The following is a 113,756-nucleotide window of genomic DNA, read 5'->3' as shown; positions in this document are numbered from 1 at the left end:
GCAGCTGCTCCAGCAGGATGCCCACATGCCAGCCGAACAGCACGGTCCCCGCGTACGCCCCGGCCTGCGCCAGGATCAGCGTCCGGGCGGCCAGGATCGGGTCGAGCTGCTTCTTGACCTTGGCGGTCTTCCAGCGGTGCACCCTCCAGCCCAGGAGGAACGTCAGCAGCGCGATCGCGAGCATGCTGAACACCGCGGCGAGCGGGAGCAGCGGCACCGGCAGACCGTACCGCTGCACGATCATCGAGACCAGGAGCCCCACCACCAGGAAGGCGAGGGCCAGCCCGGCGAGCTGAGCGGGTCGCATCAGGCGCATGATCAGTACTCGTCGTACTCGTCGACGTCGGGGTAGTCGGCCGCGGCGACGGCCAGCTCACGGACCGGGGCGCCGTTCAGGATGGCCTCGGGGTCCATCGCGGCCCACGGGACCAGGACGAACGCGCGCTCGGCGGCGCGCGGGTGCGGCAGGGTCAGGACGGGATCGTCGCTCTGGACGTCGCCGAAGACGATCACGTCGACATCCAGTGTGCGCGGCCCCCAGCGGACCTCGCGCACGCGGTGATGCATCTGCTCCACGGCCTGGCAGTGGGCCAGGAGGTCCAGCGGTTCGAGCTCGGTGTCGACCGCCAGGACCATGTTCAGGTAGTCGGGCTGGTCCTCGGGACCGCCCACGGCCTTGGTCTGGATGACCGGCGAGATGTCCACCAGGTGCACCGCCGGGTGATTCACCAGATCGGCGACGGCGGCGGACAGGGTGCCCTGCCGCTCGCCGAGGTTGCTTCCGAGGGCCAGGATGGCTCGGGTGCGGCTCATGCGGAACCTCCTTCGAGTCCGGGGAAATCGGCACGGGAACGGGACACCACGACGGCGACGTCCCCGAACGGCACCTCGATGGGCGCCTTGGGCTTGTGCACCGTGACCTCGACGGACTCCACATCGAAGCCCGCCAGGACGGCGCGGGCGATCAGGACGGCCAGCTTCTCGATGAGGTTCACGGCCGGTCCCTCGATCACGGCCGTCACGGCTTCCGCCACGAGTCCGTAGTGGGCCGTGTCCTCGACGTCGTCGGTCTCGGCCGCACGGCGGAAGTCCCGGTGCATGACCAGGTCCACCACGAACGGCTGGCCCTCGCGGCGCTCGAAGTCGAAGACCCCGTGGTAGCCGGTGGCGGTGACGCCGCGGAGTTCGATCCGGTCCAGCGTGCGGACGCCGCCGTCCCCCGCCACGCTCACGCCGCTCACGCCGCCCAGCGCGCGGCGACCTTCACCGCGTCCACGTTGGGGCCGACGTCGTGCACGCGGACGGCCCAGGCGCCCTGCCCGGCGGAGAGGGCGGTGATGGCCAGCGTGGCGGCGTCGCGCTCCACGGGAGCGGCGGCCTTACCGGCCGAGGTGAGCAGCTCACCGAGGAAGCGCTTGCGGGACGCGCCCACGAGGACGCGGTGACCCAGGTCCTGGAGACGGCCCAGGCCGCGGAGGAGCTCCCAGTTCTGCTCGCCCTGCTTGGCGAAGCCGAGGCCGGGATCGAGGATGAGGCGCTCGTCGGCGTGACCGGCGCTCCGGAAGCGGGCGCGCAGCTCCTCGAGCTCGGCGACCACCTCGGACACGACGTCCGTGTAGTCGGCGAGGGAATCCATGGTCTGCGAGTCGCCCCGGGAGTGGGTGAGGATGTACGGCACGCGGCGCGAGGCCACGAGCTGGATCATCTCGTCACTGACCCGCTGGCCGGAGACGTCGTTGACGATCGCGGCGCCGGCGTCCAGCGCGGCCGCGGCCGTGGAGGCGTTGACCGTGTCGATGCTGACCAGGGCCCCGGCCTTCACCAGTGCCGCGACCACGGGCAGCACGCGGCGCTGCTCCTCCTCCGGGCTCACCGGCTCGGCCCCCGGACGGGTGGATTCGCCCCCGACGTCGAGGATGTCGGCTCCGCCGTAGAACATGCGGAGGCCGTGCGCGATCGCGGAATCCGCGCTCGTGTGCTGCCCCCCGTCGCTGAAGGAATCCGGCGTCACGTTCAGCACACCCATGACCAGCGTGCGGTCCTGGGGGAGGTCTTCGAATCGGGCTGCTGCTTTGGCTTTCCGGATCACGGGCAAAGGATTGGTGGCCGGGCCGGTTCCCGGTGCTGCGGCAAGCGAGTCCATAGGGTATTTACCTTCCGAGTATCAGGCTCATGGCTTCAGCTCGTGTGGCTGGGTCGTGCAGCTGCCCGCGGACCGCGCTGGTGACGGTCTTGGCGCCGGGCTTGCGGATGCCCCGCATCGACATGCACATGTGTTCGCATTCCACGACGGCGATGGCACCGCGCGGCTTGAGGTGGGTGACGAGGGCTTCCACGATCTGCGTGGTGAGCCGTTCCTGCACCTGCGGCCTGCGGGCGATGATGTCCACGAGGCGCGCCAGCTTGCTCAGTCCCGTCACCATGCCGTCGTGCGAGGGGATGTATCCCACATGCGCGACGCCGTGGAACGGGACCAGGTGATGTTCACAGGTCGAGTAGAACGGGATGTCCTTGACCAGCACGAGTTCCTCGTGGTCCATGTCGAACATGGTCTGGAGGACCGAACCCGGGTCCTGGTGGATGCCCGAGAACATCTCGGCGTAGGCACGCGCCACCCGGGCGGGGGTGTCGGCCAGGCCGGAACGGTCCGGGTCCTCCCCCACGGCGATCAGGATCTCCCGGACCGCCGCCTCGATGCGCGGCAGGTCCATGGGGCCGTCCGCTGAGGCGGCGTCCGAGGCAGTGCTGGGGACGTCGTCGTCGATGTGAGTCACCTAAGCATCCTAGCCGTCCGGCTCAGAGACCCTGCGGGCCTTCGGGCTGTCCGTCATCTTCGATCACATGCGGCGCGGAGTCTGACTCGGCCGTGGCCGGGACCTGCTGGGCGGCCAGCTGGGCCTTTTCACGGCTGGACTGCACCGGCGCGATGTGCTGCACCGGGCGGGATTCCTTGGAGAGCCAGATCGGGCGCTGGACAGGCTTGCGCACGCCCGCCGTCAGGCGCTCCACATCGGCCTGGTTGATGGTCTCCTTCTCGAGGAGCTCCAGTGCCATGGCGTCCAGGATGTCCCGGTTCTCGGTCAGCACGGAGTACGCCTCGTCGTGGGCGTCGTCCAGGAGCCTGCGCACCTCTTCGTCGACCAGGGCCGCGAGTTCGTTGGAGATGGTGACTCCGCTGTCATCGCCGCCGCGGCCGGCGCCCATGACGTTGGAGACGCCGCCGGCCACCTTGATGGCGCCGACCTTCTCGCTCATGCCGAGCTCGGTGACCATGCGGCGGGCCGTGGTGGTGGCCTGCTCGATGTCGTTGGAGGCGCCCGTGGTGGGGTCGTGGAACACGATCTCCTCGGCCACACGGCCGCCCATGGCCCAGGCCATGCGGTCCAGGAGCTCGTTGCGGGTGTAGCCCTGCGGATCGTCGTCCGGGACCACCAGGGTGTAGCCGCCGGCTCGGCCGCGCGGCAGGATGGTCACCTTGGTGACGGGCGGGGCGTTGTGCAGGGCCGCGGCCACCAGAGCGTGACCGCCCTCGTGGTACGCGGTGATCTTGCGGTCGTGTTCCTTCTGCGTGCGGCTGCGGCGCTGCGGGCCGCCCATCACGCGGTCCACGCCCTCGTCCAGGGCACGGTCGTCGATCAGGTCCGCGTTGGAGCGGGCCGTGAGCAGCGCGGCCTCGTTCAGCACGTTGGCCAGGTCGGCGCCGGTGTAGCCCGGGGTCTTCTTGGCGACGGCGTTGAGGTCGACGCCGGGCGCCAACGGCTTGCCCTTCGCGTGCACCTTGAGGATGTCCTCGCGGCCCTTGCGGTCCGGGGCGTCCACCGGGATCTGGCGGTCGAAACGGCCGGGACGCAGCAGGGCGGGGTCCAGGATGTCGGGGCGGTTGGTCGCCGCGATCATGATGACGTTGGTCTTGGCGTCGAAGCCGTCCATCTCCACGAGCATCTGGTTCAGGGTCTGCTCGCGCTCGTCATTGCCGCCGCCGATGCCGACGCCACGGTGACGGCCGACGGCGTCGATCTCGTCCACGAAGATGATGGCCGGGCTGTTGGCCTTGGCCTGCTCGAACAGGTCACGGACACGCGAGGCGCCCACACCGACGAACATCTCGACGAAGTCCGAGCCGGAGATGGAGAAGAAGGGGACCCCGGCCTCGCCGGCGACGGCGCGGGCCAGCAGGGTCTTACCGGTGCCGGGAGGGCCGTAGAGCAGCACGCCCTTCGGGATCTTGGCGCCGAGGGCCTGGAACTTGCCGGGCTCGCGCAGGAACTCCTTGATCTCATGGAGCTCCTCCACCGCCTCGTCGGCGCCGGCGACGTCCGCGAAGGTCACCTGCGGCATGTCCTTGCTGAGCATCTTGGCCCGGGACTTGCCGAACTGCATGACCTTGGAGCCGCCGCCCTGCATGCGGGACATGAGGAACCAGAACAGGAGGACGAGCAGCAGCACGGGCAGCAGCAGGGACAGCAGACCGGAGAACCAGTTGCTCTCCACCGGCTGATCCTGGAAGCCCTTGGACGGCTTGGCGTCGTTCACCGCGGTGACGACGTCCTTGGCGCGGGCATCCACGTACTTGAAGTAGACGTCCTTGCCCTTGTCCTGGCCGTCGACGCTGAGGGGATCCTTGAGGGTGAGGCTCACCCGGTTCTCGCCGTCGATGATCTTGGCCTGGTCCACCTTGCCCGACTGGGAGAGCAGCTCGAGACCCTTGTTGGTGTCGATCTGCGCGGGTCCACCCGGCGCGAACGTGGCGAAGGCGAGGAGCATGATGGCCACCGCGACGGCGATCCAGATCCAGGGACCCTTGGCGATATTTTTGAGTTTCATCTACCGGGGCGTGTGCCCCATCCCTCCTGCGAATGCTTGGCCCGAGCACGGCGCTGGACCCAGTTCTCTGGAATCTAGCTTTACACCGTCTCCACCATCAGACGCACATCGGATGCGAAAAGTTCCCTCAGGGCGAAAGTGGGGCGCCCGCGGTCAGTTCAGGCGATCGATCTCCAGCGACTCCAGGACCGCGCCCGCACCGCCCACGAGCGAGGCGCCGACCTGGCCGGACTCGCGGAACACCAGATCCGTCAGGGCCACGAGACCGTCTTGAGTGAAGATCTCCACCGAGCAGCGGTCCAGGATGAGGTCGAGCCGCAGAACCCCGTCGCGCAGCGCGGCCCCGACCCGCTCCACGGACGCGAACTTCCCGTGGAAGGCGACGTCGCCGCTGTTCCGGCGGTCCAGGCTCAGTACCCCCTCCTCCGGCGAGTAGCGGACGACGGCGGCCCGCTCGCCGTCGTCGAACAGGCGGAGGGTGAGCGGGGCGGCGCCCGGCCGGACCGCCAGGAGGATGCGCTGGGCGCCGTCGTCGGGGAAGTCAGCCAACGCGAAGGGTTCGCCAGGTTCGAGCGCGACGCCGCGGGCCTCCTGAACACGCTGACCCGCGCCGGGTTCGGGAAGGATCGGCCGCTGGGCGAGCCGCAGGCCGTCCGGTGTGGACACCAGAGTGGCCCGCCGGGCGAGCGTCATCCCGGAGCGCCACGGGTCCGTGGGCGTCTGGACGGCGTAGTCCCAATTGCTCATCCAGCCGATCAGCACCCGGCCCTCGCCGGGGGCGCTGTCGAAGGAGACGGTCGCGTAGCAGTCGCGGCCGTGGTCGAGCCAGAGGCACTTGGCGAGTTGTGCCGCGGACGCGTCCGAGGCGGGGCCGTCCGCATCCACGGGGCCCTCGGCCAGGAGCGAGCCGGGGTCGGGGGTGAAGCGCACGCCGTCGAAGTCGCCCACGAAGTACTGGCCGCCGGAGCCCCCCGCCACGCCGCCGGGGTTCAGGTTCACCAGGAGGACCCACTTCTCCCGGCCCGGACGCTCGGGGTCCGGGAGCGGAAAGAGGTCGGGGCATTCCCAGACGCCGCCGATGGCGTTGGCGGGCCCGAACTCGCTCAGGAACTCCCAGTCCCGCAGGTTCTCCGAGCGATAGAGGACCACTTTCCTCTCCAGCGCCTCGACGGCCACGAGGAGCCAGAAATCGCCGGCGGGGTCCTGGCAGCGGATGACCTTGGGGTCCCGGAAGTCGCTGGAAGACCGGTCCAGCACGGGGTTGCCGGCGAACTTGGTCCAGGTGAAGCCGCCGTCGAGGCTGTAGGCCAGCGATTGCGCCTGTCGCCCGGCCAGCGGGTGCGGCGCCTCGTAGGCGCTCGTGTAGATCGCGACCAGGGGAGGCCGCTCGGCGGTGCCGAGGCCGCTCGTGTTCCGCGCGTCGAACACGGCGCTGCCGGAGAAGATGCCCTCCCCGTCCTCGCACGGAATCGCGACGGCGTGCTCCTCCCAGCGCACCAGATCGACGGACGTGGCGTGACCCCAGGACATGTTGCCCCAGACGTTCCCGAACGGGTTGTTCTGGTAGTAGAGGTGGTAGAGCCCGTGGTGGAAGATCAGGCCGTTGGGATCGTTGAGCCAGGTGTTCTCCGCCGTGTGGTGCAGGACGGGACGGCGGTCGGGAGTCCCGGACCTCACACGTGTTAGGTCAAGGGTGTCGAGAGATGCGCAGGGGTTGTGGGGCATGGAGACATTAAACGGCATCCGGGGCTGGAAGGGTAGCCGGGGTGATGGCTCGGGAGCCCGAGCGGCCATGACCGGGACCCGCGAGTTCCCTCTCCCCAGCCCCCGCTCTCTGGAATCCACTGTTTCCGCGCCCAGATTCGTCGTTTGCGCCTCAATTGGGGCGCAAGAGGGGAACTAGGGCGCAGGGCCAGGCGAAGAACATGGACCCGGACAGCACGGAACCCCGCCCGGAACACCCCCGGCTGTGTCAGCGCGGGCGGTGTCCGGACGGGGTTCCGGAAGAAGGTGTCTACTCGTAGACGTGCGGGGCCAGGCTGCCCACGAAGTCCAGGTTGCGGTACTTCTCGGCGTAGTCGAGGCCGTAGCCCACCACGAACTCGTTGGGGATGTCCTTGCCGACGTACTTGACGTCGATCTCGACCTTGGCGGCATCCGGCTTGCGCAGCATGGTGCAGATCTCCACGCTCGCGGGGCCACGGGATTCCAGGTTCGCCTTGAGCCAGGAGAGGGTCAGGCCGGAATCGATGATGTCCTCGACGATCAGGACGTGCTTGCCGAGCAGGTCCGTCTCGAGGTCCTTGATGATACGGACGACGCCGGAGGACTGCGTCCCGGAGCCGTAGGACGACACGGCCATCCAGTCCATGGTCACGTGGCTGTGCAGTGCCCTCGCGAGGTCCGCCATGACCATGACCGCGCCCTTCAGCACGCCCACGATCAGCAGATCGCGGCCTTCGTAATCCTTGTCGATCTGAGCGGCGAGTTCCGTGATGCGCTGCTGGATCTCCTCCTTGGTCAGAAGAATTTCCTTGAGATCTGCCTGGACGTCCTGCGAATCCACCCTGACTCCTGTTGTGTCTAGCCTTGGCCTGTCAGTCCCGCGTCTGCCGCGCGACCCCCGGTACTCCTGAGCACCAGTTTCCCATACTCCCCGCTGCCCCTGCGCGCCCCTTTGGGCCTCGGCAGGCGATGCACACTCACCTTGCCCGGCAACTGCACAGGACCCGCACTTCCCTGCCGTTTCAGGAGAGCGACGGCGGCCTGGAGCCTCTCGTAACTCGGCGAGCCGCCCAGCGCGGTCACGGCGAGTGCGACGACTCTCACACGCAGAGCCTCCGGGAGCTCCCGGAGCCCCTGCTCGGGAAGCTCGAGGACGCCGTCCCCATGGGTCACCGCGAGGGCGGCGAAGTGCCGTTCGGACTCGGCGTCCAGGAAGGCGGCGTCGGCCGCGAGGATGTGGGCCGAGCGGTGCAGCGACTCCGCGACTCCCGGGCCGAGCTGCTGCTCCAGGAGCGGCAGCACCACGGTCCGCACGCGGGACCGAGCGAAGGCGGGATCGGCGTTGCTCGGGTCCTGCCAGGTGTCCAGCTCCTCCGCCTCACACACGGCTTCCGTGTCCTCGCGGCGCAGGTCCAGGAACGGCCTCAGGTAGGCGCCCTCGGGGAAGTCCCGCCGGCGGGGAATGCCGGACAGCGCGCGAGTCCCGGAACCGCGGGCGAGCGCCAGGAGGACCTGTTCGGCCTGGTCGTCCAGGGTGTGACCGAGCAGGACCACCTGGGCGCCGGCGTCGCGGGCGGCTGACTCCAAGGCAGCGTGCCGAACGATCCGGGCGGACGCCTCCGGCCCATCGCCCGTGTCGGGGACCGTCACGGTGACCACCTGGACCGGGTCCAGTCCGAGGCCCAGGGCCTGCCCCGCCGCTCGTCGGGCGACCTCCGCGGAGCCGTCCTGCATCTGGTGATCCACCACGACGGCGCCGGCCTCGAACATGCCGCTTCGGGCATAGAACGCTGCGGCGGCGGCCAACGCAAGCGAATCCGGGCCTCCGCTCAGCGCGACGAGCACTCTCAAGGGGCCGTCACCCGACGGATTCAGCGCCCGCTGACCACGGGCCATATTCCGGGGCAGGTATCCTTCATCCTCCAGCGCCTGGCGCAGATGCAGCCGGGCTGTCCCCAGGACCGGGGCGAGCCGCCCCTTGCTCCGGCGTCCACGGGGCCGCGCGTCGGGGTCGGCGTCCACCGAGCCGGGCACAGCGGTCGTGACGCCTTGCGCGGGAGCCGCCGGGAGCTCCGTCTCAGACACCGCCGGCGAGCCCCATGCGCACGAGCCAGGTGTCGGCGTCGTGGATCTCGGCCTCGGTGGGGAGGTTCTCGGGGCGCTCCCAGACCTTGTTGAAGCCTTCCATCCCGACGCGGTCCACCACGGCACGGACGAAGCGCGCGCCGTCCGTGTACTGCCGCATCTTGGCGTCCAGCCCCAGCAGACGCCGGAAGAACTTCTCCACCACGCCGCGGTCCTTGCCGCGCGCGCTGAATCGCTGCCGGATGGTGCGGACACTCGGCACGACGTCGGCGTCCACAGCGTCCATGACCACGTTCGCGTGGCCTTCCAGCAGGCTCATGATGCCGGTGAGGCGCGACATGATCGCCTTCTCCTCCGGGCCCTGCAGCAGATCCGTGATCGAGCCCTTGGGGGCCTCGGGATCCTGTCGCTCCTCCTTCAGGGACACGACGGCACGCGTGGCCCGCTCGAGGAAGGACCCGGCGTTGTCCACGAGGGAGCCGCTCAGCTGCCCGATCTGCTCCATCATGAAACCGGCCAGCCACGGCGCCGCGGCGAACTGCACGCGGTGGGTCTGTTCGTGCAGGCAGACCCAGAGCCGGAAGTCGTCCGGGTCCACGCCCAGCTGACGTTCGATCTCCACGATGTTCGGGGCTACCAGGAGCAGTCGCCCCGCGTGGCCCTCCCCCTGGTTCAGGTGGGCGGAGAACGGCTCGTACTGGCCGAGCACCTTGCTGGAGAGGAAGGCCAGCACCGAGCCCATCTGCGCCCCGGTGATCGCCCCGCCGACCTTGGCGCTGCCCGGGGTCATGTCCTTGGCCAGCCGCTCCCGGAACGCGTGGAGGGCGGGCGTCATCATGGCCGCGAAACCCTGCGTGTTCGCCTTCGCCCAACCGGCCCGGTCCACCACGAGGACCTGGGAGTCCCGCAGATTACGGGCGGCTTCCAGGCCGGTGATCCGGTGCACATGCTCCACCGAGGCGTCGGCTTTGGCCCGGATGTCCTGCACCGCGGCCGCGATCTCGGCCGGGCGCAATCGGGGCCCCGCCGGGGCGAGCCGTGCCGCGGTGGCCGCGGCCAGATTCCAGTCGATGAGTGCTGGTGTGGACTGAGAGCTCATGTCACCATCCTGCCCTACCGGGCTGACAGTTCACCGGGCTTCCGGTCCGGATGCGGGCGGAGCGGCTCAGCGGCAGCCGCAGCCGGCGAGCACCGTCGCCGAATCGTCGAGGGCGGCTTTGTTGCCCGCCGCGCCCGGCGTGAGGCCGTTCCCGATGAAGGAGAAGACGAGGAGCCGGCCGTCGGCGTCCACCACGTAGCCCGACAGGCTGAGCACGGTGTTGAGCGTCCCGGTCTTCGCCCGGACCAGGCCCGCGCCGCCCTTGCTGGAGGCGTCCCCGTACCGGGCGTTGAGCGTTCCGCTGAGCCCCGCCACCGGGAAGCCGTCCAGCGCGGCCCGCAGCGCGGCGTTGGACCCGGTGGTCATGAGCCGGATCAGCGCGGTGAACTGGGCCGGGCTGACCCGGTTGGCCGCCGAGAGGCCGCTCAGATCCGCGATCACCATGCCGCGCGTGTCCAGTCCGAGCTGGTCGAGTTCGCTCCGGACGGCCGCGATGGCGCCGGCATAGCTTCCGGGGCGGCCGGACTTCACGGCGACCATCCGGCCCAGGACGTCGGTCAGGAAGTTGTCCGAGTGCTGCAGCATCCAGGACACCTGTTCGGCGACCGTGGCGGAGTCCACCCCGGCCAGGACGTCGCCCGGGCCGGCCTTGCCGCCGGCCACGAAGGTGAGAGGGGTCCCGCCGGTCGCGCCCGCCGTGGTGAGCGCGGCCAGGAACGCCTTGACCACGGTGGCGGTCTGATCCTGCGGGCGCGGGCCGGTGAGCACGTCGGGGTCCGTTCGCGCCGAATTCAGCGCCATCGGCGCGACGGGCGCGGTCTCCCCCGCGGCGACATCCCCCGGGTCGACGGCCGGATTCAGCGCAGGCCCGCTGAACAGCCCGGCGTCCCCCGCGACCGTCACCTTGCCCTTCACCCCGGCGGCCCGCAGCTGCGCGACCGTGCGGGAGGCGAGCGTCGCCAGTCCGGCGTGGCCCATCACCTCGTCCGGCTGGGAGGCGCCCGCGGTGAGCAGCACGTCTCCCCCGCCCCGGATCGTCAGGGAGGACGGACCCGTGCGGATGACCTCGGTCGTGAAGCGGGTGTCCGGGCCGAGCGACTGGAGCGCCGCGGCGGCGGTCAGCAGCTTCATGTTGGAGGCCGGAGTGCGTGCGTCGTCAGCGGCGCGCGAGTACAGGACCGCTCCCGACGCCGCGTCCACGACCTGAGCGGCGAAGCTCCCGTCGCCGTCGGGCGCCAGGGTCTTGCCGAGCAGCGCGGACAGCGCCGCCGGGGACGGCTGCGGGGCCCTGGAACGCAGACCGCCGCTCTGCGGGGCCGGGGCCGTCGGCGGCAGCTGCCAGGGCGGGGTGCTCACGGCGGGCTGAGACGAGGCGGAGAACGAGGCCCCGGACCAGTGGATTCCGAGGGGGACGATCAGGGCCAGCAGCACGAGGACCAGGAGTGCCGAACCCGCGGCACGCGCCACCCTGCTCATGTGTGTGAATCCCCTGTCACCGTCCCGGCCCGGCGGCGTCATGGGCCTGCTGCGGGCTGCCCGGCCGGAGAAAATCCCAGGCCGTGGCTATATCCTCAATAGTAGTCGGCGGCAGGGTCACCAGCCTGCCGCTCAGTACCTCACGCCGCGAGGCGGCACGACAAGCTACGGAGTTCCCATGAAGCACGACGTCACGATCGAGATCCCGCGCGGCTCCCGCGTCAAGTACGAAGTGGACCACGAGACCGGCCGCGTCCGCCTGGACCGCGTCCTCTTCACCTCGATGCAGTACCCCACCCACTACGGTTTCTTCGACGACACCCTGGGTGAGGACGGCGACCCGCTGGACGCCCTCGTGTTCTACCCGGATGTGGACCTGTTCCCCGGCATCGTCATGGAAGCCCGCCCGATCGCCATCTTCAACATGGAGGACGAGGCCGGCGGCGACGCCAAGGTCGTCTGCGTGCCGGCCGACAAGCGCTTCGACCACCTGCAGGAGATCGGCGATCTGGACGAGTTCCTGGTCAAGGAGATCGAGCACTTCTTCACCCGCTACAAGGACCTCGAACCGGGCAAGTGGGTCAAGGCCGCCGGCTGGTCGGACCGCGCCGCCGCCGAGGCAGAGCTCCAGGCCTCCATCGAGCGTTTCCAGGCCCAGGGCCACTGATCCCCGCCGGGGCACTCCCCGGACGCACGACGACGGCGACCCGCCGCGCGACTGTCACTGACGGTCCGCGGCGGGTCGCCGTCGTCGTGGTGGAGAGGGAAGCACCCGCCCGCAGGCCAGCCATTACAGTTGCAGGGAGGCCGGGAATCCGGCCGGACCTGGGATCCTCGGAGGGACGAACGGATGAGTGGGAACACCGCGGAGCGCACCGGCTTCGTCGATGCCGTCACGGGCCGGCCCGTGCTGCGGCACCCCCGGACCGGACAGCTCTACGTCACCAAGAAGGGGTGGCCGCACTTCTGGGGCCGGACCCTGGACGCGGTGGCGGTGCTGGTGGTCGCCGGGTCACTGATCGCGGTCTTCAACGCCCTGGTCCAGAGCTATGCGCTGGGATCCCTGTCCATCACGTTCCAGACGAGTTTCTGGGCCTACGCCGGGGCCGCCGCGGCGATCTGGTTCCTGGTGGTCTTCCTGTACGGGATGGTCTGCGGCCGCGTCGGCGGGCTGGGCGACCTCGCGGCCGGCATGCGAGGGGTCCGGATCAGCGACGGCAGGCGCGCGGGCGCCTGGCTGGGCGGCTGGCGGACACTGTGCTGGTCGTTCGCCCCGCTGTGGGTCGTGCTCCTGATCCTGTCCCTCACGGAGGGCGGCACCAGCGGCGGCGACGGCTACACGGCGAAGTTCACCGCGATCGACCTCCGCTCCGGGCTGGCGCTCGGGATGCCGCCCGTCCCCGACCCGGCAGCGGATCCCACGACCGTCCCCGGAGGCTCCCGCTCATGAACAGTTACGCCGTCTGCTTCCGCGCCTCCCGGATGACCCCAGAGGCGACCGACGCGCTGCGGGCCCTCGGCGCGCGGAAGGCCGAAGCGTCGCCGACCTGGTGGCTGACCACGCAGGACGCCGACGACGCCGTGCGCGCGGCACTGCTGGCGCCCCGCCATCCCGGCCTGCTCGCCGCGGTCGGGGCGGCCCAGGGCGTGGACGACACCTCGGCGCGCTTCGCCCGGGATCTGGCCACGGGCGCCATGGTGGCGCTGGGGAAGGGGCAGGTCCGTTATGCGGTGGCGGTCGCCGGCGAATCACCGGAGGCCGCGCTGGACGCGGAGGGCGCCCTGCGGCTCGTCGCCCGGATCGTGGCGGCCCGTTCCGAGGCCGAGTGGCGCGTGGTGGACCTGCTGACGCCCGGCGTCCGCGGCCAGTACAAGACCGTGGCGTCGGCGCTCGGGATCACGACCCAGGCGGTCAGCAAGGCCCTGGGCCGGACTGGCTGGCACGAGGAGCTCCTCGGGCGCGGCCTGGCGACCCGGCTGCTCCGGGGAGCTGCCGGCGCCGGCGACTGAGGCGGACCCGGCCCCTACGCGAGGAGGGAACGCAGGACGCGTGCCGCGCCGTCGTCGTCCACGGAGGCCGTGATCTCGTCCGCCACGGCCCGGACCTCTTCGGGGGCCTGGCCCATGGCGACGCCGCGGGCGGCCCAGGCGAGCATCTCGACGTCGTTGCGGCCGTCGCCCATGGCGAGCGTGCGCGTGGCATCCCAGCCGAGGGAGGCACGGAGCCGTTCGAGGGCGCTGGCCTTGGTGACGCCGGCCGCGGCGATGTCCAGCCACGCCGTCCAGCCGACCGAGTAGGTGACGCCGCTCAGGCCGATGCCGGCGATCGCCTCGGTGAAGTCCTCGGACGTGTTCTCGGAGCTGAAGACCACCACGCGGACGGCTTCCGCCTCGAGCATCTCGTGGAAGTCGACGGCCGTGGCCTCGACGCCGAAACTGGCGTCCTGGAAGCGCTCGGTGGAGAGGAAGCGGCCCTCCGAGTCCTCGAGGGCGTACTTCGCGACGGGCAGGCGCTTGCGGAGCGCGGTGAGGGCCGGAGCGGGGTCGAAGGTCTCGCGGTGGATGACTTCGTAACCGTCGGCCAGGGTGGGGTCGAGGCGGAGCGTGACGCCGCCGTTGCAGCACACCACATGACCTTCGGTGAGGCCGATGAGCTCGACGATCGGAAGGGTGGCGTTCAGGGAACGGCCGGTCGCGATGATCACCTGGTGACCTGCGGCGACGACCGCCTGAGCGGCTTCGCGGACGCCGGGGGACATGTGGCCGTCGTGGTCCACGAGGGTGCCGTCGACGTCCAGGGCGATGAGGTGGGCGGTGGGATTCTGCTGCTGATCTTCGATGTCAGCGACTGCATGTTCAGTCAAAATGGTCATGATTCAGTGAAGCACTCCACGGCGCGCCGGGCCAGGAGCCAGGTCACAGCGCGGCGTGAATTCAGCGTGAACAGCCGGGCGCGGAGGTTAATACTCACAGCCTTGCGCACAGTGTGGATGTTCGCCTGGGTGGGCCGCGGTCCGGGCTCCACGTACAGTACAGACCGGTGGGCACACGGCCCGCGGACAGGGGGCGAGAAGGCACGATGCCGAGGAACCGGCCGGCCGCAGCGACGGCGGAGAAGGGCCTGTGGCCGCGGGTCAAGGGCTGGTTCTCCACCGCTCTCATGCTCGCGATCCTGCTGGTCGGCCCGGCGTTCGCGGTGGCCGGCGTCGTGATGACTGCCCACGACGACGACCTCCTCGCCCACGGGACCCGGACGCCCGGCGTCGTGGTCAGGGTGGAGGACGGCCAGAAGGCGAGCAATCGCCAGATCGTCGCGTCGTACTCCGATGACGCCGGCGAACCGCTGACCGTCCGGGCCCTCATCCCCACTGATCTCCATCCGGCCGCAGGCGACCCGGTGACCGTGGTGCGCGAGCCCGGCAACCCGTCCCGCGCCGTCGTGGAGGGGTACGAGACCTGGGGGATCTTCTTCCGGGGCGTCGGGTTCTTCGTCACGTTTCTGCTGCTGATCCCGGTGGTGCTGGTGTTCCTGATGAAGGGGATGCGGCGGCTCCGGGGGCGTGGGCGCCGGGGGCGGACCACCTGAGGCACCCCGCCCACGCTCGGCCTACGCACCGCCAACCTCCGGCCCACCCCCGGTTCATGGGATCACCCCCGGAAATTTCCGTGGGTCGACAACGTTCGCGTGGGTGGTTGGCGTTGGAGTTTGTCCACATCCGGCAACGGCCCCACGCAGGACAGTCGCGGATGACGAATCGTGGAGGGATGAAGTTCCCACCCGCCCATTTCGTGACCTCCCCCTCCGGTCTGCGGTCCGGCCCGACGCCCTGGCGACTCCACCACGATTTCCGCCAGGGACGGCTGGTCCGGCTGCGCAGAGGCGTCTACCTGCCCACGGCGGAGTGGCTTGCCGGCACCGCGTGGGACCGTTACGCCCTGACGATCGCGTCGCTGGCTGTGACCGGTCGTTCACCGGTCTTCTGCCGCGAGACGGGACTGGCACTCTGGGGTGTCGGGCTGCGCCGCGTCCCTCTGACGGTCGACTTCCTGACCCCGCTCCCCCAGAAGCTGGGGCGCCGGCCGCTCCCGGGACTGTACGGTGACAGCGGCCTGGCCGCTGAGGCGTGGGCCGGCGTCGCTCGGGAGGGCGCTCCGCCGGGCCCGCTCCCGCCCGGATTCCGGGACGCGCTCAGGCTCGGCGCCGACGACGGAAGCCTCCGGCTGCGGGTTCCGATCCTCGGTCTCGACCTCCGCGTCCAGGCGTTCGATGATCTGCTCTTCGACACCATTCACCGCCTGACCTTCGACGACGCCGTGGTGGTGCTGGACCAGGTGCTGTCGGGAGGCGGGTCGGCGGGCGCCACCAGGACACGGGAGGACCTGCTGGGGATCTGCGGGAGACTGCCGTCGAACGCCGCGCGACGCAGGATGTCGGAGGCGCTCGCCCTGGCTGACCCGCGATCCGAATCGGTCGGAGAATCGTGGAGCAGGGCCCTCATCCACCGGCTCGGCTTCGAGGCGCCCGAACTCCAGCACCGGATCCCGGGACCGCAGGGCGAGATCGCGCGGACGGACTTCTTCTGGCCGGAGGCGCGGCTCGTGGGCGAATTCGACGGCCTGGTGAAATACCTACGGGCGCAGGACCTCAGGGGGACGGATCCGGCAAGGGTGGTCGTGGAGGAGAAACGCCGCGAGGATCGGATCCGGGCCGAGGGCTACGGCGTGGTCCGCTGGGTCTGGGACGATCTGCGGCGTCCCGAGCGGTTCGCGGCTCTGCTGCTCAGGGCAGGTGTTCCGCGGCGTGGCCGATGATGCCGACGGCACCCCCGGAAACGTTGATGACCCACGGAAATTTCCGTGGGTCATCAACAAAACCGTGGGGTGAAACGCCGCCCCTAGAGGACCGGGAACACCTCGAGGCCGCCCAGGTACGGACGGAGTGCGGCCGGGACCGTGACGGAGCCGTCCGCGTTCTGGTGGTGCTCCAGGATGGCGACGATCCAGCGGGTCGTGGCCAGGGTGCCGTTCAGGGTCGCGACGGCGCGCGTGCCCTTGGGCGTCCCGTCCTCCGCGAACACCCGCTCGCGGATGTTCAGGCGGCGGGCCTGGTAGCCGGTGCAGTTGGAGGTGGAGGTCAGCTCGCGGTAGGCGCCCTGCGTGGGGACCCAGGCCTCGCAGTCGAACTTCCGTGCGGCGGAGGAGCCCAGGTCACCGGCGGCCGTGTCGATCACGCGGTACGGCAGCTCGCACTTGGCCAGCATCTCCTCTTCCCAGGCCAGCAGGCGCTCGTGTTCGGCGGCCGCTTCCTCCTGAGTCGTGTAGATGAACATCTCCACCTTGTTGAACTGGTGGACGCGGATGATGCCGCGGGTGTCCTTGCCGTGCGAACCGGCCTCACGGCGATAGCACGAGCTCTGGCCCGCGTAGCGGATGGGACCGTCGGACAGGTCCAGGATCTCGTCGCCGTGATAGCCGGCCAGGGCCACCTCGGAGGTGCCCACCAGGTAGAGGTCGTCCTCGGCCAGGCGGTAGATCTCGGCGTCGTGCTTCACATCGAAGCCGGTGCCCTGCATGGTCTCCGGACGCACGAGCGTGGGGGTGATCATCGGGACGAAGCCGTTGGCGATCGCCTGGTCCATGGCCATCTGCAGCAGTGCCATCTCCAGGCGGGCGCCCACACCCCTGAGGAAGTAGAAGCGCGAACCGGACACCTTGGCGCCGCGTTCCATGTCGATGGCGCCGATCAGCTCGCCGATCTCCAGGTGGTCACGGGGTTCGAAATCGGTGAACTCGCGCGGTTCGCCCACGGTCTTCACAACCACGTAGTCGTCCTCGCCGCCCTCCGGAACGCCGTCCAGCACGAGGTTGGGGATCACCCGCAGCAGCTCGTCCTGCGTGGTCTGAGCCGTGTCGGCCTCGGCTGCAGCGGCCTTGACGTTGGCCGCCAGTTCCTTGACCTCGGCCAGGAGCGCCTGCTTCTCCTCGCCCTTCGCCTGGGCGACCCGCTTGCCGAACGCGTTCTGTTCGGCGCGGAGGTTTTCGTACCGGGTCAGGGCGGACCGACGTGTGGCATCCGCGGCGACCAGCTGGTCCACCAGAGACTCGTCCGCACCACGCGCACGCTGGCTGGCCCGGAACTTCTCAGGATTCTCAATGAGTTCTTTAACGTCGATCACGGTCCAAGGGTATCGAATAGGGCTCAGTCCCTGCTAAGTGGCGGGATCGAGGGGGCCGGGCTCGGACGGGGTCCCTCGCAGGTACGCTTAGGAGCATTATGGGGAAGACTGGTCAGTACGTTCTCTTCGCGGGTGGCGCGGCCGCTTTCACCGCGTCCGCCGTGGCCGGCTGGTGGGGCGCCCGGCGCCTCAAAGCGATCCATCGCCGCAGCGCGGTGGCCGGGCCGGTCAGTGCGCCGATCAGCGGTCCGCAGCGGATCGCCGTCGTGATCAATCCGGTGAAGAACAACGCCGCCGGCGCCCGCGAACAGATCCGCCACGCCATCCAGACCGCGGGCTGGCCCGAGCCGGTCTTCCTGGAGACGACCGTCGAGGATCCCGGCTACGGTCAGGCGCGTACCGCCCTCGAGGAGGGGTACGACGCCGTGCTCGCGGCCGGCGGCGACGGCACCGTCCGCGCGGTCGCCGAAGTCCTGGCCGGCAGCGGCGTGCCGCTCGGGCTCATCCCCCTCGGCACGGGGAATCTCCTGGCCCGGAACCTCCAGATGAACGTCACCGATCTGCGCGGCTGCGTCGGCGCGGCGCTGTTCGGCTGGGAACGGCGGATCGACACCGCGACGGCGGAACTCCAGAACGCCGTCGACGGCACCGTCACGCGGCACGGGTTCCTGGTGATGGCGGGGATCGGCATGGACGCCGAGGTGCTCGTCGACACCCGGGACGACCTCAAGAAGACCATCGGATGGATGGCCTACACCGCCGCGGGCCTGCGGCATCTGAGCGGGCGGCGCAAGGCGGTCACGATCAGCCTCGACGGCGCGCACCCTCAGAAGCGCAAGATCCGCAGCATCCTCTTCGCCAACTGCGGGCTGGTGCCGGGCGGTCTCGACTTCCTGCCCGACGCCATGGTCGACGACGGCCTGCTCGACGCCGTCGTGATCAGCCCGCGCAGCGTGGCCGGCTGGATCCTCATGTACCTGAAGGTGCTGTTCAAGCACAACGGCGTCCTGCCGATCATGCGCTCGTACGCCGTGAACCGGATGACCGTGTGGAGCCCGGAGCCGATGGAGACGCAGCTCGACGGAGATCCGTCCGGGCCCGCCACCCGCATCAGCGTCGAGATCTGGCCGCAGTCCCTGTCGGTGCGGGTGCGCCCGGAACAGTGACGTCTTCGGGGTGAGGCCGCGAGGCTACTTGCCCTCGCCGGACTCCTCGTCGGCCTGCTGCTGAGCACGGCGCAGGGAGTCATCCTGGTGGTGCTCCGACTGCTCCTTGATCATCGCCTGCTCCTCGGCGAAGCGCAGGCGGTCGGCACGATCCGCCTCGTCGCCGTCCCAGTCCTGGTTGTCGTTGTCGGACACGGGGTTGACGATCATCCCCTGGCCATCGTTCTCACTCATCGTGCCTCCCTGACTCTGTTCGGGCGCAATCCGGCGTGCCTGGTGAGACCCGCCTTTCCGCCGGAACGCTGAGACCCGGCGCGCACTGGAAATGTTCAGGCAAGCATACGCGCCCGGGCATCCGTCAGATAGAGGCACGCCGCGGCGCTGGCGCCGAGGCCGCGAACGCACTGATCACCCGCGGTCCAGCAGTCCCTTCACCCGTCGCACCAGCTCCTCACGGGGCAGCGTTCCGTCCAGTTCCAGATCCGCGCCGGCCCGCAGCAGTGGTTCCACTTCGGCAAGGTGCCGAGCGATCCTCTCCCGGTCCGCCGTCGTGCGCCCGTAGGGGTTGTCACGGTCCGCGACCCGCTCCAGCATGACCGCCAGAGGAGCGGACAGGAGGACGACCTGATCGAAGAACCGGCGGAAGGACCCCTGGTTCTCAACGGTTCCGGACACCACCAGATCGCCCGGTGTTTCCAGAAGACCCGTCATCAGCGCCTGATCCCAGCAGCCCTCGTCATCCGTCCAGGGACCGTAGTCGGTGTCCACGGTGGCCACCCCACACGCGGCAAGACCCGCGAGCAGCGTGCTCTTGCCGGTTCCGGACATCCCGGTGATGAGGATCTTCATCCGGCCCTACCCCGCCGCGCCGTCCTCCAGGATCCCGGCCACCCACTGATCCGCGGCGGCGAAGGCGGCGTCCGAATTGTGCGGCGCGACCACGGGCGACTGCGCATCGGCCCGGGCATACGACCCGAGGAAGCGCGTGGCGGGGCTGATGCGGTGCAGGCCCGCGAGCGCCTGCTGGACGCGGGCTTCATGGGCGTGGCCATCGGCGTCGATGCTGAAGAAGTAGTGGCCCAGGTACTGGCCGGTGGGGCGCGACTCGATGCGGCTCAGGTTCACGCCCCGGCTGGCGAACTGCTCCAGGATCTCCATGAGCGCGCCCGGGTGGTCTTCGGGCAGCGGCACCACGAGCGTGGTCTTGTCCGCCCCGGTCGGCCGCGGCATCGAGCCCGGCCGCGACACGAGGATGAAGCGGGTGACGGCGTCCGGGTTGTCGCCGATGTTCTCCGCGAGCACCTCGAGCTCGGGATGGCTGCGCGCCACGATCGGCGCGCACACGGCGGCCTGGTGCTGCGGATCCTTCTCCAGCAGCGCGACGGCGGCAGCCGCCGTCGACGGCGCGGTCAGGTACTCGACGCCGGGGCGGTGCTCGTCGAACCATTCGCGGGTCTGGGCCCAGGCGTGGCCGTGGGTCGAGACGACCCGGATGTCCTCGAGCGCCGTCCCCCTCAGCGCGACCAGCTGGAAGTTCACCGGCACGAGCACCTCGCGGATGATCCGGAGCTCGCTGCCTGTGGCGATGGCGTCCAGCGTGGCGGGCACGCCGCCCTCCACCGAGTTCTCGATGGGGATCATCGCGGCGTCGGCCTCGCCCAGGCGCACCTTCTCGAGGGCCACCTTGGCGTTGCTGACGGGGATGCGGATGGCTTCGGAGGCGCCGGGCACCTGGAGGAGCGCGGCCTCGGTGAAGGTGCCTTCCGGGCCCAGGTAGGTGTAGCGGGGCGTTGCAGCGCTCATGGGGTGCTCGGTTCTTCCGGTGGTCTGCGGGCGGGCGTTACAGGACGCGCGGGGTCTCGGACCCCTCGGTCACCATGGGGCGGCCGGCCTCGAACCACTCGTCCATGCCGCCCGCCACGTTGATGGCGGAGTAGCCCTGGCCCACGAGCCACTGGCTGGCCTGCCAGGAGCGCCCACCGGTGCGGCAGATGATGTAGAGGTCCTCGTCCGGGTCGAGTTCCTCGAACCGCAGGGGCAAGGTGTTCAGGGGAACGTGCACCGCACCCTCCACATGGCCGGCTTCCCACTCGTAGTCCTCGCGGACGTCGACGATGGTGGCGCCTTCCGGAATGTCCTGGACCCGTACGGTCTCAACCTCGCTCACGCTGCGTCTTCTCCTCTGCCTCCGGCCCGGCGCACGACGCCGGGACAACTGCTCCCAGACTATCCTGCGAGCGCCCTCGTGGGAGTTCCACAACGCGTCATCCTGGAGTTGTCCACAGTCCCACTCCGGGATGATGCCAGGCCTTCGGACCGCGGGCGAGAATGAGAGCGTTGACGCACTTTCCTGGGTGGGGGGACTCGTAGAAGTCCTCCTGACACTGTTCTTCTTCCTCGTCCAGACCTGGTTCCTGGCCTCGGTCTCGCGCAGGCTCCTGGGTGTGCCCGTGGGCTGGCCGCGTTCGATCCTCGTGGCTTTCGTGCTCACCCTCTTCTTCTCCGCCGCAGTGCGGCTGTTCCTGGGCGCAGCGGGTCTCAACAGTCCGGAGAGCGTGAGCCGGGACCCGGCCGCGGCCGTCCTGGTCGCGGGGCTTTCGGCCCTCTGGACCTTTGCTCTGGGCGTCGCGGTCCTGATGGCCTGCGAGATCATGGTGCCCACGGGCACCCTGCCCAACCCCTTCTCCTGGCTGCGGTCCGCCCGGACCCATTCCCGGCAGGCCGGCCGGTACACGGAGGTGGTCCGGATCGCCAGCCGTCATGGACTGGCCCTTGGATTCCGAGGACTTTCCCGGCACGCGCGGGACCGGGAGGAACGGACGGCGCGGGCCTTGCGGCAGACGCTGGAGGAAGCCGGCGTGACGTTCGTGAAACTGGGCCAGATGCTGTCCACCCGGAGCGACCTGCTGCCGGCCGCCTACATCCGGGAGCTCTCCCGTCTGCAGAGCGAGGTCCAGCCCGAACCCTGGGACCGCATCCGGCAGGCTCTCGACCGCGAACTGGGCAAGCCCGCCCTGGAGGTGTTCAGCCACGTCGACCACCTGCCCCTCGCCGCGGCGTCCGTGGCGCAGGTCCACACCGCGACGCTCGGCCCCGTCGGCCCGGACCACACGCGCCGGAACGTGGTGCTCAAGATTCAGCGGCCCTCGGCGCTGGAACAAGTGGGCCTGGACATCTCCATCATCGAGCAGCTGGCGCGCTGGCTGGAACGGACGGCGCCGTGGGCCCGGCGGCTGGGCGCCGTGGCGCTCGCCCGCGGCTTCGCCGACTCCTTGACGGAGGAGCTGGATTACCGGGTGGAGGCGGAGAACACGCGGGCCCTCGCCCACGCGGTCCGCGGGGAGGAACTCCTGGTCCCGCAGGTCCACGAGGAGCTCAGCACCGGGCGGCTTCTGGTCATGGAGCGCGTTCATGGGGTCCCCCTGGGGCGGGCCGGGGATCAGCTGGCGGCCTTGAACCCGGCGGCACGGCGATCCCTGGCCCGAACCTTGCTGCGTGCCACCATCGGCCAGCTCACCGTGGACGGCGTCTTTCATGCCGATCTTCATCCTGGGAATGTCCTGCTCTGTGAGGATGGCCGGCTCGCCCTTCTGGATTTCGGGTCCGTCGGCCGTCTGGAGAGCGGCAGCCGGCGCGCCCTCGCCTCCCTTCTCTTCGCGATCGACGCCGACGACGAGCGCCTGGCCTGCGACGCCCTGCTGGAACTCCTCGACCCACCGACCCGGCTGGACGAACGACGCCTGACGCGCGAGCTCGGCCAGCTCATGGTCCGCTTCCGCGGAGGCTTCGGCCCCCAGGGCGGCGCGGCCCTGTTCGGCAAGCTCTTCACCCTGGTCCTTGACCACGGGTTCGCCGTCCCGCCTCAGATCGCCGCGGCCTTCCGCGCGCTGGCCGCGCTCGAAGGCACTCTGCGGCTGCTGGATCCAGGCTTCGACGTGATCGCGGAAGCCCGCGAGCTCGGTTCGGAACACCTGGAGCAGGAGTTCACCCCGGAGCGCCTCAGAACCGAACTGAGCCGGCAGGCTCTGACGCTCCTGCCCACGCTCGCCCGGCTGCCCCGGCGAGTGGACCGCCTGGCCGACGCTCTGGAACAGGGCACTCTCACGGCGCGGGTCCGGGTGCTGGCCGACGACGGCGACCGCGGCTTCCTCACGCGGCTGTTCCAGCAGCTGATCGTGGCGGTGCTCGCTGCCGCGGCGACCATCGGCGCCGTCCTGCTGATCCTGGACGATTCGGGACCCTCTCTCACGGCTTCCCTGTCCTGGCATTCGTTCTTCGGCTTCACCTTGCTCTTCGCCGGGTTCGTGCTGGCTCTCCGTGCTGTGACGCTCGCCTTCCGCGGCTCCACCGGCCCCGGCCCGGACCGCGCGAACGAACGTGACCGGCGCCACTAAAGATGACTTAACTCACATGCCGCTGGGAGCATGGATGAAATGAACCCCGTACAGACCGAGCCGGGCACCACCGTGTCCACGGACAAAGGCTTCTTCGGTCACCCCCGACTGCTGGCCAACCTCTTCACCGTCGAGATGTGGGAACGCTTCTCCTTCTACGGCATGCAGGGCATCCTGGCCTACTACATGTACTACACGGCCACGGACGGCGGCCTGGGCCTCGACAAGGCCCTCTCCCTGAGTCTGGTCGGCGCTTACGGCGGTGGCGTGTACCTCTCCACCATCCTGGGCGCGTGGCTCGCGGACCGCCTGCTCGGCTCCGAGCGGGTGCTGTTCTTCTCGGCCTGCGTGATCATGGCGGGCCACGTCGCCCTGGCGCTGCTGCCGGGTGTGCTGGGCCTCGTGATCGGCCTGGTGCTGGTCGCGTTCGGCTCCGGCGGCCTCAAGGCGAACGCCACGGCCCTGGTCGGCACCCTGTACTCGGAGAAGGACGACCGGCGCGACGCCGGGTTCTCCCTCTTCTACATGGGCGTCAACCTGGGCGGCCTGCTGGGCCCGCTCGTCACCGGTTTCCTGCAGAGCCGTGCCGGATTCCACTGGGGCTTCGGCGCCGCCGCCGTGGGCATGGCCCTCGGCCTCATCGTCTACAGCCTCAAGCGCAAGGACATGCCGGAGAGCGCCCACCATGTGGCGAACCCCCTGGCCCCCGGCGAGCGGAAGAAGTATGCGCTGATCTTCGGCGCCGTCGTCGTCCTGATCGTGTCGCTGCTCCTGACCCACCTGGTGACCGCGCAGAACCTGGCCACCTGGATGGCGTACGTGGCGATCGGCGCCTCCGTGGCGTACTTCCTCATCCTGCTGGGCAGCAGCAAGACCCAGCCGGTGGAGCGCAAGCGCGTGTTCGCGTTCATCCCGCTCTACATCGCGTCGGCCGCGTTCTGGGCCCTGTTCCAGCAGCAGTTCACGTTCATCGCCGTGTACTCGGACGAGAAGCTGGACCGCCACCTGTTCGGCTGGGAGATGCCGGCCGCCTGGGTGCAGTCGATCAACCCGGTGTTCATCGTGATCTTCGCGGGCGTGCTCGCAGCCCTGTGGACCCGCCTCGGCGAGAAGCAGCCCAGCTCCCCCGTGAAGTTCTCCCTGGGCCTGGTCCTCATGGGCCTGGCGTTCCTGGCCTTCCTGCCGCTGGCCGGTTCTGAGAAGACCCCGCTCCTGGCGCTGGTCGGCATCCTGCTGCTGTTCACGCTGGCCGAGCTGTGCCTGTCCCCCATCGGTCTGTCCGTCTCCACGAAGCTGGCCCCGGCCGCCTTCCAGGCGCAGATGGTCGCGCTGTTCTTCCTGTCCGTGTCGCTCGGCACCACGCTGGCCGGCATCCTGGCGGGCTACTACGACCCGTCCAACGAGACGCCGTACTTCCTCGGCGTCGGCAGCGTTGCCGTGGTGCTGGGCCTCGCCCTGCTCGGCAGCGCTCCGGCCATCCGCAAGCTCATGAGCGGCGTGCGCTGAGGCCCGTTCGGTCTCATGACGACGTCTCCTGTCCGGAGGCCCGGACACCGTCAGGTGTCCGGGCCTCCGGCGTTTTCCGGTGGTTCCGCGGCCTGCAGGCCTCTCCTTCGCGAGCTGTATATTACGTGTATACCGTAATGTTCCCGGAAGCCTTCTGAGCGGCCAGGAGCGCGGGTAAGGTCATGCGCAAGGCCGTCAGGGCCTGCCGGACTGCAATGGGGCAGTCCCGGATTTCTCGATGTGAGGCCGAGGGACAGCAATGACGTTCGCACCAACAGCCGGGGGACGGTGGGGTGCCGAGATCGGCACCCCCGAAAGCGCGTGGCGCACCCGGAAGGACACCTGGGAGTACCTCGGGTACGCCCTCTCCGGAATCCTGCAGCAGCGCCGGATGGGGCAGCTCGAAACGGGCAGCTCCGCGTCCTTCACCGGCATCCTCCAGCTCCTCGAATCGCTGGAGCCCTACTGGGCGCTCCCGGGTCTGCAGGCCGTCAAGGACATCTCAGAACTGATCAGTCTGGGGCGCTACTCCGAAGCCATGAGCCGCGTGGAGAGCGTCAATGACATGCTGCGGACCGGCTTCCATGTCAGCGAGGACGGCGCCCCGGGCGAAGGCCTCTCCCCCGACCCCGACGGACCCACCCCCTCCCGCCCCACCCCGCACATCGAGGTGCTCGTGGTGGACTCCGGCCCGTCCGAGGAACTGGAGCGCTTCACCAAGGAACTGCGGGACCAGCGCCGCGGCCTGGACAAGTTCACCTATCACGTCAACGTGGTGCCGAGCTTCGTGGACGCCCTGGTCGCCCTCGTGATCAACCCCGGCATCCAGGCCGTCATCCTGACGCCGCGCATCTCCGCGCACTCCCAGCAACGGCTCAGCAGCTCGCTCCGCCGCTTCGTCGAACGGCGCGCCGGGAGCCGCCTCCAGGAGACGCGGTCCATCCGCCGGATCATCCACCTCGCGGACGCCGTGGCGGAGATCCGCCCGGAGCTCGATGTCTTCCTCATGGCCGGCGTCGCCCTGGAATCCCTCGCCGGCTCCGTCAACGGCCGCTTCCGCCGCGTCTTCTCCCGGACGGACGCCATGGACCTGCACCTGTCCATCCTGGGCGGCATCACCGAACGTTTCGAGACGCCGTTCTTCGACGCCATCCAGGAGTACAGCCGCCGCCCCGGCGGGGTGTTCCACGCCCTGCCCGTCTCGCGCGGCGGCTCCGTGCTGGCTTCGCCGTGGATCGAGGACATGGCCGACTTCTACGGCATGAACCTCCTCCTGGCCGAGACGTCCGCGACGTCGGGCGGCCTCGACTCGCTGCTCGATCCCCACGGCGCCATCAAGGAGGCCCAGGAACTCGCGGCCCGCGCCTTCGGCAGCCACCGCAGCTACTTCGCCACCAACGGCACCTCCACGGCCAACAAGATCGTGCACCAGTCGATCGTCGGCCCCGGCGACATCGTCCTGGTGGACCGGAACTGCCACAAGTCCCACCACTACGCCCTGGTCCTGGCGGGAGCCTCGGTCAGCTACCTCGACGCCTATCCCCTGGACGAGCACTCCCTCTATGGCGCGGTGCCCCTCGAGAGCATCAAGAGGCGGCTGCTCGCCATCCGCGACGCCGGGCAACTGGACCGGGTCAAGATGATCACCCTGACCAACTGCACCTTCGACGGCATCGTCTACGATCCCCGCCGCGTCATGGAGGAGTGCCTCGCGATCAAACCGGACCTGGTGTTCCTCTGGGACGAGGCCTGGTTCGCGTTCGCCGGCTTCCACCCCGTGTACCGGCAGCGGACGGCCATGCATGCCGCCGCGGTCCTCGAACAGGACTTCACGACGGCGGACTACGGCCGCCGCTTCGAAGAGCAGCGGGCGCTGCTGGCCGGAGCCGACACGGAGACGCTGGTGCGCACCCGCCTGCTCGCCGATCCGACGTCGACCCGCCTCCGCGTGTACGCCACGCAATCCACGCACAAGACCCTGACCTCGCTCCGCCAGGGGTCGATGATCCACGTCTTCGACCAGGATTTCGCCGAGCTGAACGAGGAGTCCTTCCTGGAGGCGTTCATGACGCACACCTCCACTTCCCCCAACTACCAGATCCTCGCGTCCCTCGACATCGGCCGCCGCCAGGTGGAGCTGGAGGGCTACGCCCTGGTCCAGCGCCAGGCGGACCTCGCCATGAGCATCCGGCGGACCGTGGGCCGGCACGCCCTCCTGCGGAAGTACTTCCGGGTCCTCTACACCTCGGACCTGGTCCCGGACGCCTACCGCGTCTCGACCAGCCCGAACCCGGCCAAGGACGGCCTCGCCTCCTGGGACCAGGCGTGGGCCGAGGACGAGTTCGTGGTGGACCCGTGCCGCATCACCCTGGACATCACGGCCACGGGTGTGGACGGCGACACCTTCAAGCACGATTACCTCATGGACGGTCACCGCATCCAGGTCAACAAGACCAGCCGCTCCAACGTCCTGATCATGACCACCATCGGCACCACCCGCAGCTCCGTGGCGTACCTGATCGAGGTGCTGGTCAAGATCGCCGAGGACCTGGACCGCAAGCGGGCGCTCTCGCGCGTGAAGACCCGCGCCCTGCCGCCCGGACCGGACAGCATCCCGTCGATCCCGCTCCCCGACTTCAGCCGCTTCGCCCCCGCCTTCCTCACCGCCGACGGCGCCTCGGGCGACATGCGCTCCGCCTACTACCTCAGCTACCGCAAGGGCACCACGGAGCACCTCTCCTCCGCGCAGATCCGCGACCGGCTGGCGATGGGCGATGTGGTCTCGGCGAGTTTCGTCACGCCGTACCCGCCCGGCTTCCCGGTGCTCGTGCCGGGCCAGTGCTTCTCCGCGGACATCCTGGACTACATGGACGTGCTCGACACCCGCGAGATCCACGGCTACGACAAGGAGCTCGGGTACCTCGTCTTCCGCCCGGAGGCCCTGTACCCGGTGTACTGAGGATCCGGTGTACTGAGGATCCGGGCGCACTGAGGATCCGGGGTGCTGGCGGCCGGCGCCGGTATCCCGTGCGCCGGCTGGCGTCCGCTCGGCCAGCACGCCGCACCGCGACGACGACGGCGGCACGCACCCACGGCCGCGGTGAGCAGGCGGCGGGGCGAGGGAGGCTGTGGCTCAGGAGCCGCCGTCGTCGTCCGGGGTGCGCACGGCGTGCAGCGCGGACGCCTCCGGCGCGGCCGTGACGCTGAGCCCTGCCGCGAGGGTCCGCGCGAGGAAGCCGAAGCGGTCGCTGCGGTCCTGAGCGGCGGCCTCCTGCGCCCGCACGAGGCTCGGGAAGTCCGCGCGGCGGTGCTCGGGGACCTGCCAGGCGTCCTCCATGGCCTGCGTGTCCAGGGCGGCGCCGATCGCGGCGCTGTCGATGGCCTCGATGGTCGGCAGGACGAGCCGGTCCGGAACCCCCGCTTCACGGAGGGCCGTGGCGATCCGTTCGTAGATCCCCAGCACCTCGGGATTGGTCACGGGCTGCACCAGGATGAGCGGCAGGAGCGCCGGGACGCCCTGATACGTCTTCAGGAGCGACTCGAAGATCTCCACCACCAGGACGTCGAGCCGCCGGGAGAGCTTCCCGAACGCCGTCCGCTCGGCCAGGACCCCACGCGCCAGTTCGATGATGTCGGCGCGGCTGGAGACGTGCTTGTAAAACGCCGATTGGCGGACGCCGAGGCGCTCCGCCAATCGGGGCAGGGAGAGGATGCCCTCCTCCTCGAGGAGCGCGAGGGCTTCCTGCCCGATCTTGTCCACGGTCAGCCGTGGCACGCTGGGGCGGCCGAGCCGGTGGACCCGGCCGCCCTCTGGTTCCGCTGCCTGCGGTGGGTTCATTCGGAATGTCCGATCCGTCCGAAGACTTCTGGCCTGTTCTTCTTCAGCCACCACGCTACGCCAAGGCCCAGCACGAACGTCACCGGGGCGATCACGAGCAGGGTGGTGTTGACGGGATCGCCCGCCGGGATGCCCGTCAGGTACTGGATGTTGGTCACGCTGAGCCAGATCACCACGGCCATGACCGCGGTGGCCAGGACCGTGGAGGGGATGACGTACCAGCGGGTGTTCAGGCCGCGGTTCCGGACGAAGAACATCACGACGCCGACACCCATGAGCGCCTGCAGCGCCAGGATCCCGATGATGCCCGGGGAGTTCAGCCACACCACGAACTGGGTGAAGGGATCCAGTGCCAGCACCGCGCCGACGATCACGCAGACCGCGCTCAGGACCGTCTGCAGGACGCCCGCGTTGCCGGGGGTCAGGTGGCGGCTGACGCGGGCCATGCGGGCGGGGAAGATCCCTTCCCGGCCGAGGGAGAGCGTGTAGCGGTTGATGGTGTTGTGGAAGGCCAGCTGCGAGGCGAAGATGCTCGTCACGATCAGCACGCTCATGAGGTTCACGAGCCAGTCGCCCGCGAAGGTGCCCGCCAGGACATAGGCGGTGTCGCCCGTGTCGAGGTGCTGGCCCGCGAAGGCCTGGATGGCGCCGAAGCCGCCGGCCTGGACCAGGATCCACACCGCGAAGGCGTAGAAGGCGCCGATGAACGCGATGGAGATGTACGTGGCCCGCGGGACGGTGCGGTCCGGGTTCCGCGCCTCCTCCCGGTACAGGGCGCCGGATTCGAAGCCCATGAAGGCGGAGAAGCCCATGCTCAGCACGGCGGCCATGCCCGGGGTGAAGATCGCATCCGGGGTGAAGGAGTCCAGGGAGATGCCGCTCGCCCCGCCGTGGGCCAGGACGGCGACGGCGAGGATCACCACGATCACGGTCTCCAGGGTGAGCAACACGCCCACGACCTTGGCGCCGACGTCGATGCCGCGCCAGCCCAGGTAGTGCACCGCGGCGATGGAGACGAGGGCGTAGACCCACCAGGGCAGGTCGACTCCGGTGAACTGCTTGACGGCCAGGTTGGCCTGGATGCCGAGGAGTCCGTAGAGGCCGATCTGGATGCCGTTGTAGCTGAGCCAGGCGGTGAACCCGGCGCCGAGGCCGGTCACGCGGCCCAGGGTCTTGGCGATGTAGCCGTAGAACCCGCTGTAGGACAGGATGTGCCGGGTCAGGGCCATGAAGCCGACGGCGAAGAGGGAGAGCCCCAGCGCCGCGGCGATGTAGATGACGGGGGCGCCCGGGCCACCGACGGCGAGGGCGAGCGGGGAGACGCCCACCACGATGGTGAGCGGCGCGGCGGCGGAGACGAGCATGAAGACGATGTCGCGCGTGCCGAGGGAGTTCTTCTTGAGGCCGGCCGGGGAGGGGCCGGACGCGTGCGGCTGGGGATCCGCAGCGGATTTAGTGAAAGCCATACACTTAAATGTGAGGCCGGCCACACCGCCCGTCAAGAGCTTCCGCGGATGAATATCGAACGTTTTTCACCGGGGTTCCGAAGGCCGTTTCAGGGCACGACGGAAGGGCCCGGGACCAGGGGTCACGGGCCCTTCCGGGCGCTTGCGAGGAGCGGTCCGGCTGCGCAGCCGACCAACCGACCAACCGACCAACCGGCCGGCCCGCCGGCCGGCTTCAGCCGCTCAGTAGAACCACGGCACGGCGTCGTGGTTGAAGTCGCGGAAGTCGCCGAACTTGCCCGAGTAGAACGCCAGGGGCTCGCCGTCGCGGTACCGGGCGGACGTCACCTCGCCGAAGAAGACCTGGTGATCCCCCACGACGTGGCTCTGCACCACTTCGCACTCGGCCTGGGACAGCGCGCCCGCCACCACGGGCAGGCCCGCGGGGGTGAGGTCGAAGACGCCGTCCTCGAAGCGCTTCCCGCCCCGGACCGCGAACTGCCGGGCCACGCCTTCCTGCTTGGCTCCCAGGATCGAGACGCCGAACCGGCCGCTCGCCAGGAGAGCGTTGCCCGTCCGCGTGTCGAAGTTGAGCGAGATCATCAGGATGGGCGGCTCCAGGCTGATCGACGTGAGCGAGCTGATGGTCATGCCCACCTTCTCGCCGTCGTGCTCCGCGGTCACCACGGCCACCCCGGTGAGGAAGCGGCCCAGGGTGCGCCGCATTCCGGAGGCGTCGGGGGTGGCGAAAGCCGGGGCCGCCATCTCAGGCCTCGTCCCGCGGGTAGTAGCGCACCTCGAACATCCGGGCGCCCTCCTCGGAGATCCACGGCCCGTGCTCCATGCCCGGCGGGCGCGTGGCCCAGTCCCCGGCCTTGAACACCTGGTTCAGGCGCAGATCCCGCATGGAGCCCTCGAAGATGAAGACCTCTTCCCAGAAGTCGTGCCGCAGGGCGCCATTGGGTGAGGTGTCGGTGCCCGGTTCGAACTTCAGGATGCGGGTCACGGCGTCACTGCGGTCGTCCCGGGCCAGGATCGCCTCGGACAGACCCTCGATGTGGGGGTTGCAGTCGGTGAACTCCACCCGGTCCACCGGGCCGAACTCGAATTCCGGCTTGGCCATGGCTCAGGCCTCCTCTCCGGCGCTCACGAGCGCCTCACCGGACGGCACGCGGCCGTCCACGGTGTAACCGGCCAGGAACTCGTCCAGCTCGGCCACGTGCTTCTCGTATCCGAAGTTGCGGTAGGTGTAGACGCCCTTCACCACGAACGGCGCCCCCGCGTAGAACAGCTCGTACTGCTGGTGGCGGCCGGCGAACTCGGTGCCGATGATGTCCCAGGCGAGGCGGAAGAGCTTGATGCGCTCCTCGCTGCTGACGTTCGGGGAGGCCACGTACTTCTCGACGTCGGCGGCCGTGACATCGCTCTTCATGTCCGCGACGCCGGAAGGCAGCTGGAGCACACCGCCGCCGGCCAGATCACGCAGGATCTGGATGACGCGCGGGTAGGTCTCGGACTGCAGGCCCATGATGCCGTAGAGGGCCCGGCGGCCCGGGACCATCATGCCGTTCGCATCCGGCTCGGCGCTGTACTCGGCGGCCAGCAGCGCGGACTCCACGGAGGACACGACGGCGGCCAGCTCGCCCAGGCGCTCCTGCACCCCGGGAATGCGGTCGGTGCCGTTCACGGCGGCGATCTTGCGGGCCACCGCGGCGATGAACTGGAGCTTGACCGTCAAACGGGTCTGAGCCTGCCAGTTGCCCAGGGCGTGGGCGCCGGTGTCGAAGAACTGGCGGCGCAGGGTCTCCACGTTCCGGTTGATGAACACGCGGTCCCACGGCACGAGGACGTCGTCGAAGATGACCAGTGCGTCCGGCTCGTCGTAGCGGCTCGTGAGCGGGTAGTCGAACTCGCTCGTGGCCGCGGTGGCGTACGGGCGGCGGCAGAGGAACTTCAGGCCCTCCGTGGCGGCCGGCAAGGCGAAGGAGACGGCGAAGTCCACATCGTCCGGACCCAGGGGCTTGATGCAGGTGACGAACACTTCGTCGCTGATCGCTCCGCCGGTGGCGAGCATCTGCGAGCCGCGGACGATCAGGCCCTCCTCGGTCTCCCCCACGACGCCCACCTGGATGAAGTCGCCCTCCCAGCCCGACGCCGTCGTCGCCCGCGAATACTGCGGCGGGATGATCGCGTAGGAGACGTAGAGGTTCTCGCGCAGGATGCGCTCGTAGTAGCGGGTGAGATTTCCGGCGTAGTCGCGTTCCTCGGAGGCGAACACCTCGGGGTGCGCGGCGAAGGCGGCGAAGAAGGTGCCGACGTGGTCGGGGCTGCGGCCCACCCAGCCGTGGGTGTGCTTGGCCCACCGCTCCACGGCGGCCCGGCGGCGCTTCAGGTCCTCCGGTGAGCGCGGGATGCCGAACACGAGGTTGGCGGGCCCGTCGATCTCGGGGCTCTGATACTGCATGCCGTTGGCGGGGTCGGCGGCGATGTCGAACAGTTCGGCGACCGTCTCCACCACCTTGCTGAACGCGGGGTGCTCGGCGACGTTCCCCGCCACCTGACCGTCGATCAGGACGGTCCGGCCGTCGTTGAGGGAATTGATGTACTCGGCTCCGGTCCTCATGACTGTGCTCCTTGGGAGATGGTGTAGCGGTGGCTGATGGTGGCGCCGTCGGGGAAGCTCAGCTCGAGTTCCCAGTCGGCGCCGTAGACGAAGGTCCCGCCCAGCAGCGGCAGGGTCCCGCCCAGGCAGATGAAGTCGCCGTCGCCGGGGTCCCGGCGCTCCAGGAAGAGCCCGACGACGTCGGCCGGCGTGCGGAGGTTGCTCAGAGTCCCCTCCTGGTAGAGCTCGCCGTCCACGCGGCTGCGGGCGGTGCACTCGACCAGGGAGAGGGCCGCGAGGTCCTCGACGGGGATGACCGTCCCGGCCACCGGCTTGGGGCAGGCCCGCTTGGATTCCCCGATGTCCTCGGTCTCCAGGAGCCGGTCCGTGTGGTCCGACGCGATGCCCAGGTAGTAGCGGCCCGCATGCCGGATGTAGAGGGGTTCGATCTCGCCGGACGTCTGCGCCCCGGCCACCCGGAACGCGGGGGCGGTGCTGACGGTCTCCGCCTCCACGGGGTAGAACATGGGCACTTCCGGCGGCGGGGCGACGCCGATCGCGGCGAGCTCGTCGATGTGGTGCTGAACGGCCGCGGCGTCGCGGCCCGTGTACCCGGCGACGACGGCGGTGAACTCGGTGAGCTCGATCCGCTCGCCGGTTCCGGACACGGCAAAGCTGAGGGCAGGGGTCATGAGGGTTCCGTTCGATCAGGGATCGGGTGTGGGAGCGGACGACGGGGCGTGGTCCGTGAAAGCCTGCCGCGGGGGCTGGCGGGTGTGGGGCGGCGCCCGCGGGACGGCGGGCGGCTCGGCTCAGTGAGCGGGCCGGCTCAGGTGATGCGCCGGCTCAGTGGCTCAGGGACTGGAGGGGCTCAGTGGCTCAGCCCGGCGTAGTCGTCCAGGCGGTCGGTGATGACCGGGAACTCGCGGCGGACGGCCTCGATCTGAGCGGGGTCGATCGTGGCGCGGAGGACGTCCTCCTCGGCGCCGGCCTCGGCGAGCAGCCGGCCCGTGGGGTCCACCACGCGACTCGTGCCCCCGAGTTCCACGCCTTCCTGGACGCCGGTGGCGTTGCAGGCGAGGACGAACATCTGGTGTTCGACCGCGCGGGCCGAGGTGAGGAGCCTCCAGTGCTCCCGGCGCGCGGCGGGCCAGGCCGCGGGGACCACCACGATCCCCGCACCGCGCGTGCTCAGTTCGGACCAGATGCCGGGGAAGCGGAGGTCGTAACAGGTGATGCCGGCCATGGTCCCGAAGGGTGTCCGGGCCACCGGCAGGCTGGTCCCGGGGGTGAGGAGTTCGGCCTCCAGCGACTGGTACCCGAAGACGTGGATCTTGGAGTACTGGTGGACGATGCTCCCGTCCGGGCCCAGCAGCACCGAGGTGTTGCGGAGCCGGTCCGCGGAGATCCGTTCGACGATGCTGCCCAGGTGCACGTGGGTCTTCAGATCCCGCGCCACCGCCGCGCACATGGTGGCCGTGGGGCCGTCCAGGGTCTCGGCGAGGTCCGGGTACTGGCTGAAGTGGAAGTACCCGGCGCTCCAGAGTTCGGGGAGGACCACCAGGTCCGCCCCCTCCTGGGCGCGGATGAGGCTTTCCGCACGGTCGATGCGGTCCGCCTGGCTTTCAGCGTCCGGACTGGACAGCTGGATCAGTGAGATCTCCATAGACGCTCCTGGGTTTCTGCACCGGTCTGCTCAGGAGGGCAGGCCGGGGACGTGAGGCACGTTGAGTGCCGAAAGAGTGGACTCCAGGTGGGCCCGGGAGGCGGCGGCCGCCTGCTCCGGGTCACCGCTCAGCAGGGCCTGAACGATCGCGCGATGCTCCTCCACCACCCGGCGGCTGCGTCCTTCGCTGTCCAGGACCGCCTTGAGGCCCATCCGGAGCTGCTTGAAACGCTGGGCCTCGTAGACCCCCGCGAGGATCGGGTTGCCCGCGGCGGAGACGATCCTCTGGTGGAACTGGATGTCGCATTCGATGAAGGCGACGGGGTCGTGGACTGCGGCTTCCTGCCGGTCCAGGATCTCGTTGAGTTCCGCTGCGGGGACGGCGCCCTGGGCGACCTTGCGGACCGCCCAGTCCCCGATCACGCGGCGGACCTCCACCATGTCATCGATGTCCCGCCCGGTCAGGGCGGGGACGAACGCCCCCTTGTGGGCGACGCGCTTGATCAGGCCCGACGCCTCGAGCCGGAGGAGCGCTTCCCGCACCGGGGTGCGGGAGACTCCGGAGGCCTCGGCGATGGATCCTTCGCTCAGGAAGATCTCCTGGTCCCAGGGCAGGGTGGAGATCTCCTGACGCAGCCATTGGTAGGCGACTTCAGGCGCCGTCGGAGCGGGCTTGTGATAGATCGACATGTTGGCAGCCTAGAGGATCGGGGCGATATCACCGGTTGTGGTGATACTCACACTGTAGACCACCTGTATACAACTTGTCTACAGCCTGTTTTCGTGAAGGGTCCTGGGACGTCGACGGAGTGGCGAAACGGTCCTTCCGGCAGGTTTCTCAGGAGGTCGCGGGCGGCCTGCTGGGCAGGCTCCCGAGTGCTCGGAGCGGGCCACCGCGCTGAGGCGACCCGGAGGCGACTGGTCCCCCGGAAGGATGAACTAGTCCCAGCTGGATGAGGAGGAGAAAGCGAAGAGCAGCACCAGCCCGTAGGCGAGCGAGATCGCGACCATCAGATAGCCCAGGACCAGGCCGGTGATGGCCATGCCCTTGACCGAGGGTTCCTTCTTCAGCCCGATGTGGCCGAAGACCACGGCGAGGATCTGCGGAATGATGAACCACCCTCCGGAGATCACCCCGACGATGCCGAGCACGAGCGCCGCGATGCTCATCCCCTTCGGCTCGGCCGGGGCCAGGCCGGAGTAAGACGGCTGTCCATAGGGCTGCCCGTAGGGCTGCTGGCCGTACGGCTGGATGGGCCGGTTGCCGGGGGCGGCCGGGTACGGCTGCTGCGGGAACCGCCCCGGCCCCTGAACGGGGGCGGCCGGGTACTGCGGAGGGGCGGCCTGCGGCGCTCCGGGATAGCTCGCGGCGGCGAAACCTCCCTGCGGCGCCGGAGGCACGGGCGGGACCATACGGCCCGACGACGGCCGGGGCGCCTGGCCGGGAACAGCGCCGGGCGGCGGAGCCTGCGGCGGCTGGGAGGACTGCGGGAACGACTGTGCCGGATAAGGCTGCGGAGCGCGCGGGGGCTGCGAGGCGACGGGCCCCGCCCACTGGCCGGGCTGCGCCGGCTGACCAGGCTGAGCGCCGGGTGCGGCGAACGGCTGACCAGGCTGCGCCGGCTGACCGGGCTGAGCGCCGGGTGCGGCGAACGGCTGAGCGGGCTGCGGCGTCGTCGTCGGCTGACCGGGCGCACCGTGCTGCGCCGCGCCCTGACCTGACGCGCCCTGTCCCGATGGGCCCCGACCCGCTGCGCGGCGGGACTCCTGTTCGCCCTGCTCGGGCGTGTGATCGCTCATGATCCCCCTCACGATTGCTGACCTCCTTCTCCAGGTTACCTGCCGGTACCGCGGCCGTCCTGGGGCTGCTCCGCGTCACAGCGGCGTAACCCTGGCCAAGGCATAGAAGAGCGGGGGCTTCTCTGGCATGCTGGCCCCATGGCTAACCGCGCGGGCACCGTGGCCCTTCCCGAAGACCTTGTCGATCTCACCGCACTCCTGGACGCGTATTTCGACGTGCAGCCGGACCCCACGGACCCGGGCCAGCGCGTGGCGTTCGGCACCTCGGGGCACCGCGGCTCGAGCCTCAAGGCCAGCTTCAACGAGCGGCACATCGCGGCGATCACCCAGGCGATCGTCGAGTACCGAGCGGCGCAGGGCATCACCGGCCCCCTGTTCCTCGCCAAGGACACCCATGCGCTGAGCGAGCCCGCACAGAACACCGCCCTCGAGGTCCTGGCGGCCAACGGAGTCACGGTCCTGCTGGACGCCCGCCACGCGTACACCCCCACCCCTGCCCTCAGCCACGCGATCCTCAGCTACAACAACGCCGGGCACGCGGACCAGGCGGATGGGATCGTCGTCACCCCCAGCCACAACCCGCCCGCGGACGGTGGCTTCAAGTACAACCCTCCGCATGGCGGCCCGGCGGACACGGACGCCACGGGCTGGATCGCGAACCGCGCCAACGAGTACCTCGAGAACGGCCTCAACGGCGTGCGCCGCCTCCCGCTCACGGAGGCGCTGAAGGCCGAGAACGTCGGCACCTTCGACTACCTGAGCAGCTACGTCGACTCCCTGCCCTCCGTGCTGGACCTCGACGCCATCCGCGAGGCGGGCGTCCGGATCGGCGCGGACCCCATGGGCGGCGCGAGCGTCGACTACTGGGGCGAGATCGGCGAGCGCCACCACCTCGACCTCACCGTAGTCAACCCCACGGTGGATCCGCAGTGGGCGTTCATGACCCTCGACTGGGACGAGAAGATCCGCATGGACTGCTCCTCCCCCTCGGCGATGGCCTCGCTGATCGGCCGCATGAAGAGCGACGACGGCGCGGCGCCCTTCGACATCGCCACCGGCAACGACGCGGATGCGGACCGCCACGGCATCGTCACGCCCGACGGCGGGCTCATGAACCCCAACCACTACCTCGCCGTCGCGATCGACTACCTCTACCGCAACCGCAGTGGCTGGAACCCGGCCTCGGTGGTCGGCAAGACCCTGGTGTCCTCCTCGATCATCGACCGCGTGGCCGCCGGCCTCGGGCGCAAGCTCGTGGAGGTCCCGGTGGGCTTCAAGTGGTTCGTGCCCGGCCTGCTCTCCGGCGAAGGCGCGTTCGGCGGCGAGGAGTCCGCGGGCGCCGCTTTCAACCGCAAGGACGGGTCCGTCTGGACCACGGACAAGGACGGCATCCTGCTGGCACTGCTGGCCAGCGAGATCACGGCCGTCACGGGGTCGAGCCCGTCCGAGCTGTACCGCGGCCTGACCGACCAGTTCGGCGCACCGGTCTACGCCCGCATCGACGCCGCCGCGAACCGCGAGCAGAAGGCCAAGCTCGGCAAGCTCTCCTCGGACGACGTCACCGCCACGGAACTGGCCGGCGAGACCATCACCGCGAAGCTGACCGAGGCCCCCGGCAACGGCGCCCCGATCGGCGGTCTCAAGGTGGTCACCGAGAACGCCTGGTTCGCGGCCCGGCCGTCCGGCACCGAGGACGTCTACAAGATCTACGCCGAGTCCTTCAAGGGCGCGGATCACCTCCAGCAGGTCCAGGCCGAAGCCAAGTCCCTCGTGGACTCGGTCATCGGCTGACCCACAGACTCCCCAGGCTCGCACCCGCCAGGCGCACTCGCACCGAAGAGGAGCACCCGCACCCCTGCCGCCGCCCCGGATCCGTCCGGGGCGGCGGTGTTTAACGCGGCACCCGGCCCACCGCCGTCGTCGTTCCTTCATCGATTGCTCCGTGGATGTCGTTTTGAGGTGCCAAAACGACATCCACGGAGCAGTCGATGGGGAGGGCGTGACCGTGAAGTCGGCCACTTCCCATGTACTTAACATCGCTAATTAGCTATGCTAAATAACGATGAACACCCCACCCGACCTTCAGGATCTGGCCTCCGAACTGCGCGTCGCGCTCATGCGCACGTCGCGCGTCCTGCGCTCCCAGGCCAGCAGCGACGCCGTCACCCCGGGTCAGAACACCGTCCTGGCGCTCCTGCACAAGCACGGACCGCAGACCATGGGCCAGCTGGCGGAAGCCGAACACGTCCAGGCGCCCAGCATGACCCGCACGGTCAACGCCCTCGCGGACAAAGGCCTCATCCGCCGCGAGACCCGGCCCGAGGACGGACGGCAGGTGCTCATCTCCCTGACCAGCGAGGGGAACGCGGTCCTCGAAGAGTCCCGCAGGCTCCGCTCCGCCTGGCTCGCCGAACGGCTTGAATGCCTCGGCGAGCACGAGCGGCAGACCCTGCACGACGCCGCGCTCCTCCTCCTGGACATGACCCGCACCGACCCCAGGAGGAATCCAGCCACCGCATGAGCAGCCGCATGTTCCAGTCACTGAAGAACCCCAACTACCGCCTCTGGGCGGCAGGAGCGCTGGTGTCCAACATCGGCACCTGGATGCAGAGGGTGGCGCAGGACTGGCTGGTCCTGACGCAGCTCACGGACCACGACGGCGCCGCGGTCGGCCTCACCACCGGCCTCCAGTTCCTCCCGATCCTCCTCCTCGGCCCCTACGCGGGGCTGCTCGGCGACCGCCTGGACAAGCGCAAGATCCTCCTGACCACCCAGACCGCCATGGGACTGCTGGCCCTCCTGCAGGCCGCCCTCGTCCTCACCGGCACCGCCCAGCTCTGGCACATCTACGTGATCGCCCTCGCCCTGGGTGTCGCGAGCGCCTTCGACGCCCCGCCCCGGCAGGCCTTCGTCTCCGAGATCGTCGGACGGGACAGCGTGGCCAACGCCGTCGCGCTCAACAGCGCATCCTTCAACCTGGCGCGCCTGGCGGGCCCCGGCATCGCGGGACTGCTGATCGGCCTGATCGGCACCGGCTGGGTGTTCCTGCTCAACGCGGCGAGTTTCGCGGCGGTGCTGATCGGGATCCTGCGGATGAACACCGCGACCCTCTACCGCACCGACCCCGTACCCCGCAGCCGGGGTCAGCTCAAGGACGGCGTGAGGTACGTCCTCGCCCGGCCACGGGCTCTCCTGGTCATGATCCTCGCGGGCCTGGTGGGGACCTTCACCATGAACTTCCAGCTCACGAACGCGGTCATGGCCGCTTCAGTGTTCGACGCCGGCCCGGACGCCTACGGCCTGCTGGGCTCCGTCATGGCGGTCGGCACCCTCGCCGGGGCGCTCCTCGCGGCCCGGCGTGCGGCCCCGCGGCTGCGGTACCTCGTGATGGGGGCGATCGGACTGGGCGTCACGACGTGCGTGGCCGCCTTCATGCCCGGGTACACGCTCTACGCGATCATGCTGGTGCTCGTGGGACTCTGCGCCCTGACGTTCCTGAACAGCGCGAACACCTTGCTGCAGATACGGACCGAGCCCGCCTACCGGGGCCGAGTCCTGGCGCTCTACATGACCGTCATCCAGGGTGGGACGCCCATCGGCGGGCCGCTCGTCGGGTGGATCGCGAACGAGTTCGGTCCCCGCTGGGCGGTTTTCGGCGGCGGGGCGGTCGCGCTCCTCGCAGGACTCGCGGGGCTCCTCCTGGTCAGCCGCTGGGGCGAGGGGACGGTGCGGAAGCAGCTCCGGCACGTCTGGGCGGAACACCGAGAGCTGAGGGAGCAGAACGCCCGCGAGCGCGGCAGCGGGGAACCGTCCCCCACGCAGAAGGCCGTCGGCGCGGAGGGCTGAGCCCGGCGTCGTCGGGCGGCGAGTGAGCCGGGCGCTCCGCAGCCCGGCGCCACCCACGGATTCGTGGTTCACCCACCGAAATTTCAGGGGGTGGACCAAAAAACCGTGGGTCTGACGGCGCGGTCACCCTCGAAACTCTCAGAACATCGTCACGGAGACGGGTCCTCACGCCAGGCCACCACCACCCGGCTGGCCCCGCCGCTCTCCACGGGTTCACCGTAGAGGCGCAGGAGACACGGATACACCTGGGACTCCCCGTTCGCTGGAACACCAGGCTCCACTGTCCTGACGAACACCTCGAAGGCCCCCGACCGCGAGGCGCCCCGGGCCCAGGCGAGGACTTCCTCCACATCCCGGGCCCCGGTGATCACCCACAGGTCGAGCGCGTGCAGCGGGCCACCGGCGCGGGAGTCCTCCCACAGCCGGACCTCAAACGTCACGCCGCCCGGACGTTCCATCAGGTACTCGTCGCTCCTGACGATCTTCATGCGTCCCCCTCCGCAGTGTCGTCCGAAGCCTACGCTGGGCTGCCCGGCGCGGCCACCCCCGGATTCGTCGTTCACCCACCGAAATTTCAGGGGGTGGACTGAGAATCCGTGGGCCTGACGGCACGGCCACCAACCCCAAGGACGACGAAGGCCCCGGCTCCCACAGGGGAGCCGGGGCCTTCGGGCATCCGGACGGATCAGAGGACGGTGACGGCCTCGTCGAAACCGAACTTCGGCTTCGGGGCGCCCCAGGCGCCCTCGCCGGCCTGGCCGATGTTGACCACGAGGAAGCTCTTCTGGTCGCCCTCCGGGAAGAAGGCGGCGTCGATGGCGGAGAAGTCGGCGCCGGTCATCGGGCCTGCGGAGAGGCCGAGGGCGCGGACGGCCAGGATGAAGTAGCCGGCCTGGAGGTGCGCGTTGTTGTTGGCGAACGTGCCGCTCAGCTCAGCGTTGTCCGAGAACATGGCCTTGGGGGCGTCCCAGCCCGGGGAGAACTCGTCCCACTTGGCGTGCCACTCGGTGTCGTAGGACAGGACGGCGACGGCGGGGGCGGCGGCGGTCTTCGGCTGGTTGCCGGCCATCATGGCGTCGACGAGCTCGGCGCGCTTCTCCGGCGACTGCACGAAGGTCACGCGCAGCGGCTGGGCGTTGAAGGCGGAGGGGCCGAACTTCGTCAGCTCCCAGATCGCCTGAAGCTGTTGCTCGGTGACCTCGCCCTGGAAGGCGTTGGCCGTGCGGGCTTCGTGGAAGAGGGCGTTGACGGAGGCCGCGTCGAGGACGGCTTCTTCGTGGGCGATGCTCATGTCATGTTCCTTCGGGGAGTTCCGTGGGGGTTCCGAATGGTTTCAACTTCAAGCATTCGGCCGTTCTTCCCCAACGGAGTGTGAGATGGGACACATATCTGCCTGCTCGCTCCACCCGTCCACCCAGTAAAGTTGCTCTGGATACACCCCCACACCTCTGGAAAGGCCTCGCGTGAGCCTGCTCGGAACCTCCTGGACCCTCCACGGCGACGGCAAGACCGTCCGGCCCGGCGAAGTGGTCTCCCCCAACGAACGGCTCAGCTGGCCCCGCACCATCGGCATCGGCACCCAGCACGTGGTGGCCATGTTCGGCTCCACGTTCCTCGTGCCCATCCTGACGGGCATGCCGCCGGCCACCACCCTGTTCTTCTCGGGCATCGGAACCCTGCTGTTCCTCGTGGTCACGCGGGGCCGGGTGCCCAGCTACCTGGGATCGAGCTTCGCGTTCATCGCCCCCATCATGGCCTCGCAGCACCAGTACGGCGTGGCCGGGGCTCTCGGCGGCGTCATCATGGCCGGCGCGGCGCTGTTCCTGGTGGGCCTCGTGGTCCAGGCGTTCGGCTCCGAGTGGATCAACCGGCTCATGCCGCCGATGGTCACCGGCGCGATCGTGGCCCTCATCGGCCTGAACCTCGCCCCCGCGGCCAAGGCGAACTTCGTCAAGGCGCCCATCACGGCCCTGGTCACGCTGCTCGCCATCGTCCTGGTGGGCGTGCTCTTCAAGGGCATCCTGGGCCGCCTGAACATCCTGATCGGCGTGGTCCTCGGCTACCTGGTGGCCATGTGGCGCGGCGAGGTGGATTACAGCCAGATGGACTCCGCCGCCTGGATCGGGCTGCCGCACTTCCAGGCGCCGAGCTTCAATGTCGGCGTCATCGGGCTGTTCGTGCCCGTGGTCCTGGTGCTCGTGGCCGAGAACGTCGGACACGTGAAGAGCGTGGCCACCATGACCGGCGAGAACCTCGACGCCTACGCCGGGCGCGCCCTCATGGCCGACGGCGCCGCGACCATCCTGGCCGGCGCGGGCGGCGGCTCCGGCACCACCACCTACGCGGAGAACATCGGCGTCATGGCCGCCACCAAGGTGTACTCCACGGCCGCGTACTGGGTGGCCGGCGTCTTCGCGATCGTCCTCAGCTTCTCCCCCAAGTTCGGCGCCCTGATCGCGACCGTCCCGGCCGGTGTGCTGGGCGGCGCGGCCACCATGCTGTACGGCATGATCGGCATCCTGGGCGTGAAGATCTGGGTGCAGAACAAGGTCAACTTCTCCAACCCGATCAACCTGAGCACGGCCGCGGTCGCACTGATCGTGGGCATCGCGGACTACACGTGGAACCTCGGGGAACTCAGCTTCACGGGCATCGCGCTCGGGTCCGCGGCGGCCCTCGTGATGTATCACGGCATGAAGGCCATCGCGAAGGCCCGCGGCACGGTGGCGGAGCCGGAGACCGAATGACCAGGCCGGGACTCACCTTCGACGACGGCGGGCAGGGGCCCGACGTCGTCATCGGTGATGTCCACGGCGCGCTGGAGCCGCTGTCCAACGCCCTGCGGCGACAGGGTCTCCTGGACCGCATGGGCGGCTGGTGCGGCGGGCAGCGCACCCTCTGGCTCCTCGGCGACTTCATGGACCGCGGGCCGGACGGCTCCGGCGTGGTGCACCTGGTGCGCCGTCTCCAGCATCAGGCGGCCGACGACGGCGGCGCCGTCCACGCGTTGCTGGGGAACCACGAGGTCCTGGCTCTGGGCAAGCGCCGGTTCGGCGCCCTGCGCCTCGACACTCCCGCCGGGCCCCGGTCCTTCCACGACTCATGGCAGCGCAACGGCGGACGCGAACAGGACCAGCGCGAACTCAGCGACGAGGACTTCGCGTGGCTCGCTTCGCTCCCGGGCATGGCGCTGACGGGGTCGCACCTCCTGGTCCACGCGGACACGACGGAGTACCTGCACTGGGGAACGGACATCACCGGGGTCAATGACACCCTGCGGAGCCGCCTCGAGAGCGACGACCCCCTCGACGTCTGGGAGGTCTGGGCGCGACTGACCACCCGGCACGCGTTCCGCGACCGGCCGTCCGTGGCACGCGACTTCCTCCGGGAGTTCGGCGGGTCCCGCCTGGTGCACGGCCACAGCATCATCGCGGACTTCCACGGGCATCCCGCACCCCTCACCCAGGGCCCGGACGTGTACGCCGACGGCCTTGTGGTAGACATTGACGGAGGGCTCTACGACGGCGGTCCCTGCATCGTCCTGCACCTGCCCTGACCCTCCGACCCGCCCCTCTGACCTGGCCCGCGGCATCGCCCCGGATCACGCCCACGACCGTGCCGCCCGGCGGCATGAACCGCCCCGAAGGAGCCTGAACGACATGCCCCGCACCACACCCCCGGCCCTGGCGAAGGCCCGGTCCTACTGGATGGGCCTGTCCATCGCGTTCGGCGTGGGGCTGGGTCTGTACGCCGCCGCGCCCGCGCCGTGGCATCTGGTGAGCGCCGGGGCGTACGTGGTGTTCGTGGTGATCCAGGCGGCGGTCTACGGGCAGATCAAGCCGGCCCTCGAGGGCAAGCTCGCCTTCAACTCCGCCAGTTTCGGGCTCCTCGCCCTGCTCCTGGTGGTGGCGGCCGTGGTGTCCCGCGATTCGCCGTACTCGCTGCTGCTGGGGATCGGCCTGGGCGTGCTGAGCGGGGTGTCGATGTTCTGGGTCCTCACCCGGCGCGGGCGCTTCTACCCCAAGGAGAACCGGGGCTGACGAGGCCGGGGCACGGGCGCACTGCTCACCGTGATCTCCGCGGTCCACTTCGCCGAGTCCGCTGACCGCGGCGTGAATCCGCTACCAGATGCAGCGGATTCACGTCCCTCCTAGCGGACCGGCGCGGGCTGGAGCGGGCGGGCCGGGACGCGGGTCGCGGAACCCGCCTAGGCCCGCCCTTCGACCGCGTCCACGAGCTGCTGTTCGGCCCGGTCGAGATAATCCCGGAGGTACTCGGCTGCCTCGGCACGCTGTCCCGCCGCCAGAAGCTCGACGATCCTCTCGTTGCCCTCCACGTACGGCGCGTGGAAGCGGGGGTCCCGCCCCATCGCCGCGAACACCAGCCGCATCTCCGCGAGCACCTGTTCCATGAGCGCGTCGAGCCGGATGCTCCCGGCGGCCGCGAGGACGGTCCGGTGGAAATCCTGGTTTGCACCGGCCATCCCGGCGATGTCGCCCTCCGTGACCGCGGCCCGGCCCCGGCGGACGATCCCCGCGAGCTCCTCGACATCGATCCGCGGCGCCCACAGCAGCGCGGCCGGTTCCACGAGCTTCCGGACCCGGTAGATCTCGCGGACATCCTCGGCCGTCGGGTGGGCCACGAAGACGCCGCGGTTCGGGATCCGCTGCACCACGCGTTCGGCGTGCAGCGTGGCGAAGGCCTCGCGGAGCGTGTTCCGTGAGACGCCCAGGGCCTCCCGGAGCGCCTCTTCGGGAAGCTTGGTGCCGGGGGTCAGCTCGCCGTCGGCGATGCGCTGCCGCAGTGTGGCCGCCACCCACTGGGCGGTGTGCGCGTGGGCGGCACGCGCTTCGCGGCGCAACCCCGCCAGGACAGCATCAGAACTCACAGGCCCACTGTATGCCGAGGGACGGAACAGGCCGGAATCGCCGTCACCGCGCCGAAACAGTGAGTTCGCGACGAAACCGCGTGTTCTACTCACTGTTTCGTCGCGAACTCACTGTTTCGGCCCATGGACGGTCCCCAGCTACAGCGACGCCGGGGCCACCGCTTCGAAACCCACCTTCGCGCCGGGCGGAAGCTGGGCCAGCCGGTCCTGGTCCGCGTCGAGGACCACGCCGATCACGGGGTACCCGCCCGTCACGGGATGATCCGCCATGAAGACCAGGGGCAGACCGGACGCCGGCACCTGGATGGCGCCCCGCACCGTGCCCTCGCTCTGGAGCTCACCCTCGGTCCTGCGCACCAGGGGCTCGCCGGAGAACCGGATGCCCACGCGGTTCGACTCGGCTGTCGCAGTCCATACCCCCGTGTGGAACGCCTCGAGGGACTCGTCGGTGAACCAGTCGTCGCGGGGACCGGGGACCACCCGGAGCACCGTCACCTCCTCCGCCGACGGCCGTGGGGGCGCCGTCTCCGGCTCCCCCACGGCGCCGGGCAGCCGCGGATCGAGCAGGCCCAGACGGCTCCCCGCCGTGAGCGGGGCGGGACCCAGCCCGGACAGGACGTCCGTGGCGGCGCTGCCCAGCACGGCGCCGCCCCGCACTCCGCCTCGTACCGCCACATAACTGCGCAGCCCGGCGACAGGCGTTCCCAGCCGCAGCGTCTCACCGGCCAGGAGCGTGAGCGGGGCGTCGAGCGGGGCGTCCCACCGGGCGCCGTCGTCGTCGCTGATCAGGAGCGGGACGTCCGCGCCGGTGACGGCGAGGATCGTGTCCCGGAGCGCGCGCAGCGTCAGGCCGCCTGGCAGGGCTTCGAGTCCGGGCGCGCCGGCAGGGTTGCCGACCATGCGGTTCGCGCGTTTGAGGGCGCCGCGGTCCATGGCGCCGGAATCGCTGACCCCCGACGCCGCGTGGCCGGGCCTCCCGAGGTCCTGCACCGTGGTCTGGAGGCCGGGGCTGCGGACCTCGAGGACGGGTTCGACGGTCTCGGCGGCGGGCCGGGCGGGCAGGGCCTGCACGATGTCACGGACCGGGACGAAGCGGACGGTGTCGCCGGCCTTGATGAGCGCGGGTTCGTCGCGGGCGGCGTCCCACAGGAGCGCGCCGGTGCGGCCGATGAGCTGCCAGCCGCCGGGCGAGTCGTTGGGGTAGACGGCCGAGTACCCGCCGGCGAGCGCCACGGAACCGGCCGGCACGCGGGTGCGCGGGGAGGTGCGGCGCGGGACCTCGGGCGCGCCGGGCGCGCTGAGGTAGGCGAACCCCGGGGCGAACCCGCCGAACGCGGCGGTCCAGACGGCGTCCGCGTGCCCGGCCACGACAGCCTCGACGCTGCGGCCGGTGAGGCGGGCGACCTCGGCGAGGTCCTCGCCGTCGTACACGGTCTCGATACTCACCTCACGCCCGGCGGAGCGCACCCCGGCGGCCAGGTCAGCCGTCCGCAGCCGGTCCACGACACCGGCCAGGGACTGCGGGAGACCCACGGTCACGAGCACGGTGCGGGCCGCGGCCACGACGTCCACGACGCCGGCCGGCGGTTCGGCGAGCAGGCCCGCCTGGAGCGCCAGCACGGCGTCCAGGCCGTCGAGTTCGGCGAGCACCGCGCGGTCCCCCACGCGGCGCACGCCCAGCAGTCGGCCCATCTCAGGCGAAGCTCTGGATCACGACGCCGCGCGCCGTGAGTTCCCGGTGGATGCGCTCGGCCATGGCGACCGCCCCGGGGGTGTCGCCGTGGACGCAGATGCTCCCGGCGTTCACGGGCAGCACGGTGCCGTCGACGGCCCGGACCGTGCCGTCCACCAGGCGGAACACGTGGTCCAGGATCCGGTCGATGTCGTGCAGCACGGCGTCAGGGTCGCTGCGGGGGACGAGGGTGCCGTCGGGCCGGTAGGCGCGGTCGGCGAACGCCTCGGCCACGGTGCGGAGCCCGGCCTCGGCGGCGATCCGCTCGACCGCGGAGCCGGGCAGCACCAGAAGGGGCAGTGCCGGGTCGACGGCGAGGACCGCGTCGACGACGGCCCGCGCCTGGGCCTCGTGGTGCACGATCGTGTTGTAGAGGGCGCCATGCGGTTTCACGTACCGGACGGCGGTGCCCTCGGCGCGCGCGAGGGCCTGGAGCGCGCCGATCTGGTAGATCACGTCGTCGCGGAGCTCCCCCGCGTCCATGTCGATGAAGCGGCGCCCGAAGCCCGCCAGGTCGCGATAGCCGGGGTGGGCCCCGACGGTCGTCCCGGTGCGCACGGCCGCGCGCACGGTGGCGCGGATGCCCACCGGGTCTCCGGCGTGGAAACCGCACGCGACATTGGCGCTGGAGACGTTGGCCAGGATGGCGGCGTCGTCCCCGAAGGTCCAGTTCCCGAAGGACTCCCCGACGTCGCTGTTGAGGTCGATCACGCTCACGCGGTCACGCTCCGCAGGCGACCGATCGACTCCCGGGCGTCCCACGCGAAGCTCGCGAGCCAGTGCGTGGACATGAAGTCGCCGCTCTGCAGGCCGTGCATCCCGGCCTTGAACAACGGCTCGACGGCGGCGTCCAGCACCGCGCGCAGGTCCTGCGGCGTGCCGGGCCGGGCGCCGGGCCGGGCTTCAGACACGGCGTCCAGCGCCGCGACCACCCGAGCGAGCTGCCCCGCCCGCGTGAGGTTCAGGCCGTGCAGGTGGACCATGTAACCGTCGCTCTCATCGGCCACCCCCACGGTGGCGAGCATGCGCGACTCCGCGGTCAGCCCAGGTAGGAACCCCTCCAGCCAGGCGGCGAACTCGTCGGCGGGGAGCACGCGCTGGAGGAGATCGGCCTCGCTGAGCCCGGCGGAGAGGAAGTCCTGCCCGCTCAGCTCCCATTCGGTGGCCCAGGCCCGGTCCTCGCCGAACCAGCGGACGGCGGCCCGTTCGCAAGCCTCCGCGGCGTCCTCGCGACCGAGGTCCCGGAACGCGGTCAGGAGGTAGGACAGCCCGAAGGCCGCGTTGGTGTGCAGGCCGTGCCGCACCGGGTGCTCGACGGTCGCGGTCCACGCCTGGACCAGCTCGGACACCACGTCCACGCAGCCGTCCAGGTTGCGGCCCCAGGCGGCGATCTCCGGGTCCTGGGAGGCGTGGCAGGCCGCGGCCAGGCGCACGAGCCAGGCCCAGCCGTACGGGCGTTCCCAGCTGGGGTTGGCTCGGAGGTAGTCCGCCTCGACGGCGAGCTTCGCGGCGGTGAGGTTCGCGCCCAGGGCGGCGCGGAGGGCGTCGGCCGTGCCGGCGTCGAGGTCCGCCTCGCCCCGCAGCGCGGCGTCGAGCACGCTGACGCCCAGCCAGTGCATGTGCACGCAGGAGTGCCAGTCGAAGGAGGTGTGGAACGCCGGGTGGAGCTCGGCGGGCGTGTGCAGATCGGTCTCGGAGCGCTCCACGTGGTGCGAGGCGTAGGGGTACGGACGGCCCAGATTGTCCAGGACGACGTCGGCGCAGTGCTGGGCGGCGCCCGGGAAGAAGGTGTCGGTCATGAGGGTTCCTTTCTAGAACGCCAGGAAGTACATGAGGCCGATGTTGACCACCAGCAACGGCAGAGCGGTTCCGATCTGCGCCGTGATCACACCGTAGCGGTTCTTCATCTCGAGCAGCGCGGCCGGGACCAGGTTGAAGTTCGCGGCCATGGGGGTGCACAGCGTGCCGCAGAAGCCCGCGAGCATGCCGATGGCGAAGACGATCGCCGGATTGCCGTGGAACTGCTGGATCAGCACGGGCCAGCCGATCGCCGCGGTCATGATCGGGAAGGCCGCGAAGCCGTTGCCCATCAGCACCGTGAACAGGAACATGCCCACGCAATACACCGTCACAGCGGCCAGCAGCGACCCCTTCGGGAGGATGGACGCCGTCAGGGTTCCGACCGCCGTCCCGACGCCCGCTTTGGTGAACAGGATGCCGAGGGTCGAGAGCATCTGCGGCAGGAGCGCCGCCCAGCCGATGGATTCCAGGATCCGGCGGCTCTCCAGCAGCGGCGCGAGCTTGTTGCGGGGCTTCAGGATCACGACGGCGGCGGCCGCGGCCACGATCGCGCCGATGGTCAGTGCCACGAGGGTGGTGTTCTTGGGGTCCAGGATCGGAGTGCCGCCGATGACGAGGACCGGCGCCGCGAGCACGAGGGCCACGGTGACCACCGGAAGCAGGAGTGCCGGGATGAAGAGCTTGTTCCCGAAACGGGCGGCGTAGGCGACGCGCTCAGCCGGGGTGGACGACTTCGCCTTGCCGTCCGAGAGCTGACCGCTGGAGGCGAGTCCGACGAGCACCAGGACCGCCACGCCCAGGATCCACGCGGGAGCCTTCCCGGCCTGGACCCAGGTGCCGTAGAAGAAGCAGAGCCCGAGGATGCCCCAGAACAGCGAGCTGCCGATGCGGTGCCGGTGGCCGGTGTCCCGCGCGATGAGGGAGGCCCAGGCGATGAAGAGGGCTCCGATGAACCAGTAGACGGCTTCGACGTTGATCATGCGGCGCTCCCGGCCTCGACGGTGACGGTCTTCCCGGTGAGACGGGCGTATTCGCGGTCCAGCTGACGGTCCAGGCGGAGGAGCCGGAAGCCGTGGATGAGGAAGGCGGCGATCGCGGTCGGGATGGCCCAGAGCGCGAGTTCGAGCGGTTCGAGCTGCAGATGGTACGTGGTGTCCACGAAGGTGGTGATCAGCAGGATCGACCCGACGGCCACGAAGACGTCCTCGCCGAAGAAGACGCCGACGTTGTCCGCCGCGGCGGAGTGGCCCTTGATGCGTTCCTTGAGCTTCTCCGGAACCGTGCCGTAACGGCGCATCGCGGCGCCCTCGGCCATCGGGTAGACGAGCGGCCGGACGGCCTGCGCGTGCCCGCCGATGCTCGTCAGCCCGACGGCGGCGGTCACCTGGCGGATGGCCAGGTACGCCAGGAGGACGCGGCCGGCCGTGAGACGGGCGAGCTTGGAGATCAGGTTCTTGGCCTGCTCCTGGAGCCCGAAGTATTCGATGATGCCGATGACCGGGAGCACGGCCGCGAAGACCGTGACGGAACGGCTGCTGGCGAAGCCGGAACCGAAGGCCTCCAAGATCTGCAAGGGGTTCATACCGCCCAGGAGCGCGGTGACGATCCCGGCGACGGTGACGACGATGAGGGGGTTGAGGCGAACGGCGAATCCGATGATCACCAGCAGCACCCCGATGAGTACGAGCATGCGAGTCCATTCCACGGGGACCGACCGGTCCAGGAGCTGTCCGTGGCGCCCATCACGAGGCCACGTGACTCACATCATAGAACTTTGTTCAACAATCCAGCAAGGCTTTGTTCAACAATCCGGGGATGGTGACGGACGTGGCGGGGCGAGCGTCGGTGGGTCTGGCGGGTGGGTCTCGCGGGTGTGGCGGCCCCGGAAACGCCGAAACCGTGAGTTTCCGTCGAAACCGCGCGTTAAACACACTGTTTCGACGGAAACCCACGGTTTCACGAATGACGAACGGCCAGACGAGCCATAGCGATGGAGCCACGAGCGATGCGGCCGGGTCCACCCCTGCCGAGTTCGGGGGTTCGTTCCGAGAACACCGCCTGCAACCCGCGAAGCCGGAACGAACCCCCGAACTCGACGGACGAGCACCGCCAAAGCCACTCCGAGTCGCGAAGCCACTCCGGACCGCGCTCCCGCCACCCCCGACGGCCCAGAAACGCCGAAACCGCGAGTTTCCGTCGAAACCGCGCGTTAAACACACTGTTTCGACGGAAACTCGCGGTTTCACAAATGACGGCCGGCAAGACGAGCCACAGCGACTGAGCCAGGCAACCTGCACCGGCCCCACCTTGCCGAGTTCGTGGTTTCGAGGCGAGTTCGTGGAGATGGTCCACGAACTCAACCGAAACCTACGAACTCGGGCTGGGGAATCCTCAGGGACCCGCCTAACCCGCCTACCCCGCCTGCACCGGGCTGAAGCGGAACGTGCGCACCGAGAACGGCGACAGGGACAGCGCGACGCCGGCCTCCGCCGTCGTCGCGCCCGCCTCGCCACCGGAGCCGGAGCCGGCAGCCTCCAGTGCCGGGGCGTCCGGGAGCTCGTCCTCGATCAGGCTGACCTCGCGGCCGGCGCCGAATGCCGGGTCGACATGCAGCACGGCGTTCGCGCGGCGGCCCTGCGGCTCGTAGACGCGGACCACCAGGTCGCCGGAACGGTCGTGGGCGAGCTTCACCGAGGAGACGAGCACGCCGTCGCCGTCGACCCGCACGAGAGACTCGACCGGGGCGGCGCCGGACCGCGAACGGACCGGGCTGTTCAGGTGGATGCCCTCACGGGTCGCCACCAGGGCGTCCGCCCCGATCACGAGGCCGTACGAGTGCTGGTGCACGCCCTGATCGGTCTCCGGGTCCGGGAACCGCGGGGCCCGCAGGAGGGAGAGGCGCAGGGTGGTGGTCACCCCGGCGTCGTCGTCGGCGTCGCGGGTCATGTCGAAGCCGTAGCTGGACTCCGTCACCAGGGCCGCGCCGAAGCCGGGCTCCTCCGCCAGCACGAAGCGGTGCATGGAGGTCTCGAACTTCGCCGCCTCCCAGCTCGTGTTGGTGTGCGTGACGCGCTTGTTGAAGCCGAACTGCGTCTCCGCGGCCGTGTGCTCCGCGCGGACGTCCAGCGGGAAGGACACCTTGAGGAACTTCTCGGCCTCGTGCCAGTCGGTCTCCTGATCGATGCGCAGCGTCCGCGCATCGGCGGCCAGGCGCAGCACCTGACGGACCCGGGATCCGGAGAATTCGCGCTCGATCACGACCCGCGCCTCGTCCTCGTCGCCCTCCACGGAGAACGACGACAGCGAGCGCAGCTCGGTCACGCGGTTGCGGTAGTACCGGTCCACGTCCCAGGCGTCCCACATGTTCGGGAAGTCCTGGTGCAGCTGGAGCACGTTCGCCTCGGCGCCCGCGGGGATCGCGTCCCGGCCGCTGGCCAGGTCCACCGCGGAGACGATATGGCCCTCGCGGCTGATGACGACCTCCACCAGTCCGTTGCGGAGCACGACGCCGCGCGCCTCCTCGCTCACGGTGACCGGCTCCGCGCCCCGCGGGGCTGCCTCGGCGGCGCCCAGCGCGGGCACGCCGGAGCGGCCGAACGGCGCCGCGTTGAACGTGAGCTGCACGTCGCCGTCGCCGGCCAGGGCGTCCAGCGCGCGGCCGATCAGGGCCTCGGCCTCCTCCGTGAGGCGGCGGTAGGTCTCGACGGCCTCGCGGTGCACCCAGGCGATGGAGGTGCCGGGCAGGATGTCATGGAACTGGTGCAGCAGGAGGTCCTCCCACAGCGCGTTCAGCTCGTCGTAGGGGTACGCGTAGCCGGTGCGGGTCGCGGCCGTGGCGCTCCACAATTCGGCCTCCACCAGCAGGTGCTCAACGCGGCGGTTGCCCTGCTTGGTCTTGTGCTGGCTCGTGAGGGTGGCCCGGTGGAGTTCGAGGTACAGCTCACCGACCCAGACCGGCGGCTTGGGGAGCTCCTGGCGGGCGCGCTCGAAGTAGTCGTCCGGGTTCTCCCAGCGGACCGTGGCGCTGCCTTCCAGATCCGCGAGACGCCGGGCCTTGCCGGTCATCTCGCGGGTGGTGCCGCCACCACCGTCGCCCCAGCCGACCGGCGCGATCGACCCGGACGCGACGCGGGCCTCCCGGAACTGGCGGCTGGCGCGGGCCATCTCCTCGCCGGAGAGCTGCGCGTTGTAGGTGTCCATGGGCGGGAAGTGGCTGAAGACCCGGGAGCCGTCGATGCCTTCCCAGTTGAACGTGTGGTGCGGGAACTTGTTGACCTGGTTCCAGGAGATCTTCTGGGTGAAGAACCATTCGAAACCGGCACGGCGCATGAGCTGCGGCAGGGCCGGCGAGTACCCGAAGCTGTCCGGCAGCCACACCCCGCGGCAGGCCGCGCCGAACTCGTCCCGGAAGAACGACTGGCCGTACAGGAACTGGCGGGACAGGGCCTCGCCGCTGGGCATGACCGTGTCCGACTCGACCCACATGCCGCCCAGCGGCACGAAACGTCCCTCGGCGACGGCGGCCTTGACCTTGGCGTACACCTCGGGGCGGTGGACCTTGAGCCACTTGTACTGCTGGGCGCTCGACATGCCGTACCGGAAGTCCGGGTCCTGACCGATCAGCTCGGTCATGGAGGAGCTGGTGCGGGCCACCTTGCGGATGGTCTCGCGCAGCGGCCAGAGCCAGGCGGAGTCGATGTGGGCGTGTCCGATGGCGGAGACGTGGTGGGCACTGGCCTCGGCGGGACGCTCGAGCAGTGGCGCGAGGACCTCACGGGCCTCCCCCGCGGTCTCGGCGATGCGCTGGAGGTCGACCCGGTCCAGGGCGTCGTCCAGGCCCTGGAGGATGCGCATCCGGCGCGGCGAGGACTCCGGCAGCTCGGCCTGGAGTTCGAACAGGACTTCCAGGTCCAGGCACAGTTCGTGGACCTCGCGGTTGAACACGGCCAGGTCCATGCGGCGCGTCGTGTAGAGCTTCTTCGGCGAGGAGGTGCGGATGTCGCCCTCCTGCGTGGGAAGGAAGGGGTGGTAGTCGAGGAGGACCGGGTTGGACGCGGCCTCGATGAAGAGCTCCACGGATTCCCCGCCCTCCGCCTCGTCGGCCACCAGGACCCACTGGTTGCGCGGGTTGAGCGACTTCAGCGGCTCGCCCTCGGGCGTGTAGACCAGGCCTTCACACTGGAAGCCCGTCATGTTCACATCGAAGCCGAGGTCCACCACCATCTCGACACGGCGCCCGGACCAGGCCTCGGGGATCCGGCCCTGCAGACGGAACCAGGTGGTGCCCCAGGCGGCGCCCCACGGGGTCCCCACCTGGTACGGCGAGTACTCGAGGGCGAGACCCTCGGCGGGGGCGATCGGCTCGCCCGGCAGTTCGTGCCAGGCGACGTCCAGCGCCACGCTCTCCTCGTAGACGGCGGGATACAGCCGTTCGGCCAGAACCCGCTTGACCCGTCCGGTGGTCAGGTTGATGTCGTCATGCATGGATGTGCTCGTGTCCTCACGTCTGGTGTCAGGTGGCTTGGTAGGTCAACGGCTCGCAAAGGGCGAGACTAGCAGCGCTTTCCGGGGTTTCGCTAGCGATTTGCGGTAATTGCCCCGGGAGCGGATGCGCCGGTCTCCAGGACCGTGGTGATGCGCCGGGCGGCGAGCGCGGCCGGGTCCTGACCACGGGAGGCCAGGAGGACCTGCGGGCCCTGTCCGGTGGCCGCGGCGGCGTCGAGCCACGCACGGTGGAACGCCCCTCCGGGTGCGCAGCTCGCGCGGTAGCCCTCGGCGGTGTCGTCGAGGACCAGCGCGACGCCGGAGGGCTCGACGGCGGGCACGGCACCGCCCGCGGCGACGCTCGCGTCCGCCCCGGCCGCCCGGAACTCGGCCACGAGCGCGGCGAAACGCTCCCCCGTGGGCTTCAGCACGCCGTCGTGGGTGAAGAGGCCCAGGTCGTACTCGACCTCCGGGAAGTCGGCGAGTGCCCGCGAGACGTCATGCGAGCACCACCAAGTCACCCCCATCAGGCCGGGCACGGTGGCCGCGTGGCGGATCGTGGCCTCCAGGAAATCCGGGGCCGACTCGCGCGGGATCACCGTGGTCGGGGCGCCGACCTCCTGGAGCCACACCGGACGGTTCGCGTCCTGGTGCCACGCGGCGGCGAGCCGCAGGAGGTATTCGGCGTGGCGGACGGAACCGTCGTGAAGGGGTCCGAAGGTCTGAGCGGCGCCGTTGAAGACCCACGAGTGCACCACCGTGGCGTCCCCGAACTCCACGGCGTGGCGGGGCTCGAAGGGCTGGCGGTCGTCGTACCAGGACGCGTCGTACATGGCATTCGTGACGAAGGGGTTCCCGTGCGCGCGGGCGCCCGCCACGAGGGTCTCCAGCCAGGCCGACGCCTGCTCCGGGGTCACGGGATGGGCGTCCGGGTGGATGGGCGGGGCGAACTGGTTGAGCTCGTTGCCCAGGGTGATGCCCATGATGTTGGGGCGTCCCTCGAGGCGGCGGGCGAACTCGGCCGCCAGATCCGCCTCGGCCCGCACCACGTCCGGGTCCATGAACAGGTTCCGCCGGTGCCACGTGGTGATCCACGCCGGCAGGAAGTCATAGCTGGAGAGGTGCCCCTGGAGCACGTCCAGGTTCACGTCCAGGCCGAACTCCGCGGCGACATCCACCACGGTCATCACGTCATCCAGCGCGGTCTGGCTGATCAGGCTCCTGTTCGGCTGCACCACGGGCCAGAGCGGGAAGATGCGGATGTGGTCCACGCCGAGCGTGGCGATCTGCCCCAGGTCCCGGCGCACGTCCTCCTCCCGGAGATGCTGCCAGGAGTGGAACCACCCCGACGCCGGTGTGTAGTTGACCCCGAATCGCACGGAATTGTCCTCCTGAAATCGTTGATGAATGGTCTCAGCCCTTGACGCCGCCTTCTTCGACGCCCTTGAAGAAGAATCTCTGCAGGACGCCGAAGACCACGGCGATGGGGATGAAGGCGATCATGGTGCCGGCCGCGATGAGCCGCATGTCATTGGTGAAGGTGCCGGAGAGGTACTGCAGCCCGATGGTGAGGGTGAAGTTCTCGGGGGTGGTGAGAACGATCAGCGGCCAGAGGAAATCATCCCAGGCGCCGATGAAGGAGAAGATCGCCACGACGGCGATGGTGCCGTAGACGGACGGCAGCGCCACCCTGATGAGCCGCTGCCAGGCGTTGGCGCCGTCCACCACGGCCGCCTCCTCGATCTCCGTGGGGAGCTGGCGGAAGGCGTTGAACATGAGGAGCACGTTCAGCACGCTGACCATGCCGGGCAGCGCCACACCGAGCAGCGTGTCCGCGAGGCCCAGGTCCCGCACGGTGACGTACTGGGAGATGATCGTGGCTTCGGCCGGCAGGATGAGCGTGATCATGAACAGGCCCAGGACCCACTTCTTGAAGCGGAAGGACAGCCGGGCCAGCGCGTAGCCGGCGGCCGTGGAGAAGACCACGTTGCCCACCACGGCCACCGCGGCCACGAAGAGCGAGTTGCCGATGTACCGCCACACGTCGATCGCCTGGAACACCCGGACGTAGTTGCCGAGCGTGGGCTGCTGCGGGAGGAGGCTCAGGTTCTCCGTGTAGATGTCCTCGGTGCTGCTGCGCAAGGACGTGGACAGCTGCCACAGGAAGGGTCCGACCGTCACGAACAGGACGAAGATCAGCGCCGCGTAGCGCCAGAATTTCTCGGCGGCGGAGGGCTCGCCGAAGGTGCGGGAACGACGGCGGCGGGCCGGCGGCGTCGCGCCTTCCAGTGCGTGGTCCGGTGCGGAGGGCCGCAGTTCAGTGGCGCTCATTTGTCCCCCTTCGAGTTCAGGCGGGCCAGGACCAGCATGGGGATCAGCGTCAGCAGGAAGAGCAGGATGCTCAGGGCCGAGGCGTAGCCGAGGTTGCCGGTGAAGCCGCGGGCGTACTGCTGGATGAGCATGACCATGGTGAGGTCCTCACCGCCGGGTCCGCCCTTGCCGCCCGTGAGGATGAAGACTTCCGAGAACACCCGCAGCGCGCTGATGGCCACGAGCACGGCGACCAGGCCCATGGCGCCCCGGACGCCCGGGACGGTGACGCTCCAGAAGCGGCGGACCGCGCCCGCGCCGTCGATCGCGGCGGCTTCGTGCAGTTCCTTGCCGACGTTCCCGAGGGCCGCCAGGTACACGATCATGTAGTAGCCCAGGCCCTTCCAGACGGTCAGGCTGATGGCGGAGATGATGACGAGCCAGCGGTCGGTGAGGAACGGGATCGGCTCGGTGACCACGTGGAGGGCCTGCGCCAGGTTGTTGACGGCGCCGCGCGAGTCGAGCAGCCAGCTCCACATGAGACCGACCACGACGGCGGACGCGATCACCGGCGTGTAGAACGCGGTGCGGAAGAAGGCGATGCCCTTGAGCGGCTTCTCCACGAGGATCGCGAGGAGGAGCGGGAGCAGGGTCAGCAGGGGCACGCAGATGACCATGTAGACCACGCTGTTGAGCAGCGCGTTCATGACCTGGTCGTCTTCGAGGATCTGCTGGAAGTTCTGGACGCCGACGTAGCGTTCCTTGCCGCCCAGCGGCTTGGCGTTGGTGAACGCCATGCGGATGGTGTTCAGGGACGGCCAGACGTTGAACACCAGGAGCCAGAGCAGCGCCGGCGCCACGAGGATCCACGGGGTGAACCACTTGTTGGTGCGGACCCGGGTGCCCACCGGGGGTTTCGCCGGGCTCTTCACCGGGCGCGAGATGGTGGTCGACGCCATGGACGTCTCCTTTCAGCTGACGAACGGGGTGGGCCGCCGGGACCGGCGGCCCACCCGCTCAGGAACGGCTCACTTCTGCTGCTTGAGCAGCTGATTCGCCTTGTCCTGAGCCTTCTGCAGGGCTTCCTTGCCCGAGATGTCGCCCTTCACGGCGAGGGCCACCTGCTGCTTGAAGTAGTCGTCCATGGCGGAGTTCCACTGCACCGGGTTCAGGACCTTGCCTTCCTTGAGGCTGTTGAACGCCAGGACGCGGGCCTTGCCCGCCTCGGTGCCGTCCTCCTTGGAGTAGAACGGGTCCTCGGAGGAGCCGGTGGAGGACGGGAAGGTGTTGGTGAGCTTGGCGAACGCGTTCTGGTTCTCCGCGTTGGTCATGAACTTGGCGAACGCCTTGGCGGTGGCCAGGTGCTTGCTCTTCGCGGAGACGGAGAGACCCTGCGGGTAGAGCGGCGGGGTGTCGAGCGCCTTGTTCTCGGTGAACTTGCCCTTCAGGCTGGGGTTGTCCCGCACGAAGTCGAGGGCGCCGGAGGAGCCGGCCGTGGTCCAGGCGACCTTCTGCTGGGTGAACAGCTTGGCGTTGCCCTGGTAGTTGTTGTTGAGGATCGACGGCGGCATGTAGCCGGCCTTGTAGGCGTCGCGGTACTTGTCGATCACCTTGGCGGCGTCGTCCGTGGCGAAGGTGAACTGGGTGCCGTCGTCGTTGATGACCTTCTGACCGGTGGCCGTGAGAGCGTTCAGGCCGGGCAGGGTGCTGATGAGGAACTTGTCCGGGCACTTGTCGTGCATGGTCTTGGCCTGGGTGAACAGCTCGTCGCGGCTGGAGGGCAGCTTGGCCGGGTCCAGTCCGCACTGGGAGAGCTGGTCCGTGTTCCAGTAGTTCACATCGGTCTGGAGGTACCAGGGGTAGGCGTAGGTGCCGTCGATGCCCGGGAACTTGTACGCGTCGAGCGCTCCCTGGACGTAGCTCTGGGAGAGGTCGTCACCTTGGGAGAGGTCCTGCAGCACGCCCTGCTGAGCCAGCGGGTAGGCGAAGTCGTTCGGGAGGTTCACGACGTCCGGGAGGGAGTTGGAGGCGGCCTGGCTGAGGACCTTCTCCGAATAGCCGTCACCGGGCTGGTCGAGGAGCTTGACCTTGGCCTTCGGGTTGGCCTTCTCGAAGTCTGCGATCACCTTGTTCAGGTAGTCGCTGAACTTGGGAGTCAGGGACCAGGTCTGGAGCGTGATTTCGCCTTCGATGGCGTCGCTCTGCTGGTCGGAGCCCTGGCTTCCGCCCGAACAGGCCGTCATGCCGAGCGCGGCCGAGAGCAGGAGGGCGGCTCCCGCCATCAGCTTCTTCGTGGTCTTCTTCTGGTGCATCGTGCGACTCCTTTGTTGCAAGGCTGGGGGGTCCCTGGCGCGTCCACTGTGTCGCACGTCTCCCCGTCACTGAAGTGAAGCCAGACTTCCAAACTAAACCGATATAGTCAAGACCTCCCGACGGCGTATGATCCTTGCTATGAACCACCCGAAGCGCGCCACGATCAGCGAAATCGCAGCCCGCGCGGGCGTCTCGAAGGGCGCCGTCTCGTTCGCGCTCAACGGGCGGCCCGGCGTCAGCGAGGAGACCAGGACGCGAGTTCAGGCCATCGCCGATGAGCTGAACTGGAAGCCCAATCGGGCCGCTCGCGCGCTCGGCCAGTCGCAGGCCGGGGCCATCGGATTCGTCCTGAACCGCTCCGCCCGCATCCTCGGCACGGAGACGTTCTTCCCCCAGCTGCTCTCCGGGATGCAGCTGGGCCTCAGCGGCAGCCACACCGCCCTCCACATGATGGTGGTGGGCAGCGTCGAGGAGGAGATGGAGGCGTACCGGGAGTGGTGGCAGTCCCGGATCGTGGACGGCGTGATCATGGTGGATCCCCGCGTGGACGACCCCCGGCTCGAGGTCCTGGAACACCTCGGACTGCCCGCGGTGCAGGTCGCGGGTCACCCCTCCCAGACGGCGGCCATCCCGGCGGTCTGGGCCGACGACCGCGCCGCCACGGACACCCTGGTCCGGTATCTGCACGGGCTGGGGCACCGGCGGATCGCCTACGTGGCCGGGCCCGAGGAATTGGAGCACACCCAGCTCCGCCGCCAGGAGTTCTCCGCGAGCGCCGAGGCGCTGGGACTGGATGCCTCGCAGAGCGTCATCAGCGGCTATGAGGCCGACGACGCCGCCCGGGTCACGCGGGAGCTGCTGGCCCGGTCCGCACGGCCCACCGCGGTCATGTACGACACGGACGTCATGGCGATGGCCAGCCTCCGCGCGGCCCAGGGGCTCGGGCTCCGGGTGCCGGACGAGCTCTCCATCGTCTCCTTCGAGGATTCGCTCCTGGTCCAGCTCGGCAATCCGCCCATCACCTCGCTGACCCGCGACACCGTGGCCTTCGGGACCCTCGCCGTCAAGACGCTGCTGGAGCACATCGCCGCCGAGACCCCCGTGCCCAGCATCGAGGGAGCCCAGCCCCGCCTGAGCATCCGCGAGAGCTCGGGGCCGGCGCCGGCGTCGTCGTAGAGGGTGAGTCGCGGCGCTGACCTCGCTGCCGAGGGCCCTGAACCCGGCTCAACTCGCTAGGCAAGGGCTGACCTCGCTGTCCCGGGTAGCGAGATCGGCCCTTTCCCAGCGAGTTCAGCGAACCGCCACCGGCTCCACGGCGGGGCGGAAGCGCACCCACGCGCGAGTAGTCAGCAGCGCGAACAGCACCCGGACCGCCAGGAGCAGCGCCCAGAACTGCACCGCGTCGCCGGCCATCTGCCGCAGGAAGACCAGCCCCGCCGAGGCGACAAGTCCGTACGAGACGAAGAGTCCCACCAGTCCGGCTTTCGGACCGGCCGTCATCTTCAGTGCCCCGTAGAGGACGCCCGCGAAGGGTTCCACGAGAAACTGCGCCACGATCAGGAGTGACAGGGCCCAGCTCCCCGCGACGGGCCGGCCCAGCAGCCCGACGGCGACGATCACCAGGCAGATCGGGACCACGATGGCCCACGTCGAGACGGCGAGCACGCCCAGGGAGGCGGCCTTCCCGTCGTCGGACGGAACCAGGCCCGAGATCCGCATCCGCCCATACGTCAGCCCCACTTGCTTCAGGGGAACCACCACCATACGGGCGACCCCGACCGCCAGCGCGATCTCGGCGCCCGTCTGCACCGAGATCGACGTCGCGATCATCTGGACCAGGAGGAAGACCGTCATGAACACGGCGCCGTCGATCGCGCCGGCCAAGCGTTCGACGATCCGTCCGGCGGAGAAGTCGAAGCGCAGGTCCCAAGGAACGACTCTGAATTTCCGGGACAGTCGGGTCAGCCGGATCAGGAGGACGGCCACACTGATGAAGGACTGGGACAGCCCGAACGCCATCAATGCCGTGGACGGCGATCCGGAGAGCTGGAAACAGAGTGCCGCAGCACCGACCGAACAGAGCCCCACGGCCACTGAGGAGAAGAGGTTCTCGCGGCTCCGATCCACGAACTGGTAGGCGCCGTTCATCACCGCGAAGTAGGGGGTGACCAGCAAAGACAGCGACTGGGAGAGGAAGTAGCTCCAAACGATCCAGGAATGCTCCTCCGGGATGCTGCGGGAGTAGATGAGGATGAAGACCGCGGACAGCAGCAGGCTGGACACCGCGAACGAATTGGCGAGCCGCCAATTGGACTGCAAGGCCTTCGACAGAGCCACACGAGCCGCCTCAGGATCGCCGGATGCCGCCGCGGACTGCTTACGAGCCCGCACCAGATCCCGCACGGTGCAGATGGAGACCCCCACGGTCGCCACGAAGGCGAGTCCGGTGAGGGACGAGGTGAGTCCCAGCAGTGCGGTGACCGACGGAGTGCCGGCCGCGTGGCTGATCGTGAGCACCACCAGGCTCGTCAGCTGGGGAACCAGGCCCGAGAGGATCAGGGGAAAAGCCCGGACAAGGACGGCGCTGGAGGTTCGGAACAGGGAGTTCACCGGCGTGCGACTCCCCCAAGCCATGCGGTTCCGCCGCCTTTCCGATCATCGCCGTCGAGCGGAGCCGCGTGCAGGGCCCGCCCCGGCCCGGAGTGCCTCGCCATCCGCGACGGGTCATCCCCGGGGTTGACTGCAGTCAAGCATGGTGCGGTGGGGCTGTCCAGGGCCTGGACGACGACGGCGGCGGGCGCCCCGGTGGGGTCGAAGTGGCACCAGGGCCGCACTCACCCTCTGCTGAGTTCGCTATGGATGGTGTGAGTCCGCTACATCGTGTAGCGGACTCACACCATCCATAGCGGACTCAGCGAGACCGACCACCCCCACGAGCCCCGGCAGGTCCGGAAAGCGTTCGGACAGGAGAGACCACGCGGTAGTTTGGGGGTGTGCCGCGGCCTGCGGGCCTGCACTGCTCACCTCGCTCACGAACCGGGAGACATCATGTCCAGGCATCAGGAAGCCCTGCCGACGCGCTCCCTCGTCGCGGCGGACGCCGTGCTCGCCGTGCTGCGCGCCGGCATCGCGGGGTGCGCGGTGGCGCTGGGCATTCTGCTTCTCACGATGCTGGTGGCGAGCCTGACGGTTCGGGGTTCGGGAATGGATTCGCGCGCCCTGGGCATCGTCGCGGTGAGCTCGATCGGGATCGCGGCGCTCATCCTCCTGTACGGGGTCGCGCTGGTCCCTGAGCGCCTGGCCAAGGGCCGCTTCTATGCCGGGCTGAATCCGAGAGACCCCGGCTTCCCGGGTGCCGTGGCGGTCCGGGGACAGGTCTCGGACCCGTACCTCCCCGCCGTGTGGAGCGCCGTCGGGCTGGGCTCTTTGGCCGTGCTGGCTTTGATTCCCTGCGTCGTCCTCGCGGCCGGCGAGGCCGGACGCCTCGACAACCCGGACCACAGCGCCGCCTTCACCGGCTGGGCCGTCGCGTCCGGGGTGCTGCTCGCCGTCGTCGCGCTGTGCACGGTGGCGTGCTTCGTGCTCGCGGCGAGGAACCGGCGCTGGGCTCAGGAGATGGCGCCGGCCCTGCCGAAGAGTGCCCTGGGTGATCGCGGACCGGCGGTCCGCATCACCACGAAAGAACAGCGCCGGAGGGCACGCCGGGCCTGGACCGCGCACGATTGGTTCCAGCAGGCGGGTGGCTCACTGACGATGATCGGGGCGGTGCTCGTGTTCGCGGGCGTGTACCTGCACCAGCCCGGGCTGTACGCGGACAAGATCAGTTTCGAGGAGCCCGTCGAGCAGGTGATCGGCGGGATCGCCCTGGCCGGCGGTCTGATCGTCGCCGTGGGACTGGTGCTGGGTGCCGTCACCGGCGGCCTCGACCTGGCCCGTGCGTTCGGGGCGATCCGCACCGCGGCACCGGAGAGCGCGAGTCCGCGGCAGCGGCGGATCGCCCGCACGGCCACCGCCCACGTGCTCGACGCCGGCGACGCCGCGCTGCGTCTCTGGACCGTCGGGGCGGTGCTGGCCGGAGGCTGGGTGCTGGGAGGCGGCGAGCTGAGCGGGGCGGCGGTCCTGGCCGTCCTGTGGGCTGCCCTCGGCGTCGCGCTGGTGTGGATGCGGGTGGTCCTCGAGGCCAAGGCGCCGTGGCTGCGCAATCGCCTCGGCTATCAGCTCCCCTCCGAACCGGACGACAGCGAATATCCGAACCTCACGGTGTACGGCTAGGGCCTGCGCTGGGTTCCAGGCCCTCAGGTCACCGCATCCCTCAGCTGGAACTCCGGAGACCTCCACAGTTCCTCGTCCAGCACCCGGCGCAGGACCTCCACCGCATCCCAGATGTCCACGTGGCGCAGGTACAACGGGGTGATCCCGAAGCGCAGCACCTCGGGTTCGCGGTAGTCCCCCACCACCCTCTGGGCGATCAGCGCCTTCATGACGGCGTAGCCTTCGGGGTGCCGGAACGAGACGTGGCTTCCGCGCCGTTGCTCCACCCGCGGGGTGATCAGGGTCAGCGGATGCCCAGAAAGCCGCTGTTCCACCAGATCGATGAAGAGCGACGTGAGCGCCAGCGACTTCCGGCGTAGTTCCTCCTGGTCGACACGGAGCGCCAGGTCCACGCCCACCTCCATGGTCGCCAGGGACGGAATCGGCTGGGTGCCCACCAGGAATCGGCTAATGCCGACGGCCGGCGCATACTCCGGAGCCATCCTGAACGGCTCCGCATGACCCCACCAGCCCGTCAACGGCGATTCCGCCCGGGTCAGATGCCGCGCGGCGACCCACAGGAACGCGGGCGAACCGGGCCCTCCGTTGAGGTACTTGTAGGTGCACCCGACGGCGAAGTCGGCGCCGGAGTCCGCCACGGAGAGCGGGACGGCGCCCACGGAATGGCACAGATCCCACACCGCGAGCGCGCCCGCCTCGTGGATGCGCGCCGTCGTCGCCCGCATGTCCCAGAGCGCGCCGCTCCGGTAGTTGACCTGCGTGAGGAGCACGACGGCGACGTCGGGTCCCAGCGCACCGTCCAGGTCGTCCGGCCCGTCGATCAGCCGCAGCTCGTAGCCCTTGTCCAGGACGTCGATGAGGCCCGAGACGATGTACAGGTCCGTGGGGAAGTTCTCCCGCTCGGACACGATCACGCGACGCTCGGGTGCATCCACCGCTTGCAGCCTGAGCGCCGCGCCGAGCACCTTGTAGAGGTTCACCGAGGTGGTGTCGGTGGCGACGCAGCCGCCGTCCCCGCCGCCGATCAGACGGCCGATCTTCTCCCCGATCCGGGAGGGAAGCCCGAACCAGTGGTTCTTGTTCCAGCTGCCGATCAGATCGGTGCCCCATTCGTCCTTCAGCACGGCGGAACAGCGTTCGGCGGCGCCCCGGGGCAGGACACCCAGCGAGTTGCCGTCGAGATAGATCAGCTCTTGCGGCAGGTCGAACTCGTCGCGGAAGGACGCCAGAGGGTCCGCGCGATCCGCCTGCTCACAGTCCGCCCGGGTGATCTCGCCGGTCCCTGCACGCCCCACAGCCACTCCATTCCTGGTGAGAATCCTGGCGCGAACCACGTCCGCCCTGGATCTCGGATTCATCATGTACGCACCAATTCTCGCGATCTTCCGGGATCACTTCTAGAATTTCGGACAGAATTCAGAACTCGTTCCCAAGGGCGTTTCACTGTCGAATCCCTGCTCTGATGAAAGGCGGTTCCGTGAACCGAATTCAGCTCTCCTCGGCGGACCGCAGGATTCTCGCCGAACTCAGCCGTGACGGGCGACTGTCCAATAAGGAGCTCGCCGCCCGGGTAGGACTTCCACGGTCGACGTGCCACGGCCGCGTGCGGGCTCTCGAAGAGGCGGGCGTCATCCGCGGCTACCACGCGGACATCGACCCGGAGGCGGTCGGGACCAGTGTCGAGGCCATGATCTTCGTCAGTGTGCACAGCACGGTCCGCAACCGCCTGCCGGTCGTCGCAAACCGCCTCCGTTCGATTCCGGGCGTTCAGCGCATCTATCTGATCGGTGGAGACCACGATTTCGTGCTCCACATCGCCTGCGAGAGCGTGCCAGCCCTCCGCGACTTCATCAAGTTCCACCTCGGCTCCGACCCGGACCTCGGCCGGACGGAGACCCAGATCATCTTCGAGCAGCATCCGGGGACTTCCACGGTTCCGGGGCTCGCGGGCTGACGGGGGCTCCTGGTCCTGACGACCCCTCGCGGGAACGGCCCTCCCTGAGTCCGCTGTCGGAGGCGTGAGTCCGCTACATCGTGCAGCGGAGTCACGCCCTGGACGGCGGATTCGTCGGGTCCCCGACTCCCGACCCCCTACGCCAGCACCTCCAGCTGCACGAGCCGCAGCGGACTCAGCGCCGTGAAGCGCACGGCGTTGAAGAGCGCGGCCCGGCCGGCGCCGTCGTCGTGCGGGCGGAAGGGGCGGAGCTGCCCGGCCCGCTGGAAGAACTCCTCCTCGCGGTGGTCCAGGAGGTGCCATTCGCCCGCGACGTCGAGGGCCTCCAACCGCCAGGAGGCCTCCTGCGGCTGGTCGAGGGTCACCGTGTAGAGCCCGGGCAGCCCGGATGCGGCCGTGAGCGGGGCGAACACCGTCTCCCCGGCGGCAAGGTCCACCGGCCGGGCGCCCCGGTCGTCCGTGACGGTTCCCTCGGCAACGGCCAGGAGGTCGCGCCACGGCTGGTCCGGCAGCACCAGACCGGGCACCGCGGCGCCGAGGATCTCGTGGGGCGTCTCGCCGCTCAGGGACCACGGCCGGGAGTCCGCCGCCCAGCCGCGCGGCACGTCGGAGAGCACGAACTCGAGATGGCCGCCACCCGCCAGCAGGCTCCGCGGGATGTCGATCCGCTGCCAGGGCTGCCCGTTGAAGCCGACCGATTCGATGTACGGCTTCCCGGCGCCCTCCGCCGTGATGACGAGCTCCGCCCCGCCGAGCGGCCGCAGCACCGCCCTCGGCGCGAGCGGCGGCGTCAGGATCAGCCGTCCGGATCCTGGCACGAGCGGGTACAGCCCCAGGCTGGCGAGCAGGTGCCAGCCGGACATCTCGCCGTTGTCCTCGTCCCCCGGGAAGCCCTGGCCGATCTCGGAACCGCTGAAGAGCCGGTCCCGCGCGGCGGTGACGATGCGGTGCGCGGCGTCGTGCCGGCCGGCGAAGCAGTACATGTACGGGATGTGATGCGCCGGCTGATTGGACAGCCCCAGCATGCCCATCCGGACGTCGCGGGCCTCGGTCTGTTCGTGGATCACGAAGCCGTAGGAGCCGCACAACTCCTCCGCCGCGGTCTCCGGGCGGGCGAAGAAGGCGTCCAGCGCGACGCTCAGACCGTCCTCGCCGCCGTGCAGTGCCGCGAGACCGGCCCCGTCGTGCGGTGCGTTGAATGCCGTGCCCCAGCCGTTCGTCTCGGTGTAGTCGAAACCCCACACATCGGGGTCGTAGGCGGCCTCGGTGACGCGCCACGCGCCGTCGGGCGTCCTGCCGAGGAAGAATCCGAGCTCGCGGTGGAACACGTTCCGGTATCCCAGCGCGCGACGCGCGAAGTACTCGGCCTCCGTCACCAGGCGGTCGCGACGCGGGCCGTCGTCCTCCTGCTCCGCGAGCCAACCCGCCAGGACGGCGGCGCCCCAGTCGTTGATGGCGTTGTCGAGCGTCCAGGAGAGGCCCTCGTGGACGTCCGTGGAGATGAACCCGCGGAACCGGCCGTCGCTCAGGCCCTTGCGCCCGACCTCCGGCCGTGGCGCGGGCACCGTGGCGTTGACCAGGGCTGATTCATAGGCGGCCGCCACGTCCCAGTCAGTAACGCCGGAGGTCACGAGGTCCGCGAAGACGGTGTCGGTCGTGGTCCCGGTCATCGAGTCCACGGGGCCCGGCGCACTCCACCGGCTCGTCCACCCGGAGTCCCGGAAGTGCTGCACGAAGCTGTCCGCCAAGAGCGCGGCCCGGTCCGGCGAGAGCAGCCCGAGCAGAGGCCAGCACGTCCGATAGGTATCCCAGAAGCCGTTGTTCGCGCCGAAGACGCCGGGACGCACCTGGCCATCCACGGGACTGCGGTAGACCCGGCGCCCGTCCGCGGTCTGCTCGTCATGCCGGTTCGGGTACAGGAACAGGCGGTACAGGTCCGAGAACAGCGCGCGTTCCTGCTCCGCCGAGACGCCCTCCACCGCGAGGACGCCCAGGGACTCCCGCCAGGCGGCCTCCGCCGCGGCGAGCATCGCGTCGTAATCGCCGGCGGTGCGCAGATTCTCCGCCGCCTGCTCGGCGCTGACAGTTGAGATGCCCACCAGCACCTCGACGACGACGGCGCCGTCCCCCGCGAGCCGCACGTGCCCACCCAGCCGGCCTCCGGCGCCGTGGGCGTCCACCACGGTGTCGGCACCCGCCGCCGCGTCCCCCGTGAGGAACGCCGAGGAACCGGCCGGGAAGCGGACGTGGACGTGGTGCGGGAGGCGGCCGGGGCCGTCGTCGAGGGTCAGCTCCAGCACGGAGGCGCCCTCCTCCTGGCGGAACACGACGTCCTGCGCGCCGCCGAGGTGGTCCACGATCAGGGAGCGGACGGGGGTGTCCGCGGCGAAGCGGAGGCCCAGCGCGAACTCGCCCGCGGTCATGGCGGCGCGCAGGCCGTTGTCGAAGGTGACCCGGTATTCGTGGGCGCGGGGCTCTTCAGCGGCGTGGCTGAAGGTCATGGCACGGGCCCGGCGGTCCGGATCCGGATCCGCGTCGAGGCTCGGCATGAGCTCGAAGACGCCGCGGTCGCCGATCCACGGACTCGGCAGATGGGACGTGGCGAACGCCTGGAGCGCCGGGCGGTTCTCCGGGGGCACGTTGTGGGCATGGTAGGCGTAGGGCCAGTTCCCGGCCGAGGCGTCCGTCATGGGCAGGCCGAAGACGCCGCCGTGCGGGAGGCCCACCAGCGGCGCGGTGTTGCCGCGGGAGAAGCGATCGCTCGAATGGCTGCCGCGCGTGGTGAGGACGCGGTCCAGGATCTCACCGCCCGGCTCGTCACGGGTCCGGAGGTGCAGGCCGTCCAGCCAGACCGTGCTGGTCTCGGGCGCGAGGAGCCGGAACAGGACCCGTCGGATGCGGCGGCCGGCGAACGCGTCGAGGGGCACCACCTGGCGATTCCACTGGTCCACCGCGTGGCGCAGGGACGCCCCCTGCGCGCACGGCAGCATCGGGGTTCCCGCGCTGTCCGGGGCCAGAACCGCGGAGAGGGTGCCGCCGTCGTCGAACTCCAGATCGAGAGCGAAGGCCGTGGCGGTCCAGCGCGTGGCGAAGGTCGGCCCGGCCTCCGGGAACCAGTCGTAGACGAGCTCCTCGCCCGCCCGGACGACGTGACCGGCCAGCGGTCCGGCGTCGATCTCGCGGGGCGGGACCGATTCGGACCCCGCCTGCTCCGGAGCCTCCCGGTTGCGGCGAGGCTGACCTGATCCGGGCAGCTCCTGACCGTGGAGCGCGCGCGCAGCCGGCGACTCGAGCCCGACGCCGGGGAGGGAGTTGTATGTGCGTTCCGGGCCCGAGGGTGCCGAGGGAGAGACCATGCCCAGATGCTATCGAGGCCACGACTAAACCGCTATATCGCGGAGTTTAGCGGGGTCAACCTCTTGACTATAACGGTTTAGTCATCAAGAGTTTCTCCCACTGGGGTTCCCGGCCGACGTCGACCGGGACCAGTGATGCAAGACCCTTCATCCCTCACGGATCACCCTTCCTACCGGATCGACCTAAGGACTTGTCCATGACGACACCCAGCAACACCCCCCAGCACTCCCCCTTCCCCCGCCGCGCACTGCTGCGCGGCCTGGGCGGGGCCGCACTCCTCGGAGCCGCCGGGCTCGGCGGCGCGACGGCGGCCGGCGCGGCCACCGGAGCCACCACCGCCGGACGGATCAAGAGCGTGGCCTACATCGAGGTCAACAGCAACAGCATCAGCAACGTCGGCCGCTACACCCTGGCCGGCTCCGGAGCCAACGCCTTCGACCTGGCCGTGATCTTCGCCGCCAACATCAACTACGACGGAACCAACGCCGTCTTCTACTGCAACCCGCAGGTCCAGGCGGTGCTGGACAACGCGGCCACCACCATCCGGCCGCTCCAGCAGAAGGGCATCAAGGTCATCCTGTCCGTGCTCGGCAACCACCAGGGCGCCGGCTTCGCCAACTTCCCGGACGAAGCGGCCGCGGACCGGTTCGCGGCGAGCCTCGCCGACACCGTGACGCGCTACGGCCTGGACGGCATCGACTTCGACGACGAGTGGGCCGAGTACGGCAAGAACGGCACGTCCCAGCCGAACGACTGGTCCTTCGTGTACCTGGTGAAGTCCCTCCGGAAGCGCCTGCCGGACAAGCTCATCACCTTCTACAACATCGGCCCGGCCGCGGATCACCTGTCCTACGGCGGCCTCCGCGTGGGCGACATGGTGGACTACGCCTGGAACCCGTACTACGGCAGCTACGACGCTCCCGTCATCGACGGCATGGGCCCGTCGAAGCTCGGCGCCGCGGCGGTGGATCTCAACAACACGTCCACAAGCACCATGAAATCCTTCGCCCAGCGAACCAAGACCGACGGGTACGGGGTGTACGTCACCTACGACCTGCGGGCCGGGAACTACTCCTCGGTGATCTCATCGTTCACCCGGGAGCTGTACGGCAGCGCCGCGGTCTACTCCTGATCCACCCCCCATCAGGAGAGTGACCCGCCTCCTCATCGACTGCTCCACAGGATGTCATTCGAGGCCCCTAAAGGGCTCAAACACGACATCTGCGGAGCAGTCGATGCTGGGGCGTCAGAAGCGTTCGTCCACCACGCGCAGCGCGAGGTCCGGGCGGTCGGTCACGAGACCGTCGACGCCGAGATCCAGCAGGCGGCGCATGTCCGCCTCGTCGTTCACGGTCCAGACGTGCACCTGCTTGCCCAGCGCGTGAGCACGTTCCACGAAGTCCTGAGTGACCACGGGGACCTTGCCGAAGTTCTCGGGCACCTGGAAGGCGTCCACATCGGACACCAGGGACGCGGCGATCTTCTCCGGCAGGAAGCGGCCCAGCAGGAACGCGGCCGTCGTCGCCTGCCCCGCCGAGCCGGCGACCGGCCACGCCACACGGCTCGTGACGGCCTTGCGGCTGCCATCGGAGAACGAGGCCACCAGGACGCGGTCCTGCAGGTTCTTCTCCTCGATGAGCGCGGCGAGCGGCTGGGCCGCGGCGGCGTCCTTCACGTCGATGTTGAACCGCGCCTGGGGCAGGAGATCCACCACATCGGCCAGCCGTGCCACGGGCACCCTGCCGCGGACCTTGGCCTGGCGGATCTCCTCCCAGCTCAGACGTTCGACGGCGCCGGTCCGGTCCGTGATGCGGTCCAGGATGGGGTCGTGGAAGCAGATGATCTCGCCGTCGGCGGTCAGGCGGACGTCCGTCTCAAGATGCGCGACGCCGAGCTCCTGGGCGGCGCGGAAGGACTCGAGGGTGTTCTCCAGCCCCTCGAGCCGGACCCCGTCCAGCGCGCCACGGCAGTAGCCCCGGTGCGCGAGGACCAGGGGTTTGCCCGCCCCGCGAGGATTCGCGAAGTATTCCTTGGTGGTCATGCTTCTCCTCCCGTGGATGCCGTGATCGGCATATCTCCTGAGGTGCCGGCGGCCCGGACCCGGATCCCACCCAGCTTCGACTCGATGACCTGCGCCACGCCGTCGTCCGCCAGGGACGGCGCGCGGAAGGAGGTGGAGGCGAGCGCCTCGGGGTGGCCGCCGGTCATGGCGTAGCCCTCGCCGGCCCAGGCGAGCATCTGGACATCATTGGGCATGTCGCCGAACGCGACGACCTCGGAGGCGTCGATCCCAAGGGAGGCGGCGTAGCGCTCCAGGGTATGGGCCTTCGTGATGCCGGGCGCGGAGATCTCCAGGAGACAGAAACGCGGATCCGAGTGGGTCACGTGGGCCAGCGGCCCCACGGCCTCGACCACGAGCGCATGGAACTCCTCGGCGCTCAGGACGGGCGAGACCGCCAGGAACTTCACCACCCGGTCCTCCGCGCCGAGGCTCTCCTCCAACGGCGCGAACTCCAGCTCCGCCAGGCGGGACCCTGCGTGAGCCCGGTGGAAGCCTTCCTCCACCCGCAGACCCGTCACGCACTCGGCCGCGAAACCGGCTTCGGGATGCAGTTCCTGGATGATCCCGCGAAGCTGCAGCACCTGCTCCCGCAGGAGGGCGTCGGCGCTCACGAGTTCGCCGCCGGCCATGTCCCAGACCACCGCGCCGTTCGAGCAGATGACCGTGCCGTCATGACCGAGCTGTTCGGCCAGTGGCCCCAGCCAGCGCGGCGGGCGGCCGGTCACGAAGACCACCTGGACCCCCGCTTCCCGTGCCGCCGCGAAGGCGTTCCGGGTGCGCGTGCTGATGACGCCGTCGTGCCCCATGATGGTGCCGTCGACGTCGCTGGCCACCAGCCGCATGGTCACGGGCGTTCGTAGCCGGCCACGAGAGTGGCGCGGCCGATCGAGTGACTGAAGAGATTGAACCCGAGCAGGCCCGGGGAGGCGTCCAGCGGAACATCCAGCACGGGGACGTCGACCGCGTGGACCACCACGAAGTAGCGGTGCGGTCCGTGGCCCTGGGGCGGGGCCGCGCCGACGTAGCCCGCGAATCCGGCGTCGTTCCGCAGCTGGATGGCGCCCTCGGGCAGCAGCGCGCCGTCCGGTGACCCGGCTCCGGAGGGCAGGCTCGTGACATCCGCCGGGATGTTCAGCACGGCCCAGTGCCAGAATCCGCTGGCCGTCGGGGCGTCGGGGTCGAACACGGTGACGGCGTAGCTGCGGGTTCCCGCGGGCGCGCCTTCCCAGCTGAGCTGCGGCGAGACGTCCTCGCCGCCGGCCCCGAACACCCCACTCACCTGGGGCTGCGCGAACACCGCCCCGTTCTCCACATCGGTGCTGGTCACCTGGAACGCCGCGACGGCGGGAAGGGCTGCATAGGGATCGAAGGACATGGTCCGGCTCCTTTGTCAGTGTGTGGTCACCAGCCTACGACAGGCCTGCCCGTCGGGGACCCGGAGGCCTGGCCCTTACGCGGGCAGACTCACTGCCCGGCGAGTTCCTCCCGGCCCGGAGGGTTGGCGCCCGCGCGGGACACCGTGATGGCCGCGGCGCGGGCCGCGTACGCCAGGAAGGAGCGCAGTTCCTCGACGCTCAGGCGGCGCAGGCGCTCACGGTTGAGCGCGCCGTCGTACCCGGCGTCCACCACCCCGGACAGCAGGGCCGCCATGAAGGAATCGCCCGCCCCGACCGTGTCGGCGACGGTGACGCGCGGCGCCGGGACCTCGGTCTCGCCGGACGCGGCGACGCCCCACGGGCCGTCGGCGCCACGCGTCACCACGACGAACGCCGGGCCGTTCTCGCCGCCCAGGGCCAGCCAGCGGCGGGCCGACTCCTTCACGTCCACCCCGGGGTAGAGCCACTCGAGGTCCTCGTCGGAGGCCTTGACCACGTCGGCGAGCTGCACGAACCGCTCCACCTGCTCGCGGACGGCGTCCACGTCGGTGGTCAGGCTCGGCCGGCAGTTGGGGTCGAAGCTGATGGTCACGTTCGGATGGGCGAACTCGACGGCGGCCAGCACGTCTGCGGCGCCGGGCGCGAGGACGGTGGCGATGGAGCCCGTGTGAAGAAGGGTGCTGCCCTGCAGGACCACCGGAAGCCGGTCGGCGAGGCCCGGGAGCTCCCAGACGAGGTCGAACTCGTAGGTGGCCGCGCCGTCGTCGTCGAGGGTGGCCTTGGCGACGCTGGACGGCAGCGCGTCCGGCGGCAGGGGCACCATGACGGACGAGTCCCGCAGGTGCACGGCGATGGCGTCACCGAACTCGTCCTGCCCGTAGCGGCCGAGGAACTGGACCGGGTGATCCAGGCGCGCGAGGCCGACGGCCACGTTGAGGGGGCTGCCGCCCACATGCGCCGAGGTTCCGGACTTGCTGTGGACCACGTCCACGAGGGCTTCGCCAATGACTGTGAGCATGGGCCTCATCGTAACTAACACGTGCTATGCGCTGGAAGTGCCTGGCGGTCCCGGGCCGCTGCATGACGTGGGCGGCGCCCGGCGCCTAGTACGCTGGCGGCATGGCAAGCAATTGGGATCGTCTGGACGATGACCAGCGCGCGCTGGTCGCCGAGCACGTGGAGCTGTACCGCAAGGTGCGCCCGTCCCTGAAACTCGTCACCCAGAACGTCCTGCTGACCCTGCGCGGCATCCTGAAGGCCTCCGAGGTGACGCCGCTGTTCGTCACGGGCCGGACCAAGACGGTCGAATCGTTCCAGGAGAAGATCTCCCGTCTGGAAGCGCCCCTGGAACCGGGCGGCCAGCCGGTGCTCAAGTTCCCGGACCCCTTCCGCACCCTCAATGACATGGTCGGCATCCGCGTCATCACCAAACTTCCGGCTGACAACGCCACGGTCGCCAACGTCATCAAGAAGCAGCGCCAGCTCTTCGACTGCCGCGGCGACCGCGAGAAGGACATCGGGTCGATCGAATCCGGCACCTACGGCTATTCCAGCCGTCACCTCATCCTGCGCACCATTCAGAACGAGGTGGTCCGGGAGTATCAGCAGATCTTCAACCCGGACATCCCGCCGAACGGCAGCTACTTCTTCGAGTGCCAGATCCGCACGGTGTTCGCGCACGCCTGGAGCGAGATCGAGCACGACATCCGCTTCAAGACCGACGACCCACGCGCGTGGACCCCGCAGTTCGACCGCCAGTTCACCGCGACGGCGGCCATGCTGGAGACCGTGGAAGGCGCCTTCGCGGACCTTCAGGAGAGCTACCAGGAAGTCCGGAGCTACTGGGACGAGGAAGGCAACGGGTCCATCCCGCTCACCCCGGACCAGGTCCGGCGCGTCTGGCAAACCCTGCTCCCGCACGTGGACCGCAAGGTCGACGATGACTGGGGCTGGGCCGCCGAACTCTTGGCCGCCCACGGGCTGACGCGCACCATCGAGATGGCGGACCTGCTGAGCGCCGAACGGATCCGCCAGGTCCGCGACGCCCTGGACCACCGCTACTCCCCCGGCCCCGATCGCCTCCTGGACGACCTCCTGCTCTGGAAGTACGGCCAGGAACACGTCGAGCTCACCGGTGAGGCCCCCGACGTCACGCCGCATCCGCGCCGCGATTCGCTGGGCCGACGGCTCAAGCAGATCGAGCGCTACCGGACCGTGCACCCCGAGGTCTGAGCTCCACGCGGCCCGCGTCCCGGCCGCACCCTCCCGGATCGTTCGCGCCCCGCACGGTGCTGTGCGCGGACCGTCAAAGCCGCCGCCCCCGTCCCCGGAACAGAATGGGAGCACGCCGCGTGGCGGCATGGAAGCGACGCAAGGAGGCCGATGATGTCCCAGTCCCCACCCACCCGTGCCCACCGGGCCCCGGCCCCTCGCGGGAGGGGCTGAGATGAGCAGCGCGATCGTCGTGGGCGGCGGCTCGGCAGGCGCCGTCGTCGCCCGCAGACTGCACGACGCCGGCGTCGTCACCACCTTGCTGGAGGCCGGCGGGGAGGACCTCAACCCGGCGATCCACGACCCGTCCCGCGCCGGGGAGCTCTGGCACGGCCCGGAGGACTGGGACCGGCACACGGTGCCGCAGGAGCACGCGGCCGGTCGCCGGCTGCACCTCCCGCGGGGCAAGGTGCTCGGCGGTTCGCACGCCCTGAACGCCATGATCTGGGTGCGCTGCGCCCCGAGCGACTACGACGGCTGGGAGGCCGCGGGGTGCACCGGCTGGGGCTGGGACACGGTCCGCCCGGTCTACGAGGCGATCGAGAACGACCTCCTGCCCGTCACCGACGACTACCCGCTCACGCCCATCCAGGAGAGCATCCTCGCCGCCTACGGCCAGGAGGGCGTGCCCCGGAATCCGGATTACAACGCGGGCGCCCTCGACGGCGCGTCGCAGGAGCAGATCACCGCGCGCGACGGCCGCCGGGTCAACACCTGGATGGCGTACCTCAAGCCGGTGCGCGACGCCGTCGAGATCCGCACGGGAGCCCACGTCCACTCGGTCATCCTCGAGGACGGACGCGCGGTCGGCGTGAGATACCGGGACGCCGACGGCGAGCACGAACTGCGTGCCGACACGGTCGTGCTCGCGGCCGGCGCCCTCGAGTCCCCCGCCATCCTGCTCCGGTCCGGCATCGGCCCGGCGGAGGAGCTGGGCGCGCTGGGCATCGACGTCGCGGTGGATTCGCCGCAGGTCGGCCGCAACCTCCACGACCACCTGCTCTCGCCGGTCATCTTCACGACGACGGCCCGCGCTGTCGAGCCGCCACAGCCGGGCGTCTCGGTCACCCAGACCCATGCCTTCTGGCGGAGCCTGCCGGACCTGCCGGAGCCGGACACGCAGCCGATCCACTTCTCCGTGCCGATGTTCTCGGACGAACTCCCCGCGACGGCCGAGCACGGGTTCTCGCTCATGGCCGGCATCGTCCGCCCCCGCAGCCGGGGTGCCCTGCGCATCACGGGGCCGGAATTGGATGACCCGCTGGAGATCGATCTCGGCGCCTTGCAGGACCCGGAGGATGTGCGGTCCCTGGCAGCCTCGGTCCGGCAGATGCGCAGGGTCGGGCGACAGGCGGCCCTCGCCGAGGAGTGGGGCTCCGTCGAGCTGTATCCGGGCCCGGACGTGGCCGATGAGGACGTGGAGGATTACGTGCGCCGCACCGCCATCACGTATCACCACCAGGTGGGGACGTGCCGGATGGGATCGGACGCCGAGGCCGTGGTGGACGCCCGGCTCCGGGTGCGCGGCGTGAGCGGACTGCGCGTCATCGACGCCTCGGTCATGCCGACCATCACCACCGGGAACACCAATGCGCCGGCCGTCATGATCGGCGAGCGCGGCGCGGCCCTGCTGCTGGAAGACCTCCGGGAAGCGCAGCTGCAAGGCTGAGGCCGCCGCACGATAGGAAGGGCCGGGGATCCGCGATCCCCGGCCCTTCCCTCGTCCGGCCCGGCCGGCGCGCTGCAGCGTCTGAGGGTCAGTGCACTGGCCTCAGTGCACTGGCCGACTCACTACACCGGCCTCCTCAGTACACGCGGCGCCCGGCGAACCAGGTCTCCTGGACCTGCGTGTCGATGATCCGTTCCGGGTCACCCACCACGAAGTCCGGGTCGAGGATGACGAAATCCGCGGACTTCCCCGCTTCGAGGGACCCTGTCTCGTCCCCCAGGCCCATCGCCCGGGCCGCGTTGAGCGTGAACACCTCGAGCGCCTCCTCCGGCCCGATCGCCTGCTCCGGCCACAGCACTCCCGGGGCGCGGCCGAGCGGATCGGCACGGGTCACCAGGCCCTGAATGCCCTCCAGCGGGTTGGGCGACTCACTGACCGGCCAGTCCGAGCCGCCCGCCACGAGCGCACCCGTGTCCAGCAGCGTCCTATTGGGCTGGGAGTGCTCGGCGCGTTCCCCGAGCACCTCCGACAGCGCCATCGGGATGACCCCCGGGAACCACAGGAACGGCGAGATGTCCGCGGAGACGCCCAGGGCCGCGAGGCGCGGCATGTCGGAGGCGGCGAGGAACTGGCCGTGGGCGATCTGGAGCGGCAGGTCGACTCCCTCGGCGCGGAGCCGCTCGGCGGCGTCCAGCACGAGCCGGGCGGAGCCGTCCCCCGTGCAGTGGATCTTCGCTCCGAGACCCCGGCCGGCGACGTCGCGCAGCCAGCCGTGCAGCTCCTCCGCCGTCATGGTCGTGGAACCGTGGAAGTGCGCGCCGTGGGCGGCATCCGGCACGTAGGGCTCCAGGAACGCGGCCGTACGGGCCGGAGGCACGCCGTCCAGGAAGATCTTCACGAAGTCCGGGCGGTGGTGCCCGGTGCGGAACTCTTCGCCACGCTCGATCAGTTCCACCCCCACCGGGTCGAATCCGAAGATGGGGTCGTTGATCAGGAGGGAACTCACCGCCCACGCGTTGAGCTCCCCCGCACGGTCCAGGTCCGCGAGGGCCTCGAGGATCTGCAGGGAGGCGCCGGCGTCCTGGAACGCGGTGACGCCGTAGGAGTTCAGCAGCTCGACGCCACGGCGGGAGGCGGCCTGGTGCTGTTCAGCGCTCAGTCCCCCGGCGCCGTCGTACGCCTCCTGCACCGGGATCCCGGCGGCTTCCAGCAGCACTCCGGAGGGTGTGCCGTCCACCGGGTCGAGCAGTGTCTCGCCCTCCGCGGGGATCGTCTCCGCGGTGATCCCGGCGAGTTCGAGCGCGCGGCTGCTGGCCCAGCGGTTGTGCCGGGAGTCCTCCGCGAGCATCACGGGACGGCCACCTGCGGCCTCATCGAGACGGCGCCGGGTGGCGGTGGTCGCGAGCGAGGTGAGCAGCGTCGAGGCGATCACACCGCCCACGATCCACGCGTCCTCCGGCAGTCCGGCCGCCTTCTCGCGGACGCGGTCGAGGATCTCCTCCAGGCCCAGCGAGGGCTCCAGAACCAGCTCGAACAGTTCGGCGCGCCCCGCGAGCGCGTGGTGGTTGTGCACATCGACGAAGCCGGGGTAGACCACCGAGTTCCCGAGCTCCCGCACCTCCGCGTCGGGCCCGGCGGCGGCCAGCACCTCCTCGGGCGTGCCGACGGCGGCGATCCGTCCGTCCCGGACGGCGAGCGCCCCGGCGAGCGGCCGGGAGCGGTCCGCGGTCCGGATGGTCCCGAGCAGGACGAGATCTGCGGTCATGAGGAGCCTCCAGAGGTGAGGTGGGGTGCTTCAGCCGAGGTACGCACGGTGCAGCACCTCGGGTTCGTTCTTGAGGCGGGCCGCGGGCCCGCTGTAGCTGACGGCACCGCCCGCGACGACGACGGCCTGTTCCGCGAGCCCCAGGGCCAGCTCGGTGAACTGCTCCACGAGCACCACCCCGACCCCGGTCTCGGCGATCTTCGCCACGATCGGGAAGAGCCGGGTGAACACCACGGGCGCGAGGCCGAGGGACATCTCGTCGATGAGCAGGAAGGACGGTTTCGCGGCGAAGGCCCGCGCGAGCACCACCATCTGCTGTTCGCCACCGGAGAGGAGGCCGCTCGGGGAGTCGATCCGCTTCTCCAGCTCGGGGAAGTTCTCGAGCGCCTCCGCGAGGGCCTGCGGGGTGCGGGCCGTCAGGGACAGGTTCTCCCGCACGGTGAGCGAGGGGAAGACCGCGCGGCCCTGTTCGATGTGCACGATCCCCTGACGTGCCCGCTGCACCCGGGAGAGCTTGTCGATCCGCCGGCCTCCGAGATTGATGGACCCGGCGGAGTTCGCGACCACGCCGGAGATGGATTCGATCAGGCTCGTCTTCCCCGCGCCGTTCGGGCCCACCAGGGCGAGCACCTCACCGGCTTTCACGGTGAAACTGACCCCGGAGATCACGGGGCCGGCGCCGCGGCTGACCGCGACGCCGTCGAGGGTGAGGGTGGTCATGCGATCATCTCCGTCGTGCCGAGGTAAGCGGCGAGCACGGCGGGGTCCGCCATGACCTCGGCCTGCCGGCCGGAGGCGATGACCTTGCCGAAGTCCAGCACCGTGAGCCAGGGGCAGACGGAGCGGACCAGGTCGAGGTCGTGCTCGATGATGATGAGGGCCACGCCGAACCGTTCCGGGATGGCCTTGAGGCGTTCCGCGAGGGCCAGGTGCTCCTCGTGGGAGAGGCCGGCGGCGGGTTCGTCGAGGATCAGGACCTGCGGCCGGGCGAGGACCGCGGCCGCGACTTCGACGATACGGCGCGTGCCGACGTCGACGCCGGAGAGCCGCTCCGTCGCCGGTGGGCAGCCGAAGAACGCGAGCGTCACGTCGATCTCCTCCCGGCTGAGCCTCGCCCGGGCCACGAACCGCAGGTACGCCTCGACCGTGAGCTCGGGCGGCACCCGGTCCTGCTGGTAGCTGCGCCGCAGGCCGCGGCGCGCCCGTTCGGTCGGGGTCAGGCCCGCCAGATCGGCGCCGTCCAGAAGCACCGTGCCGCCGTGCCGGGGCAGGAAGCCGCTGAGGGCGTCCACGAAGGTGGACTTGCCCGCGCCGTTCGGCCCGATCAGCCCCATGATGCCCTTCTCCGGCAGGCTGAAGGACACCCCGTCCAGCGCCTTGAGCTCGCCGAACCGCACGCTCAGGCCCTCCACCACGAGGACGGGTTTGCGGGGATCCTCCCCGGCGTCGGCAGGGAGTGCGGGGGCGGCAGGCGCAGCCTCCTCCTCAGGACCGGTGCCTGCGAGCTGCGGCACGGCATGCTCCGGTGCCGCGCGACGACGGCGCCGCAGGACGCCGCGGATGGCGTCACCGAGGGTGGAGCCGCTGGTCAGCGCCTGGATGCCGAGCAGGCCGAAGATCACGAAACCCCAGTCCTGCGGGACGCCCCAGCGTTTGAGCAGCTCCGGCACGGCCACCCACATGATCCCGCCGAAGATCGCCATGTCGATGAGGTGTGCCCCGGACATGACCGCCAGGATGTACAGGGCCAGGGACAGCAGAGGTGTGAAACTCGAGGCGAAAGGCAGCTGCACCTGGCCGGCCAGGAGCCCGCCCGAGATCCCCCCGAGGGCCGCGCTCACGGCGAACGCCGTCAGCTTCGCCGTGCGGACGCTCTGGCCCGCGGACGCCGTGCCACGCTCGGAGAACGCCACCGACTTCCAGCTCGAGCCGATCCGGCTGCGCTGCAGGAAGAAGACGCCGAGAGCGCAGAGCGTCAGCACGATCACGCTGAAGAAGAAGTACTTCCGGTCCGTGGCGAAGAGTTCGGGCCGCGCCACGGCCACTCCGTCAGCGGATCCCGGGAACTGCAGCTGCACCAGGGTGACGTCCGCGGCCGCGGCGAACCCCAGAGTCACGACCGCGAGGTTCACCCCGCGCAGACGCAGCGCCGGGAGCCCGACCAGGACACCGGCCACACCCGCGGCGAGCCCCCCGGCCAGGAGCCAGACGGTGAAGCCGCCAGGAGCGTTGATCAGGTTCAGGCCCGCGACCACCCACGCGCCGATCGCGGCGAAGGTCATCTGGCACAGCGCGATCATGCCGGCCGAGCCGGTGACCACGCCCAGACCGAGGATCGCGATCGCCGCGGTGATCGCGGAAACCCCGAGGAACACGAAGTAGCCGGACAGGGCGGTGCTGAGCACCGAGCCGAGGCCGATCGCCACGGCGGCGACCAGCACGGGCCAGCCCAGGCGGAACCAGGGCCGGGAGGAGAACGTTTCAGCGCGCCGCATCCCACACCTCCTTGCGCTGCGTCCACAGCAGCAGAATCACGATGAGCAGGAACGGCAGGAAGTTGCGGATGAAGGCCACCCCGTCGATCTGGGCGACCAGGCCGGAGAGCATCCCCAGCACCAGACCGCCCACCACCGCAAGGCTGAGGCGGCGGAAACCGCCCAGGAGGGCGGCCGCGGCGGCCGGCACGATCAGCATCGCGAGGCTCGTCGCGTCGTTCGCCTGGGAGGGCGCCACCAGGATGATCGCGAAGGAGCTCACGACGCCGGTGACGAACCAGACCGCGATCGACAGGGGACGCGAGCGGATGCCCAGGAGCTCCGCCGTCGTCGGCCGCTCACTGAGCGCCCGCAGCCGCGTCCCGACGCTCGTGTGCGTGAGGAGCCAGTGCACCGCGCCCGCGACAGCGACCGCCATGACGACCATGACCACGGCCACCCAGCTGATCGCGACCCCGCCGACCACGAGCGCCGGCCCGGGCACCAGCGGCGCGAAGGGCTGGGGCTTGTTGCCGAAGAGGATGAACGACAGGGAGACCAGGAGCAGGAGCGGTCCGACCGTCATGGCGGACCGGTTGGTCGTGCTCGCCTCGGACAGCCAGGTGGCGGCGATCCAGCCGATCGCCGCGGCCAGCAGGCCCCCGATCAGCACCCCGATCACCGACCCCAGCCACACCGGCAGTCCGCCCCGGGTGACGAGCCACACCGCGCAGAATCCGCCGAACATCCCGGTGGCCGTCTGGGCGAAGTTCACCACCCGGACCAGCCGGGACATGAGGGTCAGACAGACCCCCAGCACCGCGTAGAGTCCTCCGGCGGCGAGGCCGGAGAGTGCGCCTTCAAGCATGCGGGGACCTCAGCTCTTCGGAAGGCGCAACCAGTCGGTGGCCGCCTTCTCCCAGCGATGCGTGCCGGACTTGAGCACGATGGGCCAGCCGGCCGCGGGGACCTGCCCGAACTTGTACGGGTCGCCGATCATCGGATTGGACATCGGAGCGGCGTCGCGGAGGGCCTTCGCCACCGACTCGCGGGTGACGTCCCCCTTGATGGTCTTGAGAGCCTCGATGAAGTGCTTCGCCGCGAGAAAACCGCCCTGGCTGAAGGACGTCAGCGGGATGTTGTTCTTCGTCATGAGATCGCGCCATTCCTTGGTGATGTCGCTCTGCTCCGTGAAGGGGTAGAACTCGGCGGGGACGTAGATCCCGGCGCCGGCGTTGTCCACGGCCTTGGCGAAGTTCTCGCTGTAGGTGCTGGTCAGGAACAGCCAGGTGACGTCGTTCCAGCCCTGGGCGTTCGCGGCCTTGACCTGCGCGATCGCGTCCGGCTCCACGCCGTTGACAGCGAGCGCCTTGCAGCCCTGCTGGCGTGCCTTGACGATGTACGGCGTGTAGTCCGCGGCGCCGTACGGCACGGTGTCGTCGACGTACTTGGGCTTCTTCCCGGTGGCCGCGGTCCACTTGTCGATGGCGGCCTGGTAGCTGGGCCGCGTGGATCCCGCGATCTCGAGCAGGATGCAGATGTCGTTCAGCTTCTTGACCTCGGACCCGTAGGTCAGGGTGAGGGTCATGTCGTTGTACGGGCCGACGTTGGCCGGGGAGATGCTCTTGTTGTTGAAGCAGCCCGTGTCCACGCCGATGCCGGGCACGGACACGATGCCCTGCTGCTCGTAGTACTTGGCGTTGAGATCGCATTCGAGCAGACTGGCGGAGCCGACCATGGCGACCGCCTCGTCGGACCCGACGAGCTCGCGCGCCGCGGCGGTGGCGCCGGCCGGGTCGCCCTTGTCGTCGAGCGCCTTGTAATCGATCTTCTTCCCGTTCAGGCCGCCCGCGTCATTGAAGGCGTCGAAGACGGCCTTCGCCGCGAGCGAGGATTCGGGGAAGGTCGCCGCGCCGGACTTGGTGTTGACGGAGCCGACGACGATCGAGCCGCCACCGCCTCCCCCGTCCGCGCCGGAACACCCCGAGAGGACGAGCGCCGCGGCGGCGAGGGCGGCAAGCGAGCCCAGTGCTGTTTTCTTCATGGTGTTCCTCCTGCTTGTCCGCCGCGCCATCGCGGCGGTCCGTGGGCTCTCGCCCGGGGTGGTGGTGTCCGGACCTGGGCCGGACGGTCGGGTGGGGGCGGCTCCGGGCCGCGACGTCGGGTCAGACCGGCTGTTCATCGGGATACGACACCGACCCCAGCGGATAGATGTGGCCCCCGGCCCGCGAATGCTCGGACTCTCCCGCCCCGTTGAGCCCGAGGAAGATCCCCGTGGTCCGGAGCTGGTAGCCGAGATCGTGCAGCCAGACGCTCGCCACCGCGATCCGGAACTCGCGGAAGCAGAAGAGGTACAGGCCGTCGTCGAACTTCCAGACCGTGGAGAGGTCCATGTCCCCGTGACCGCGCTGCACGCCCTGAAGACACTGCCAGGCGTAGCGCCGGCTGGAGATGTAGACGTGTTCATAGAGGTGTTCCGGGCTGTAGCGGTAGATGTTTCGCTTGCCGATCAGGTCTCGGCTCGGGCCGGGCGCCTCGCCCGTCGCCTCCCCGCCGCCGACGACGCCGGCCCAGAAGTCCTGCTGCACCTGCGGCGTGCCGTCGACCGCCTCCGCCGCGATCCGCGAGCGCACCGCGGTGGCCCGGCGGGTGGTGGCCGAGTAGACGAGGGTGAGCGACTCCCGCTCCCGGCTTTCGAGCGGCAGATTGACGAAGAAGACATCCTCCCGCACGGCGACCGCGTCGTAGGGATCGGTGGCGCCGTTCTCCTGGATCCGCCCCTCCGCCCGCCAGCTGACCTGGTGCTCCCCGAAGGTGAGCAGGAGGTTCGTGCCGTCCTCGAGGGTGATGTCCAGGACCGTGCCGGTCAGGTTTGCGGACGGCAGCCGGTAGCTGTCGATGCCCGCGGCGAATTCGTCGTACGTCCGCCAGTCGTCGGAGTCGGTCTCGGTCGTTGTGGTCACAGTGTTCCTCCCGGTCCTCAGCCCGTCCGCGCGGTGCTCCCGCGCGGGGTCTTCGGTGTTATCCACGTCACTTCATGGTTGATCCGGGGGCGGGCCCCAACAAGAACGGGCCCTTCGTTCGGGCACCGAGAGTCAACCGGCGTACCGCGGAGGGCAAGTCGCGTCCGGTTCCGCGGGCGCCGGCGGGCACCAGGCGCCGAGGATGTGCGACGCCGGGCGCCGGCCGCGCTTTGGCTCCCACCCGCCGTCGTGCCAGCATGAGGGCATGCCCACGGACAGCACTTCACTGGAGAATCCCGCCCTGGCCGCCGAAGCTAAGGTGGCCCGCCTGGCGGTGACGGTGTTCCCGCTCCTGGTCCTCGCGGCAGGCATCGCGGGCTTCGTGGCGCCCGCAGCCTTCACCCCCCTGACCCCGTCCGTGCCGTATCTGCTGGGCGTCATCATGTTCTGCATGGGCCTGACGCTCACGCCCCCGGATTTCGCCTCCGTGGCCCGGCGCCCCTGGGCGGTCCTGCTCGGGATCGTGGCGCACTACGTGATCATGCCGGGCGCGGGGTGGGCCATCGCCGTGCTGCTGCAGCTGCCGCCCGAGCTGGCCGTGGGCGTCATCCTGGTGGGCTGCGCGCCGTCGGGCACCGCGTCGAACGTCATGGCGTTCCTCGCGAAGGGCGATGTCGCGCTGTCCGTGGCGGTCGCCTCGGTCTCGACCCTGATCGCGCCCCTCGTCACCCCGGCCCTGACGCTCCTCCTGGCCGGCTCCTTCCTCCACATCGACGCCGGCGGCATGGTCCTGGACATCCTCAAGACGGTGCTGCTTCCGGTGGTCGCGGGTCTGCTCGCGCGGCTCTTCCTCCGGAAGGCCGTCGCCCGGGTGCTGCCGGTCCTGCCCTGGGCGTCGGCCGTGGTCATCTCGCTGATCGTCGCCGTGGTCGTGGCCGGAAGCGCGTCCAAGCTCGTGGCGGCCGGCGGGATCGTGTTCCTGGCCGTGGTGCTGCACAACGGCTTCGGCCTGGGCCTGGGCTACCTGGCCGGGAAGATCGGCCGGCTCGACGGGCGGGCCCGGCGCGCCCTGGCGTTCGAGGTGGGCATGCAGAACTCGGGGCTGGCGGCCACCCTGGCGAACGCGCACTTCAGTCCGCTCGCGGCCCTCCCCTCGGCCGTGTTCTCGGTATGGCACAACATCTCCGGCGCGGTCGTGGCGGCCTGGCTGGCGCGGAAACCGCTCAACGACTGACGGGCCCCGGCGGCTCCGCCCTGCCCCATCCGTGCCCCTCGCTCACCCCACCCCACGCTGAACTCGCTATCCCCCGTCCGACCTCGCGACCAAGGACAGCGAGATCGGCCCCGGAATAGCGAGTTCAGCTCGGCGCAGTGAGTTCCCCCGTCGGACGGCGGGGAACCATAGCACCATTCATCAGCGATACTTGAAACATTGAGCGACGAGCATCAGCGCTCCTGTTGCTCAAACCGCCTCCACGCGGCCCTTCCTTGAGGATCCTTAACCGCTGTGGCGAAGGTCTCAGGCCGCCGCGCACCCGGTGTTAGCTTGATCACCAACATGGTCGCAGGGGAACGATCAACCCCTACCCTGAAACCGCAACCCTTGCAGAATCCGGTCCTGACCGGCGGCCTCCGCGCGCCCGTTTCACCGCTGCACCACCCCCTGGAGGATCCATGAGCGCTGTCCCGCTCCACGAATCCGGCGTGAAGGAATCGACGCCCGAACCACCTCAGCAAGGGCTCCGGCGGTCCATGGACACCCGGCACCTGGTGATGATCGGACTCGGCGGAGTGATCGGCTCCGGCCTCTTCGTCAGCTCCGGCTACACGATCTCCCAGGCCGGCCCGCTCGGCGCCGTGATCGCGTACCTGATCGGCGCCGTCGTCGTGTATCTCGTGATGGCCTGTCTGAGCGAGCTGGCCATCGCGTACCCGGTCTCCGGCGCCTTCCACATCTACGCCGCCCGCACCATGGGCCCCGCCACCGGCTTCACCACCGCATGGCTGTACTGGCTGACCTGGGCCGTCGCCATCGGCTCCGAGTTCACGGCGGCCGGCGTCATGATGCAGCGCTGGTTCCCGGACGTGCCGGTCTGGATCTTCTGCCTGATCTTCGCCGCCGTGCTGTTCACCATGAACGCCATCTCCTCCCGCGTGTTCGGTGAGAGCGAGTTCTGGTTCGCCATGATCAAGGTCGCCGCCGTCGTCGGCCTGATCATCCTGGGCGGCGCCGCGCTGATCGGCTTCCACCCGGCCGCGCAGGGCCACTACCCGCACCTCTTCGAGAACTTCAACACCCCGGGCGGCCTGTTCCCGAACGGCTTCACCGGTGTGATGGTCACCGTGCTCGCCGTGCTCTTCGCGTTCTCCGGCTCCGAGCTGATCGGCGTCGCCGCCGGTGAGACCGCCGACCCCGTCCGCAGCGTGCCCCGCGCCATGCGCACCACGGTGCTCCGTCTGGTCATCTTCTTCATCGGCGCGATCACCGTCATCGCGGCCACCATCCCCTACGACAAGGCCGGCCTCGACGAGAGCCCCTTCGTCACGGTGTTCTCCGAGCTCGGCATCCCGTACGCCGCGGACATCATGAACTTCGTGGTCATCACCGCACTGCTCTCCGCCGGCAACAGCGGCCTGTACTCCTGCGCCCGCATGCTGTTCTCCCTGGCCGACGAGGGCCACGCCCCCAAGGCCTTCGCGAAGCTCACCAAGCGGGGCATCCCGATGATCGCGCTCCTCGTCAGCCTCGTGGGCGGTCTGGCGTCTCTGGTCAGCAGCATCGTCGCCCCGACCACGGTGTACCTGGTGCTCATCTCGATCGCCGCGTTCGCCACGGTGGCCGTGTGGATGTCCATCGCGGCGTCGCACTTCTTCCACCGCCGGGCCTTCGTCCGCAACGGCGGCGACGTGCGCACCCTGCCGTACCGGGCGCCGTTCTTCCCGCTCGTGCCGATCCTGGCCTTCACGGCCTGCTTCGCCTCGATGGTCGGCATCGCCTTCGACCCCACCCAGGTCGCAGCTCTCTACATCGGCGTCCCGTTCACGGTGGCCTGCTACGTGTTCTTCCACTTCCGCTACGGCAAGGGCCGCAAGAAGCGCGACGGCGAGCAGTCACCGGCCACCGAGACCGCGACGGACACCGAGCCGGAGCAGGTCCCCGCGGCCGTCTGACGCACACCGCCCCACCGCTTAAAGCGCCGAGTTCGGGGGTTCCTTCCGAAACCGTGGTCTGCAGGCCACGAAACCGGAAGGAACCCCCGAACTCGGCGTTTAACGAACAGGCAGCCGCGCGCTCAGCGCCCCTTGCGGCCCGACGACGGCGGCTTGCCGCGCCCGCGACCGGACCCTTTGCCGCCACCTGGCTTCCCCGGGGCCGGCTTCCCGCCCGATCGCCCCTTCTGGGCGCCGCTCTTGCCCTTGGACGCCCCGTGAGCTCCGGCCACGGCGCTGCGCGTCTTCCGGGCCTTCGCCGCCTGCGCCTGCTGCTCCTGGTTCACCGAGGGCTGGCGACCGGAATCGGCGCGGCGTCCACGGACGATCCCCACGAACTCCTGGATCCGGTCCGAATCCGCGTCCTGCCGCCACACGAGGACGATCTCACTCGGCGCGGTGTCATGCAGGCGCCGGGCCACGACGTCCGGATTGTTCAGGTGCCGTACCTCGGGCAGCGGCAGGACCAGAAGCCCGGCGCCGCTGGCCACGACCTCGAGCGCCATCTCCAGCCCGCCCAGCGCCTGCAGTCCCTCGAGGGAGTTGTCGAGAATCGTCTCGCCCTCCAGGTCCTCCAGGGCGAGCTCCTCGAAGGCAGTGATCTCGTGGCCCTTGGCGGCCACCACGGCCTGCTGCTCCTCGTAGAGCGGGATCGCGAAACGGCCCTCACGCAGCGTCGCGGCGGTCCCGGCGGGGACGCGGACGAAGGCGAGGTCCGCCTCACCGGCATCGAGCAGCGCCAGGGTGGCCGCGGCGTCGTCGTCCACCAGGCGGCGCTCCAGCGCGATCTGCGGCATCCGCTCTTCCCAGCGGCGGATCCATTTCCCCGGCGTGACGCCCGGGACGTACAGGAAGGTCAGGGAATCCACATCAGTCCTGGTGCAGGCGGATGAGGTTGCCGCAGGAGTCGTCCACGTCCACGTAGGTCCCGGACGGGTCCACGACGGGCTCACCGACCACGCGCAGTCCGGCGGCGGCGAGACGCGTGGCCTCGGCGGCGACGTCCTCGACGCCGAAGACGATCGCCGGCATCCCGGCTTCGTAGACGCGGGAGCGGTAGTCCTCGCCGATGGGGTTGTCACTCGGTTCGAGCAGCAGGCCCGGGCCGCCCGGAATGGAGGCGTCCTGGACGATGAAGAGATTGGCCTCGGGGATCGCCATCAGGGTGTCGAAACCGAACTTCTCGGTGTAGACGGCGTGGGCCGCGGCGGGGTCGGTCACATGGATACTGCACATCTTCACTCGCATGAGACCAGCCTAGGCGTCCTGCGTGCCGCGTCCAGCCCCACGGCCGGAGGGGAAGCCCACAGAACGGACCGGAATCCCCACCACCGGACACCGAAACGCGATAGCTTCGGACTGACATCACGCATTCCCCTGCACGGCACTCCCGAGAGGATCCCCATGAGCACCGCGTCCACCCCGGCCGTCCACGGCACCACCGCCCCCGGATTCGAGCGCACCCGGCAAGCGTTCGTGGAAGGGTTCGACGGCCGTCCGGACATGGGCGCGGCCCTGTCCGTTTACCGCGGCGGCGAGAAAGTGGTCGACCTCTGGGGCGGCGTGAAGGACGCCCGGGCGGCGGAGCCCTGGGGGGAGGACACCGCCGCGGTCATCTTCTCCTGCACCAAGGGGCTGGTGTCCGTGCTCGTGGCCCGACTGGTGGAACAGGGACTCGTCGATTACGACGCGCCTCTCGCCACCTACTGGCCGGAGTTCGGAGCCCGGGGCAAGGACCGGCTCACGGTGCGGGAGGCGCTCGGCCACCGCGGTGGGCTCGCGGCCGTCCGGGTGCCGCTCACGCGGGAGCAGGTGCTGGACTGGGACTTCATGACGGCCCTGCTGGCAGACCAGGAACCCCTCTGGAAGCCCGGCGCCGGATACGCCTACCACTCGATCACCCACGGCTGGCTGAGCGGCGAGCTGATCCGCCGGGTGACGGGCAAGACCGCGGGCGAACACTTCGCCGAGGTCTTCGGCCCCGTGCATCCTGAGGGCTGGCTCGGCCTGCCGGCCGGGGAGGAGCACCGCGTGGCTCACATCAGCCTGTCGGACGGTTACCTGCGAGGTGTCCAGGACCGCCTGTCCCTGCCCAACCCGTTCGCGGCCCACGGTCCGGAGCTGGGCGGCGCCCTGCCGGCGACCCTCGTGGGCGAGGACACCGGCGCCAACGACCCCCTGTTCCACCATCACGAATTCCCCGCCGCGGGCGGCATCACCACGGCCCGCGCCCTGGCCGCCTTCTGGTCGGCCACGGTGCACGACGACGGCGCGCGTCTCCTCGGCGACGCAGCGCTGGCCGATGCGCTCACGGTCGTGAGCGAGGGGCCGCTGGAGCTCGACATCCCCGGCCCCGGCGAGGACCGTTTCGCCGCGGGGTTCCAGCTGCCTGGCGTCGACCAGGACCTCCTCACCCCCGCGGGCTTCGGCCACTACGGCGCTGGCGGGCAGCTGGGCTTCGCCGACCCTGAGCATGGCATCGGCTTCGGCTACCTCAGCAACTGGATGGAGCCCGACGCCGGCCGCGCCACCGCCGTCGTCCGCGCCCTGCGCGAGGACCTCGCGAAGCTCTGAGCGCCGGCCCGCGGCAGCCGGCGGCAGCTGGCGGCACCCGCTGCACCCGCGTTAAGCGCCGACGCCGCACCGGGGAGTCAGCTCCGGTGCGGCGTCGCGTGCCTGTTGCGAGGCGTGCCTCCGGCCCCGGGGTCTTCCGGGAGCGGGGACGGATGGGGCCTGGATCAGGCCTGGCTCAGGGCCTCCTGGCGCAGTTCCTGATTCGCGGCGATGATGCGGTCGGCGGTCTTCTGACCCATGCGGACCGCGCCGTCGACGTGCTGGTAGCCCTCGGCGGCCAGATCGGAGGAGGACCAGTAGATCGGGCCCACGGCGTCGTGCTGGGACTTGCCGTAGCGGCTCAGGCCACCCAGGTCGTAGCTCGCGGCGTAGGCGCCACGGGTCCACTCCTCGGAGCCCCAGTCGGAGAGGTAGAACACGGACGGGTTCTTGGCCTCTTCGCCCAGGTACACCGCGATGGCGTCCAGGATGGCGGCCTTGCGGTCCTCTTCGCTCAGCTCGAACATGGCGTCGGCCTTCTCGTCGGAGACGAAGCCCACCAGGGTGCCACGGGGATCCTCGTGGTTGGTGTTGTCGTAGACCTCCTGGACGATGGAGTCCGCGCCGAAGCAGGTGCCGGAGAGCCCCTTCTCGCGCCAGAACGGGGTCTCGTACACGGCGTGGACCTTGATGACCAGGCCCAGGGACTGGTGCTGGTGCATCTGGTGCTGGCGGCGGGGCAGCGGCGGGTTGAAGGACACGCGGCTGTAGAGGTTCGGCGGCACGGCCATGATGACGAAGCGGGCGTTGACCACGGCGCGGTCGGACTCGGCCACGACCTTGTAACCGCCGTTGCCGTCCTCGGTGTAGTTGATGGTGCGGACCGGGGAGTCCAGTACGACGTCGTCACCCAGTTCCGCGGCCTGGAGCAGCGAGACCTGCTGCATGCCGCCCACCACGCGCTTGTCCAGGATGAAGTCCTCATCCGTGAGGTTGGTGAAGGAACCCGCGGAGGCGGCCATGAGGATCGCCTGGAGTGCGGAGAAGGCGTGCGCCGGCTTGGTCAGCATGCCACCGGCGATGAACAGGCCGATGTTGTTGCAGGCCTCTTCGTTGCTGGAGTTCTGACGCAGCCAGTGGTGGAAGGAGATGGTGTCGAGTTCGCGGGACTTCGCGTGGGCCCAGGGCTCCTCGGCGCCGATCTCGGCGGCGAGCTCGTCCATGAGGGCGGTGAGACGGTCCATCTCGGCCGCGGTCTCCTCGCTCACCGGGAAGCTGGCGCCGGTGTAGCGGCTGAGCTTGCCGTCGGCGCCCAGGTAGATGGACTCGCCCTCGCGGTAGCGGGAGTACATCTCGAGGCCGAGCTCATCGAGGAGTTCCATGAGCGCGGTCTGGTCCGGGGAGACCCACTGGCCGCCGATTTCGAGCATGGCGCCGTCGATGGTGTCGGTCCAGGTGCGCCCACCCACACGGTCGCGCGCTTCCAGGACGGCCACGCTCAGGCCGGCCTTCTTGAGTCGACGGGCTGCGGTCAGGCCGGACGGGCCGGCGCCGACGATCACGACGTCGCGATCAAGAGTGAGCATTTTTCCTCCAAGTGGATGGGTCAGCGGTGCCGTGACCGTGGTCACTAAATGAACACCATTCATTTAGAATGACTATAACCCATGTGACGCGTCCGGCAAAAGACCCCCGACCGCAGAAGTTCGTCCCGCTAGAGTGGTGCAAGCCCCAGACCTTAACAACGAGGATCCCCATGAGTACCCCCAGCACTGACGACCAGGCCCCCCGTCGGCGCGTGGGCCGGCCCATCAAGGCCGTCCTGACCCATGAGTCGATCGTCCACGCCGCCCTGGAACTGGTGACCATCAAGGGGTATGACGGCCTCACCATGTCCGCCATGGCGAAGAAGCTGGGCGTCTCCCCCTCCGCGCTCTACAACCACGTCACGAACAAGCAGGAGATCCTCATCCTCGTGGAGGACCATCTCGCCGCACAGGTGGATGTGAGCGCCTTCGAGAGCGAGCCGTGGGAGGACGCCGTCCGGCACTGGGCCTGGAGCTACCGCGAGGTCTTCGCCCAGCACACTCCGCTCATCCCGATCATCGCGGTCCTGCCGGTGACCGACGCCCCGCGCACGCTGGCCATGTACGAGGCGGTGAGCGCCGGATTCCGCCAGGCGGGCTTCCCGGAGGCGCGGATCGTCCCCGCCATCGTCGCCCTGGAGTCCTTCATTTTCGGCTCGGCCTACGACGCGACCGCCCCGGCGGACATCTTCAGCACCGGTTCCGAGGGCGAGCGGACCCCGCACTTCACCTCGGCCGTGGCCAGCTTCGAGGAGGCCGAAGGCGGAAGCAACCCGGACCGGGCCTTCACCATGGGCCTCGACGCGCTGATCGGCGGCTTCCGCGCCCTGCTGCCCGCGACGTCGCCCGCTTAGGCGGCCACCGCTCCGTCCAGGTGGAAGAGAGACGTGAAGCGCTCGAGGAGGCGCGCGTCGCCGTCGAGCACGTGAAGGGCGCCGGAGTGCTGCGCCTCAGCCGGGGACAGCGTCCCGGCGATCAGCTCCCGCAATTGAGGCCCGGCGGCGAATTCGACGGCGTCCGACTCGTCTGAGGCTGCTTGCGCCTCCGCCCCGCCGACGACGTCGAGCCGCCCGTCCGCCGCCCGCGCCACGAGCGTGACGTCCCCCAGGTGGAGGGTGAACACCGTGGCGGGAGTGCGCGCGGACGCTTCGGCGTCGAATGCCGTCCGCAACGCCATGGTGAGGGAGTCCGCGGTGACCTCATCGCCCTCCCGCGGCTCCCCCATGGCCTTGAACCCCCAGCGGCCGAGCGCCAGCACCACGTCCTCGAGTTCCCGGCCGTAGGGGGTGAGCTCGTAGACCAGCCCGCAGCGCGGCACGGGGACGCGCCGCACGAGCCCTGCGGCCTGGAGCTCCTTGAGCCGGTCGCTGAGGATGTTCGTGGGGATGCGGCTCAGGCCGTTCTTCAGATCGGAGTAGCGGCGCGGGCCCACCAGGAGATCCCGGACGATGAGCAGCGCCCACCGTTCCCCCACGAGTTCCAGGGCCCGCACCACACCGCAGTACTGGCCGTAATTCCGCGCGGCCATGCGTTTCTCCTTGTCGTCAGTTCCTTCAGCCGGCTGCCTGCTCGGCCACGTGCTCGCCCGGGCCGTTCTCCACGGCCTGCGGCTCCATGTAGACGAACTCGAGGATGTTGCCGTCCGGGTCCTCGATGGAGCGCGAGTACATGAAGCCGAGATCCTGGGGGTCGCGGTGCTCCTTGCCGCCGTTGGCGAGGCCCGCCTCGGCGGTGCTGTCCACGTGATCGCGGGAGTCGCGGCTGATCGCGTTGAGGACCTGGACCTGGGTGGCGGGGTCCACCAGCTCACGCGTGGTGAAGGTGGAGAAGAACTCGCGCCGCAGGATCATGAAGAAGACGTTCTCGTCCAGCACCACACAGGCCGCGTTCTCATCGGTGAAAAGCGGGTTGATGGTGAAGCCGAGGGAGGTGTAGAAGGTCTTGGCCCGATCCAGGTCGCTGGTGGGCAGGTTCACGAAAATCATGGTGCTCACGTCGATACTCCGATGCTGTGATGGCACTTGCTTTTTGCAAGTAACTCCATCGTGACGCGCGGCACGCCGGGTGTCAACGGGTGGGGCGGGACTTTTCAGCGGCGGCCGAACCACAGACGACGGCGACGTGCCGAACGGCGACGTCGGAGCTCCTCCTCTCTGCGATCCTGCTCTTCACGCTCCCTCACGCGGGCCTCTTCCACCCGTGCCGCCTTCCGCTCGGCCCACGCCTCAACGGTCGCCTCGACGTCACGCGGCATGGTGATGAGCGGAGGGCCCGACGGCAGCTCATACCGGGCGCGGATCACGCGCTCGTTGAACTCCTCCACCTCACGCCTGACCTCAGTCCGGCTGAACATGCGGTCGAGTTCGCCGTCCAGCGCGGCGTCATCCTTCCGCAGCTGAATGGACGGCGGCAGGGGCGGCCTGAACCCCTCCCGCCGGAGGAGATTCTTCAGCCACCAATCCGGGTCGTCGTACAGGGTGAGATCGAGAGGCTTGCCCGCGCCGGGCAGGTTGTCGAAATCGCCACGCTCGGTCGCCTGACGGATTCTGGCGTCAGCCATGAGAGCGATCACGACTTCTGGATCGAAGACGAAAGCATGAGGGTTGTAGAACGATGAGGGGATGTCACGGTCGGCCATGATTCCTCCTGACGCAGGCCGCCAATCTTTACCGGTCACCTGTATTATGTCACTTGTATTGAAACGAAGGGATCCACATGCCGAAACTGGTTGATCATCGTGAGCGCCGGGAAGCGATCGCCCACGCGCTGTGGCGGGTCGTCGACCGCGACGGCTGGGCGAAGGCCACGATGCGCGAGGTGGCGCAGGAAGCCGGGGTGTCCCTCGGGCAGCTGCAGCACTATTTCTCGTCTCGCACCGCGATGCTGACTTTCGCCATGGGATTCGACGCGAAAGCGACATCGGACCGGATCGCCGCAGGCCTGCCCACGCTGGGCGAGCAGCCGCATCCACGACAGGTGCTCCGGCTGGTCCTCGAGGAGATGCTCCCCCTGCGCCCCGAAGCGCGCGCCTCCAGTCGCCTGAATGCCGCTTACGTCTTGGAGGCGCTGCACGACGAGGCCCTCAGAGACCAAGCCGGCGCGGGGCTGCGGGACGGACGGACGATGGTCCGCGATCTGCTGCGGCAGGCCATCGCGGACGGACAGATCGACGAGGACCGCGATCCGGAGGTCGAGACCGATCTGATCCTTGCGCTGACCGGATTCACCCCGCTCCTCGAACTGGGCGTGATCCAGCCCGCGGCGGCACTCAGCGCCATCGACGCCCATCTGGACCGGCTCTTCACGGATTGATGCCGAAGGCGGCGGCCGAGGGCACCCTTCGCCCGGCCCGGGCGTCCTCGACCCAGCCCGCCCATCGTTCCCGCAGCCGACCGGACAACAAAAAACTCCCGGTTCAATGAACCGGGAGTTTCCCTTTGTGCGCGAGGGGGGATTTGAACCCCCACGCCCTTTCGGACACTGGCACCTGAAGCCAGCGCGTCTGCCGTTCCGCCACTCGCGCGCACTTCGCTTTCCCCGTGACCGGTGAAAGCAACGGGAACAATCATAACCATGAGGGAGCCGGAATGTGAAATCGGGTTCCGTCCCTTCCTCTCGGTCGCCGGGCCACAGGCTCCGCAGGCCCCGTTCCGCCGCCCCACGGCTGGCATCCGGCCCCTCCCCCTCAGGGCGGAGACCCGGTGGGAAGTTGCTGGGAGTTCGGCCGTTTCGGGGCGTTTAAGGCGATCCGGGGTAGGGGCTGAAGGAGCCTGGACAGTAGTATCGGATTCAATGGCCGGCACTTCGCCGTCGGCCGTCCCTGGGTGATGTCCCTGAGGAAGCGAGAGGAAAGGAGTACGTCATGGGTTTGCTCGATCGTGTTGAACGCGGCCTGGAAAAGGCCGTCCGTGGCGTCTTCAGCGGTGGCTCGAAGGCTCAGCTGCAGCCTGTCGAGATCGCCAGCCTCCTGCGCCGCGAAATGGACAACAAGGTGCTGACCGTCTCCACGAGCCGGAGCATCGCCCCGAACAGTTTCGAGGTCCTGCTGAGCGAGACCGACTACGCCCGCGCCGAGGACTGGGGCACCGCCCTGGCCGAGGAACTGTGCGACGTCGTGATCGCCCACGCCAAGAGCCAGGGGTACACGCTGCCCGGGCCGGTGCGCGTGGCATTCGTCCGCGAACCCACCCTCAAGCCCGGCGACGTGACCGTCCAGTCCCGCGCGGACAAGGCCCAGGGCGCCACGCCCTCGCCGACCCGCGGGTCCGTGCCGCCGTCGGCCCCGGACCGCGCGCCCACCCAGGTCCAGCCCGTGCTGGATCTGAACGACCAGCGCTATTCGCTCAACGCCGCCAGCATCATCCTGGGACGCGCCTCCGACGCCGACATCCCGGTCGATGACACCGGCGTCTCCCGCCGGCACCTTGAGATCCGCACGCAGGGCAATGCCAGCTGGGCCGTGGATCTGGGGTCCACCAACGGCAGCTACATCAACGGCCAGCGGCTGAACGGCAGCATGGAGCTGACCGACGGCTCGGTCATCACCATGGGACGAACCCGGATGATCTTCCGGCTCATTCCCGTCAACCCGGGGAGGAACGCATGAATGAACTCAGCGATCTGACCGTCACGGCACTCCGCTTCGGTTTCCTCCTGCTGATCTGGGTGCTGATCTTCAGCATCGTCTCCGCCATGCGCCGGGACCTCATGATCGGCGGCACGGCCAAGACCGGCGCCCTCACCGCACGCCAGCTCCGCAAGCACCCCGAACTCGCTCAGGCCCAGGCCCCCGTGGCCCGCCAGCAGGCCCGCCACCTCGTGGTCACCGAAGGTCCTCTCGCGGGGACCCACCTGGACCTGGCGTCCAGCCCCATCCTTCTGGGCCGCGCCCAGGAAGCCACGCTGGTCCTCGAGGACGACTACGCCTCGGGACGTCACGCACGCCTCTTCCCTCAGGGCAGCCGCTGGTTCATCGAGGACCTCGGCTCCACGAACGGCACCTATCTCGGCGATCAGCAGCTCACCCGAGCACTGCCCGTTGAGCTGGGCGTCCCGGTCCGGATCGGCAAGACGGTCATCGAATTGAGGCCGTGACCTTGGCATCCGAGGAAAAGACCGCAGAGCTGGGCCCCGAGGGGACCCGGCCGCATCTCGTCATGCGCTACGCCGCACGATCAGATGTGGGGCTCGTGCGCGCCAAGAATGACGATTCGGCCTATGCCGGGCGTCACCTCGCCGTGGTGGCCGACGGCATGGGCGGACACGCGGGCGGCAACGTCGCGTCCGCCTCGACCGTGCTCGATCTGGTCCACCTGGATCATGACGACTACGACGGCGACGCCGGAACCGTCCTCGCGGACGAGATCCAGACCGCGAACTCGATCCTCTCCCAGCTCGTCCATGTCGACCCGCTCCTGGCGGGCATGGGAACCACGGTCACGGCCCTGCTCCTGGCCGACGGGAAGCTCAACTACGCCCACATCGGCGACTCCCGCGCCTACCGCCTCCGCGACGGCGCCTTCGAACAGGTCAGCGTGGACCACACCTTCGTGCAGCGCCTGGTCGATGAGGGCCGGCTGCGCCCCGAGGAAGCCGAAACGCACCCGCACAAGAACGTGCTCATGCGCGTCCTGGGTGATGTGGACGCCAGCCCCGAACTCGACCTCAACGAACTCGAAGCCCGCGAAGGCGACCGCTGGCTGCTCTGCTCCGACGGCCTGAACTTCGTCCCGCACCACATGGTGGAGGCGGTGGTCCGCGGCACCGCGTCAGTCGCCCGCGCCGCCGATCAGCTCATCGAACTCACGCTCGCCGCCGGTTCCCCGGACAACGTCACCGTGATCGTCCTGGACATCATCACCGACGACGCCTCCGCGTCCGCCGCAGCACCGGCCGGAGCCGCCGGCGCCGCAGCCGGGGACAGCGCCGCTGCGGACGCCACTCCCGCCGCGGCTGAGCCTGCGGACGGCGACACCGACGCCACCAGCCCCGGTGACACCGGCACAGAAGCCGGCGCCGACACCGGCGACAAGCCCGGCAAGACAGCCCCGGACCCGTCCTTCACCGAAGGCATCAACACGGTCCTCCTCACCCCGTCCCCCGCCGAGGACACCCGGACCGACCCCAACCTCGGAGCCCACCTGACGGCCGAGGTCCTCCGCCTGGAACTGGAGGCCCGGCCCCACGAACTCGTCGGAGCAGCGGCCCTGGCCCTCGAGACGGGCAAGATCCCCAACATCGCCGGCCGCGCCGTCGCACGGCGCGCGGCGACCGTGCTCACGCACCGGCAGGAGAGCTCGGAGGCGGAGACCGATGAGGAGGCCGTCGCGCCCGCGGCACGGCCGCGCCGTCGCTGGTTCCGCTGGGTCGTCTCACTCGTGGTGGCCGCCGTCCTCGGCGTCGGCCTCTGGTTCGGGTACGCCTGGACCCAGACCCGCTACTACGTGGGCGAGGTGGACGGCCGTGTGGCCATCTACAACGGCGTCTCTCAGCAATTGGGACCCATCAAGCTCTCCACCGTGCACTCGGTGACGGAGATCCAGGTGAGCAGTCTGCCGTCCTTCTCCCAGCAGCGGGTGAAGGAGACCATCCCGGCGCGTGATCTGCCGGACGCCGAGCTGGTGGTGCGAAACCTCAGCCTGGGCCACGACTTCGACGAACGCCAGTGCCCCACGGTGTCCCCGTCGCCGTCGGCGGTTCCGAGTGGCAAGAGCTCGGCAAGCCCGAGCACCGCCACGCCCAAGCCCGGCTCCTCGGCGAGCCCGAAGCCATCCGGCTCGGCGTCGCCCTCCGCCACCGCCACGTCACCCGCAGCCTGTGGAGGTGCCCGATGAGTTCAGCCGCCGCCACTCAGCCGGTCGTGAAGCCCCGCCGCAACATCGAACTGGTGCTCCTGGTCCTCGCCCTCCTGGTCGGGATCGGCGCCAGCGTGATGGTCGGCATCAACAACCCGGACTCCTTCAACAAGGATTTCTGGTTCCAGTCGAGCCTGCTGGTCGTTGCATCCCTCGCGGTGCATATAACATTGCGTCTCCGGGCAAAATATGCCGATCCGTTCATTCTTCCGATCGTGGTCGCGCTGAACGGCCTCGGTCTGGCCATGATCCACCGCCTGGACGGCCCGAAGAGCGACGTCGGCAACACCCAGCTGCGCTGGACGCTCATCGCCGTGGCCTGCACCATCGCGCTCATCTGGTTGCTCCGCGACCATCGACGGCTGCGTCGTTTCACCTACATCTCGCTGGCGGCCAGTGCCGTCCTCCTGGTGCTGCCGCTGGTCCCCGGGCTGTCCGCCGGAGAGATCAACGGCGCCAATCTGTGGATCAAGCTCGGCCCGTTCACGTTCCAGCCCGGTGAGATCGCGAAGATCACGCTGGCGATCTTCTTCGCCGGGTACCTCTCGGTCAACCGCGACCTGATCCTGCTCGCCGGCCGCAAGGTGGGCAAGCTCCAGTTCCCCCGTTTCCGGGACATGGGCCCCATGCTCGCGGCCTGGGCCGTCAGCATCGGCATCCTGGTCCTGCAGCGGGACATGGGAACGTCCTTCATGTTCTTCAGCCTGTTCATGGTGATGATCTACGTGGCCACGGGCCGTGTCAGCTGGGTCATCATCGGCGTGGTCCTCATCGCCGTCGCCGGCATCGTGGCATCGCAGCTGTTCTCCCACGTGAAGTACCGCATGGAGAGCTGGGCCAATGCCTTCGACCCGGAGGTCTACAACCGCGAGTTCGGCGGCAGCGGACAGATCGTGCAGGGCCTCTTCGGCATGGCCGACGGCGGTGTCTTCGGCACGGGTCTCGGCCAGGGCCGCCCTGATCTGGTCCCGTACTCGAACAGCGACATGATCATCGCCTCCTTCGGCGAGGAACTCGGACTCATCGGCCTGATCGCGATGGTCCTGCTCTACCTGCTGCTCATCACCCGCGGCTTCCGCGCGGCCCTCGGCACCCGCGACTCCTTCGGCAAGCTGCTCGGCGTCGGGCTGTCCTTCGTCATGGCCGTCCAGTGCTTCGTGGTCATCGGCGGCGTCACCCGGCTCATCCCGCTCACCGGCCTGACCACGCCGTTCCTCGCGGCCGGCGGTTCGTCCCTGCTGGCGAACTGGATCGTGGTCGGCCTGCTGCTCATGATCTCCAATGTGGCCCGGGGCCCGATCGACACCAGCCCGCTGCGAGACGGTGAGGCCCCCGCAGGTGGCGCGTCCGCCACCGCCGAAGCCCCGTCCCGGCCCGCCACACCCGCCCTGGGCACCGCACATAGCAGTCAGACGGCGCAGAGCGGTCAGGAGGTGCACCCGTGAACCAGTCCATCCGCAATGCGTGGATCGCCACCGTCGCGCTCTTCGCCCTGCTGTTAGGCGCCATCAGCTACATCCAGGTGATCGGCGCGCAGGACCTCAACACCAACGCCCTGAACAGCCGCGCCCTCATGCGCAGTCTGTGCAGCGATCGCGGCACCATCCTGGCCGGCGGCCAGCCCATCGCGGAGTCGGTGCCCGGTAACGAATCCTGCAAGTCCAAGCGGAGCTACCCCGGAGGGGCGGTCTACGCCGGCATCACGGGCTACTTCTCCAACGGCAGCACGGGGTCCACCGGCCTGGAACGCCAGCTCAACGGCGCCCTCACCGGCGACTCGGACCAGCAGTTCCTCGAACGCGTGCGCCAGCTGTTCCTCGGCAAGCAGCCGCAGGGCGCCAACGTCGAGACGACGATCGACCCCAAGATCCAGAAGCTCGCCTACGATCTCCTCCCGGATGACATCGAAGGCTACGCCGTGGTCCAGAACCCCAAGACCGGCGCGATCCTGGCCATGGTCTCGAAGCCGTCCTACGACCCCAACACGGTCGCGACCCTGGACGACGACGCGGCACGGGCCGCCAAGGCCAAGCTGGACGCCACCAAGGGCATCAACCTGTACCAGAACGTCTCCGGTCCCACGGGCGCGCTCATGGCTCCGGGATCCGTCTTCAAGCTCATCGACACGGCGGCCGCCCTCGAATCCGGCAAATACACCAAGGACTCGGTGCTGCCGAACCCGGCGGAGATGACCTTCCCCGGCCTGCAGTACACCCTGCCGAACTACCGCGGCGGCCAGTGCTACGCCAAGGACAAGGCCGGATTCGACTTCGCCCTGGCCAACTCCTGCAACACCCCGTTCGCCAGCATCGCGCTGGACCTGGGCGAGAAGAAGATCGCGGACACGGCGAAGAACTTCGGCATCGGCCAGGATCTCGGCGACCGGCTGGACCTGCAGTACGCCCAGAGCCGGTTCCCCACCGATCTGGACAAGCCGCAGCTGGCCCAGTCGGCCATCGGCCAGTACAACGTCCAGGTGACGCCGCTGCAGATCTCCATGCTGACCAGCGCCATCGCCAACGGCGGCGTCCAGATGAAGCCGCAGCTCGTGAAGGCCCTCCGTGCTCCGGATCTGCGCGTGCTCGCCGAGTACAAGCCCGAGCCGCTGCGGACCGCCACGAGCCCCGAGGTCGCCCGCCAGATCACCGACTGGATGGTGGGCGTGGTGGACAACGGTCTGGCCGCGCCGGCCGCGATCCCCGGGGTCAAGGTGGCGGCGAAGACCGGCACCGCCGAGCTCACGGCGGACGACTACAACAACTCCTGGTTCACCGGGTTTGCCCCGGCGGACAATCCCCAGGTGGTCGTGACCCTCGCCTTCCACGGCGTGAACTCGGCCACCGGAGCGCAACTGACCAGTCCTAACGCGAAGAAACTCTTTGAGGCGGTGTTGAACAAGTGAGGCCAACGTCTGGAATCACTCTCGGCGGGAGGTACCGCCTGACCACGCGCATTGCCATCGGTGGCATGGGCGAGGTCTGGAGTGCGCAGGACCAGGTCCTGGGGCGCACGGTCGCCATCAAGATCCTCAAAGAGGAATACACGGGCGATCCCGGCTTCCTCGAGCGCTTCCGCAACGAGGCCCGTCACACGGCGCTGCTGAACCACGAAGGCATCGCGAACGTCTTCGACTACGGCGAAGAAGGCGGCTCCGCCTACCTCGTCATGGAACTCGTGCCGGGTGAGCCGCTGTCGACCATCATCGAGCGCGAGCACGTCCTCAGCCCCGACCTGACGCTGAACATCATCGCCCAGACCGCGCGGGCCCTCGCCGTCGCGCATGAAAAGGGCCTGGTCCACCGTGACGTGAAGCCGGGCAACCTGCTCATCACGCCGGACCGGCACGTGAAGATCACCGACTTCGGCATCGCGCGCCTGGCCGACCAGGTGCCGCTCACGCAGACCGGACAGGTCATGGGCACCGCCCAGTACCTGGCGCCGGAGCAGGCCACTGGCCAGACGGCCACGGGTTCCAGCGACATCTACTCACTGGGCATCATCGGCTACGAGTGCCTCACGGGCCACCGCCCGTTCTCCGGCGAATCGCAGATCGCGATCGCCCTCGCCCAGGTCAATGACGCGCCGCCGCCCCTGCCGGACTCGCTGGCCAAGCCCATCCGGGCCCTCCTGATGTCGATGCTGGCCAAGGATCCGGCGAACCGTCCGGCGGACGCCCTCAAGCTCGCGGAGGCGGCCGAGGCCATCCGCCGCGGCGACATCGACGCGGCGCACCGCGCGGTGCCCGGCATGCTCCTGTTCGAGTCGACCACTGGCCCGATCACGGCTCCGGTGGACGTGCAGCAGACGGCGGCCACCACGGTGGTCCCTCCCGTGAGCGCCACGACGGCGACCTCCGCCCTGCCGGTCGTCCCTCCCGAGCAGCTGACGGCTGAGCGGAACTGGCTGACCGACGACGAAGAGGACTACGAGGAGCCGACTCCCGAGCGCGAGGAGAAGAAGCGCAGCGCCTGGATCTGGCCGCTGATCATCCTCGCCGTGCTGGCGGTGCTGATCTTCCTGGGTGTGTGGCTGAGCTCGGCCGGGTTCTTCAGCCCGAAGTCGGGCACCTCCAGCGCCCCGGTCACACCGCCCAGCACAGTCGCCACCACGGCGAGCCGGACGCCGTCGGAGACGCCCAGCAGCCCCACGCCGAGCGAGACGCCGTCCACCCCGGACACCGTCAACATCATCCCGGACGCGTACAACGGCCGTGACATCAACACGGTCCGCAACGAGCTCATCGCCCTCGGCCTCCAGGTGGACGCCAAGGGTGTGGAGAACAAGGAGGCCTCGGGCACCGTCATCGACGTCAACCCGGCCGGCCCGGTCGCCAAGGGCAGCAAGGTCACGGTCACCTACTCCACCGGCCCGGAGATGGTCGCTGTTCCGAATCTGAACGGCACGGTCACGGACGCACAGGTCCGTCAGGCGCTCACCAGCGCCGGTCTCGTCCCGCAGGCGGGCTCCGGTTCGGTGTCCTCCGGCACCGTGACGTTCAACCCGCCGTCGGGCACCGAGGTGGCCAAGGGCAGCACGGTGACGTTCACCATCACCGCCTCCGAGCCGCCCACCACCCCGACGCCCAAGCCCTCGGGCTCGCCCACTCCCTGAGTCCTGGCCGCCCCGAGCGGCTCTTCCCAGCAGTTAGGAGTTTCACCTGTCCACCGGCACACGCGTCCTCAACGGACGCTACGAACTCGGCGATCTGATCGGTCGCGGCGGCATGGCCGACGTGTACCGAGGCACAGACCTGCGCCTGGGCCGGGATGTCGCGGTGAAAATCCTGCGTGCGGATCTTGCCCGGGACCCTCAGTTCCTGGCGCGGTTCCGGCGTGAGGCGCAATCGGTGGCGGGCCTGAACCACGCCTCGATCGTGGCCGTCTACGACTCCGGCGAAGAACTTCAGGGCGACGGCGTGGACGGCGTGAAAGCCCCGTACATCGTCATGGAGATCGTCCAGGGCGAGACGCTCAAGGACCTCCTGAAGGCAGGGAAGGTCTCGCTCGATCAGGCCGTGGAGTACACCCTCGGCGTGCTCGCGGCCCTGGAGTACAGCCACAAGGCCGGGATCGTGCACCGCGACATCAAGCCCGGCAACGTCATGGTCCGCAGCGACTCCGGCCGGGTCAAGGTGATGGACTTCGGCATCGCCCGGGCCGTCACGGACTCCTCGGCCACCATGACCCAGACCCAGGCCGTGGTCGGCACCGCCCAGTACCTCTCCCCGGAACAGGCCCTCGGCGAGACGGTGGACGCCCGCAGCGACCTCTACTCGGCCGGCTGTCTGCTCTACGAACTGCTGACCGGCAAACCCCCGTTCCAGGGCGACAGCCCCGTCTCCGTGGCGTATCAGCACGTCCAGGGCATCGCGGTGCCGCCCAGCAAGCTCAATCCAGAGGTCAGCGGGGCCCTGGACTCCGTGGTGGCCAAGGCCATGCGGAAGAAGCGGGAGGACCGTTTCGCCGACGCCGCGGCCTTCCGGCGCGCCCTGCGCGCCGCCCTCGGAGGCGTGGCCGTGCACGACGCGCCCCAGGACTCCACCGCGGCGAACCTCGTGGCCGTCCCGGCGGATGCGGTCACGGCCGCCGTCGAGCAGCCGACGACGGCGCGTCACCGCGCCGCGTCGGCCCAGACCGGCGATTCCACCACGGCCCTGGCCCAGGTTCCGGAGCATGGCGCCGGACACGGGGCCGAAGCCGCCGCGGACGCCACCCTCGCCCCGTACGGCACGGCCGAGGACGCCCTCACGCTGACGCAGGACCAGCTCCGCGTGCTCCTGCCGGAGATCCGGAACCTGCCCGAGGTGCAGCAGGCCCAGCGCAAGCACCGCCGTCATCGCCGGGGTCTCATGGTCACCATCTGGATCTTCGTGCTCATGGTGCTGGGCGGCGCCGGCTTCGGGATCTACAGCTGGCTCACTCGGCCGGTACCGGTCGAACTGGTCGCGGTTCCGGCCGTGGCACAGCTCAATGAGTCGGCGGCCATGCAGAAGCTCTACGACGCCCGCCTCCAGCCGAAGGTGACCCATGTGGCGAGCGCGACCGTCCCGGAAGGCACGGCCATCGAGACGGATCCCCGGGAAGGGGAGATGATCGAGGTCAACCGGGACGTGAAGCTCGTGGTGTCGGCCGGGCCGACGGCTGTCCCGATCCCCGACAAGCTGCAGGGGCAGAGTGAGGCAGCCGTCCGGGACATCCTGCGCGCCGCGGGCCTCAAGAGCACGCCGGTGACGATCTTCGCGGACAGCGCCACCGTCCCGGCCAATCAGGTCATCGCCACCAAGCCGGCCTCCGGTCAGACGGTGTCGGTCAACGGCGCGGTGCAGATCATCGTCTCGACGGGCAAGGTCGAGGTGCCGGAGCTGCGGGGCCAGACCGTGGACCAGGCCACCACCGTCCTGGAGGGCCTGGGCCTGCAGGTCCGCGTCGAGGAGAAGGACAACTCGGTGGTCCCCGCGGGCCAGGTCACCGGTCAGAGCGTGGCGGCCAAGGAGCGGATCGATCAGGGCGGCACCGTGCTGCTGACGGTCGCCCGCAAACCCCCGCCGCCGCCCACGCCGAGCAGCACCCCGTCGTCCACCCCGAGCGGGAAGCCGACGACGGACGGCGGCTGACGCTCCCGCCGCCCGTCGACGTCGCACCCCTCGCGGCGGACATGGCGGCAGACACGGAAGAGCCCCCAGAACCATCCGGTCCTGGGGGCTCTTCCGTGCACGGCTCTTCCCTACGGGCCATAGGCGGCTCCGCCGGTCGCGCTACTTCCGGATCAGCGGCGACAGGGTGGACGCCTTGGCGGCGGCCCCCGTCAGGCCGAGCGATTCCAGCCAGTTCCCAAGCATCTGATAGCCACCCTCGGTGAGGACGGATTCGGGGTGGAACTGAACGCCGCAGAGGGGCGCGGTGCGGTGGCGCAGGGCCATGATGACGCCGTTGGCGGTCTGCGCGGTGACCTCGAGTTCCGCGGGGATCGAGTCGTTCTCCGCGGCGAGCGAGTGGTACCGGGTGGCCGTGAAGGGCGACGGCACGTCGGCGAAGAGCGGATCCGTCCCGTGCTCCACCTGTGAGGTCTTCCCGTGCATGAGCTCGGGGGCGTGGGAGACGGTCCCGCCGTACGCCTCGGCGAGGGCCTGGTGGCCCAGGCAGACGCCGAGCATCGGCTTGGCGTGCTCTCCGCACCACTTGATCAGCTCGATGCACACGCCGGCGCCCGCGGGGTTGCCGGGGCCGGGGGAGACCAGGACGCCGTCGCGGCCGGCGGCCAGCTCGATGGCTTCCTCGAGCGAGACGTCATCATTGCGGACCACCGTGGTGTCCGCGCCGAGTTCCTGGAGGTAGCCCACCAGGGTGTAGACGAAGCTGTCGTAGTTGTCGATGACCAGGATTGAAGTGCTCATGGGCGTTGCGCGGAACCAATCGTCGAGTCGGTGAAGGAGGTGAACTGGGCCATCCAGGGGAAGAGGAACTGGACCATGAGGAACAGGGCCACGGCCACGAGGATCAGGGACTGGAGGACCCTGAGCCAGAGCGGCCCGGGAAGATGGCGGAAGATCCAGGAGTACATTCGGTCAGCCCTTTCCGGAAACCTTGGCCACGAGCGGTGCGATCTCCCGCGGCGCTCCCGCGCTCAGAGGACGCCAGCTCTCCATCACCGAATAGGCGATGATGCGCTCCGCGGAGCCGAACCGTGGATTGCAGCTCGTCATGGTCATCAGGCGCTCCTTCGGCTGAGCCCCGGGGATCGTGGGAACCGGGAGGATCACGTCCACGCGGTTCGGCAGGACGATCTCGGTGTTGCGGTACACGTACGTGTAGAAGCCTTCACGGGTCTGGACGTAGATCTTGTCGCCGGGCTGCAGCAGGTGGATGTTGTCCAGCACCGAGCCGTGGGTCTGCCGGTGCCCGGCCAGGGCGAAGTTCCCCACCGCGCCGGGCATGGCGGTCTTGTCATAGTGGCCGAGTCCCAGGGTGTCCAGGACGTCCTGGCTCGTGCCCTGGATGAGCGGGCGCGAGTAGTCGGCGCCGAACCGCGGCACATAGACGACGCCGAGCATCTCCCCATGGGGCTGCGCCTGGGCCACGCGCGGGGTGCCGTAGTCGCGGTCGCCGGCGCCGGCCGGCGGGGCCGCGGGCGGGGTGAACTGCCGGGTGAAGCTCTGGACGGCCTGTTCCTGCTGATGATCCGCCGTCACGTTCGTCCACCAGAGGTCCCAGCCGACGAACAGCAGAAGGACCAGTCCCGCGGTCATGAGGAGCTCACCCACCACCTGGATGACTTTGCGCACCCGAGCCTCCTCTTCGCTGGACCCTCAGGTCCTTGACGGCACACGCTCAGATCGGCCAGGGTTCCAGCGGCTACCATTGGAGTCTGAACCGCTTGCGCCCCGGCGTCCGCGGCCGGTCCAGCGTGTCCCAGCAGGATATCAAGACCGGCTGGTCGTCCGCTTAACACCAATGGAGGAGCCCCATGCCTGAGTCGAAACAGCGACGCCGCGTGTCCCGCCCGGCCGCCGCCACCCAGGGCAAGGCGATCAAGCCGACCCCCACCTGGTACAAGGCTGTCATGTTCGGCCTCATGATCCTCGGCCTGCTCTGGATCATGACCTTCTACATCTCCAGCGGCCTCCTGCCGATCCCGGCGCTGAGCGGCTGGAACATCGGCGTCGGCTTCGGTCTGCTCCTGGTCGGATTCCTCATGACCACCCGCTGGCGGTCCTGAACCACACCGGCCCTGTCGTCAGGACCCGTCCCCATCGGGGGCGGGTCCTGCGTCGTTTCCGGGCAGGTCCTCCTCCGGGTGCGCCCGGCCCGCGGGCAGGGTTCTCCCCGACTCGTCCACAACATCACAGGCAAGTTATCCACAGTGGGGATATATCTGTGGGAAAACCTGCTCTTCACACCGTCGGCCGCCCGATCCCCGCATTTCCGGCACCCTGACTTACACAGGTGTAAGTTACCCACAGTGGGGACAAGCTGTGGAAAAAGCGCCAGGACCCCTTGGCCAAACATGTTACTGACGAGTAACATAGTGGCGTGAACCACAGTTCCCAGGCCGAGGCCTTCCCCTTGCTGTTCAGCCCGCTCACCGTCGACGGCGTCCGGCTGAAGAACCGCATCATCATGGGTTCCATGCACACGGGGCTCGAGGACCACCGCAAGGACGCGGACGCCCTCGCGGCCTTCTACGCCGAGCGCGCCCGCGGCGGCGCCGGGCTGATCGTGACCGGCGGCTACGCCCCGACGCTCAGCGGTTGGCTCTCGCCTTTCGGGTCCAGCCTCACGTCCCGTCGCCAGCTCGGCGCCCACCGCACCGTCACGGAGGCGGTCCACCGCGACGGCGGCCGCATCGCCTTGCAGATCCTGCACGCCGGCCGCTACGGCCACCACCCGCTCATCGTCGCGCCGTCGCGGCTCAAGGCGCCCATCACCCCCTTCACGCCGCGCGCCCTCAGCACCCGCGGCGTCGAGCGCCAGATCGACGGCTTCGTCCGCTGCGCGCGGCTGGCGCAGGCCGCAGGGTACGACGGCGTCGAGATCATGGGCGGGGAGGGCTACTTCATCAACCAGTTCCTCAGCTCGCGCAGCAACCAGCGCACCGATGAGTGGGGCGGGAGCCCAGCCGCGCGGCGTCGTGTGCCTGTGGAGATCGTGCGCAGGATCCGCGCTGCGGTCGGGGACGGCTTCATGGTCCTGTTCCGGCTCTCCATGGCGGACCTGGTCCCTCAGGGCCAGACCCAGGAGGAGATCCTGGACCTGGCACGCGAACTCGAAGCGGCCGGCGCCGGGATGATCACCACCGACATCGGCTGGCATGAGTCCCGCGTCCCCACGATCGTCACCTCCGTGCCGCGCGCCGCGTTCACCGAATTCACCGAAGTGGTCGCCAAGGCCGTGAGCATCCCCGTGGCGGCGTCGAACCGCATCAACATGCCGGCTGTCGCGGAAGAGATCCTGGCCGGAACCGGCATTCAGGCGGTCTCGCTGGCACGTCCCATGCTCGCTGATCCGGAATGGTCCCTCAAGGCCGCGACCGGACGCGTGGACGAGATCAACACGTGCATCGGCTGCAACCAGGCGTGCCTCGACCACGCATTCTCGGGCCGCAAGGTCAGCTGCCTGGTCAATCCGCGTGCGGGGCGCGAACTCACCCTAACCCTGGGGCCGACCGTGCTCCGCAAGCGCGTCGCCGTCGTCGGGGCCGGGCCGGCCGGACTCGCCACCGCGGTGACGGCCGCCGAACGCGGCCACTCCGTCACGCTCTTCGAAGCGGGGGACACGATCGGCGGACAGTTCGGCATCGCCCAGCGCATCCCCGGCAAGGAGGAGTTCTCCGAAACCCTGCGGTACTACACGCGGCGCCTGGAGCTGCTCGGCGTGGAGGTGCGCCTCAACGAGCGGGCCACGGCTCAGGAACTGGCGGGCGCCTTCGACGAGGTCGTCGTGGCGACCGGCGTCGAACCCCGCATGCCGGCCATTCCGGGGATCGAGCACCCCAGCGTCATGAGCTACGCGGAACTCGTCCGGGGCGCCCGCCAGGCCGGGTCCCGCGTGGCCGTGATCGGGGCCGGCGGCATCGGGGTGGATGTCTCCGAGTTCCTCACCCATCAGGAGTCGCCGAGCCTGGATCTGGACCTGTGGCGCCGGGAGTGGGGCGTCAGCACCGACCCCGACGCCCCGGGCGCCCTGGAGCGTCCCGAACACCAGCCCAGCCCCCGCACTGTGTACCTGCTGCAGCGCCGTGAGGGCAAGATCGGCGCGGGACTGGGCAAGACCACCGGATGGGTGCACCGCGCCTCCCTGAAAGCCAAGGGCGTGGTGCAGCTGAGCGGCGTCAACTACGAGAAGATCGACGACGCCGGCCTGCACCTCAGCTTCGGCGCCGAGCGGAAGGATCCACGCGTCCTCGCGGTGGACAGTGTGGTGATCTGCGCCGGACAGGAGTCCGTGAATTCGCTGGCCGGGGAACTGGAGCGGCTCGGACAGAGCGTGCATGTGATCGGCGGAGCGGCCCTCGCCGCGGAGGTCGATGCCAAGCGCGCCATCCGCGAAGGCACGGAACTCGCCGCGGCGTTCTGAGCCGGCACACTGGTGGCCCTGCAACGGGCCACCCTGCCCACCGCCGTCGTTCTAAGTGAGCGTCCACTCTGGGTTACACACACCCTCTGCATAGAGGATGACGGAGTTATCCACAGGTGTGGATAGAAACTGTGGGAAACCACACTCGGAGCCGCCATGGCGGGGATCCGGGTTCGATGATGCGTCATAGACCGTTCCACAGAAAGCCACAGCTGTGGACATCCCCTGTGGATAGACCATCGGGAAGGCCCGAGCGTCGACCCGGTGCCGCAACGCTCGGGCCGATCACCCCACAGGATCACGCCGCAGCGTGCCCACAGCGGGCAGAAGCCGATGAGATCCTCGCCCACAAATCCACAAAAAAATCCCCAGATGTTATCCACAGGAGTGGATAACATCTGGGGATTTCCCGGAGACCGGCTCAATCCCGGACTCGATGCCCCTGAACTACAAGGCTGTAACTTATTAACACTGTGGACAACCCCTGTGGATTACGGGAGCGGCAGCGTGCTGTCCTTCCACACGGTCAGGATGATGAGAACCACGGTCACCAGGCCCAGTCCGAGCCACTGCCAGAGCGGCGCCCGCTGGGAGCGTCCGGTGCCCACGATGACGGCCGCGCACGCCGCTCCCGTGACCAGACCGCCCAGGTGGGCCTGCCAGGCGATGCCGGGCACCAGGAAGCCGAAAGCCAGGTTGATCCCGAGCAGCACCCAGAGCTGCGTCATCTGCCCACCACGACGGCGCTGGACCAGCAGCATGGCGCCGAAGAGCCCGAAGATCGCACCCGAGGCGCCGACGACGCCGACCACCGGCAGCCAGGGGGTCAGCAGGAGGTAGCCCACGGAGCCGCCCACCGCGGAGATGAGATACAGCGCCAGGTACCGCGCTCGTCCGAGCAGCGGCTCCAGGGCCTGACCGAAGATCCACAGGGTGTACATGTTCAGGGCGAGATGCAGGATGTTGCCCTGTGAGTGCAGGAAGGCCGAGGTGACCATGCGCCACGGCTCAGAGCCCGCATAGATGTTCGCGAACGCGAAATTCTGGAAGATGAAGTCCCCGGGGATCAGCCACTGCAGGGCGTAGACCGCCACGCAGGCGGCGATGATCCCCCAGGTGACCACGGGGCGGCCGGAGGCCACGGCCCCGCCGAACGCACCGCGCACGCGCGGCGCCGTCGCCTGCGCCTCACGGACGCAATCGACGCATTGAACCCCGACGGCCGCCGGCCTCTGGCATTCCGGGCAGGCCGGTCGTCCACAGCGCTGGCAGCTCACATAGGAGACTCGGTCAGGATGGCGTGGACAGACAGGGACCGGTCCGGCCGCCGGGGTTCCGTAACTCATGCGGTTTTAGAGCTGCTCGATCTCGATGCTCTTGATGACCACGTCCTCGACCGGACGGTCGCCCATCCCGGTGCGGACGCCCTCGATCGCGTCGACGACCTTGCGGGACTCCTCGTCAGCCACCTCACCGAAGATGGTGTGCTTGCCCTGCAGCCAGGTGGTGGGGATGGTGGTGATGAAGAACTGGGAACCGTTGGTGCCCTGGCCCATCTGGATGCCGGCGTTGGCCATGGCCAGCTTGTAGGGCTCGTTGAAGTTCAGTTCGGGGTGGATCTCGTCATCGAAACGGTAGCCGGGGCCGCCGACGCCGCGGCCGAGGGGATCGCCGCCCTGGATCATGAAGTCCTTGATGATGCGGTGGAAGATGGTTCCGTCGTACAGCGGGGTGCCGGTCTTGTCCTCGCCCGTCTCCGGGTGGGTCCAGGCCTGCTCGCCGGTGGCGAGACCGACGAAGTTCTTGACCGTCTTGGGCGCGTGGTTGCCGAAGAGGTTGACGACGATGTCGCCCTGGTTGGTGTGGATGGTTGCCTTGGCGGTTGCAATACTCATACCCCTGATTCTCCCACGCAGCGCTGAAGGGGTCCTGGACGCGGGCCGGGTTCTGCGGTGGGTGAAATCTTGCGCCGCGATACATTCCACATAGCCGCACATCAGGAAATGCAACTAGGCTGGCTGCTAAGGACACCAAGCACTGCAGAGTGCCTGCCGGTCGCCGTCATGGGACTGACGGGCTTCACTCCACAGGAAGTGTTGATGCTAGGAGGCACCATGAAAAAGACCGTCAATTCCGCACGGGACCTTGAGCAGGGCGTGACGCAGGGCATCGAACAGGCCCGTGACTGGGCGGCGCCGCGTGTCGAAGCCGCCGTGAACTGGGCTGTTCCCCGCATCCAGCAGGGCATCGAAACGGCCTCGCCGAAGATCCAGGACGGCCTCAAGAGCGCGGCCCACAACCTGGCCGACGGCGTCGCGACCGTGACCCCCCGCATTCAGGAGGGCCTGGCCCACCTCGGCCCGAAGATCCACGACGCCGTGGAGGAGGCCAGCCCGCGCATTCAGGAAGCCCTGGACAAGACCACCCCGGCTCTCGCCACCGCCCGGGACAAGGTGGTGGGTGAATACCTTCCCCTGATCTCGGAGCAGCTCGGCAAGGCATCCGACGCCGTCCACCACGGCCTGGAGCAGGCTCCGGAGCAGATCGACGCCGTCGCCCGCCGCTTCTCCGATTCCCCCGTGGTCAACCAGCTGCAGGAGCAGGCCTCCGAACTCGGCCAGCAGGGCCGCCAGATCGCGTCGGCCGCCGCGGAAGCAGCGAACCAGCAGCTGGCCAAGCCTCAGAAGGGCAAGAAGAAGGGCCTTCTGGTCTTCGCGGTGATCGGCGCCGCGGTCGCGGCCGGCGTGGCCGTCTGGAAGGCCTCGCGCCCCACGCAGGATCCGTGGAAGGTCCCGGCGGACCGTCCTCAGGACCGCCCCGCCCAGTCCTCCGGCCCCGCACACAGCGCACCCGCCGTCGTCGAGGCCGTCAAGGACGCCGGCGAGAAGGTCGCCACCAAGGCCCAGCACGTCGCCGAGAAGGCTGGTGAGGCCGCCGAAGCCGGTGTGAAGGAGGCCAAGGCCGCCGTGGAGGAGACCGCGGAGAAGGCATCCGGGTCCGCTTCCGAGGTGAGCGAACGCGCCCGCACCACGGCACGCCGCGCCGCCGAGAAGATCCACGAGGCCAGCCAGAAGACCGCCGAAGCGGGCAAGGCGAAGGTCGAAGAAGCCAAGGACAAGGCCGAAGAGGTCGCCTCTGACGTGAAGGACGCTGCGGACGGCAAGTAGCGCTGCACACAGAAAGTGCACCCCAAGACGCCCCGTCGGCAACCGTGCCGGCGGGGCGTCTTGCTATGTTTGAGGGATCAAGCCCCATCGGGCGTATCCGTGTTTTGGAAATCGAGGACTGAGTGAACCGGCCCAGTGTGTCGATCGTGATCCCCGCCTACAACGAGGAAAGCGTCATCCGCCAGTGCCTGACGGCGGCCATCTATCAGAGTTCCCCGGCTCACGAGATCATCGTGGTGGACAACAAGTCCACGGACCGGACGGCGGAGATCGTCCGCTCCATGCAGCTGGAATACCCCGAATCGCCCATTCACCTGGTCGCGCAGAACGACGCCCAGGGGCTCATCCCCACCCGCAACGCCGGCCTGGACTACGGCAGCGGTGAAGTGCTCGGCCGGATCGACGCCGACTCCGTCCTGGAGCCCGAATGGGTCGAGCAGGTGCAGAACGCCTTCCTGGACCCCACCGTGCAGGCGGCCACCGGCCCCGTGCTCTACTACGACATGCCGCTGCGCCGCTGGGGCCAGAAAGCCGACGACCGGATGCGGCAGCTCATGCTGCGCCTGGCCCGCCACGAGTACCACTTCCTGTTCGGCTCCAACATGGCCCTGCGGAAGAGCGCCTGGGAGATCATCCGCTCCGAGACGTGCCTGGACGAGAAGGACGAGATGCATGAGGACATCGACCTCTCACTGCATCTGGCCGAGCACAGCCTCCGCGTCCAGTACGTCCCCACCATGGTCTCGGGGATGTCCGCACGCCGGCTGGAGGATTCGCCCCGGGATTACAGCTACTACGTGACCCGCTTCGACCGCACCTACAAGGCGCACAACATCAAGAAGATCGCCCTGAAGGCGCCCATGGTGGTGTTCTACTCGGTCTACTTCCCGGCGAAGATCCTCCGCGCCATCCACAGCGCGACGGCGGCCGTCCCGGAGCGCGGCGGGCTCTAGGGGCGGCAGGCCCCGCCTGCCGGGCCACCGCCCGGCGGCGTCAGTCGATGGGGGCTTCCGCGAGCTTCTCCCGCTTGCCACGCTGCCCGGCGATGACGATCGCGAGGCCGGCGATGATCAGGGCCAGCCCCGCATAGGTCCCCGCCGGCAGCACCTCGTGCAGGAACACCGCCGCCAGGATCGCCGCTCCGGGGATCTCCAGCAGCACCAGCATGGACACCACCAGCGCGCTCATGTGGCCCACCAGGTAGTTCAGCGAGGTGTGGCCCAGGAGCTGCGCGGCCACCGTGATGGCCAGGATGCCGAGCCAGCCGTTGAGCTCGAACCCGACCAGCGGCTGTCCTGAAACGAGCGCCAGCACCAGGACCACCAGGGCGCAGAACGCGTAGCAGATGCCCGTGTAGGCGCCCGTGGTCATGTCCTCCCGGGCTTTGCTGCCGGCCAGCGTGTACACGCCCGCCAGGATGCCGCCCAGGATCGCCAGGATGTCGCCCCACAGCGCCTGCGGGGAGGACCCCATGTCGAAGCCCGTGATCGCCACGACGCCCAGGAACGAGACGCCGAGGCCTGCCAGAACGTGCCAGGAGTGCCTGGTGCCGCGGAACAGCTGGATGAGGGCGATCCAGGCCGACTGCAGGCAGACGAGCGCGGTGGAGGCCGCCACGCTGGTCAGTTCGAGCGAGTAGAAGAAGCAGACGAAGTGGAACGCCAGCGCGATGCCCGCGACGCCGCTCCACACGAGGGATCGGCGGTTCACCCGGGTGAAGGACTGCGGACGGCGTGCCAATTCGGGAGCCCCCATCACGACGGCGGCGATCGCGTTGCGCCAGAAGGCGATGGCGATCGCTCCGACCGTGGTGCCCGCGAGCGTGGCGGAGACCAGCGGTCCCGAGGCGGAGACTCCGAGGATGCCCAGCGTGGCCATCAATGCGTTCATGCCTCAGCCTTCCGCCGTCGTCGTCGTGGGGGCAAAACAAAAGGACCGTCTTGCGACGATCCTTTTGTGATGGTGGAGGCAAGGGGACTCGAACCCCTAACCCCCTGCTTGCAAAGCAGGTGCGCTACCAATTGCGCCATGCCCCCAGAATCCCGGTCAGGAAACCGAATCGGTTCCTTGCTTCCAGGCACCCTTCTGGGCTTCGGACTCCCGGGCCTTCTTCACGATGACCACGGAAGCGACTGCCAGTGCGATGACGAGCAATTTCTTCATGGTGCCTCGTTCCGTGAACTCGGTGTTCCGTGGGCGTACCAGGACTTGAACCTGGGACCTCTTCGTTATCAGCGAAGCGCTCTAACCGCCTGAGCTATACGCCCCCACAGCCTACGAGTCTCCTCGATCGGGCCGAGATAAGACTTTACAGGACTTCCCTGCCCAAGCCAAATCGGCCGGGACACCGTCCACACGGTGTCCCGGCCGATCAGAGGCTGGCTTTCGAAGAGGCTGCTCAGTCGTCCGTGAGCGTGACGCCCACGCCGCCCACCAGGGTGGCGGCGAGGTTGTACAGCACGGCGGACAGCGTCGAGATGGCTGTCAGGAGCACGACGTTCACCACGGCGATGATCGTGGAGAAGGAGACGACCTGGCCGAGCGAGGCGACCTTCCGGAGATCGAAGCCGCCGCTTTCGCTGCCGGCCACGTCACCCACGAGCTTGTTCACCTGGTTGAAGATGCCGGTCAGGTCCAGCACGGTCCACAGGACCAGGGCGGCCACCACGGTCACGATGCCCAGCGCCACGGAGAGCAGGAAGGACATCTTCAGCACCGACCACGGGTCGACCTTGCTGATCATGAGCTTCGCGCGGCGCACCTTCGCCTTGGGCGCGGGCTTCACGAGCCCCGCGGTGGCAGCGGAGGCAGCCGGACCCTGCGCGGGCCGCGCCTGAGCCGGACGAGCCTGAGCCGGACGCGAAGCGTTCGCCGGGCCGGCCGGAGCCGAACCCTGCGATGCCGCACCGGTGGCGCCCGGGACGGGAGACTTGCTCACGGCCGGGGCCGGACGCGAGGCGGGAGCCTGACGCGGCT

The 113,756-nt window shown here is 69.4% G+C and carries 102 protein-coding genes, 3 tRNA genes and 1 pseudogene (1 of these 106 running past the window's edge); 37 read left to right on the top strand and 69 right to left on the bottom strand.

What is annotated here, in order from left to right; genetic code table 11:
* From P9849_RS00530 to dacB, 11 genes are all read right to left on the bottom strand, one after another.
* Nucleotides 1-307 carry the 5' portion of a DUF3180 domain-containing protein gene (locus tag P9849_RS00530; RefSeq protein WP_278267807.1) on the bottom strand. 179 nt of this gene lie to the left of the window's left edge, so 307 of the gene's 486 nt are visible here — the first part of the coding sequence; the start codon lies at nt 305-307; its stop codon lies beyond the left edge, outside the window.
* 11 nt (nt 308-318) lie between these two features.
* Entirely contained in the window at nt 319-813 is a 495-nt protein-coding gene (gene folK / locus P9849_RS00525) for a 2-amino-4-hydroxy-6-hydroxymethyldihydropteridine diphosphokinase (RefSeq protein WP_278267806.1), read from the bottom strand.
* Nucleotides 810-1,199 (bottom strand): dihydroneopterin aldolase, encoded by a 390-nt coding sequence (gene folB / locus P9849_RS00520; protein ID WP_278269185.1) that lies wholly within the window; start codon nt 1,197-1,199, stop codon nt 810-812. The genes folK and folB overlap by 4 nt, the downstream gene beginning before the upstream one ends.
* A gap of 38 nt (nt 1,200-1,237) precedes the next feature.
* Nucleotides 1,238-2,143 carry a dihydropteroate synthase gene (gene folP, locus P9849_RS00515; protein WP_278267805.1) on the bottom strand — a complete coding sequence of 302 codons (906 nt, stop codon included), beginning with the start codon at nt 2,141-2,143 and terminating at the stop codon, nt 1,238-1,240.
* 7 nt (nt 2,144-2,150) lie between these two features.
* Nucleotides 2,151-2,711, bottom strand: a complete 561-nt coding sequence (gene folE / locus P9849_RS00510; protein ID WP_107003884.1) for a GTP cyclohydrolase I FolE — start codon at nt 2,709-2,711, stop codon at nt 2,151-2,153.
* Nucleotides 2,712-2,796: 85 nt separating this feature from the next.
* The gene (ftsH, locus tag P9849_RS00505) at nt 2,797-4,824 is read right to left on the bottom strand and encodes an ATP-dependent zinc metalloprotease FtsH (protein WP_278267804.1); all 2,028 of its coding nucleotides are present in this window, start codon (nt 4,822-4,824) and stop codon (nt 2,797-2,799) included.
* Between the two features lie 153 nt (nt 4,825-4,977).
* Nucleotides 4,978-6,501, bottom strand: coding sequence for a glycoside hydrolase family 32 protein (locus tag P9849_RS00500; protein ID WP_278267803.1), 1,524 nt, complete (start codon nt 6,499-6,501; stop codon nt 4,978-4,980).
* 337 nt (nt 6,502-6,838) lie between these two features.
* Nucleotides 6,839-7,390, bottom strand: a complete 552-nt coding sequence (gene hpt, locus P9849_RS00495; RefSeq protein WP_066213334.1) for a hypoxanthine phosphoribosyltransferase — start codon at nt 7,388-7,390, stop codon at nt 6,839-6,841.
* A 17-nt stretch (nt 7,391-7,407) separates the two neighbouring features.
* Entirely contained in the window at nt 7,408-8,634 is a 1,227-nt protein-coding gene (gene tilS / locus P9849_RS00490) for a tRNA lysidine(34) synthetase TilS (protein ID WP_278267802.1), read from the bottom strand.
* A complete protein-coding gene (locus tag P9849_RS00485; protein WP_278267801.1) occupies nt 8,627-9,733 on the bottom strand; it encodes a zinc-dependent metalloprotease in 1,107 nt (368 codons plus the stop codon). The genes tilS and P9849_RS00485 overlap by 8 nt, the downstream gene beginning before the upstream one ends.
* A 66-nt stretch (nt 9,734-9,799) precedes the next feature.
* Nucleotides 9,800-11,209, bottom strand: coding sequence for a D-alanyl-D-alanine carboxypeptidase/D-alanyl-D-alanine-endopeptidase (dacB, locus tag P9849_RS00480; RefSeq protein ID WP_278267800.1), 1,410 nt, complete (start codon nt 11,207-11,209; stop codon nt 9,800-9,802).
* Nucleotides 11,210-11,387: 178 nt separating this feature from the next.
* On the opposite strand from dacB, the gene P9849_RS00475 reads away from it, so the two are divergent.
* The 3 genes from P9849_RS00475 (at nt 11,388) to P9849_RS00465 (ending at nt 13,219) form a co-directional block, all read left to right on the top strand.
* Entirely contained in the window at nt 11,388-11,876 is a 489-nt protein-coding gene (locus tag P9849_RS00475; RefSeq protein WP_278267799.1) for an inorganic diphosphatase, read from the top strand.
* Between the two features lie 183 nt (nt 11,877-12,059).
* Nucleotides 12,060-12,659 (top strand): hypothetical protein, encoded by a 600-nt coding sequence (locus P9849_RS00470; protein ID WP_278267798.1) that lies wholly within the window; start codon nt 12,060-12,062, stop codon nt 12,657-12,659.
* A complete protein-coding gene (locus P9849_RS00465) occupies nt 12,656-13,219 on the top strand; it encodes a hypothetical protein (RefSeq protein ID WP_278267797.1) in 564 nt (187 codons plus the stop codon). The genes P9849_RS00470 and P9849_RS00465 overlap by 4 nt, the downstream gene beginning before the upstream one ends.
* 14 nt (nt 13,220-13,233) lie before the next feature.
* On the opposite strand, the gene P9849_RS00460 is transcribed toward P9849_RS00465, so the two are convergent.
* On the bottom strand, nt 13,234-14,082 hold the full coding sequence (locus P9849_RS00460) for an HAD family hydrolase (protein ID WP_278267796.1): 849 nt from the start codon (nt 14,080-14,082) through the stop codon (nt 13,234-13,236).
* A 206-nt stretch (nt 14,083-14,288) separates the two neighbouring features.
* Here P9849_RS00460 and P9849_RS00455 point away from each other — a divergent pair, with 206 nt between their 5' ends.
* Entirely contained in the window at nt 14,289-14,795 is a 507-nt protein-coding gene (locus P9849_RS00455) for a DUF3592 domain-containing protein (protein WP_278267795.1), read from the top strand.
* A gap of 179 nt (nt 14,796-14,974) precedes the next feature.
* The gene (locus P9849_RS00450) at nt 14,975-16,021 is read left to right on the top strand and encodes a hypothetical protein (RefSeq protein WP_278267794.1); all 1,047 of its coding nucleotides are present in this window, start codon (nt 14,975-14,977) and stop codon (nt 16,019-16,021) included.
* Nucleotides 16,022-16,104: 83 nt separating this feature from the next.
* On the opposite strand, the gene serS is transcribed toward P9849_RS00450, so the two are convergent.
* Nucleotides 16,105-17,385: a serine--tRNA ligase gene (gene serS, locus P9849_RS00445; RefSeq protein WP_278267793.1), complete on the bottom strand. Its 1,281-nt coding sequence runs from the start codon at nt 17,383-17,385 to the stop codon at nt 16,105-16,107.
* 98 nt (nt 17,386-17,483) lie between these two features.
* Here serS and P9849_RS00440 point away from each other — a divergent pair, with 98 nt between their 5' ends.
* Nucleotides 17,484-18,551 carry a diacylglycerol kinase family protein gene (locus P9849_RS00440; protein WP_144629675.1) on the top strand — a complete coding sequence of 356 codons (1,068 nt, stop codon included), beginning with the start codon at nt 17,484-17,486 and terminating at the stop codon, nt 18,549-18,551.
* Nucleotides 18,552-18,575: 24 nt separating this feature from the next.
* On the opposite strand, the gene P9849_RS00435 is transcribed toward P9849_RS00440, so the two are convergent.
* The 4 genes from P9849_RS00435 to P9849_RS00420 all read right to left on the bottom strand — a co-directional run bounded on the left by P9849_RS00435 (nt 18,576) and on the right by P9849_RS00420 (nt 20,718).
* The gene (locus P9849_RS00435) at nt 18,576-18,785 is read right to left on the bottom strand and encodes a hypothetical protein (RefSeq protein WP_278267792.1); all 210 of its coding nucleotides are present in this window, start codon (nt 18,783-18,785) and stop codon (nt 18,576-18,578) included.
* Between the two features lie 174 nt (nt 18,786-18,959).
* Nucleotides 18,960-19,400, bottom strand: a complete 441-nt coding sequence (locus P9849_RS00430; RefSeq protein ID WP_278267791.1) for an AAA family ATPase — start codon at nt 19,398-19,400, stop codon at nt 18,960-18,962.
* 6 nt (nt 19,401-19,406) lie between these two features.
* Nucleotides 19,407-20,354 (bottom strand): prephenate dehydratase, encoded by a 948-nt coding sequence (gene pheA / locus P9849_RS00425; RefSeq protein WP_278267790.1) that lies wholly within the window; start codon nt 20,352-20,354, stop codon nt 19,407-19,409.
* Nucleotides 20,355-20,391: 37 nt separating this feature from the next.
* Nucleotides 20,392-20,718 (bottom strand): rhodanese-like domain-containing protein, encoded by a 327-nt coding sequence (locus P9849_RS00420; protein ID WP_278267789.1) that lies wholly within the window; start codon nt 20,716-20,718, stop codon nt 20,392-20,394.
* Nucleotides 20,719-20,905: 187 nt separating this feature from the next.
* On the opposite strand from P9849_RS00420, the gene P9849_RS00415 reads away from it, so the two are divergent.
* The 3 genes from P9849_RS00415 to P9849_RS00405 all read left to right on the top strand — a co-directional run bounded on the left by P9849_RS00415 (nt 20,906) and on the right by P9849_RS00405 (nt 27,410).
* Nucleotides 20,906-22,945, top strand: coding sequence for an AarF/UbiB family protein (locus P9849_RS00415; protein WP_278267788.1), 2,040 nt, complete (start codon nt 20,906-20,908; stop codon nt 22,943-22,945).
* 39 nt (nt 22,946-22,984) lie between these two features.
* Entirely contained in the window at nt 22,985-24,451 is a 1,467-nt protein-coding gene (locus P9849_RS00410; RefSeq protein ID WP_107003826.1) for a peptide MFS transporter, read from the top strand.
* 259 nt (nt 24,452-24,710) lie between these two features.
* Nucleotides 24,711-27,410 carry an ornithine decarboxylase gene (locus P9849_RS00405; RefSeq protein ID WP_278267787.1) on the top strand — a complete coding sequence of 900 codons (2,700 nt, stop codon included), beginning with the start codon at nt 24,711-24,713 and terminating at the stop codon, nt 27,408-27,410.
* A 174-nt stretch (nt 27,411-27,584) separates the two neighbouring features.
* On the opposite strand, the gene P9849_RS00400 is transcribed toward P9849_RS00405, so the two are convergent.
* The 9 genes from P9849_RS00400 to P9849_RS00360 form a co-directional block, all read right to left on the bottom strand.
* Complete coding sequence (locus tag P9849_RS00400; protein WP_278267786.1) at nt 27,585-28,289, bottom strand: hypothetical protein; 705 nt, start codon at nt 28,287-28,289, stop codon at nt 27,585-27,587.
* Nucleotides 28,286-29,755, bottom strand: coding sequence for an APC family permease (locus P9849_RS00395; protein ID WP_278267785.1), 1,470 nt, complete (start codon nt 29,753-29,755; stop codon nt 28,286-28,288). The genes P9849_RS00400 and P9849_RS00395 overlap by 4 nt, the downstream gene beginning before the upstream one ends.
* A gap of 222 nt (nt 29,756-29,977) precedes the next feature.
* Nucleotides 29,978-30,499, bottom strand: a complete 522-nt coding sequence (locus P9849_RS00390; RefSeq protein ID WP_278267784.1) for a flavin reductase family protein — start codon at nt 30,497-30,499, stop codon at nt 29,978-29,980.
* A gap of 1 nt (nt 30,500) precedes the next feature.
* On the bottom strand, nt 30,501-30,857 hold the full coding sequence (locus tag P9849_RS00385; protein ID WP_278267783.1) for a cupin domain-containing protein: 357 nt from the start codon (nt 30,855-30,857) through the stop codon (nt 30,501-30,503).
* 3 nt (nt 30,858-30,860) lie between these two features.
* A complete protein-coding gene (locus P9849_RS00380; RefSeq protein WP_278267782.1) occupies nt 30,861-32,357 on the bottom strand; it encodes a 4-hydroxyphenylacetate 3-hydroxylase N-terminal domain-containing protein in 1,497 nt (498 codons plus the stop codon).
* Nucleotides 32,354-33,028 (bottom strand): DUF2848 family protein, encoded by a 675-nt coding sequence (locus P9849_RS00375; protein ID WP_278267781.1) that lies wholly within the window; start codon nt 33,026-33,028, stop codon nt 32,354-32,356. Before P9849_RS00375 ends, P9849_RS00380 begins: the two co-directional genes overlap by 4 nt.
* Nucleotides 33,029-33,207: 179 nt before the next feature.
* A complete protein-coding gene (locus tag P9849_RS00370; RefSeq protein ID WP_144629657.1) occupies nt 33,208-34,002 on the bottom strand; it encodes a carbon-nitrogen family hydrolase in 795 nt (264 codons plus the stop codon).
* 30 nt (nt 34,003-34,032) lie between these two features.
* Nucleotides 34,033-34,692 carry a GntR family transcriptional regulator gene (locus P9849_RS00365; RefSeq protein WP_278267780.1) on the bottom strand — a complete coding sequence of 220 codons (660 nt, stop codon included), beginning with the start codon at nt 34,690-34,692 and terminating at the stop codon, nt 34,033-34,035.
* Nucleotides 34,693-34,941: 249 nt separating this feature from the next.
* The gene (locus P9849_RS00360) at nt 34,942-35,802 is read right to left on the bottom strand and encodes a DUF4190 domain-containing protein (protein WP_278267779.1); all 861 of its coding nucleotides are present in this window, start codon (nt 35,800-35,802) and stop codon (nt 34,942-34,944) included.
* 138 nt (nt 35,803-35,940) lie between these two features.
* Here P9849_RS00360 and pgm point away from each other — a divergent pair, with 138 nt between their 5' ends.
* From pgm to P9849_RS00345, 3 genes are all read left to right on the top strand, one after another.
* A complete protein-coding gene (gene pgm, locus P9849_RS00355; RefSeq protein ID WP_278267778.1) occupies nt 35,941-37,593 on the top strand; it encodes a phosphoglucomutase (alpha-D-glucose-1,6-bisphosphate-dependent) in 1,653 nt (550 codons plus the stop codon).
* Between the two features lie 271 nt (nt 37,594-37,864).
* The gene (locus P9849_RS00350) at nt 37,865-38,323 is read left to right on the top strand and encodes a MarR family transcriptional regulator (protein WP_278267776.1); all 459 of its coding nucleotides are present in this window, start codon (nt 37,865-37,867) and stop codon (nt 38,321-38,323) included.
* Nucleotides 38,320-39,648, top strand: coding sequence for an MFS transporter (locus tag P9849_RS00345; protein ID WP_278267775.1), 1,329 nt, complete (start codon nt 38,320-38,322; stop codon nt 39,646-39,648). Before P9849_RS00350 ends, P9849_RS00345 begins: the two co-directional genes overlap by 4 nt.
* 149 nt (nt 39,649-39,797) lie before the next feature.
* On the opposite strand, the gene P9849_RS00340 is transcribed toward P9849_RS00345, so the two are convergent.
* Together P9849_RS00340 and P9849_RS00335 are read right to left on the bottom strand one after the other, a co-directional pair.
* Complete coding sequence (locus P9849_RS00340; protein ID WP_278267774.1) at nt 39,798-40,136, bottom strand: hypothetical protein; 339 nt, start codon at nt 40,134-40,136, stop codon at nt 39,798-39,800.
* Nucleotides 40,137-40,333: 197 nt separating this feature from the next.
* On the bottom strand, nt 40,334-40,939 hold the full coding sequence (locus tag P9849_RS00335) for a malonic semialdehyde reductase (RefSeq protein ID WP_066213389.1): 606 nt from the start codon (nt 40,937-40,939) through the stop codon (nt 40,334-40,336).
* A gap of 172 nt (nt 40,940-41,111) precedes the next feature.
* Between P9849_RS00335 and P9849_RS00330 the strand changes: the two are divergent.
* The 3 genes and pseudogenes from P9849_RS00330 to P9849_RS00320 all read left to right on the top strand — a co-directional run.
* Nucleotides 41,112-42,392, top strand: a pseudogene (locus tag P9849_RS00330) (solute carrier family 23 protein); the annotation flags it as partial.
* The gene (locus P9849_RS00325) at nt 42,392-43,204 is read left to right on the top strand and encodes a metallophosphoesterase (RefSeq protein WP_278267772.1); all 813 of its coding nucleotides are present in this window, start codon (nt 42,392-42,394) and stop codon (nt 43,202-43,204) included. The pseudogene P9849_RS00330 and the gene P9849_RS00325, both read left to right, overlap by 1 nt.
* A 103-nt stretch (nt 43,205-43,307) precedes the next feature.
* Complete coding sequence (locus tag P9849_RS00320) at nt 43,308-43,688, top strand: hypothetical protein (RefSeq protein ID WP_066213398.1); 381 nt, start codon at nt 43,308-43,310, stop codon at nt 43,686-43,688.
* A gap of 167 nt (nt 43,689-43,855) precedes the next feature.
* Here the strand turns inward: P9849_RS00320 and P9849_RS00315 are convergent, their stop codons facing one another.
* The 11 genes from P9849_RS00315 to P9849_RS00265 form a co-directional block, all read right to left on the bottom strand.
* The gene (locus P9849_RS00315; RefSeq protein WP_066213401.1) at nt 43,856-44,536 is read right to left on the bottom strand and encodes a GntR family transcriptional regulator; all 681 of its coding nucleotides are present in this window, start codon (nt 44,534-44,536) and stop codon (nt 43,856-43,858) included.
* Nucleotides 44,537-44,674: 138 nt separating this feature from the next.
* Nucleotides 44,675-46,228 carry a 5-oxoprolinase/urea amidolyase family protein gene (locus tag P9849_RS00310; protein WP_278267771.1) on the bottom strand — a complete coding sequence of 518 codons (1,554 nt, stop codon included), beginning with the start codon at nt 46,226-46,228 and terminating at the stop codon, nt 44,675-44,677.
* A 1-nt stretch (nt 46,229) separates the two neighbouring features.
* Nucleotides 46,230-46,985: a 5-oxoprolinase subunit PxpA gene (locus P9849_RS00305; RefSeq protein ID WP_278267770.1), complete on the bottom strand. Its 756-nt coding sequence runs from the start codon at nt 46,983-46,985 to the stop codon at nt 46,230-46,232.
* Nucleotides 46,982-48,067, bottom strand: a complete 1,086-nt coding sequence (locus tag P9849_RS00300; RefSeq protein WP_278267769.1) for a DUF2891 family protein — start codon at nt 48,065-48,067, stop codon at nt 46,982-46,984. Before P9849_RS00300 ends, P9849_RS00305 begins: the two co-directional genes overlap by 4 nt.
* A gap of 12 nt (nt 48,068-48,079) precedes the next feature.
* On the bottom strand, nt 48,080-49,048 hold the full coding sequence (locus P9849_RS00295; protein ID WP_066213414.1) for a DUF979 domain-containing protein: 969 nt from the start codon (nt 49,046-49,048) through the stop codon (nt 48,080-48,082).
* Nucleotides 49,045-49,758: a DUF969 domain-containing protein gene (locus P9849_RS00290; protein ID WP_066213417.1), complete on the bottom strand. Its 714-nt coding sequence runs from the start codon at nt 49,756-49,758 to the stop codon at nt 49,045-49,047. The genes P9849_RS00295 and P9849_RS00290 overlap by 4 nt, the downstream gene beginning before the upstream one ends.
* Before the next feature lie 722 nt (nt 49,759-50,480).
* On the bottom strand, nt 50,481-53,552 hold the full coding sequence (locus P9849_RS00285) for a glycoside hydrolase family 38 C-terminal domain-containing protein (protein ID WP_278267768.1): 3,072 nt from the start codon (nt 53,550-53,552) through the stop codon (nt 50,481-50,483).
* A 92-nt stretch (nt 53,553-53,644) separates the two neighbouring features.
* Complete coding sequence (locus P9849_RS00280) at nt 53,645-54,931, bottom strand: glycosyl hydrolase (protein ID WP_278267767.1); 1,287 nt, start codon at nt 54,929-54,931, stop codon at nt 53,645-53,647.
* 34 nt (nt 54,932-54,965) lie between these two features.
* Nucleotides 54,966-55,883, bottom strand: a complete 918-nt coding sequence (locus tag P9849_RS00275; RefSeq protein WP_278267766.1) for a carbohydrate ABC transporter permease — start codon at nt 55,881-55,883, stop codon at nt 54,966-54,968.
* Complete coding sequence (locus P9849_RS00270) at nt 55,880-56,821, bottom strand: sugar ABC transporter permease (protein WP_278267765.1); 942 nt, start codon at nt 56,819-56,821, stop codon at nt 55,880-55,882. Before P9849_RS00270 ends, P9849_RS00275 begins: the two co-directional genes overlap by 4 nt.
* A gap of 69 nt (nt 56,822-56,890) precedes the next feature.
* Nucleotides 56,891-58,174 carry a sugar ABC transporter substrate-binding protein gene (locus tag P9849_RS00265; RefSeq protein WP_278267764.1) on the bottom strand — a complete coding sequence of 428 codons (1,284 nt, stop codon included), beginning with the start codon at nt 58,172-58,174 and terminating at the stop codon, nt 56,891-56,893.
* Nucleotides 58,175-58,313: 139 nt separating this feature from the next.
* On the opposite strand from P9849_RS00265, the gene P9849_RS00260 reads away from it, so the two are divergent.
* The gene (locus P9849_RS00260; RefSeq protein WP_278267763.1) at nt 58,314-59,351 is read left to right on the top strand and encodes a LacI family DNA-binding transcriptional regulator; all 1,038 of its coding nucleotides are present in this window, start codon (nt 58,314-58,316) and stop codon (nt 59,349-59,351) included.
* A 114-nt stretch (nt 59,352-59,465) separates the two neighbouring features.
* Here P9849_RS00260 and P9849_RS00255 read toward each other — a convergent pair whose 3' ends face one another.
* On the bottom strand, nt 59,466-60,785 hold the full coding sequence (locus P9849_RS00255) for a hypothetical protein (protein WP_278267762.1): 1,320 nt from the start codon (nt 60,783-60,785) through the stop codon (nt 59,466-59,468).
* A gap of 438 nt (nt 60,786-61,223) precedes the next feature.
* Between P9849_RS00255 and P9849_RS00250 the strand changes: the two genes are divergently transcribed.
* Nucleotides 61,224-62,447, top strand: a complete 1,224-nt coding sequence (locus tag P9849_RS00250) for a hypothetical protein (RefSeq protein WP_278267761.1) — start codon at nt 61,224-61,226, stop codon at nt 62,445-62,447.
* Between the two features lie 23 nt (nt 62,448-62,470).
* On the opposite strand, the gene kynU is transcribed toward P9849_RS00250, so the two are convergent.
* Complete coding sequence (gene kynU / locus P9849_RS00245) at nt 62,471-63,742, bottom strand: kynureninase (protein WP_278267760.1); 1,272 nt, start codon at nt 63,740-63,742, stop codon at nt 62,471-62,473.
* Between the two features lie 182 nt (nt 63,743-63,924).
* Between kynU and P9849_RS00240 the strand changes: the two genes are divergently transcribed.
* Complete coding sequence (locus P9849_RS00240) at nt 63,925-64,401, top strand: Lrp/AsnC family transcriptional regulator (protein ID WP_278267759.1); 477 nt, start codon at nt 63,925-63,927, stop codon at nt 64,399-64,401.
* A gap of 137 nt (nt 64,402-64,538) precedes the next feature.
* Here P9849_RS00240 and P9849_RS00235 read toward each other — a convergent pair whose 3' ends face one another.
* Nucleotides 64,539-67,757 (bottom strand): GH92 family glycosyl hydrolase, encoded by a 3,219-nt coding sequence (locus tag P9849_RS00235; RefSeq protein WP_278267758.1) that lies wholly within the window; start codon nt 67,755-67,757, stop codon nt 64,539-64,541.
* A gap of 197 nt (nt 67,758-67,954) precedes the next feature.
* Between P9849_RS00235 and P9849_RS00230 the strand changes: the two genes are divergently transcribed.
* Entirely contained in the window at nt 67,955-68,890 is a 936-nt protein-coding gene (locus tag P9849_RS00230; RefSeq protein ID WP_278267757.1) for an endo-beta-N-acetylglucosaminidase H, read from the top strand.
* A gap of 114 nt (nt 68,891-69,004) precedes the next feature.
* Here the strand turns inward: P9849_RS00230 and P9849_RS00225 are convergent, their stop codons facing one another.
* The 4 genes from P9849_RS00225 to P9849_RS00210 form a co-directional block, all read right to left on the bottom strand.
* Nucleotides 69,005-69,799 (bottom strand): glycerophosphodiester phosphodiesterase family protein, encoded by a 795-nt coding sequence (locus tag P9849_RS00225; protein WP_278267756.1) that lies wholly within the window; start codon nt 69,797-69,799, stop codon nt 69,005-69,007.
* On the bottom strand, nt 69,796-70,662 hold the full coding sequence (locus P9849_RS00220) for an HAD-IIB family hydrolase (RefSeq protein ID WP_278269184.1): 867 nt from the start codon (nt 70,660-70,662) through the stop codon (nt 69,796-69,798). Before P9849_RS00220 ends, P9849_RS00225 begins: the two co-directional genes overlap by 4 nt.
* A 2-nt stretch (nt 70,663-70,664) precedes the next feature.
* Complete coding sequence (locus tag P9849_RS00215) at nt 70,665-71,195, bottom strand: YbhB/YbcL family Raf kinase inhibitor-like protein (protein ID WP_278267755.1); 531 nt, start codon at nt 71,193-71,195, stop codon at nt 70,665-70,667.
* A gap of 89 nt (nt 71,196-71,284) precedes the next feature.
* Nucleotides 71,285-72,214 (bottom strand): carbohydrate kinase, encoded by a 930-nt coding sequence (locus tag P9849_RS00210; protein ID WP_278267754.1) that lies wholly within the window; start codon nt 72,212-72,214, stop codon nt 71,285-71,287.
* Between the two features lie 101 nt (nt 72,215-72,315).
* Between P9849_RS00210 and P9849_RS00205 the strand changes: the two genes are divergently transcribed.
* Both P9849_RS00205 and P9849_RS00200 read left to right on the top strand, forming a co-directional pair.
* On the top strand, nt 72,316-73,428 hold the full coding sequence (locus tag P9849_RS00205) for a RelA/SpoT domain-containing protein (RefSeq protein ID WP_278267753.1): 1,113 nt from the start codon (nt 72,316-72,318) through the stop codon (nt 73,426-73,428).
* 214 nt (nt 73,429-73,642) lie between these two features.
* On the top strand, nt 73,643-75,136 hold the full coding sequence (locus P9849_RS00200) for a GMC family oxidoreductase (protein ID WP_278267752.1): 1,494 nt from the start codon (nt 73,643-73,645) through the stop codon (nt 75,134-75,136).
* A gap of 136 nt (nt 75,137-75,272) precedes the next feature.
* On the opposite strand, the gene P9849_RS00195 is transcribed toward P9849_RS00200, so the two are convergent.
* The 6 genes from P9849_RS00195 to P9849_RS00170 all read right to left on the bottom strand — a co-directional run bounded on the left by P9849_RS00195 (nt 75,273) and on the right by P9849_RS00170 (nt 82,338).
* On the bottom strand, nt 75,273-76,901 hold the full coding sequence (locus P9849_RS00195) for an amidohydrolase (RefSeq protein WP_278267751.1): 1,629 nt from the start codon (nt 76,899-76,901) through the stop codon (nt 75,273-75,275).
* A gap of 30 nt (nt 76,902-76,931) precedes the next feature.
* Nucleotides 76,932-77,621, bottom strand: coding sequence for an ATP-binding cassette domain-containing protein (locus tag P9849_RS00190; RefSeq protein WP_278267750.1), 690 nt, complete (start codon nt 77,619-77,621; stop codon nt 76,932-76,934).
* Nucleotides 77,618-79,396: an ATP-binding cassette domain-containing protein gene (locus P9849_RS00185; RefSeq protein WP_278267749.1), complete on the bottom strand. Its 1,779-nt coding sequence runs from the start codon at nt 79,394-79,396 to the stop codon at nt 77,618-77,620. Before P9849_RS00185 ends, P9849_RS00190 begins: the two co-directional genes overlap by 4 nt.
* Nucleotides 79,383-80,243, bottom strand: a complete 861-nt coding sequence (locus tag P9849_RS00180; protein WP_278267748.1) for a branched-chain amino acid ABC transporter permease — start codon at nt 80,241-80,243, stop codon at nt 79,383-79,385. Before P9849_RS00180 ends, P9849_RS00185 begins: the two co-directional genes overlap by 14 nt.
* A 9-nt stretch (nt 80,244-80,252) precedes the next feature.
* Nucleotides 80,253-81,419, bottom strand: coding sequence for an ABC transporter substrate-binding protein (locus tag P9849_RS00175; RefSeq protein ID WP_278267747.1), 1,167 nt, complete (start codon nt 81,417-81,419; stop codon nt 80,253-80,255).
* 121 nt (nt 81,420-81,540) lie between these two features.
* Entirely contained in the window at nt 81,541-82,338 is a 798-nt protein-coding gene (locus P9849_RS00170) for a MoaF C-terminal domain-containing protein (RefSeq protein ID WP_278267746.1), read from the bottom strand.
* A 265-nt stretch (nt 82,339-82,603) separates the two neighbouring features.
* Between P9849_RS00170 and P9849_RS00165 the strand changes: the two genes are divergently transcribed.
* Complete coding sequence (locus P9849_RS00165) at nt 82,604-83,572, top strand: bile acid:sodium symporter family protein (protein ID WP_278267745.1); 969 nt, start codon at nt 82,604-82,606, stop codon at nt 83,570-83,572.
* 440 nt (nt 83,573-84,012) lie between these two features.
* Nucleotides 84,013-85,509: an amino acid permease gene (locus P9849_RS00160; RefSeq protein ID WP_278267744.1), complete on the top strand. Its 1,497-nt coding sequence runs from the start codon at nt 84,013-84,015 to the stop codon at nt 85,507-85,509.
* Nucleotides 85,510-85,631: 122 nt separating this feature from the next.
* On the opposite strand, the gene P9849_RS00155 is transcribed toward P9849_RS00160, so the two are convergent.
* Together P9849_RS00155 and P9849_RS00150 are read right to left on the bottom strand one after the other, a co-directional pair.
* Nucleotides 85,632-86,417 (bottom strand): LysR family transcriptional regulator substrate-binding protein, encoded by a 786-nt coding sequence (locus P9849_RS00155; RefSeq protein ID WP_278267743.1) that lies wholly within the window; start codon nt 86,415-86,417, stop codon nt 85,632-85,634.
* Between the two features lies 1 nt (nt 86,418).
* Complete coding sequence (locus P9849_RS00150; RefSeq protein ID WP_278267742.1) at nt 86,419-86,796, bottom strand: VOC family protein; 378 nt, start codon at nt 86,794-86,796, stop codon at nt 86,419-86,421.
* Between the two features lie 156 nt (nt 86,797-86,952).
* Here P9849_RS00150 and P9849_RS00145 point away from each other — a divergent pair, with 156 nt between their 5' ends.
* A complete protein-coding gene (locus P9849_RS00145) occupies nt 86,953-88,122 on the top strand; it encodes a serine hydrolase domain-containing protein (protein WP_278267741.1) in 1,170 nt (389 codons plus the stop codon).
* A 164-nt stretch (nt 88,123-88,286) separates the two neighbouring features.
* Here the strand turns inward: P9849_RS00145 and P9849_RS00140 are convergent, their stop codons facing one another.
* Nucleotides 88,287-89,687 carry an NAD(P)/FAD-dependent oxidoreductase gene (locus P9849_RS00140; RefSeq protein ID WP_278267740.1) on the bottom strand — a complete coding sequence of 467 codons (1,401 nt, stop codon included), beginning with the start codon at nt 89,685-89,687 and terminating at the stop codon, nt 88,287-88,289.
* A 170-nt stretch (nt 89,688-89,857) separates the two neighbouring features.
* On the opposite strand from P9849_RS00140, the gene P9849_RS00135 reads away from it, so the two are divergent.
* A complete protein-coding gene (locus tag P9849_RS00135) occupies nt 89,858-90,541 on the top strand; it encodes a TetR/AcrR family transcriptional regulator C-terminal domain-containing protein (protein ID WP_278267739.1) in 684 nt (227 codons plus the stop codon).
* On the opposite strand, the gene P9849_RS00130 is transcribed toward P9849_RS00135, so the two are convergent.
* The 3 genes from P9849_RS00130 to P9849_RS00120 form a co-directional block, all read right to left on the bottom strand.
* Nucleotides 90,538-91,215 carry a helix-turn-helix domain-containing protein gene (locus P9849_RS00130; protein ID WP_278267738.1) on the bottom strand — a complete coding sequence of 226 codons (678 nt, stop codon included), beginning with the start codon at nt 91,213-91,215 and terminating at the stop codon, nt 90,538-90,540. The two genes, P9849_RS00135 and P9849_RS00130, sit on opposite strands and share 4 nt — an antisense overlap.
* A 25-nt stretch (nt 91,216-91,240) precedes the next feature.
* A complete protein-coding gene (locus P9849_RS00125) occupies nt 91,241-91,672 on the bottom strand; it encodes a VOC family protein (protein WP_278269183.1) in 432 nt (143 codons plus the stop codon).
* 104 nt (nt 91,673-91,776) lie between these two features.
* Nucleotides 91,777-92,325 carry a DUF1992 domain-containing protein gene (locus P9849_RS00120; protein WP_278267737.1) on the bottom strand — a complete coding sequence of 183 codons (549 nt, stop codon included), beginning with the start codon at nt 92,323-92,325 and terminating at the stop codon, nt 91,777-91,779.
* A 77-nt stretch (nt 92,326-92,402) separates the two neighbouring features.
* On the opposite strand from P9849_RS00120, the gene P9849_RS00115 reads away from it, so the two are divergent.
* Nucleotides 92,403-92,999 (top strand): TetR family transcriptional regulator C-terminal domain-containing protein, encoded by a 597-nt coding sequence (locus P9849_RS00115; protein WP_278267736.1) that lies wholly within the window; start codon nt 92,403-92,405, stop codon nt 92,997-92,999.
* A 128-nt stretch (nt 93,000-93,127) separates the two neighbouring features.
* Here the strand turns inward: P9849_RS00115 and P9849_RS00110 are convergent.
* Nucleotides 93,128-93,210 (bottom strand) — tRNA-Leu (locus P9849_RS00110).
* A gap of 339 nt (nt 93,211-93,549) precedes the next feature.
* On the opposite strand from P9849_RS00110, the gene P9849_RS00105 reads away from it, so the two are divergent.
* The 7 genes from P9849_RS00105 to pknB all read left to right on the top strand — a co-directional run bounded on the left by P9849_RS00105 (nt 93,550) and on the right by pknB (nt 103,154).
* Nucleotides 93,550-94,293 carry a DUF3662 and FHA domain-containing protein gene (locus P9849_RS00105; RefSeq protein WP_278267735.1) on the top strand — a complete coding sequence of 248 codons (744 nt, stop codon included), beginning with the start codon at nt 93,550-93,552 and terminating at the stop codon, nt 94,291-94,293.
* Nucleotides 94,290-94,781 carry an FHA domain-containing protein gene (locus P9849_RS00100; RefSeq protein ID WP_278267734.1) on the top strand — a complete coding sequence of 164 codons (492 nt, stop codon included), beginning with the start codon at nt 94,290-94,292 and terminating at the stop codon, nt 94,779-94,781. Before P9849_RS00105 ends, P9849_RS00100 begins: the two co-directional genes overlap by 4 nt.
* Before the next feature lie 62 nt (nt 94,782-94,843).
* Nucleotides 94,844-96,520 (top strand): protein phosphatase 2C domain-containing protein, encoded by a 1,677-nt coding sequence (locus P9849_RS00095; RefSeq protein ID WP_278269182.1) that lies wholly within the window; start codon nt 94,844-94,846, stop codon nt 96,518-96,520.
* A complete protein-coding gene (locus P9849_RS00090) occupies nt 96,517-97,986 on the top strand; it encodes an FtsW/RodA/SpoVE family cell cycle protein (RefSeq protein WP_278267733.1) in 1,470 nt (489 codons plus the stop codon). Before P9849_RS00095 ends, P9849_RS00090 begins: the two co-directional genes overlap by 4 nt.
* Entirely contained in the window at nt 97,983-99,443 is a 1,461-nt protein-coding gene (locus P9849_RS00085; protein WP_278267732.1) for a penicillin-binding transpeptidase domain-containing protein, read from the top strand. Before P9849_RS00090 ends, P9849_RS00085 begins: the two co-directional genes overlap by 4 nt.
* On the top strand, nt 99,440-101,152 hold the full coding sequence (locus tag P9849_RS00080; RefSeq protein ID WP_278267731.1) for a protein kinase: 1,713 nt from the start codon (nt 99,440-99,442) through the stop codon (nt 101,150-101,152). The genes P9849_RS00085 and P9849_RS00080 overlap by 4 nt, the downstream gene beginning before the upstream one ends.
* Before the next feature lie 112 nt (nt 101,153-101,264).
* A complete protein-coding gene (pknB, locus tag P9849_RS00075) occupies nt 101,265-103,154 on the top strand; it encodes a Stk1 family PASTA domain-containing Ser/Thr kinase (protein ID WP_278267730.1) in 1,890 nt (629 codons plus the stop codon).
* Nucleotides 103,155-103,295: 141 nt separating this feature from the next.
* Here the strand turns inward: pknB and P9849_RS00070 are convergent, their stop codons facing one another.
* The 3 genes from P9849_RS00070 to P9849_RS00060 are packed head-to-tail and all read right to left on the bottom strand — an operon-like array spanning nt 103,296 to nt 104,822.
* Complete coding sequence (locus tag P9849_RS00070) at nt 103,296-103,934, bottom strand: gamma-glutamyl-gamma-aminobutyrate hydrolase family protein (RefSeq protein WP_278267729.1); 639 nt, start codon at nt 103,932-103,934, stop codon at nt 103,296-103,298.
* Nucleotides 103,931-104,101, bottom strand: a complete 171-nt coding sequence (locus P9849_RS00065; protein WP_278267728.1) for a hypothetical protein — start codon at nt 104,099-104,101, stop codon at nt 103,931-103,933. The genes P9849_RS00070 and P9849_RS00065 overlap by 4 nt, the downstream gene beginning before the upstream one ends.
* Nucleotides 104,102-104,105: 4 nt before the next feature.
* Entirely contained in the window at nt 104,106-104,822 is a 717-nt protein-coding gene (locus P9849_RS00060; RefSeq protein WP_278267727.1) for a class E sortase, read from the bottom strand.
* Nucleotides 104,823-105,004: 182 nt separating this feature from the next.
* Between P9849_RS00060 and P9849_RS00055 the strand changes: the two genes are divergently transcribed.
* Both P9849_RS00055 and P9849_RS00050 read left to right on the top strand, forming a co-directional pair.
* On the top strand, nt 105,005-105,256 hold the full coding sequence (locus P9849_RS00055) for a cell division protein CrgA (RefSeq protein ID WP_278267726.1): 252 nt from the start codon (nt 105,005-105,007) through the stop codon (nt 105,254-105,256).
* A 314-nt stretch (nt 105,257-105,570) separates the two neighbouring features.
* A complete protein-coding gene (locus tag P9849_RS00050) occupies nt 105,571-107,613 on the top strand; it encodes an NADPH-dependent 2,4-dienoyl-CoA reductase (RefSeq protein WP_278267725.1) in 2,043 nt (680 codons plus the stop codon).
* Nucleotides 107,614-108,104: 491 nt separating this feature from the next.
* On the opposite strand, the gene P9849_RS00045 is transcribed toward P9849_RS00050, so the two are convergent.
* Nucleotides 108,105-108,959, bottom strand: coding sequence for a rhomboid family intramembrane serine protease (locus tag P9849_RS00045; protein ID WP_278267724.1), 855 nt, complete (start codon nt 108,957-108,959; stop codon nt 108,105-108,107).
* Nucleotides 108,960-108,965: 6 nt separating this feature from the next.
* On the bottom strand, nt 108,966-109,508 hold the full coding sequence (locus tag P9849_RS00040) for a peptidylprolyl isomerase (protein ID WP_066213542.1): 543 nt from the start codon (nt 109,506-109,508) through the stop codon (nt 108,966-108,968).
* A gap of 219 nt (nt 109,509-109,727) precedes the next feature.
* Between P9849_RS00040 and P9849_RS00035 the strand changes: the two genes are divergently transcribed.
* Nucleotides 109,728-110,780, top strand: coding sequence for a hypothetical protein (locus tag P9849_RS00035; protein WP_278267723.1), 1,053 nt, complete (start codon nt 109,728-109,730; stop codon nt 110,778-110,780).
* 122 nt (nt 110,781-110,902) lie between these two features.
* Entirely contained in the window at nt 110,903-111,733 is an 831-nt protein-coding gene (locus P9849_RS00030; protein WP_278267722.1) for a glycosyltransferase family 2 protein, read from the top strand.
* A 40-nt stretch (nt 111,734-111,773) separates the two neighbouring features.
* Here the strand turns inward: P9849_RS00030 and P9849_RS00025 are convergent, their stop codons facing one another.
* The 5 genes from P9849_RS00025 to P9849_RS00005 all read right to left on the bottom strand — a co-directional run bounded on the left by P9849_RS00025 (nt 111,774) and on the right by P9849_RS00005 (nt 113,718).
* Entirely contained in the window at nt 111,774-112,670 is an 897-nt protein-coding gene (locus P9849_RS00025; RefSeq protein WP_278267721.1) for a DMT family transporter, read from the bottom strand.
* A 70-nt stretch (nt 112,671-112,740) separates the two neighbouring features.
* A tRNA-Ala gene (locus P9849_RS00020) sits at nt 112,741-112,816 on the bottom strand.
* Nucleotides 112,817-112,826: 10 nt separating this feature from the next.
* A complete protein-coding gene (locus P9849_RS00015; RefSeq protein ID WP_278267720.1) occupies nt 112,827-112,943 on the bottom strand; it encodes a DLW-39 family protein in 117 nt (38 codons plus the stop codon).
* 30 nt (nt 112,944-112,973) lie between these two features.
* Nucleotides 112,974-113,047: transfer RNA gene (locus P9849_RS00010), tRNA-Ile, on the bottom strand.
* A 131-nt stretch (nt 113,048-113,178) separates the two neighbouring features.
* Nucleotides 113,179-113,718, bottom strand: a complete 540-nt coding sequence (locus tag P9849_RS00005; protein WP_278269181.1) for a DUF3566 domain-containing protein — start codon at nt 113,716-113,718, stop codon at nt 113,179-113,181.
* Nucleotides 113,719-113,756: the final 38 nt, after the last annotated feature.

The organism is Arthrobacter sp. Y-9 (genome assembly GCF_029690065.1).
Taxonomy (GTDB): Bacteria; Actinomycetota; Actinomycetes; order Actinomycetales; family Micrococcaceae; genus Arthrobacter_E.
This window is presented reverse-complemented; position numbering and strand designations above follow the sequence as displayed.

Bases quoted from the DNA above. Each gene is read 5' to 3' on its own strand.
- P9849_RS00025 (WP_278267721.1), bottom strand. From the start codon at position 112,670: ATGAACGCATTGATGGCCACGCTGGGCATCCTCGGAGTCTCCGCCTCG.
- P9849_RS00390 (WP_278267784.1), bottom strand. From the start codon at position 30,499: ATGGCGGCCCCGGCTTTCGCCACCCCCGACGCCTCCGGAATGCGGCGC.
- P9849_RS00270 (WP_278267765.1), bottom strand. From the start codon at position 56,821: ATGGCGTCGACCACCATCTCGCGCCCGGTGAAGAGCCCGGCGAAACCC.
- P9849_RS00230 (WP_278267757.1), top strand. From the start codon at position 67,955: ATGACGACACCCAGCAACACCCCCCAGCACTCCCCCTTCCCCCGCCGC.
- P9849_RS00360 (WP_278267779.1), bottom strand. From the start codon at position 35,802: ATGAGCGATCACACGCCCGAGCAGGGCGAACAGGAGTCCCGCCGCGCA.
- P9849_RS00215 (WP_278267755.1), bottom strand. From the start codon at position 71,195: ATGTCCTTCGATCCCTATGCAGCCCTTCCCGCCGTCGCGGCGTTCCAG.
- P9849_RS00220 (WP_278269184.1), bottom strand. From the start codon at position 70,662: ATGCGGCTGGTGGCCAGCGACGTCGACGGCACCATCATGGGGCACGAC.
- P9849_RS00260 (WP_278267763.1), top strand. From the start codon at position 58,314: ATGAACCACCCGAAGCGCGCCACGATCAGCGAAATCGCAGCCCGCGCG.
- P9849_RS00185 (WP_278267749.1), bottom strand. From the start codon at position 79,396: ATGCGGCGCGCTGAAACGTTCTCCTCCCGGCCCTGGTTCCGCCTGGGC.
- P9849_RS00195 (WP_278267751.1), bottom strand. From the start codon at position 76,901: ATGACCGCAGATCTCGTCCTGCTCGGGACCATCCGGACCGCGGACCGC.
- P9849_RS00450 (WP_278267794.1), top strand. From the start codon at position 14,975: ATGAAGTTCCCACCCGCCCATTTCGTGACCTCCCCCTCCGGTCTGCGG.
- P9849_RS00100 (WP_278267734.1), top strand. From the start codon at position 94,290: ATGAATGAACTCAGCGATCTGACCGTCACGGCACTCCGCTTCGGTTTC.
- P9849_RS00405 (WP_278267787.1), top strand. From the start codon at position 24,711: ATGACGTTCGCACCAACAGCCGGGGGACGGTGGGGTGCCGAGATCGGC.
- P9849_RS00440 (WP_144629675.1), top strand. From the start codon at position 17,484: ATGGGGAAGACTGGTCAGTACGTTCTCTTCGCGGGTGGCGCGGCCGCT.
- P9849_RS00145 (WP_278267741.1), top strand. From the start codon at position 86,953: ATGAGCACCGCGTCCACCCCGGCCGTCCACGGCACCACCGCCCCCGGA.
- P9849_RS00045 (WP_278267724.1), bottom strand. From the start codon at position 108,959: ATGAGTTACGGAACCCCGGCGGCCGGACCGGTCCCTGTCTGTCCACGC.
- P9849_RS00285 (WP_278267768.1), bottom strand. From the start codon at position 53,552: ATGCATGACGACATCAACCTGACCACCGGACGGGTCAAGCGGGTTCTG.
- P9849_RS00160 (WP_278267744.1), top strand. From the start codon at position 84,013: ATGAGCGCTGTCCCGCTCCACGAATCCGGCGTGAAGGAATCGACGCCC.
- P9849_RS00190 (WP_278267750.1), bottom strand. From the start codon at position 77,621: ATGACCACCCTCACCCTCGACGGCGTCGCGGTCAGCCGCGGCGCCGGC.
- P9849_RS00430 (WP_278267791.1), bottom strand. From the start codon at position 19,400: ATGAAGATCCTCATCACCGGGATGTCCGGAACCGGCAAGAGCACGCTG.
- P9849_RS00205 (WP_278267753.1), top strand. From the start codon at position 72,316: ATGGCAAGCAATTGGGATCGTCTGGACGATGACCAGCGCGCGCTGGTC.
- P9849_RS00055 (WP_278267726.1), top strand. From the start codon at position 105,005: ATGCCTGAGTCGAAACAGCGACGCCGCGTGTCCCGCCCGGCCGCCGCC.
- P9849_RS00345 (WP_278267775.1), top strand. From the start codon at position 38,320: ATGAGCAGCCGCATGTTCCAGTCACTGAAGAACCCCAACTACCGCCTC.
- P9849_RS00125 (WP_278269183.1), bottom strand. From the start codon at position 91,672: ATGATTTTCGTGAACCTGCCCACCAGCGACCTGGATCGGGCCAAGACC.
- folK (WP_278267806.1), bottom strand. From the start codon at position 813: ATGAGCCGCACCCGAGCCATCCTGGCCCTCGGAAGCAACCTCGGCGAG.
- P9849_RS00395 (WP_278267785.1), bottom strand. From the start codon at position 29,755: ATGGCTTTCACTAAATCCGCTGCGGATCCCCAGCCGCACGCGTCCGGC.
- P9849_RS00475 (WP_278267799.1), top strand. From the start codon at position 11,388: ATGAAGCACGACGTCACGATCGAGATCCCGCGCGGCTCCCGCGTCAAG.
- P9849_RS00455 (WP_278267795.1), top strand. From the start codon at position 14,289: ATGCCGAGGAACCGGCCGGCCGCAGCGACGGCGGAGAAGGGCCTGTGG.
- pknB (WP_278267730.1), top strand. From the start codon at position 101,265: ATGGCCGACGTGTACCGAGGCACAGACCTGCGCCTGGGCCGGGATGTC.
- P9849_RS00350 (WP_278267776.1), top strand. From the start codon at position 37,865: ATGAACACCCCACCCGACCTTCAGGATCTGGCCTCCGAACTGCGCGTC.
- P9849_RS00015 (WP_278267720.1), bottom strand. From the start codon at position 112,943: ATGAAGAAATTGCTCGTCATCGCACTGGCAGTCGCTTCCGTGGTCATC.
- P9849_RS00250 (WP_278267761.1), top strand. From the start codon at position 61,224: ATGTCCAGGCATCAGGAAGCCCTGCCGACGCGCTCCCTCGTCGCGGCG.
- P9849_RS00130 (WP_278267738.1), bottom strand. From the start codon at position 91,215: ATGGCCGCGCGGAATTACGGCCAGTACTGCGGTGTGGTGCGGGCCCTG.
- P9849_RS00175 (WP_278267747.1), bottom strand. From the start codon at position 81,419: ATGAAGAAAACAGCACTGGGCTCGCTTGCCGCCCTCGCCGCCGCGGCG.
- P9849_RS00370 (WP_144629657.1), bottom strand. From the start codon at position 34,002: ATGGAGATCTCACTGATCCAGCTGTCCAGTCCGGACGCTGAAAGCCAG.
- P9849_RS00365 (WP_278267780.1), bottom strand. From the start codon at position 34,692: ATGTCGATCTATCACAAGCCCGCTCCGACGGCGCCTGAAGTCGCCTAC.
- folP (WP_278267805.1), bottom strand. From the start codon at position 2,143: ATGGACTCGCTTGCCGCAGCACCGGGAACCGGCCCGGCCACCAATCCT.
- P9849_RS00320 (WP_066213398.1), top strand. From the start codon at position 43,308: ATGCCCCGCACCACACCCCCGGCCCTGGCGAAGGCCCGGTCCTACTGG.
- P9849_RS00135 (WP_278267739.1), top strand. From the start codon at position 89,858: ATGAGTACCCCCAGCACTGACGACCAGGCCCCCCGTCGGCGCGTGGGC.
- P9849_RS00470 (WP_278267798.1), top strand. From the start codon at position 12,060: ATGAGTGGGAACACCGCGGAGCGCACCGGCTTCGTCGATGCCGTCACG.
- P9849_RS00295 (WP_066213414.1), bottom strand. From the start codon at position 49,048: ATGATCAACGTCGAAGCCGTCTACTGGTTCATCGGAGCCCTCTTCATC.
- P9849_RS00095 (WP_278269182.1), top strand. From the start codon at position 94,844: ATGCGCTACGCCGCACGATCAGATGTGGGGCTCGTGCGCGCCAAGAAT.
- P9849_RS00105 (WP_278267735.1), top strand. From the start codon at position 93,550: ATGGGTTTGCTCGATCGTGTTGAACGCGGCCTGGAAAAGGCCGTCCGT.
- P9849_RS00300 (WP_278267769.1), bottom strand. From the start codon at position 48,067: ATGACCGACACCTTCTTCCCGGGCGCCGCCCAGCACTGCGCCGACGTC.
- P9849_RS00275 (WP_278267766.1), bottom strand. From the start codon at position 55,883: ATGAGCGCCACTGAACTGCGGCCCTCCGCACCGGACCACGCACTGGAA.
- P9849_RS00325 (WP_278267772.1), top strand. From the start codon at position 42,392: ATGACCAGGCCGGGACTCACCTTCGACGACGGCGGGCAGGGGCCCGAC.
- P9849_RS00385 (WP_278267783.1), bottom strand. From the start codon at position 30,857: ATGGCCAAGCCGGAATTCGAGTTCGGCCCGGTGGACCGGGTGGAGTTC.
- P9849_RS00035 (WP_278267723.1), top strand. From the start codon at position 109,728: ATGAAAAAGACCGTCAATTCCGCACGGGACCTTGAGCAGGGCGTGACG.
- P9849_RS00200 (WP_278267752.1), top strand. From the start codon at position 73,643: ATGAGCAGCGCGATCGTCGTGGGCGGCGGCTCGGCAGGCGCCGTCGTC.
- P9849_RS00150 (WP_278267742.1), bottom strand. From the start codon at position 86,796: ATGCGAGTGAAGATGTGCAGTATCCATGTGACCGACCCCGCCGCGGCC.
- P9849_RS00090 (WP_278267733.1), top strand. From the start codon at position 96,517: ATGAGTTCAGCCGCCGCCACTCAGCCGGTCGTGAAGCCCCGCCGCAAC.
- folE (WP_107003884.1), bottom strand. From the start codon at position 2,711: ATGGACCTGCCGCGCATCGAGGCGGCGGTCCGGGAGATCCTGATCGCC.
- P9849_RS00210 (WP_278267754.1), bottom strand. From the start codon at position 72,214: ATGCTCACAGTCATTGGCGAAGCCCTCGTGGACGTGGTCCACAGCAAG.
- pgm (WP_278267778.1), top strand. From the start codon at position 35,941: ATGGCTAACCGCGCGGGCACCGTGGCCCTTCCCGAAGACCTTGTCGAT.
- P9849_RS00485 (WP_278267801.1), bottom strand. From the start codon at position 9,733: ATGAGCTCTCAGTCCACACCAGCACTCATCGACTGGAATCTGGCCGCG.
- P9849_RS00310 (WP_278267771.1), bottom strand. From the start codon at position 46,228: ATGGGCCGACTGCTGGGCGTGCGCCGCGTGGGGGACCGCGCGGTGCTC.
- pheA (WP_278267790.1), bottom strand. From the start codon at position 20,354: ATGAGCGCTGCAACGCCCCGCTACACCTACCTGGGCCCGGAAGGCACC.
- P9849_RS00465 (WP_278267797.1), top strand. From the start codon at position 12,656: ATGAACAGTTACGCCGTCTGCTTCCGCGCCTCCCGGATGACCCCAGAG.
- P9849_RS00115 (WP_278267736.1), top strand. From the start codon at position 92,403: ATGCCGAAACTGGTTGATCATCGTGAGCGCCGGGAAGCGATCGCCCAC.
- P9849_RS00460 (WP_278267796.1), bottom strand. From the start codon at position 14,082: ATGACCATTTTGACTGAACATGCAGTCGCTGACATCGAAGATCAGCAG.
- P9849_RS00435 (WP_278267792.1), bottom strand. From the start codon at position 18,785: ATGAGTGAGAACGATGGCCAGGGGATGATCGTCAACCCCGTGTCCGAC.
- P9849_RS00180 (WP_278267748.1), bottom strand. From the start codon at position 80,243: ATGCTTGAAGGCGCACTCTCCGGCCTCGCCGCCGGAGGACTCTACGCG.
- P9849_RS00375 (WP_278267781.1), bottom strand. From the start codon at position 33,028: ATGACCCCTGCCCTCAGCTTTGCCGTGTCCGGAACCGGCGAGCGGATC.
- P9849_RS00400 (WP_278267786.1), bottom strand. From the start codon at position 28,289: ATGAACCCACCGCAGGCAGCGGAACCAGAGGGCGGCCGGGTCCACCGG.
- P9849_RS00265 (WP_278267764.1), bottom strand. From the start codon at position 58,174: ATGCACCAGAAGAAGACCACGAAGAAGCTGATGGCGGGAGCCGCCCTC.
- P9849_RS00065 (WP_278267728.1), bottom strand. From the start codon at position 104,101: ATGTACTCCTGGATCTTCCGCCATCTTCCCGGGCCGCTCTGGCTCAGG.
- ftsH (WP_278267804.1), bottom strand. From the start codon at position 4,824: ATGAAACTCAAAAATATCGCCAAGGGTCCCTGGATCTGGATCGCCGTC.
- P9849_RS00340 (WP_278267774.1), bottom strand. From the start codon at position 40,136: ATGAAGATCGTCAGGAGCGACGAGTACCTGATGGAACGTCCGGGCGGC.
- P9849_RS00120 (WP_278267737.1), bottom strand. From the start codon at position 92,325: ATGGCCGACCGTGACATCCCCTCATCGTTCTACAACCCTCATGCTTTC.
- P9849_RS00070 (WP_278267729.1), bottom strand. From the start codon at position 103,934: ATGAGCACTTCAATCCTGGTCATCGACAACTACGACAGCTTCGTCTAC.
- P9849_RS00040 (WP_066213542.1), bottom strand. From the start codon at position 109,508: ATGAGTATTGCAACCGCCAAGGCAACCATCCACACCAACCAGGGCGAC.
- P9849_RS00335 (WP_066213389.1), bottom strand. From the start codon at position 40,939: ATGAGCATCGCCCACGAAGAAGCCGTCCTCGACGCGGCCTCCGTCAAC.
- P9849_RS00235 (WP_278267758.1), bottom strand. From the start codon at position 67,757: ATGGTCTCTCCCTCGGCACCCTCGGGCCCGGAACGCACATACAACTCC.
- P9849_RS00290 (WP_066213417.1), bottom strand. From the start codon at position 49,758: ATGCTCGTACTCATCGGGGTGCTGCTGGTGATCATCGGATTCGCCGTT.
- P9849_RS00410 (WP_107003826.1), top strand. From the start codon at position 22,985: ATGAACCCCGTACAGACCGAGCCGGGCACCACCGTGTCCACGGACAAA.
- P9849_RS00140 (WP_278267740.1), bottom strand. From the start codon at position 89,687: ATGCTCACTCTTGATCGCGACGTCGTGATCGTCGGCGCCGGCCCGTCC.
- dacB (WP_278267800.1), bottom strand. From the start codon at position 11,209: ATGAGCAGGGTGGCGCGTGCCGCGGGTTCGGCACTCCTGGTCCTCGTG.
- P9849_RS00380 (WP_278267782.1), bottom strand. From the start codon at position 32,357: ATGAGGACCGGAGCCGAGTACATCAATTCCCTCAACGACGGCCGGACC.
- P9849_RS00225 (WP_278267756.1), bottom strand. From the start codon at position 69,799: ATGACCACCAAGGAATACTTCGCGAATCCTCGCGGGGCGGGCAAACCC.
- P9849_RS00165 (WP_278267745.1), top strand. From the start codon at position 82,604: ATGCCCACGGACAGCACTTCACTGGAGAATCCCGCCCTGGCCGCCGAA.